Annotated in this window: 106 protein-coding genes, 1 tRNA gene, 1 pseudogene and 1 riboswitch (1 of these 109 only partly in view); of the genes and pseudogenes, 61 read left to right on the plus strand and 47 right to left on the minus strand. The window is 71.8% G+C overall.

What is annotated here, in order from left to right; genetic code table 11:
* Window positions 1-385: 385 nt before the first annotated feature.
* The 9 genes from hisS (at window position 386) to ACFQ58_RS15670 (ending at window position 9,822) form a co-directional block, all read left to right on the plus strand.
* On the plus strand, window positions 386-1,648 hold the full coding sequence (hisS, locus tag ACFQ58_RS15630; RefSeq protein WP_376952289.1) for a histidine--tRNA ligase: 1,263 nt from the start codon (window positions 386-388) through the stop codon (window positions 1,646-1,648).
* Between the two features lie 239 nt (window positions 1,649-1,887).
* On the plus strand, window positions 1,888-2,805 hold the full coding sequence (locus ACFQ58_RS15635; protein ID WP_376952089.1) for a hypothetical protein: 918 nt from the start codon (window positions 1,888-1,890) through the stop codon (window positions 2,803-2,805).
* A 285-nt stretch (window positions 2,806-3,090) separates the two neighbouring features.
* Window positions 3,091-4,371 (plus strand): phosphopyruvate hydratase, encoded by a 1,281-nt coding sequence (eno, locus tag ACFQ58_RS15640; RefSeq protein ID WP_376952090.1) that lies wholly within the window; start codon window positions 3,091-3,093, stop codon window positions 4,369-4,371.
* A gap of 84 nt (window positions 4,372-4,455) precedes the next feature.
* The gene (locus ACFQ58_RS15645; RefSeq protein ID WP_376952091.1) at window positions 4,456-5,052 is read left to right on the plus strand and encodes a septum formation initiator family protein; all 597 of its coding nucleotides are present in this window, start codon (window positions 4,456-4,458) and stop codon (window positions 5,050-5,052) included.
* Window positions 5,049-5,588, plus strand: coding sequence for a DUF501 domain-containing protein (locus ACFQ58_RS15650; protein WP_376952092.1), 540 nt, complete (start codon window positions 5,049-5,051; stop codon window positions 5,586-5,588). Before ACFQ58_RS15645 ends, ACFQ58_RS15650 begins: the two co-directional genes overlap by 4 nt.
* The gene (locus tag ACFQ58_RS15655) at window positions 5,585-6,880 is read left to right on the plus strand and encodes a S8 family serine peptidase (RefSeq protein ID WP_376952093.1); all 1,296 of its coding nucleotides are present in this window, start codon (window positions 5,585-5,587) and stop codon (window positions 6,878-6,880) included. The genes ACFQ58_RS15650 and ACFQ58_RS15655 overlap by 4 nt, the downstream gene beginning before the upstream one ends.
* Window positions 6,881-6,915: 35 nt before the next feature.
* Window positions 6,916-8,331 carry an NAD(P)/FAD-dependent oxidoreductase gene (locus ACFQ58_RS15660; protein ID WP_376952094.1) on the plus strand — a complete coding sequence of 472 codons (1,416 nt, stop codon included), beginning with the start codon at window positions 6,916-6,918 and terminating at the stop codon, window positions 8,329-8,331.
* Window positions 8,332-8,377: 46 nt separating this feature from the next.
* Window positions 8,378-8,451: transfer RNA gene (locus tag ACFQ58_RS15665), tRNA-Leu, on the plus strand.
* A gap of 33 nt (window positions 8,452-8,484) precedes the next feature.
* Window positions 8,485-9,822 carry a serpin family protein gene (locus ACFQ58_RS15670; protein ID WP_376952095.1) on the plus strand — a complete coding sequence of 446 codons (1,338 nt, stop codon included), beginning with the start codon at window positions 8,485-8,487 and terminating at the stop codon, window positions 9,820-9,822.
* An 84-nt stretch (window positions 9,823-9,906) separates the two neighbouring features.
* Here the strand turns inward: ACFQ58_RS15670 and ACFQ58_RS15675 are convergent, their stop codons facing one another.
* Both ACFQ58_RS15675 and ACFQ58_RS15680 read right to left on the minus strand, forming a co-directional pair.
* Complete coding sequence (locus ACFQ58_RS15675) at window positions 9,907-10,137, minus strand: hypothetical protein (RefSeq protein ID WP_376952096.1); 231 nt, start codon at window positions 10,135-10,137, stop codon at window positions 9,907-9,909.
* A 132-nt stretch (window positions 10,138-10,269) separates the two neighbouring features.
* Window positions 10,270-10,689: a winged helix-turn-helix transcriptional regulator gene (locus ACFQ58_RS15680; RefSeq protein WP_376952097.1), complete on the minus strand. Its 420-nt coding sequence runs from the start codon at window positions 10,687-10,689 to the stop codon at window positions 10,270-10,272.
* 134 nt (window positions 10,690-10,823) lie between these two features.
* Here ACFQ58_RS15680 and ACFQ58_RS15685 point away from each other — a divergent pair, with 134 nt between their 5' ends.
* On the plus strand, window positions 10,824-11,192 hold the full coding sequence (locus ACFQ58_RS15685) for a DoxX family protein (protein WP_376952098.1): 369 nt from the start codon (window positions 10,824-10,826) through the stop codon (window positions 11,190-11,192).
* 64 nt (window positions 11,193-11,256) lie between these two features.
* Here the strand turns inward: ACFQ58_RS15685 and ACFQ58_RS15690 are convergent, their stop codons facing one another.
* Entirely contained in the window at window positions 11,257-12,183 is a 927-nt protein-coding gene (locus ACFQ58_RS15690; RefSeq protein ID WP_376952099.1) for a Ppx/GppA phosphatase family protein, read from the minus strand.
* A 59-nt stretch (window positions 12,184-12,242) separates the two neighbouring features.
* Here ACFQ58_RS15690 and ACFQ58_RS15695 point away from each other — a divergent pair, with 59 nt between their 5' ends.
* Genes ACFQ58_RS15695 through ACFQ58_RS15710 form a run of 4 tightly spaced genes read left to right on the plus strand, consistent with a single transcriptional unit; the run spans window position 12,243 to window position 16,790 of the window.
* Complete coding sequence (locus ACFQ58_RS15695; protein ID WP_376952100.1) at window positions 12,243-12,890, plus strand: TetR/AcrR family transcriptional regulator; 648 nt, start codon at window positions 12,243-12,245, stop codon at window positions 12,888-12,890.
* Complete coding sequence (locus ACFQ58_RS15700; RefSeq protein WP_376952101.1) at window positions 12,887-14,173, plus strand: MFS transporter; 1,287 nt, start codon at window positions 12,887-12,889, stop codon at window positions 14,171-14,173. The genes ACFQ58_RS15695 and ACFQ58_RS15700 overlap by 4 nt, the downstream gene beginning before the upstream one ends.
* Window positions 14,173-15,438: an alanine racemase gene (locus ACFQ58_RS15705; protein ID WP_376952102.1), complete on the plus strand. Its 1,266-nt coding sequence runs from the start codon at window positions 14,173-14,175 to the stop codon at window positions 15,436-15,438. The genes ACFQ58_RS15700 and ACFQ58_RS15705 overlap by 1 nt, the downstream gene beginning before the upstream one ends.
* The gene (locus tag ACFQ58_RS15710; RefSeq protein ID WP_376952103.1) at window positions 15,435-16,790 is read left to right on the plus strand and encodes a D-arabinono-1,4-lactone oxidase; all 1,356 of its coding nucleotides are present in this window, start codon (window positions 15,435-15,437) and stop codon (window positions 16,788-16,790) included. The genes ACFQ58_RS15705 and ACFQ58_RS15710 overlap by 4 nt, the downstream gene beginning before the upstream one ends.
* Here ACFQ58_RS15710 and ACFQ58_RS15715 read toward each other — a convergent pair.
* Together ACFQ58_RS15715 and ACFQ58_RS15720 are read right to left on the minus strand one after the other, a co-directional pair.
* Complete coding sequence (locus ACFQ58_RS15715; RefSeq protein WP_376952104.1) at window positions 16,765-17,499, minus strand: ABC transporter permease; 735 nt, start codon at window positions 17,497-17,499, stop codon at window positions 16,765-16,767. The genes ACFQ58_RS15710 and ACFQ58_RS15715 overlap by 26 nt on opposite strands.
* Window positions 17,496-18,287 (minus strand): ABC transporter ATP-binding protein, encoded by a 792-nt coding sequence (locus tag ACFQ58_RS15720; RefSeq protein ID WP_376952105.1) that lies wholly within the window; start codon window positions 18,285-18,287, stop codon window positions 17,496-17,498. Before ACFQ58_RS15720 ends, ACFQ58_RS15715 begins: the two co-directional genes overlap by 4 nt.
* Window positions 18,288-18,443: 156 nt before the next feature.
* On the opposite strand from ACFQ58_RS15720, the gene ACFQ58_RS15725 reads away from it, so the two are divergent.
* Entirely contained in the window at window positions 18,444-19,010 is a 567-nt protein-coding gene (locus tag ACFQ58_RS15725) for a LemA family protein (protein ID WP_376952106.1), read from the plus strand.
* Between the two features lie 3 nt (window positions 19,011-19,013).
* On the plus strand, window positions 19,014-19,886 hold the full coding sequence (locus tag ACFQ58_RS15730) for a M48 family metalloprotease (protein WP_376952107.1): 873 nt from the start codon (window positions 19,014-19,016) through the stop codon (window positions 19,884-19,886).
* A gap of 6 nt (window positions 19,887-19,892) precedes the next feature.
* On the opposite strand, the gene ACFQ58_RS15735 is transcribed toward ACFQ58_RS15730, so the two are convergent.
* A complete protein-coding gene (locus ACFQ58_RS15735) occupies window positions 19,893-21,101 on the minus strand; it encodes a winged helix-turn-helix domain-containing protein (RefSeq protein ID WP_376952108.1) in 1,209 nt (402 codons plus the stop codon).
* A gap of 71 nt (window positions 21,102-21,172) precedes the next feature.
* On the opposite strand from ACFQ58_RS15735, the gene ACFQ58_RS15740 reads away from it, so the two are divergent.
* Complete coding sequence (locus tag ACFQ58_RS15740) at window positions 21,173-22,390, plus strand: AI-2E family transporter (protein WP_376952109.1); 1,218 nt, start codon at window positions 21,173-21,175, stop codon at window positions 22,388-22,390.
* A 1-nt stretch (window position 22,391) separates the two neighbouring features.
* Entirely contained in the window at window positions 22,392-23,681 is a 1,290-nt protein-coding gene (ilvA, locus tag ACFQ58_RS15745) for a threonine ammonia-lyase (RefSeq protein WP_376952110.1), read from the plus strand.
* A gap of 50 nt (window positions 23,682-23,731) precedes the next feature.
* Here ilvA and greA read toward each other — a convergent pair whose 3' ends face one another.
* Complete coding sequence (gene greA / locus ACFQ58_RS15750) at window positions 23,732-24,226, minus strand: transcription elongation factor GreA (protein WP_376952111.1); 495 nt, start codon at window positions 24,224-24,226, stop codon at window positions 23,732-23,734.
* Between the two features lie 60 nt (window positions 24,227-24,286).
* Window positions 24,287-24,763 (minus strand): DUF4307 domain-containing protein, encoded by a 477-nt coding sequence (locus ACFQ58_RS15755; RefSeq protein ID WP_376952112.1) that lies wholly within the window; start codon window positions 24,761-24,763, stop codon window positions 24,287-24,289.
* Between the two features lie 72 nt (window positions 24,764-24,835).
* On the opposite strand from ACFQ58_RS15755, the gene ACFQ58_RS15760 reads away from it, so the two are divergent.
* Complete coding sequence (locus tag ACFQ58_RS15760) at window positions 24,836-25,141, plus strand: hypothetical protein (protein ID WP_376952113.1); 306 nt, start codon at window positions 24,836-24,838, stop codon at window positions 25,139-25,141.
* 38 nt (window positions 25,142-25,179) lie between these two features.
* On the opposite strand, the gene ACFQ58_RS15765 is transcribed toward ACFQ58_RS15760, so the two are convergent.
* Window positions 25,180-25,974 carry a hemolysin III family protein gene (locus ACFQ58_RS15765; protein ID WP_376952114.1) on the minus strand — a complete coding sequence of 265 codons (795 nt, stop codon included), beginning with the start codon at window positions 25,972-25,974 and terminating at the stop codon, window positions 25,180-25,182.
* Window positions 25,975-26,046: 72 nt separating this feature from the next.
* On the opposite strand from ACFQ58_RS15765, the gene ACFQ58_RS15770 reads away from it, so the two are divergent.
* From ACFQ58_RS15770 to ACFQ58_RS15780, 3 genes are all read left to right on the plus strand, one after another.
* Window positions 26,047-26,832 (plus strand): isoprenyl transferase, encoded by a 786-nt coding sequence (locus tag ACFQ58_RS15770; RefSeq protein ID WP_376952115.1) that lies wholly within the window; start codon window positions 26,047-26,049, stop codon window positions 26,830-26,832.
* 40 nt (window positions 26,833-26,872) lie between these two features.
* Window positions 26,873-27,991 (plus strand): aminotransferase class V-fold PLP-dependent enzyme, encoded by a 1,119-nt coding sequence (locus ACFQ58_RS15775; protein ID WP_376952116.1) that lies wholly within the window; start codon window positions 26,873-26,875, stop codon window positions 27,989-27,991.
* A 192-nt stretch (window positions 27,992-28,183) separates the two neighbouring features.
* Window positions 28,184-29,569 (plus strand): PhoH family protein, encoded by a 1,386-nt coding sequence (locus ACFQ58_RS15780; RefSeq protein WP_376952117.1) that lies wholly within the window; start codon window positions 28,184-28,186, stop codon window positions 29,567-29,569.
* 63 nt (window positions 29,570-29,632) lie between these two features.
* Here ACFQ58_RS15780 and ACFQ58_RS15785 read toward each other — a convergent pair whose 3' ends face one another.
* The 5 genes from ACFQ58_RS15785 to xseA are packed head-to-tail and all read right to left on the minus strand — an operon-like array spanning window position 29,633 to window position 33,902.
* Window positions 29,633-31,048: a class II fumarate hydratase gene (locus ACFQ58_RS15785; protein WP_376952118.1), complete on the minus strand. Its 1,416-nt coding sequence runs from the start codon at window positions 31,046-31,048 to the stop codon at window positions 29,633-29,635.
* A 58-nt stretch (window positions 31,049-31,106) separates the two neighbouring features.
* Complete coding sequence (locus ACFQ58_RS15790) at window positions 31,107-31,760, minus strand: carbonic anhydrase (RefSeq protein WP_376952119.1); 654 nt, start codon at window positions 31,758-31,760, stop codon at window positions 31,107-31,109.
* 12 nt (window positions 31,761-31,772) lie between these two features.
* A complete protein-coding gene (locus tag ACFQ58_RS15795) occupies window positions 31,773-32,414 on the minus strand; it encodes a DUF4245 family protein (RefSeq protein WP_376952120.1) in 642 nt (213 codons plus the stop codon).
* Window positions 32,414-32,677: an exodeoxyribonuclease VII small subunit gene (locus ACFQ58_RS15800; protein WP_376952121.1), complete on the minus strand. Its 264-nt coding sequence runs from the start codon at window positions 32,675-32,677 to the stop codon at window positions 32,414-32,416. The genes ACFQ58_RS15795 and ACFQ58_RS15800 overlap by 1 nt, the downstream gene beginning before the upstream one ends.
* A gap of 1 nt (window position 32,678) precedes the next feature.
* Window positions 32,679-33,902: an exodeoxyribonuclease VII large subunit gene (gene xseA / locus ACFQ58_RS15805; RefSeq protein WP_376952122.1), complete on the minus strand. Its 1,224-nt coding sequence runs from the start codon at window positions 33,900-33,902 to the stop codon at window positions 32,679-32,681.
* Window positions 33,903-33,987: 85 nt separating this feature from the next.
* Between xseA and ACFQ58_RS15810 the strand changes: the two genes are divergently transcribed.
* Together ACFQ58_RS15810 and ACFQ58_RS15815 are read left to right on the plus strand one after the other, a co-directional pair.
* Complete coding sequence (locus tag ACFQ58_RS15810) at window positions 33,988-35,034, plus strand: 4-hydroxy-3-methylbut-2-enyl diphosphate reductase (RefSeq protein WP_376952290.1); 1,047 nt, start codon at window positions 33,988-33,990, stop codon at window positions 35,032-35,034.
* Between the two features lie 5 nt (window positions 35,035-35,039).
* Window positions 35,040-36,269 (plus strand): hypothetical protein, encoded by a 1,230-nt coding sequence (locus tag ACFQ58_RS15815; RefSeq protein ID WP_376952123.1) that lies wholly within the window; start codon window positions 35,040-35,042, stop codon window positions 36,267-36,269.
* Between the two features lie 24 nt (window positions 36,270-36,293).
* Here the strand turns inward: ACFQ58_RS15815 and ACFQ58_RS15820 are convergent, their stop codons facing one another.
* Together ACFQ58_RS15820 and fbaA are read right to left on the minus strand one after the other, a co-directional pair.
* A complete protein-coding gene (locus ACFQ58_RS15820) occupies window positions 36,294-36,920 on the minus strand; it encodes a DUF6264 family protein (protein WP_376952124.1) in 627 nt (208 codons plus the stop codon).
* A gap of 8 nt (window positions 36,921-36,928) precedes the next feature.
* Window positions 36,929-37,978: a class II fructose-bisphosphate aldolase gene (fbaA, locus tag ACFQ58_RS15825; RefSeq protein ID WP_376952125.1), complete on the minus strand. Its 1,050-nt coding sequence runs from the start codon at window positions 37,976-37,978 to the stop codon at window positions 36,929-36,931.
* Window positions 37,979-38,096: 118 nt separating this feature from the next.
* Between fbaA and ACFQ58_RS15830 the strand changes: the two genes are divergently transcribed.
* The 3 genes and pseudogenes from ACFQ58_RS15830 to ACFQ58_RS15840 all read left to right on the plus strand — a co-directional run.
* Window positions 38,097-38,990: a fructose-bisphosphatase class II gene (locus tag ACFQ58_RS15830; protein WP_376952126.1), complete on the plus strand. Its 894-nt coding sequence runs from the start codon at window positions 38,097-38,099 to the stop codon at window positions 38,988-38,990.
* Between the two features lie 149 nt (window positions 38,991-39,139).
* Window positions 39,140-40,141 carry a class II fructose-bisphosphatase gene (gene glpX / locus ACFQ58_RS15835; RefSeq protein WP_376952127.1) on the plus strand — a complete coding sequence of 334 codons (1,002 nt, stop codon included), beginning with the start codon at window positions 39,140-39,142 and terminating at the stop codon, window positions 40,139-40,141.
* Between the two features lie 93 nt (window positions 40,142-40,234).
* A pseudogene (locus ACFQ58_RS15840) lies at window positions 40,235-41,476 on the plus strand (MFS transporter); the annotation flags it as partial.
* 123 nt (window positions 41,477-41,599) lie between these two features.
* On the opposite strand, the gene rmuC reads toward ACFQ58_RS15840, so the two are convergent.
* Together rmuC and ACFQ58_RS15850 are read right to left on the minus strand one after the other, a co-directional pair.
* Window positions 41,600-42,955 carry a DNA recombination protein RmuC gene (gene rmuC, locus ACFQ58_RS15845; protein WP_376952128.1) on the minus strand — a complete coding sequence of 452 codons (1,356 nt, stop codon included), beginning with the start codon at window positions 42,953-42,955 and terminating at the stop codon, window positions 41,600-41,602.
* A gap of 97 nt (window positions 42,956-43,052) precedes the next feature.
* A complete protein-coding gene (locus ACFQ58_RS15850) occupies window positions 43,053-43,670 on the minus strand; it encodes an exonuclease domain-containing protein (protein WP_376952129.1) in 618 nt (205 codons plus the stop codon).
* A gap of 99 nt (window positions 43,671-43,769) precedes the next feature.
* Here ACFQ58_RS15850 and ACFQ58_RS15855 point away from each other — a divergent pair, with 99 nt between their 5' ends.
* A complete protein-coding gene (locus tag ACFQ58_RS15855; RefSeq protein WP_376952130.1) occupies window positions 43,770-44,552 on the plus strand; it encodes a class I SAM-dependent methyltransferase in 783 nt (260 codons plus the stop codon).
* An 18-nt stretch (window positions 44,553-44,570) separates the two neighbouring features.
* Here the strand turns inward: ACFQ58_RS15855 and ACFQ58_RS15860 are convergent, their stop codons facing one another.
* Together ACFQ58_RS15860 and ACFQ58_RS15865 are read right to left on the minus strand one after the other, a co-directional pair.
* Window positions 44,571-46,127: a CHAT domain-containing protein gene (locus ACFQ58_RS15860; RefSeq protein ID WP_376952131.1), complete on the minus strand. Its 1,557-nt coding sequence runs from the start codon at window positions 46,125-46,127 to the stop codon at window positions 44,571-44,573.
* Between the two features lie 123 nt (window positions 46,128-46,250).
* The gene (locus tag ACFQ58_RS15865; protein WP_376952132.1) at window positions 46,251-47,057 is read right to left on the minus strand and encodes an alpha/beta fold hydrolase; all 807 of its coding nucleotides are present in this window, start codon (window positions 47,055-47,057) and stop codon (window positions 46,251-46,253) included.
* Between the two features lie 65 nt (window positions 47,058-47,122).
* On the opposite strand from ACFQ58_RS15865, the gene ychF reads away from it, so the two are divergent.
* The 4 genes from ychF (at window position 47,123) to ACFQ58_RS15885 (ending at window position 50,682) form a co-directional block, all read left to right on the plus strand.
* Entirely contained in the window at window positions 47,123-48,196 is a 1,074-nt protein-coding gene (gene ychF / locus ACFQ58_RS15870) for a redox-regulated ATPase YchF (RefSeq protein ID WP_376952133.1), read from the plus strand.
* Between the two features lie 210 nt (window positions 48,197-48,406).
* Window positions 48,407-48,982, plus strand: coding sequence for an RNA polymerase sigma factor (locus ACFQ58_RS15875; RefSeq protein WP_376952134.1), 576 nt, complete (start codon window positions 48,407-48,409; stop codon window positions 48,980-48,982).
* A 76-nt stretch (window positions 48,983-49,058) separates the two neighbouring features.
* Entirely contained in the window at window positions 49,059-50,369 is a 1,311-nt protein-coding gene (locus tag ACFQ58_RS15880) for a hypothetical protein (protein WP_376952135.1), read from the plus strand.
* A 103-nt stretch (window positions 50,370-50,472) separates the two neighbouring features.
* Window positions 50,473-50,682, plus strand: coding sequence for a dodecin (locus ACFQ58_RS15885; protein ID WP_376952136.1), 210 nt, complete (start codon window positions 50,473-50,475; stop codon window positions 50,680-50,682).
* 8 nt (window positions 50,683-50,690) lie between these two features.
* Here the strand turns inward: ACFQ58_RS15885 and ACFQ58_RS15890 are convergent, their stop codons facing one another.
* Complete coding sequence (locus ACFQ58_RS15890) at window positions 50,691-51,272, minus strand: 1-acyl-sn-glycerol-3-phosphate acyltransferase (protein ID WP_376952137.1); 582 nt, start codon at window positions 51,270-51,272, stop codon at window positions 50,691-50,693.
* A gap of 153 nt (window positions 51,273-51,425) precedes the next feature.
* Window positions 51,426-52,172 (minus strand): hypothetical protein, encoded by a 747-nt coding sequence (locus ACFQ58_RS15895; RefSeq protein ID WP_376952138.1) that lies wholly within the window; start codon window positions 52,170-52,172, stop codon window positions 51,426-51,428.
* Between the two features lie 275 nt (window positions 52,173-52,447).
* On the opposite strand from ACFQ58_RS15895, the gene ACFQ58_RS15900 reads away from it, so the two are divergent.
* Complete coding sequence (locus tag ACFQ58_RS15900; RefSeq protein ID WP_376952139.1) at window positions 52,448-52,801, plus strand: hypothetical protein; 354 nt, start codon at window positions 52,448-52,450, stop codon at window positions 52,799-52,801.
* Between the two features lie 43 nt (window positions 52,802-52,844).
* Complete coding sequence (locus ACFQ58_RS15905) at window positions 52,845-53,747, plus strand: Fpg/Nei family DNA glycosylase (protein ID WP_376952140.1); 903 nt, start codon at window positions 52,845-52,847, stop codon at window positions 53,745-53,747.
* A gap of 42 nt (window positions 53,748-53,789) precedes the next feature.
* On the opposite strand, the gene ACFQ58_RS15910 is transcribed toward ACFQ58_RS15905, so the two are convergent.
* Entirely contained in the window at window positions 53,790-54,410 is a 621-nt protein-coding gene (locus tag ACFQ58_RS15910; RefSeq protein ID WP_376952141.1) for a hypothetical protein, read from the minus strand.
* 107 nt (window positions 54,411-54,517) lie between these two features.
* Complete coding sequence (locus ACFQ58_RS15915) at window positions 54,518-55,165, minus strand: phosphoribosyltransferase (RefSeq protein WP_376952142.1); 648 nt, start codon at window positions 55,163-55,165, stop codon at window positions 54,518-54,520.
* A 249-nt stretch (window positions 55,166-55,414) separates the two neighbouring features.
* Here ACFQ58_RS15915 and ACFQ58_RS15920 point away from each other — a divergent pair, with 249 nt between their 5' ends.
* Complete coding sequence (locus tag ACFQ58_RS15920) at window positions 55,415-57,073, plus strand: substrate-binding domain-containing protein (RefSeq protein WP_376952143.1); 1,659 nt, start codon at window positions 55,415-55,417, stop codon at window positions 57,071-57,073.
* Between the two features lie 73 nt (window positions 57,074-57,146).
* Here the strand turns inward: ACFQ58_RS15920 and ACFQ58_RS15925 are convergent, their stop codons facing one another.
* The 7 genes from ACFQ58_RS15925 to ACFQ58_RS15955 form a co-directional block, all read right to left on the minus strand.
* The gene (locus tag ACFQ58_RS15925) at window positions 57,147-58,736 is read right to left on the minus strand and encodes an MDR family MFS transporter (protein ID WP_376952144.1); all 1,590 of its coding nucleotides are present in this window, start codon (window positions 58,734-58,736) and stop codon (window positions 57,147-57,149) included.
* A gap of 178 nt (window positions 58,737-58,914) precedes the next feature.
* A complete protein-coding gene (locus ACFQ58_RS15930; RefSeq protein WP_376952145.1) occupies window positions 58,915-60,057 on the minus strand; it encodes a cysteine desulfurase family protein in 1,143 nt (380 codons plus the stop codon).
* Entirely contained in the window at window positions 60,054-60,935 is an 882-nt protein-coding gene (gene nadC / locus ACFQ58_RS15935; protein ID WP_376952146.1) for a carboxylating nicotinate-nucleotide diphosphorylase, read from the minus strand. Before nadC ends, ACFQ58_RS15930 begins: the two co-directional genes overlap by 4 nt.
* On the minus strand, window positions 60,935-62,536 hold the full coding sequence (nadB, locus tag ACFQ58_RS15940) for an L-aspartate oxidase (RefSeq protein WP_376952147.1): 1,602 nt from the start codon (window positions 62,534-62,536) through the stop codon (window positions 60,935-60,937). The genes nadC and nadB overlap by 1 nt, the downstream gene beginning before the upstream one ends.
* A gap of 1 nt (window position 62,537) precedes the next feature.
* Window positions 62,538-63,947, minus strand: coding sequence for a quinolinate synthase NadA (nadA, locus tag ACFQ58_RS15945; protein ID WP_376952148.1), 1,410 nt, complete (start codon window positions 63,945-63,947; stop codon window positions 62,538-62,540).
* Window positions 63,944-64,711, minus strand: a complete 768-nt coding sequence (locus ACFQ58_RS15950) for an NUDIX domain-containing protein (protein WP_376952149.1) — start codon at window positions 64,709-64,711, stop codon at window positions 63,944-63,946. The genes nadA and ACFQ58_RS15950 overlap by 4 nt, the downstream gene beginning before the upstream one ends.
* A 182-nt stretch (window positions 64,712-64,893) precedes the next feature.
* A complete protein-coding gene (locus ACFQ58_RS15955) occupies window positions 64,894-65,841 on the minus strand; it encodes an endonuclease domain-containing protein (RefSeq protein WP_376952150.1) in 948 nt (315 codons plus the stop codon).
* Between the two features lie 336 nt (window positions 65,842-66,177).
* Window positions 66,178-66,282, plus strand: a riboswitch (glycine riboswitch).
* Window positions 66,283-66,438: 156 nt separating this feature from the next.
* Between ACFQ58_RS15955 and gcvT the strand changes: the two genes are divergently transcribed.
* The 5 genes from gcvT (at window position 66,439) to ACFQ58_RS15980 (ending at window position 72,293) form a co-directional block, all read left to right on the plus strand.
* A complete protein-coding gene (gcvT, locus tag ACFQ58_RS15960; protein WP_376952151.1) occupies window positions 66,439-67,617 on the plus strand; it encodes a glycine cleavage system aminomethyltransferase GcvT in 1,179 nt (392 codons plus the stop codon).
* Window positions 67,618-67,694: 77 nt separating this feature from the next.
* A complete protein-coding gene (gene gcvH, locus ACFQ58_RS15965; RefSeq protein ID WP_376952152.1) occupies window positions 67,695-68,066 on the plus strand; it encodes a glycine cleavage system protein GcvH in 372 nt (123 codons plus the stop codon).
* Window positions 68,067-68,121: 55 nt separating this feature from the next.
* A complete protein-coding gene (gcvP, locus tag ACFQ58_RS15970) occupies window positions 68,122-71,019 on the plus strand; it encodes an aminomethyl-transferring glycine dehydrogenase (RefSeq protein WP_376952153.1) in 2,898 nt (965 codons plus the stop codon).
* Between the two features lie 72 nt (window positions 71,020-71,091).
* Window positions 71,092-71,598: a sigma-70 family RNA polymerase sigma factor gene (locus ACFQ58_RS15975; RefSeq protein WP_376952154.1), complete on the plus strand. Its 507-nt coding sequence runs from the start codon at window positions 71,092-71,094 to the stop codon at window positions 71,596-71,598.
* Entirely contained in the window at window positions 71,595-72,293 is a 699-nt protein-coding gene (locus tag ACFQ58_RS15980; protein ID WP_376952155.1) for an anti-sigma factor family protein, read from the plus strand. Before ACFQ58_RS15975 ends, ACFQ58_RS15980 begins: the two co-directional genes overlap by 4 nt.
* Before the next feature lie 25 nt (window positions 72,294-72,318).
* Here the strand turns inward: ACFQ58_RS15980 and ACFQ58_RS15985 are convergent, their stop codons facing one another.
* Window positions 72,319-72,531, minus strand: coding sequence for a hypothetical protein (locus ACFQ58_RS15985; RefSeq protein ID WP_376952156.1), 213 nt, complete (start codon window positions 72,529-72,531; stop codon window positions 72,319-72,321).
* 152 nt (window positions 72,532-72,683) lie between these two features.
* On the opposite strand from ACFQ58_RS15985, the gene ACFQ58_RS15990 reads away from it, so the two are divergent.
* Entirely contained in the window at window positions 72,684-73,154 is a 471-nt protein-coding gene (locus tag ACFQ58_RS15990; RefSeq protein ID WP_376952157.1) for a hypothetical protein, read from the plus strand.
* Here the strand turns inward: ACFQ58_RS15990 and ACFQ58_RS15995 are convergent.
* The gene (locus ACFQ58_RS15995; RefSeq protein ID WP_376952158.1) at window positions 73,100-73,864 is read right to left on the minus strand and encodes a CPBP family intramembrane glutamic endopeptidase; all 765 of its coding nucleotides are present in this window, start codon (window positions 73,862-73,864) and stop codon (window positions 73,100-73,102) included. The two genes, ACFQ58_RS15990 and ACFQ58_RS15995, sit on opposite strands and share 55 nt — an antisense overlap.
* A gap of 212 nt (window positions 73,865-74,076) precedes the next feature.
* On the opposite strand from ACFQ58_RS15995, the gene ACFQ58_RS16000 reads away from it, so the two are divergent.
* The 6 genes from ACFQ58_RS16000 (at window position 74,077) to ACFQ58_RS16025 (ending at window position 82,704) form a co-directional block, all read left to right on the plus strand.
* Complete coding sequence (locus tag ACFQ58_RS16000) at window positions 74,077-75,699, plus strand: ABC transporter substrate-binding protein (protein WP_376952159.1); 1,623 nt, start codon at window positions 74,077-74,079, stop codon at window positions 75,697-75,699.
* Window positions 75,700-75,885: 186 nt separating this feature from the next.
* The gene (locus ACFQ58_RS16005; RefSeq protein WP_376952160.1) at window positions 75,886-76,815 is read left to right on the plus strand and encodes an ABC transporter permease; all 930 of its coding nucleotides are present in this window, start codon (window positions 75,886-75,888) and stop codon (window positions 76,813-76,815) included.
* Window positions 76,805-77,761, plus strand: a complete 957-nt coding sequence (locus tag ACFQ58_RS16010; protein WP_376952161.1) for an ABC transporter permease — start codon at window positions 76,805-76,807, stop codon at window positions 77,759-77,761. The genes ACFQ58_RS16005 and ACFQ58_RS16010 overlap by 11 nt, the downstream gene beginning before the upstream one ends.
* Window positions 77,758-79,527, plus strand: a complete 1,770-nt coding sequence (locus ACFQ58_RS16015) for a dipeptide ABC transporter ATP-binding protein (protein ID WP_376952162.1) — start codon at window positions 77,758-77,760, stop codon at window positions 79,525-79,527. The genes ACFQ58_RS16010 and ACFQ58_RS16015 overlap by 4 nt, the downstream gene beginning before the upstream one ends.
* Window positions 79,528-79,731: 204 nt before the next feature.
* Complete coding sequence (typA, locus tag ACFQ58_RS16020; RefSeq protein WP_376952163.1) at window positions 79,732-81,654, plus strand: translational GTPase TypA; 1,923 nt, start codon at window positions 79,732-79,734, stop codon at window positions 81,652-81,654.
* A 360-nt stretch (window positions 81,655-82,014) separates the two neighbouring features.
* A complete protein-coding gene (locus ACFQ58_RS16025) occupies window positions 82,015-82,704 on the plus strand; it encodes a M23 family metallopeptidase (RefSeq protein WP_376952164.1) in 690 nt (229 codons plus the stop codon).
* Between the two features lie 38 nt (window positions 82,705-82,742).
* Here the strand turns inward: ACFQ58_RS16025 and ACFQ58_RS16030 are convergent, their stop codons facing one another.
* Entirely contained in the window at window positions 82,743-83,555 is an 813-nt protein-coding gene (locus ACFQ58_RS16030) for an enoyl-CoA hydratase/isomerase family protein (RefSeq protein ID WP_376952165.1), read from the minus strand.
* An 88-nt stretch (window positions 83,556-83,643) separates the two neighbouring features.
* On the opposite strand from ACFQ58_RS16030, the gene ACFQ58_RS16035 reads away from it, so the two are divergent.
* The 5 genes from ACFQ58_RS16035 (at window position 83,644) to ACFQ58_RS16055 (ending at window position 87,457) form a co-directional block, all read left to right on the plus strand.
* Complete coding sequence (locus ACFQ58_RS16035) at window positions 83,644-84,099, plus strand: hypothetical protein (RefSeq protein WP_376952166.1); 456 nt, start codon at window positions 83,644-83,646, stop codon at window positions 84,097-84,099.
* Between the two features lie 5 nt (window positions 84,100-84,104).
* Entirely contained in the window at window positions 84,105-84,524 is a 420-nt protein-coding gene (locus ACFQ58_RS16040; protein ID WP_376952167.1) for a DUF6113 family protein, read from the plus strand.
* 39 nt (window positions 84,525-84,563) lie between these two features.
* Entirely contained in the window at window positions 84,564-84,884 is a 321-nt protein-coding gene (gene fdxA, locus ACFQ58_RS16045) for a ferredoxin (protein ID WP_092669160.1), read from the plus strand.
* Window positions 84,885-84,886: 2 nt separating this feature from the next.
* Window positions 84,887-86,002 (plus strand): succinyldiaminopimelate transaminase, encoded by a 1,116-nt coding sequence (gene dapC / locus ACFQ58_RS16050; protein ID WP_376952168.1) that lies wholly within the window; start codon window positions 84,887-84,889, stop codon window positions 86,000-86,002.
* Window positions 86,003-86,140: 138 nt separating this feature from the next.
* Window positions 86,141-87,457, plus strand: coding sequence for a citrate synthase (locus tag ACFQ58_RS16055; protein ID WP_376952169.1), 1,317 nt, complete (start codon window positions 86,141-86,143; stop codon window positions 87,455-87,457).
* A gap of 40 nt (window positions 87,458-87,497) precedes the next feature.
* Here ACFQ58_RS16055 and ctlX read toward each other — a convergent pair whose 3' ends face one another.
* Together ctlX and ACFQ58_RS16065 are read right to left on the minus strand one after the other, a co-directional pair.
* Window positions 87,498-88,481 (minus strand): citrulline utilization hydrolase CtlX, encoded by a 984-nt coding sequence (gene ctlX, locus ACFQ58_RS16060; RefSeq protein ID WP_376952170.1) that lies wholly within the window; start codon window positions 88,479-88,481, stop codon window positions 87,498-87,500.
* 2 nt (window positions 88,482-88,483) lie between these two features.
* Window positions 88,484-89,512 (minus strand): ornithine cyclodeaminase, encoded by a 1,029-nt coding sequence (locus ACFQ58_RS16065; protein ID WP_376952171.1) that lies wholly within the window; start codon window positions 89,510-89,512, stop codon window positions 88,484-88,486.
* Between the two features lie 129 nt (window positions 89,513-89,641).
* Here ACFQ58_RS16065 and ACFQ58_RS16070 point away from each other — a divergent pair, with 129 nt between their 5' ends.
* Window positions 89,642-90,073, plus strand: a complete 432-nt coding sequence (locus ACFQ58_RS16070) for an Lrp/AsnC family transcriptional regulator (protein ID WP_376952172.1) — start codon at window positions 89,642-89,644, stop codon at window positions 90,071-90,073.
* Window positions 90,074-90,124: 51 nt separating this feature from the next.
* Here the strand turns inward: ACFQ58_RS16070 and ACFQ58_RS16075 are convergent, their stop codons facing one another.
* The gene (locus tag ACFQ58_RS16075; RefSeq protein ID WP_376952173.1) at window positions 90,125-92,710 is read right to left on the minus strand and encodes a penicillin acylase family protein; all 2,586 of its coding nucleotides are present in this window, start codon (window positions 92,708-92,710) and stop codon (window positions 90,125-90,127) included.
* Window positions 92,711-92,818: 108 nt separating this feature from the next.
* Window positions 92,819-93,781, minus strand: a complete 963-nt coding sequence (gene dapD, locus ACFQ58_RS16080; protein WP_376952174.1) for a 2,3,4,5-tetrahydropyridine-2,6-dicarboxylate N-succinyltransferase — start codon at window positions 93,779-93,781, stop codon at window positions 92,819-92,821.
* A gap of 90 nt (window positions 93,782-93,871) precedes the next feature.
* Between dapD and dapE the strand changes: the two genes are divergently transcribed.
* From dapE to ACFQ58_RS16095, 3 genes are all read left to right on the plus strand, one after another.
* Entirely contained in the window at window positions 93,872-94,975 is a 1,104-nt protein-coding gene (gene dapE, locus ACFQ58_RS16085; protein WP_376952175.1) for a succinyl-diaminopimelate desuccinylase, read from the plus strand.
* Between the two features lie 10 nt (window positions 94,976-94,985).
* Window positions 94,986-96,221 (plus strand): hypothetical protein, encoded by a 1,236-nt coding sequence (locus ACFQ58_RS16090; RefSeq protein WP_376952176.1) that lies wholly within the window; start codon window positions 94,986-94,988, stop codon window positions 96,219-96,221.
* A gap of 124 nt (window positions 96,222-96,345) precedes the next feature.
* Complete coding sequence (locus tag ACFQ58_RS16095; RefSeq protein WP_019179788.1) at window positions 96,346-96,519, plus strand: DUF3117 domain-containing protein; 174 nt, start codon at window positions 96,346-96,348, stop codon at window positions 96,517-96,519.
* A gap of 26 nt (window positions 96,520-96,545) precedes the next feature.
* Here the strand turns inward: ACFQ58_RS16095 and ACFQ58_RS16100 are convergent, their stop codons facing one another.
* Window positions 96,546-97,178: an O-methyltransferase gene (locus tag ACFQ58_RS16100; protein ID WP_376952177.1), complete on the minus strand. Its 633-nt coding sequence runs from the start codon at window positions 97,176-97,178 to the stop codon at window positions 96,546-96,548.
* Between the two features lie 87 nt (window positions 97,179-97,265).
* Here ACFQ58_RS16100 and ACFQ58_RS16105 point away from each other — a divergent pair, with 87 nt between their 5' ends.
* Window positions 97,266-97,655, plus strand: coding sequence for a twin-arginine translocase TatA/TatE family subunit (locus tag ACFQ58_RS16105; protein ID WP_376952178.1), 390 nt, complete (start codon window positions 97,266-97,268; stop codon window positions 97,653-97,655).
* A gap of 45 nt (window positions 97,656-97,700) precedes the next feature.
* On the opposite strand, the gene ACFQ58_RS16110 is transcribed toward ACFQ58_RS16105, so the two are convergent.
* Entirely contained in the window at window positions 97,701-99,260 is a 1,560-nt protein-coding gene (locus ACFQ58_RS16110; protein ID WP_376952179.1) for a succinic semialdehyde dehydrogenase, read from the minus strand.
* 50 nt (window positions 99,261-99,310) lie between these two features.
* Here ACFQ58_RS16110 and ACFQ58_RS16115 point away from each other — a divergent pair, with 50 nt between their 5' ends.
* Together ACFQ58_RS16115 and ACFQ58_RS16120 are read left to right on the plus strand one after the other, a co-directional pair.
* Window positions 99,311-100,678, plus strand: a complete 1,368-nt coding sequence (locus ACFQ58_RS16115; RefSeq protein WP_376952180.1) for an MFS transporter — start codon at window positions 99,311-99,313, stop codon at window positions 100,676-100,678.
* Window positions 100,675-102,234: a pyridoxal phosphate-dependent decarboxylase family protein gene (locus ACFQ58_RS16120; protein WP_376952181.1), complete on the plus strand. Its 1,560-nt coding sequence runs from the start codon at window positions 100,675-100,677 to the stop codon at window positions 102,232-102,234. Before ACFQ58_RS16115 ends, ACFQ58_RS16120 begins: the two co-directional genes overlap by 4 nt.
* Here ACFQ58_RS16120 and ACFQ58_RS16125 read toward each other — a convergent pair.
* From ACFQ58_RS16125 to ACFQ58_RS16140, 4 genes are read right to left on the minus strand one after another with little or no spacing between them, the layout of a single operon-like run.
* Window positions 102,231-103,127, minus strand: a complete 897-nt coding sequence (locus tag ACFQ58_RS16125) for a hypothetical protein (protein ID WP_376952182.1) — start codon at window positions 103,125-103,127, stop codon at window positions 102,231-102,233. The genes ACFQ58_RS16120 and ACFQ58_RS16125 overlap by 4 nt on opposite strands.
* A 5-nt stretch (window positions 103,128-103,132) precedes the next feature.
* Entirely contained in the window at window positions 103,133-104,308 is a 1,176-nt protein-coding gene (locus tag ACFQ58_RS16130) for an Mrp/NBP35 family ATP-binding protein (RefSeq protein WP_376952183.1), read from the minus strand.
* Entirely contained in the window at window positions 104,295-104,819 is a 525-nt protein-coding gene (locus tag ACFQ58_RS16135; protein WP_376952184.1) for a DUF1003 domain-containing protein, read from the minus strand. The genes ACFQ58_RS16130 and ACFQ58_RS16135 overlap by 14 nt, the downstream gene beginning before the upstream one ends.
* On the minus strand, window positions 104,806-106,140 hold the full coding sequence (locus tag ACFQ58_RS16140) for a magnesium transporter MgtE N-terminal domain-containing protein (protein WP_376952185.1): 1,335 nt from the start codon (window positions 106,138-106,140) through the stop codon (window positions 104,806-104,808). The genes ACFQ58_RS16135 and ACFQ58_RS16140 overlap by 14 nt, the downstream gene beginning before the upstream one ends.
* Window positions 106,141-106,207: 67 nt before the next feature.
* Here ACFQ58_RS16140 and ACFQ58_RS16145 point away from each other — a divergent pair, with 67 nt between their 5' ends.
* On the plus strand, window positions 106,208-106,951 hold the full coding sequence (locus ACFQ58_RS16145; RefSeq protein WP_376952186.1) for a general stress protein: 744 nt from the start codon (window positions 106,208-106,210) through the stop codon (window positions 106,949-106,951).
* 28 nt (window positions 106,952-106,979) lie between these two features.
* Here ACFQ58_RS16145 and ACFQ58_RS16150 read toward each other — a convergent pair whose 3' ends face one another.
* Both ACFQ58_RS16150 and ACFQ58_RS16155 read right to left on the minus strand, forming a co-directional pair.
* Entirely contained in the window at window positions 106,980-108,560 is a 1,581-nt protein-coding gene (locus ACFQ58_RS16150) for an aminopeptidase P family protein (RefSeq protein ID WP_376952187.1), read from the minus strand.
* 43 nt (window positions 108,561-108,603) lie between these two features.
* Window positions 108,604-109,626, minus strand: coding sequence for an endonuclease/exonuclease/phosphatase family protein (locus tag ACFQ58_RS16155; protein WP_376952188.1), 1,023 nt, complete (start codon window positions 109,624-109,626; stop codon window positions 108,604-108,606).
* A gap of 95 nt (window positions 109,627-109,721) precedes the next feature.
* Between ACFQ58_RS16155 and ACFQ58_RS16160 the strand changes: the two genes are divergently transcribed.
* A complete protein-coding gene (locus ACFQ58_RS16160; RefSeq protein WP_376952189.1) occupies window positions 109,722-110,600 on the plus strand; it encodes a PHP domain-containing protein in 879 nt (292 codons plus the stop codon).
* Between the two features lie 14 nt (window positions 110,601-110,614).
* Here ACFQ58_RS16160 and ACFQ58_RS16165 read toward each other — a convergent pair whose 3' ends face one another.
* Window positions 110,615-111,566 carry the 3' portion of a DEAD/DEAH box helicase gene (locus tag ACFQ58_RS16165; protein ID WP_376952190.1) on the minus strand. 551 nt of this gene lie beyond the right edge of the window, so the window shows 952 of its 1,503 coding nt (coding positions 552-1,503); its start codon lies off the right edge, out of view — the gene reads right to left on this strand; it ends in the stop codon at window positions 110,615-110,617.

Below are 111,566 nucleotides of genomic sequence, written 5' to 3' on the forward strand. Positions count from 1 at the left end.
GATGCTCTCCGACGCGTTCGCCGGCGCGCTCGGCAGCGACGGCGAGGTGGCGGCCGTGCTCGAGCAGTCGTATCCGCTCTACCGGAAGCTCGGTCTCGCGGGGGTCGAGTTCGACGTGCTCGAGGAGGTGCCGATCACCGAGCACATCACGCGCGCACGGATCCGCTGGCACTTCCTCGACGCCGACGGCGAGCGGATGAGCCGCAGCGACTACGAGTACTACGTGCAGCGTGACGACGGCGGCGCGCGACCGTGCGCTTCGCGCTCGGCATCGACGACGCCGAGCAGCTCGCCGCCCTCATGCGCCGAAAGGGGCTCGACGTACCGGGCTGAGTCGGGCCGCCGGGTTCGGGCAGCGCCATCCGCTGCTGGAAGAATGGACGGCATGGCCCAGACCGTGACGCCCCCGCGCGGCATGCGCGACTTCCTGCCCGCCGAGAAGGCCCGCCGCGAGCACGCGCTCTCGGTGATCCGCGGGGTGTACGCGACGCACGGCTTCGACGAGATCGAGACGCCCGTCATGGAGGACTCGTCGCGCCTGCACGCGGGTCTCGGCGGCGACAACGAGAAGCTCGCGTTCGCGGTCATGAAGCGCGGCATCACGCACGACGACCTCGCGGCGGCCGCGGCATCGGGCGACGCGCTCGCCCTCGCCGACCTCGGGCTGCGCTACGACCTCACGGTGCCGCTGGCCCGGTTCTACGCGACCCACCGGGCCGCCCTGCCGCCGGTGTTCCGCGCGATCCAGATCGCGCCGGTGTGGCGGGCCGAGCGCCCGCAGAAGGGTCGCTACCGCCAGTTCGTGCAGTGCGACATCGACATCATCGGCGAGGCCGGGTCGCTCGCGGAGCTCGAGCTGCTCACCGCGACCGTCGCGGCGCTCGACGCGCTCGGGCTGTCGGGGTGCCGCATCCGGCTGAACGACCGGCGCATCCTGTCGGGGATCCTCGCGTCGTGGGGCGTGGCCGAGGACCTGCGCGAGCGCGCCCTCATCACGATCGACAAGCTCGACAAGATCGGCCCCGACGGCGTCGCCGCCGAGCTCGCGACCCTCGGTGTCGAAAAGCCGGATGTCGCGGACGAGCTGCGCCAGCTCGCGAACGCGGACTGGTCGCTGGCCGACGGCGGCGCGCAGCCGCCCGCGTGGCTCGACCTCGACGCGTACCGCGACCTCATCGCCTTGCGCGACGCCGTGCCGGGCACCGGCATCGACTTCGACCCCACGCTCGTGCGGGGCATGGGCTACTACACCGGCACGATCTTCGAGATCGCGCACCCCGACTTCGGCTACTCGCTCGGCGGCGGCGGCCGCTACGACCACATGATCGGGCGGTTCCTCGGCCAAGAGGTGCCCGCATGCGGGTTCTCCATCGGGTTCGAGCGCATCGTCGACCTGCTCGCCGTGCGCGATGAGGGCCGCCCGCGGTCGGTCGTGCTCGTGTACGACGCCGAGCTCGAGCCCGCCGAGCTGCTCGGCCTCAAGCACGAGCTCCTGGCATCCGGCATGCGCGTGCGGTTCGAGCGCCGCGCGAAGAACCTGCGCGGGCTGCTCGATCGCGTGAGCGCCGACGGCTTCGACGCCTGGGCGTCCGTGACGGCCGACACGACGGATGCCGCGTCGCTGGCGTTCCGCGACCTCGGCGCGTAGCCCGCACCCGCTGCACCGCGGTACCCGCGCCTGCACGTTCTCGAGAAGCCGCAGATTGCGAGCGGCACGCGCCATCCGCGCCCTTTCGACCGGAGCCGGCGTGATCCGGTGATGGCCGATTCAGCCTCACGCTCATCCAGAGGTCGCGGATTGCGGGCTGCTCGCGCCATCCGCGACCTTTCGATGGCGGCTGTGGACAGTGGCGGCGACGTCTCCGAGAAGGCGGGCATCGTGGGCGGATGACTCGACGCGCGCCGCTCGCTCCGCACCTATCCGGGTCGGCCTTCCGTGTTCGCGATACGTCGTTCCACGGCACGACGCGCAGTCGACTGCGGGCTTCCGACCTGCAGCGCCCATTCACCGCCGTCCGCTCGGTCGGACTCGACCTCGACGACGCGCTCGGCCGCTGCCTGGCGTACGAGCCGCTTCTCCGCTCGGGGGAGGCGTTCAGCCACGCGACGGCCGCCGCGCTGCTGCGCCTGCCCTTGCCGCGAGCGTCGAGTGAGGTGCACGTGCTCGCGCCGCCCGGCACGACCCGTGCTCGTGGGCGCGGAGTGGTCGGCCACGCGACATCCGACAGCCCACCCATCGAACCGCACCACGGGCTGCCGGTCGTCGCACCTGCGTACGTCTGGTGCCAGCTCGCGAACGAGTTGTCGACGTACGACCTCGTCGCGCTCGGTGACGCGATCGTCACCGGACCGCGTCGCGGCGAGGTGCGCGGCCCGGCGCTCGCGTCGCTCGGCGAGCTGCGGGAGGCGGCGGAACAGTGGGGCCGCCGCCGGGGGTCGGCGACCATCGCCGAAGCGCTGCCGCGTATCCGCGTGGGCGCGGAGTCGCCGAAGGAGACGCATCTGCGGCTCGTGCTCGTCGATGCGGGGCTGCCCGAACCGGTGTCGAACGCACCCGTTCGCCTTGCACATGACGCGACGGTCCACCCTGATCTGGCGTACCCCGAACGACGCATCGCCTTCGAGTACCTCGGCGACATCCATCGCACCGATCGACGGCGATGGCAGGAGGACCTGCGCCGGCGCCGTGACCTCAGCGCGGCCGGTTGGCACGTCGTCGAGGTCACGGCCGACGACCTCTCCTGGAATCGGGAGGCGTTCATCGCGGGAGTTCGCGCGCTCATCGGCGGACTGGCGAGTGCGTGACGCCGGTACTGCCTGATCGAGAGGTCGCGAATGGCGCCCCAAGCTCGCCATCTGCGACGTCTCGGCTGAAGTGGATGCCGCGAGCCTCGGTCGGTCGATCGAGACGTCGCGGATGAAGCGCGGCATGCGCCATCCGCGACTTCTCGGCTTCGAGGCGGGGACGCGACCCACCGCGCCGACGGGCGCGACGACATACGTGAGACGGGCTCGGAAGCCGAGTCCTAGACTGTCCTGCGGGCCACGACGGAGTCGTCCATGCACATCCCCATCACAGAGGAGTTCACTGTGGCATTCATCGAAGCTGTCGGCGCACGGGAGATCCTGGATTCGCGCGGCAATCCCACGGTCGAGGTCGAGGTCCTGCTCGACGACGGCACCGTCTCGCGCGCCGCGGTGCCCTCGGGTGCGTCGACCGGCGCGTTCGAGGCGTACGAGCTGCGCGACGGCGACAACGACCGCTACCTCGGCAAGGGCGTGCAGAAGGCCGTCGACGCCGTGCTCGACGAGCTCGGCCCGGCCATCGAGGACCTCGACGCGAGCGACCAGCGCGTCGTCGACGCGGCCCTGAAGGAGGCCGACGGCACCGACAACAAGGGCCGCCTCGGCGCCAACGCGATCCTCGGCGTGAGCCTCGCCGTGGCGAAGGCCGCCGCCGACTCGGCCGACCTGCCGCTGTTCCGCTACCTCGGCGGCCCGAACGCGCACGTGCTGCCCGTGCCGATGATGAACATCATCAACGGCGGCGCGCACGCCGACACCGGCGTCGACATCCAGGAGTTCATGGTGCTGCCGATCGGCGCCGAGACGTACTCCGAGGGCCTGCGCTGGGGCGTCGAGACCTACCACGCGCTGAAGAGCCTGCTGAAGTCGAATGGCCTCTCGACCGGCCTCGGAGACGAGGGCGGCTTCGCGCCCGACCTCTCGAGCAACCGCGCCGCGCTCGACCTGATCGCCGAGGCGATCGGCAAGGCCGGGTTCACGCTCGGCTCCGACCTCGCGCTGGGCCTGGATGTCGCGGCCACCGAGTTCTTCGAGAACGGCGTGTACCGCTTCGAGGGCAAGGACCGCACCGCGGCCGAGATGAACGCGTACTACACCGAGCTCGCTGACGCGTACCCGCTGATCTCGATCGAGGACGCGCTGGCCGAGGACGACTGGGACGGCTGGGCCGAGGTCACCGCAACGCTCGGCACCAGGCTCCAGCTTGTCGGCGACGACCTGTTCGTCACCAACCCGACCCGCCTCGCCGACGGCATCGGCCGCGGCGTGGGCAACTCGATCCTCGTGAAGGTCAACCAGATCGGCACGCTCACCGAGACGCTCGACGCCGTCAGCCTCGCGCAGCGCGCCGGGTACACCGCGGTGCTCTCGCACCGCTCGGGCGAGACCGAGGACACCACGATCGCCGACCTCGCCGTCGCGACCGACTGCGGTCAGATCAAGACGGGCGCGCCCGCCCGGTCCGAGCGGGTCGCGAAGTACAATCAGCTCCTGAGGATCGAAGAAGAGCTCGGTGAGGCCGCGGTGTACGCGGGCCGCACGGCGTTCCCGCGCTTCACGGCGTAAACGAGTCCGAGAGACGCTCGACGGGGGCGGCCGACGGCCGCCCCCGTCGGTGATTTCCCGGTGAGGTCGAGGAGGGGCGAAGGCATGAACGCGGCACGTCGTCCCGCGCGCGGCAGCGCGAGCCCGACCACGCCCGCCATCACTCCCGCGCCCGCGGCGGCACGCCGACCCCGCCAGTCCGTCCGCCAGGTCGCGTCCGCCTGGCTCAGCGGCATCCGCTTCTCGGGGTTCTCGATCATCATGATGGGCGTGCTCGTGCTCGCCGTGGTGGTGCTCGCGCCGAGCATCGCCGAGTACGCGAAGCAGCGGCAGCAGATCGCCGAGCTCAAGGCCGACGTCGCCCGCCAGGAGGCCGCGGTCGCCGAGCTCGCCGAGGAGCGCGAGCGCTGGAACGACGAGACCTTCATCGTGACGCAGGCTCGCGAGCGCCTCTACTACGTCCGCCCCGGCGAGGTGAGCTACCTCGTCATCGACGACCGCGCGCCATCCGGTTCGAGCAGCGCCGACCGCGCTGTCTCCGCCGAGGTCACCGAGCTGCGCGGCGACTGGATGCAGACCCTGCTGCGGTCGATGATGACCGCCGGGCTCGCCCCGTCCGCCGGTTCGGGGTCGTCGCCCGCGCCGGCCCCCACGCCGGCTCCCGAGCCCACCGACCAGCCCGCTGATGAGGGGACCCGATGACCCGCCCGCCGTTCCCCCCGGTCTCCGAGCGCGACCTCCGCATCGTCTCGGCGCAGCTCGGCCGCCCCGCACGCGACGTCGTGGGGATCGCAGCGCGCTGCGTGTGCGGCGCACCGACCGTCGTGTCGACCGCGCCGAGGCTCTCCGACGGCACGCCGTTCCCGACGTTCTACTACCTGACCCACCCCGTCGCCACCGCCTCGATGTCCTTCCTCGAGGCCGCCCAGCTCATGGTGGAGTACACCGAGCTGCTCGAGCACGACCCCGACGTCGCCGCGGCGTATCGCGCCGCACACGAGCAGTACCTCGGCGACCGTGAGCAGTACGGCTCCGTTCCCGAGATCGCGGGCGTCTCAGCGGGCGGCATGCCCACGCGCGTGAAGTGCCTGCACGCCCTCGCGGGGCACGCCCTGGCGGCCGGCCCGGGCGTGAACCCGATCGGCGACCTCGCGCTCGAACGCTCGAACTGGTCGCCCGAGGTCTGCCGGTGCCCCGACTACGGGGTCGACGATCTCGACACCGCGGGGTCCGCGTGAGTCGTGAGCCCGATCGCGCGCGAGCGCGGCGCCGGCGGGTCGGATGGCGCGCCGGCCTCACCGTCGTGCTCGCGGCGGCGCTCGCCGTGTCGGGCACGACGCCCGCGCACGCCGACACGGTGCGCGACCTGGAGTACTGGCTGAACGACTACGGCTTCACGACCGCGTGGACCACCTCGCGCGGCGAGGGCGTCACCGTCGCGGTGATCGACACCGGCGTGAACGGCGACGTCGCCGAGCTGACGGGCGTCATCATCGGCGGCACGGATGTCTCGGGCCTCGGGTCCGACGACGGCCAGACCCCGGTCGGCGAGGAGAACGAGCACGGCACGATGGTGGCGTCGCTGCTCGCCGGGCGCGGCACGGGGGAGGGCAACGGCGTGATCGGCGTCGCGCCCGATGCCGAGCTGCTGACGGCATCCGTCGCGTTCGGCCAGGACACGGGCTCGGAGAAGACCAACGACGAGCAGATCGCCGAGGCGGTGCGCTGGGCGGTCGACAGCGGCGCCGACGTCATCAACATGTCGCTGACCCGCAACACCGCCGACTGGCCGGAGAGTTGGGACGATGCGTTCTTGTACGCGTTCGAGAACGACGTGGTCGTGGTGGCCGCCGCGGGCAACCGCGGGTCGGGTACGACGTCGGTCGGGGCGCCCGCCACGATCCCGGGCGTGCTCACCGTCGCGGGCGTGGACCGCGATCAGAACGCGAGCTTCGACGCGAGCTCGCAGGGCATCACGATCGCGGTGTCCGCGCCGAGCGAGGACCTCGTCGGCGTGCTGCCCGACGGCAGCTACGTGCAGTGGTCGGGCACGAGCGCCGCGGCGCCGATCGTGTCCGGGCTGGTCGCGCTCGTGCGGTCCGAGTTCCCCGAGCTGGATGCGGCGAACGTCATCAACCGCGTCATCCGTACCGCCGACCCGAAGGGCGAGGCGGTGCCCAGCCCGCTCTACGGCTACGGCATCATCGACCCGGTCACGGCTCTCACCGCGGAGGTCGAAGCGGTGGAGGCCAATCCGCTGGGCAGCCTCGAGGACTGGATCCGGGTGCACCGGCGGGCGGACCTGCCCGCCGAGGACGGTGGGGGCGGCGACGCCGAGGAGATCGTGCCCATCGCCGATCCGCCGCCGCCGCGCTCCGACAGCGCAAAGACCCTGCTGCCGACGGCGTGGACGATCGCCTATATCACGGTCCCGCTCTCGCTGGTCGCGGGATTTGGTACGCTAGCAGCGCTGTTGGGCATCGGCGCCACTCGGCACATCAGGCGGACAACGCGCACCGGCACGCGGTGACCGCAGTCATCCCAGAACCAAGGAGTGCATTCACCGTGCCCAAGATCCTCATCGTCGGTGGCGGCTACGCAGGCTTCTACACGGCGTGGAAGCTCGAGAAGTGGCTGCGCCCCGGCGAGGCCGAGGTGACGGTCGTCGACCCGCTGCCGTACATGACGTACCAGCCCTTCCTTCCCGAGGTCGCCGCCGGCTCCATCGAGCCGCGTCACTCCGTCGTCGCCCTGCGTCGCCACCTGAAGAAGACCACCGTCGTGACCGCCAAGGTCACCGGCATCGACCACGCCTCGAAGACCGCCACCATCACGCCCGAGCTCGGCGAGCCGTGGCAGTTCGACTACGACGTGATCGTCGTCACCGGCGGTGCGGTGTCGCGCACGTTCCCGATCCCGGGCGTGGCCGACGAGGCGATCGGCCTCAAGTCGATCGAAGAGGCCGTCGCGATCCGCGACCGCGTGCTCACCAACTTCGACAAGGCCGCGAACCTCCCGGCCGGCCCCGAGCGCGACCGCCTGCTCACCTTCGTCGTGGTCGGCGGCGGCTTCGCGGGCATCGAGGTGTTCGCTGAGCTCCGCTCGTTCGCGAGCGCGCTGCTCGAGTACTACCCGCAGCTCACATTCGACGACACACACTTCCACCTCATCGAGGCGATGGGCCGCATCATGCCCGAGGTCTCGCTTCCCACGAGCCACTGGGTCATCAAGCACCTCGCCCAGCGCGGCGCCGAGATCCACCTCGACACGCAGCTCACGAGCGCGGTCGACGGCCGGATCGAGCTCTCGACCGGCGAGACGTTCGAGACCGACCTGATCGTGTGGACGGCCGGCGTCATGGCGAACCCGGCGATCGTCCGCACGAGCGACCTGCCCGTCGAGGAGCGCGGCCGCATCCAGACGCGCGCCGACCTCCGCGTCGGCGATGAAGACGACTTCGTTCCCGACGCCTGGGCCGCGGGCGACATCGCCGCGGTGCCCGACCTCTCGGGCGGCGGCGTCGGCGGTTACTGCGTGCCGAACGCCCAGCACGCCGTGCGCCAGGGCAAGCTCCTGGCGAAGAACATCGTCGCGGTCCTCCGCGGCGAGGAGCCTCGCGAGTACCTGCACAAGAACCTCGGCGCGGTCGCCGGTCTCGGCGTCGGCTCCGGCGCCTTCCAGTCGGGCAAGATCGCGATCACGGGCCTGCTGGCCTGGTTCGCCCACCGCGGCTACCACGGTCTCGCGATGCCGACGTGGGAGCGCAAGTTCCGCGTGTTCTGGGACTGGTGGAACAACTTCTGGCTCGGCCGCGACATCGTCTCGCTCGCCGAGGTGCAGCAGCCCCGCGCGGTGTTCGAGCAGTTCGCCGCCCGGCCGAAGCCGCCGGCCGAGGTCGCTGCGCCCGCCGCGCCCGTGAAGGCCGACGCGAAGGCGATCCCGGCCAAGAAGACGCCCGCGAAGGCGGTCGCGGCGAAGTAGTCGCCCTATGCTGTGACGCGGCGCCGGCCTTCGGGCCGGCGCCGCGGCTCCCGTAGCCCAATCGGTAGAGGCAGGCGGCTTAAACCCGCCAGAGTCTGGGTTCGAATCCCAGCGGGAGCACCTTCGCTCAAGGCAGTCTGATGCAGCCATCCGTTGCGGTGGATAGGAAGACTGCAAGGATCGCCGGCTCTTGGACACAATCTGTGCATGACCCGAGCTGTCCCAGCCACCGCAGAGTACCGCGCATCTGGACACTGGCCTGCGATGCGAATGGGGCTCGCTGTGGCGGTCGCGCTCGTCCTCACCGCCTGTGGCGGGGTCGTCGGCCAACCGGGCGGCGGCGCGGGAGACACCACGGACGCGAATCTCGCGGGCAGCCTGTCGGCCGAGGACGCTGCCACGGCGGCCGACGGCGTCAACGCCTTCGGCTTCGATCTGCACACCGCCGTCGCACATGATGGCGAGAACACGGTCACCTCGCCACTGTCGGCGTCAGTGCTGCTGGCGATGGTGGCCGCCGGCGCCGGCGGGGACAACGCCGAGGAGATGGTCGAACTGCTGCGCCTCGACGGCCCGCGCGATACACGGTCTGCGGCTCTGCTCGCCGACCTGGTCGGTACCGATGACGTCACGTTGGCGATCGCGAACTCGCTGTGGGCGGCCGAAGGCTATCCGTTCGAGGATGATTACGTGTCGTTCGTGCAGGCCACGTACGGGGCGACGCTCGATGAGGTCGACCTCGGCTCGCAGGATGCCGCCGACGCGATCGACGACTGGGTCGACGAACGCACCGAGGGGCTGATCGAGGAGATCGCCGCGGATCTCGGCTTGCCCGACCCGCAGGCGGTGCTGGTGCTGCTCAACACGGTGTACTTCCTGGGCACCTGGACCACTGCATTCGACGAGGGGGACACCCGGGAGATGCCATTCGCCCTGGCCGACGGCGGCGAGGTGGTGGTGCCCACCATGCATCGCAGCGCCGCCGAGGTGGAGACCTCGTTCGGCGATGGCTTCCAGATGCTCCGGCTTCCCTACGGCGACGACGAGCGTTTCGGCATGGAGGTGCTGCTGCCCGACGAGGATGTGGCCCTCGACGAGCTTCTCGACGACCTCGCCGCCGAGGTCTGGCGGAATGCGGTCGACGGCCTCGAGACGGCCACCGTCTCCGAGATCGCGCTGCCGCGCTTCGAGCTCGAGTGGGACGCGAACCTCGACGAGGTTCTGCAATCGCTCGGGATGGTGTCTGCCTTCGGCGGCGGGGACTTCACTCCGATGTCGCCGGCCGACCCGTTCCTCGACACCGTCGTGCAGAAGACCTACATCCGTGTCGACGAGGAGGGCACCGAGGCCGCCGCGGTCACGGGCGGGGCCATGGCGGAGTCCGCCGGACCGCCGCCATTCCGGGTCGACAGGCCCTTCGCCTTCACCGTCAGCGACCGCGAGACCGGCGCCGTGCTCTTCCTCGGCAGCGTCCACGATCCCCGCGGCTGACACGCCTCGGAATCACGCCGAACGCGGGTCGGCGCGAAGTGCTGCGAGCGCGACGCTGCCGTCGCGCATTCACCACCTGATCACTCATCCGGGGAACTCGTCGTTCGCGACGGACTCGACCCAGTCGCTCGCTTCTCCGGAGAGGACCAACCCGGACGCGTCTTCGTCGTGCACCAGGTCGGTCTCGATCGCCGGCGTGCCACCCGCCTGGCGGATGTCGTCGACGAGTCCCGGTGGGATCGGTTCACCGTTGTGGTCGATCAACCACTGTCGCGTCGCGACATCCAGCTTCGACCACCATTGCTCGATAGCCATCTCTGCAGGCTCCCATCTCGTCGCGCGGTCAGAGCCATCCCTCCGCCTTGAGGACGACGTACGGCACGACCCCAAGCGTGACCATCGGTCACACCGCCAGTGTGCCCCCGATGCGGGTCGACCGCGCTGATCTCAGCGCGTTGTGCGCGCGGCGTCGGCGTCGAAGCGTGAGCGCGCTGCGGTGATGCGCGGGTAGTTCTCGATCGCCCATCCGGCGAGGGCCATGGATGGCGCGATGAGGGTGCGGCCGACGGCCGTGAGTTCGTACTCGACGCGTGGCGGCACCTCGGCGTGAACCGTGCGATCGATGAGTCCGTCACGTTGGAGCTGACGCAGGGTCAGCGTGAGCATCCGTTGGGAGATCCCGGGGATATGCCGCTGCAGCTCGCTGAAACGCAGGCGACCTGCATCCAGCGTCACGATGACGAGCAGCGACCACTTGTCGCCGATCCGGTCGAGCAGGTCGCGCACCGCAGGCCCGCCCTCTTCGCGGCGGCCGCACGCATCCTCGTACTCGCTCAGGGCCGGCTCGGAGCCGAGGGGCTTCGCCATCCTGTTCCTCCGATGTTCGTCACGCACACCCGTGTGCCTCCGGCACGGGAATGTGCCTTTTGCACCTCGGTCTATAGTCACGCATCATGTGGTCAGGCACAAACCGTAACCAACCATACGAAAGGGTACCTGTGATGCTGATCGCATTCTGGATCGTCGGGGGCCTCGTCGCGCTCGCCTTCCTCGCCGCCGGACTCATGAAGCTCGTCCGGCCGAAGGCGGCTCTCGCGGATTCGGGCATGGCGTGGACTGAGGACTTCGCCGAGCCGACCGTGAAGCTCATCGGTGCGGCCGAGGTGCTGGGCGCCATCGGCATCGTGCTGCCCGCGCTCACCGGGATCGCCCCCATCCTCAGCCCCATCGCCGCCTCGGCACTCGTGCTCGTGATGGTCGGCGCGGCGGTCGTCCACGTCCGGCGGTCGGAGAACCCGACGCCGAGCCTCGTGCTGCTCGTCCTCGCGGCAACGACGGCGGTGCTCGGGTTCGCGGCGCTGCTCGGCTGAACCTCGCCCGTCCGCTGAACATCGTCGACGGCTCGCAGCCGGGGCCGGCGAGGCGGGCGTCGCGTCAGTCCATGCGGTCGAGTCGCCGCAGGATCAGGCCCTCGCGGAGCGCCCACGGCGAGACCTCGAGCACCTTGGCCTTGAAGGCGCGCATGGTCTCGCTGAGCACGATGCCGCCCGCGACGATCTGGAACGTGCGGTCGGCGGTGATGCCGGGCAGGTTGGGGCGCGCGTCGGCCGGGATGCGGGCGAGCCGGGGAAGCCAGTCGTCGAGCTGCGAGAGCTTGAGGATGCTGCGCTCCTCGGATCCGACGCCCTCCTCGGTGCTGCCGGCGAGTCGGGCCAGCGAACGGATGGTCTTGGACGAGCCGACCACGTGGTCGGCCTCGGGGATGCCGCCGATCTCCCGGACCGTCTCCTCGAGCACACCGCGGGCGTGCGCTCGAAGCTTCGCGACCTGGGCGTCGGTGGGCGGGTCGTCGGGCAGGAACTCGACGGTCGAGCGGCCCGCGCCGAGCGGGACGGAGTGCGCGACATCCGGCACCTCATCGGCGCCGTGCGCGATCTCGAGCGAGCCGCCGCCGATGTCGAAGAGGAGCATGCGCCCGGCCGACCAGCCGTACCACCGTCGCACCGCGAGGAAGGTGAGACGCGCCTCGTCTGGACCGGTCAGCACGTCGAGTTCGATGTCCGCGGCCTCCTCGGCGCGCTTGAGGACGTCCTGCCCGTTCGGAGCCTCGCGGATGGCGGAGGTGGCGAACGCGAGCAGTTCGTCGATGCCCGATTTGCGGGCCACCTTGGCTGCCTCGCTGATCGCGTGGATGATGGCCTCGACACCGACCTCGCTGATGGAACCGTCGTCCTCGAGGTACCGCATCAACCGCAGCACCGATTTCTCGGAGGCCATCGGGATCGGGTGCGCGCCGGGGTGCGCATCGACCACGAGCAGGTGCACGGTGTTGGATCCGACGTCGAGAACCCCGAGGCGCATGTGGGAAGCGTAGTGCGCCCGGCTGGCGTCGCGCGCGCACGACGTGCATACTGGTGCGAGTGGGACGCTCGTCCCACTTCGGCGACGAGGTCGAGAGGAGCGCCGTGCCCCGCATCCCCGCCGCCGAGCGCCGCGTCGCGCTCATCGAGGCGGGCCTGCGCGTCGTCGCGCGCGAGGGCCTCGCGGCCGCGAGCACCCGCGCGATCGTCGCCGAGGCGGGCATGTCGCTCGCCAGCTTCCACTACGCCTTCGACTCGCGCGAGGCGTTCATCGACGAGCTGATCGCCGCGGTCGTGGCGCGCGAGCAGGCCGCCGTGCTGCCCGCGCCCGAGATCGACGGCGACGGATCGCTCCGCGACCTCCTCGAAGCGGGCCTGCTGCGCTACCTCGACCACCTCGGCGCCGATCCCGAGCACGAACAGGCGATGCTCGAGCTCACCCAGTACGCGCTGCGCTCGCCCGAGCGCCATCCGCTGGCCGTCGCCCAGTACCGCCGGTACGCCGAGCTCGCCGCGCAGGCGCTCGACACGGCGGCAGGGCAGGTGGGGGCGACGTGGCGCGTGCCCGTCGACGAGGCGGCCGGCGTGCTCGTCGCCTTCACCGACGGGCTCACCCTGACGTGGCTCGTCAACCGCGACGACGACGCCGCGCGCGCGGTCGTGCGCGCCGCCGCCGACGCGCTCTCGAGGATGGCGGACGCCCCGTGACCGAGCTCGACGCCGCATCCGCCTCGAACGCCTCCCCGGCGGCGCACGACGCGTTCGCCGAACCCACGCGCCGCGTCGGCGCCGGCTGGATCGCCGCGTTCGCGAGCGCCTGGCTCGGCATCTGGATGGCGCAGCTCACGCCCGTCCAGTTGCTGCTGCCCGCGCAGATCGACGCGGAGCTGCATCCCGAGGACTGGATCGAGAGCGTCGTCGCGTTCGGCGTGGTCTCGGGGATCGCCGCGGTGTTCGTCATCGTGGCCTACCCGCTGACCGGTGCGCTCTCCGACCGCACGGCGTCGCGCTTCGGCCGGCGGCGGCCGTGGATCGCGGGCGGCGCGCTGCTCTTCGCGGGCGCCCTCGTGCTGCTCGGCCTGCAGACGCAGTTGTGGGCGATCGCGATCGCATGGGTGCTCGCGACGATCGGCTTCTGCGTGATGACCGCGGCGCTCACCGCGACGATCTCCGACCAGGTGCCGGTCGGCCAGCGCGGCTTCGTGTCGGGCTGGATGTCGGCGCCGCAGGCGGTGGGCATCATCGTCGGACTCCTGCTCGTGACCACCGTCGTGACGGGCGCGGTCGCGGGCTACACGGTGGTCGCCGTCGCGCTCGTGCTGCTCGCGGTGCCCTTCCTGTTCGTGCCCGACGCCCGCCTCGACGCTCGGGAACGCGCCCGGGTCACCGCGCGGCACGTCGTCGCGAGTCTCTGGATCAGCCCGCGCCGGTACCCGGACTTCGGCTGGACGCTCCTCAGTCGCGTGCTCGTCTCGACGGGCAACGCGCTGGGCACGGGCCTGCTGCTGTACTTTCTGATGTTCGGGCTCGGCGACCCGAACGCCGAGGACGACCTCATCGTGCTCACGCTCGTCTACATGGTGTTCGTGATCGTCGCCTCGCTCGCCCTCGGCCGGCTCTCCGACCGGCTCGGCCGCCGCCGCCTGTTCGTCTTCCTCGCCGCCACGCTGCAGGCCGCCGCGGCGCTCCTGCTCGCGATCGCGCCGAGCCTTCCCACGGCGATGGTCGCGGCAGGACTCCTCGGGCTGGGCTACGGCTGCTTCCTGTCGGTCGACCAGGCGCTCGCCACGCAGGTGCTGCCCGACCCGGCGGCCCGGGGCAAGGACCTCGGCATCATGAACATCGCGACGGCCGTGCCGCAGTCGATCGGGCCGCTCCTCGGCGCGCTCGCAGTCGCCGCGACCGGCTCGTTCACGCCGGTGTTCGTGCTGTGCGCCGCCTTCACGTTCGCCGGCGCGCTCGCCGTCTCCCGCGTGCGGAGCGTGCGCTGATGGGCGCGGGCGTCCTCGACCTGCGCCGCGGTGCGGTGCCGGCGGCGGATGTCGCGACCTGGCAGGATCCGGCCGAGCACTGGCGTGCGCTCACCGACGCGACGAGGCACCTCGACGCACCGGTGGGCGCCCTGCACCTCGGTGCGCTGCGGCACAACGCGGCCGACATGGCGCGCCGCGCGGGCGGCACGCCCATCCGCATCGCGACGAAGTCGATCCGCGTCCGCGAGGTGATCGACTCGCTGCTGTGCCTTCCGGGCTACCGCGGGGTGCTCGCCTACACGTTGAGCGAGGCGATCTGGCTCGCCGAGCAGATCGACACGCTCGACGACCTGGTCGTCGGCTACCCGACCGCGGAGGCGGGTGCCATCCGTCGCCTCGTCACCGACCTCGACCTGGCACGGCGCATCACCGTGATGGTCGACTCGCCGGCCCAGCTCGACCTGGTCGACGCGGTGCTCCCGCCCACCCGGCGCGAGGAGGTGCGCGTGTGCCTCGAGCTCGACGCATCCTGGCAGGCCCCCGTGCTCGGCCACCTCGGCGTCCGGCGCTCGCCGGTGCACCACCCCGACGAGGCGGGCGCGCTCGCCGCCTACGTCGCGGATCGCGCCGGCTTCCGGCTCGTGGGCGTCATGGCGTACGAGGCCCAGATCGCGGGCGTCGCCGATCGCCCGCCCGGTCGCCCGGTCGACGGGGCCGTCAACCGCTGGATGCAGGCGCGTTCCATGTCCGAGCTCGTCCAGCGGCGCCGGGCCGCGGTCGCCGAGGTGCGCCGGCACGCCGACCTGGAGTTCGTCAACGGCGGCGGAACCGGCTCGCTCGAGCTCACCGCGGCCGACCGGTCCGTCACCGAGATCGCGGCGGGCTCGGGCATCCTCGCGGGGCACCTGTTCGACGGGTACTCGCGCTTCACGCCGGCACCGGCCGCCGCGTTCGCGCTCGACGTGGTGCGTTCGCCGAGCGAGCGCCACGCCACGATCCTCGGGGGCGGATGGATCGCCTCCGGCCCGCCGGGTTCCGATCGGGTGCCCCGCATCGTCTGGCCCGATGGGCTCCGGATGCTGCCGCGCGAGGCTGCCGGCGAGGTCCAGACACCCGTCGAGGGCCCGGGCGTCGCGCGGCTCCGGCCGGGCGACCGGATCTGGCTCCGGCACGCGAAATCGGGCGAGCTCGCGGAGCACCTGAACGAGTTCGCGGTGGTCGACGGCGGGGAGGTCGTCGCGACCGTGCCCACCTATCGAGGCGAGGCGAAGGCGTTCCTATGACGGCGACGGGCGCGACATGGCGCAATTGGGCGAGGACCGAGTCGGCTCGGCCCCATCGGGTCGAGCGTCCGGCCGACGCCTGGGCGGTGCAGCGAGCGGTGCTGGCCGCGGCGGACTCCGGCCTGCGCATCAAGCCGGTCGGTGCGAGCCACAGCTTCACCGGCATCGCCGTCGCGCCCGACGTGCAGCTCGACCTCGCCGACCTGTCGGGCGTGATCGAGGCGGATGCCGCGACCGGTCGCGTGACGTTGGGCGCCGGAACCCCGCTGCACCGGCTCCCTCGCCTGCTCGAGCCGTACGGGCTCGCACTGCCGAACATGGGCGACATCGATTCGCAGACCATCGCGGGGGCCACGTCCACCGGTACGCACGGCTCGGGGCTCGGCTTCGGGGGCCTCGCGACGCAGATCGTCGCCGCGAAGCTCGTGACCGGCACGGGCGAGCTGCTCACCGTGAGCGAGACCGAGCGCCCGGACCTGCTGCCGGCGGTGCGCCTGGGACTCGGTGCGCTCGGCGTGCTCGTCGAGGTGACCCTGCAGCTGGTTCCCCGGTTCGTCCTGCGTGCGGTCGAGCGCAACGCGCCGTTCGACGAGGTCTGGGACGGATGGCTCGATCGCGTCCGCGCCGAGGACCACCTCGACGTCTACTGGTTCCCGCACACGACGACCGCCTTCACGAAGACGAACACCAGGCTGCCGGGCGATGCGCCGCGGCATCCGGTCGGCTCGCTCAAGGGCTGGGTCGATGACGAACTGCTCGCGAACGGGACCCTCTGGGCGATCTGCGCGCTCGGGTACATCGCGCCGTCGGTCACTCCGCCGCTCGCACGCGTGGTCGAGCGGCTCACGCCCGACCGCGAGTTCAGCGACCACTCGCAGCGGGTGTTCACGGCGAACCGGTCGGTCCGGTTCCGCGAGATGGAGTACGCCCTGCCCCTCGAGGCGATCCCCGACGCCGTGCGCGAGGTGCGATCGCTCGTCGAGCGGAAGGGGTGGCGGGTCAGCCTGCCGATCGAGGTGCGCGCCGCGGCATCCGACGACAACTGGCTTTCGACGGCCTACGGTCGCGAGAGCGGCTACATCGCCGTGCACCGCTTTTACCGCGAGGACCACACCGAGTACTTCGCGGGCGTCGAGGCGATCATGCGCTCGTTCGCGGGCCGCCCGCACTGGGGCAAGATGCACACCCAGACGGCCGCGACGCTGCGCGAGGTCTACCCGCGGTTCGACGACTTCGTCCGCGTGCGCGACGAGCTCGATCCCGAGGGGCGCTTCGCCAACGCCTACCTCGACCGCGTGCTCGGTGGCGTCCGGGCGGATGCCTCGGCTACGGGGTCCGCCGGCGCAGCGTGATCGAGCCCACCACGATCGAGCCGACGATCCAGGCGCCGATCGCCAGGATCCGCGCCCAGATCCAGGCCGCGTCCTCGGAATCGGCGGCGACCGCGGTGAGCGCGTCGATCGCGTAGCTCAGCGGGAGCCAGTCGCTGATCACCTCGAGTCCTTCGGGAAGCTGGTCGCGGGGGATGAAGATGCCGCCGAGCAGGATCTGCGGGAACACGAGCAGCGGCATGAACTGCACCACCTGGAACTCGGTGCGCGCGAACGCGCTCGCCAGCAGGCCGAGCGCCGTGCCGAGCAGGGCGTCGGCCACCGCCACCGCGAACAGCAGCCAGATCGACCCCTCGATCTCGAGCCCGCACACCCAGACTGCGTACGACACCGCGATCGCGGTCTGGAAGACGGCCAGCAGGCCGAAGGCGAGCGCGTAGCCGAGGATGAAGTCGCCCTTGCCCATGGGCATCGAGAAGAGCCGCTCGAGCGTGCCGCTGCGCCGCTCGCGCAGGGTCGCGATGCTCGTGACGAGGAACATCACGATGAACGGGAACAGCGCGAGCATGGCCGGGCCGATCGTGGCGAAGACGTCGGTGTCGGTGAAGATCCACGCGACGAGGCCGATGAGCAGGCTCGGCACGACGAGCAGGAGCGCGATGGTGCGGTGGTCGTGGCGGATCTGCCCGAGCACGCGGCCGGTGGTGGCGAGCGTGCGTCCGAGGTTCATGGCGCGGCCTCCGTCCCGGACTCGGGGCGCGCATGACGTCCGTGCGGCTGCAGGTCGGGCTCACCGCGGGCGATGAGCTCGAGGAACGCCGCCTCGACGTCGTCGGTGCCGGTGAACGCGAGCACGCCCTCGACCGTGTCGTCGGCCAGGAGTTCGCCGTCGCGCATGAGCAGCAGGCGGTCGCATCGCTTCGCCTCGTCCATCACGTGGCTCGAGACGAGGAGCGTCGCCCCCGCCTCCGCGAGCTCGTGGAAGAGCTGCCAGAGCTGCACGCGCAGCACGGGGTCGAGCCCGACGGTGGGCTCGTCGAGGACGAGCACGTCGGGCCTGCCGAGGAGGGCCGCGGCGAGCGACACGCGCCCGCGCTGGCCGCCGGAGAGCGACCCAGCGAGCCGCTGCTCGTAGGGCCCCAGCTCGGTGCGCTCGATGGCCTGGTCGACGTCGGATGCCGCAGCACCCAGGATCCTCGCGAAGTAGCGGATGTTCTGCCCGACCGTGAGGTCGTCGTAGACGCTCGCCTGCTGGGTCACGTAGGCGACGCGCGTGCGCAGGTCGCGTGATCCGGCGGGGCGTCCGAGCACCTCGATCGTGCCCGAGTCGACGACCTGCACGCCGACGATCGATCGCATCAACGTCGTCTTGCCGCTGCCGCTCGGGCCGAGCAGGCCCACGATGCGACCGCGGGGGACCGCGAGCGAGAGGCCGTGCAGCACCGGGGTGCGTGCGCGCCGCACGTGCAGGTCGTGGACGACGATCGCCGGCGACGCGGCATCCGCATGGGTCACCATGGTCGTTCTCCCCTCCGGGCCCCGACAGGGCCGAGCCTACGCCCCGGACGACCCCGTCCGCTGGCTCGGAGTCCGGTGGGAACTCGGAGCGAATCCCCATCCGGCGGATAGGATTCGAGGTGAACCCGATCGTCGCGAATCTCAGGAGTCCACGCCATGGAATGGCTGATCCCGCTCATCATCGTCGTCGTGCTCGTCCTGGTGATCGGCATCTACCTGTGGGCCACCTACAACTCGCTCGTGACGCTGAACGTGCGCGTCGACGAGGCGTGGAGCGACATCACGGTGCAGCTCAAGCGGCGAGCCGACCTGATCCCGAACCTCATCGAGGCGGTCAAGGGCTACGCCGCGCACGAGAAGGCGGTCTTCGAGAACGTCACGCGTGCCCGCGCCGAGACGTTGCAGGCGCACGGCCCCGCCGAGGCGGGTGCGGCCGAGAACCACATGCAGCAGGCGCTGAAGTCGATCTTCGCGGTCGCCGAGGCGTACCCGCAGCTGCAGGCCAGCCAGAACTTCCTGCAACTGCAGGCCGAACTGGTCGACACGGAAGACAAGATCCAGGCCTCGCGCCGGTTCTACAACGGCGGCGTGCGCGAGCTGAACACGAAGATCAAGGTGTTCCCGAACACCCTCTTCGTGCGCGGACTCGGCTTCCACGAGCGCGAGTTCTTCGAGGTCACCGAGGCGGCGGCGATCGCCGAACCGCCACGCGTGCAGTTCTAGCCGATGTACCGAGCGATCGCCCGGAACAAGCGCAACACCGTCTTCACGATCCTGTTCTTCCTCGCCATCGTCGGCGGACTGGGCTACCTCGCGGCGGTGATCTACGGCGACCTGACGATCGTCGTGGTGACTGTCGTCATCGCGACGGGCTACGCGCTCATCCAGTACTTCACGGCCGACCGTCAGGCCCTTTCGATGTCGGGCGCCGTCGAGATCCACGGCGTCGCCGAGCATCCCAGGCTGTGGCGCACCGTCGAGAACCTGTCCATCGCCACGGGCACGCCCATGCCGCGAGTGTTCGTCATCTCCGATCCGGCGCCGAACGCCTTCGCGACGGGCCGCGACCCGCAGCACGCGGTCGTCGCCGCGACGACGGGGCTGCTCGAGATCATGGACGACTCCGAGCTCGAGGGCGTCATGGCGCACGAGCTCGGACACGTCCGCAACTACGACATCCGCCTCTCGATGATCGTGTTCGGCCTGGTCGTGGCCATCGGGTTCATCTCGGACCTGTTCGTGCGCATGGCCTTCTTCGGCCGGAGCAACAACGGCAACCCGATCGTCATGGTCTTCGGCCTCGTCGCGATGCTCATCGCGCCGCTCGTCGCGAGCCTCGTGCAACTCGCCGTCTCGCGGCAGCGCGAGTACCTGGCCGATGCCACGAGCGCGATGACCACGCGGCACCCCGACGCGCTCGCTCGGGCCCTGCTCAAGCTCGAGGCCTCCGGCCGTCCGATGCAGCGGCAGAACACCTCGATGGCGCACCTCTGGATCGCCGACCCGCTGAAGCCCGGCGTCATCGACCGGCTCTTCGCCACGCACCCGCCGATCAGCGAGCGCGTACAGCGCCTCCACGAGATGGGCCGCAGCTTCTAGCGCGGGTCACGCGGCGGCGAGCTCGGCGCTCAGCGCGGGAGCGAGGTCGCCCCGGCCGACCACCTCGATGTCGTCGAGGCCCTGCCACGCCGCCGCCTCTGCGAGGACCGGCAGCAGCCGCGCCGCGGTCTCGTCGGGCGCGCCGTGCTCGATCCATGCCGACTGGACCCGGAGCACTCGGGCCTTGCGATCGCTCTTGAGGTCGACGCGACCGACGACATCGTCATCGACGAGCACGGGCAGCGAGTAGTAGCCGAACTTGCGATCGGGCTCAGGAGTGTAGATCTCGATGCGGTAGTGGAAGTCGAACAACCGCTCGGTGCGCGGACGGAACCACACCACGGGGTCGAACGGCGACAGCACCGCCGTGGCATCAATGCGCCGAGGGCGACGGGCATCGCGATGCAGCCATGCCGGAGTGGGTCGGCCGCCGGTGGTCCAGCCGGGCACGGTGACCGGCTCGAGCACACCCTCGTCGACCAGTTCGGCGATGGCGGGGCGGGCCTGGGAGCGGAGCAGCCGCCAGTAGTCGGCCAGGTCGGCCTCGGTCGCGATGCCGAGGGCGGATGCCGCGCGCGCGACGAGCTCACGCACGGCGTCGGCCTCGGCCGGGCCCGAGTCGAGCAGCTCGGGCGCGATGGCCTGCTCGGGCAGGGCGTAGACGCGCTCGAATCGCACCCGCTCGACGCACACGACCTCGCCCACACGGAACATCCACTCGAGGGTGCGCTTCACGTCGGACCAGCCCCACCACGGGCCGCGGCGCTCGTTGGCATCGTGCTCGATCTCGCTCGCGCGCATGGGGCCGTTCGCGGCGAGCTCGGCGCGGAGCCAGTCGGCGAGCGGGCGGTTCTCGACGAGCCATCCGCCCCACTCGCTGCCCTTGCGCCGGTATTCCTCGCGGCGGAACTCGAAGAGCGGCCAGAGCTCACGGGGGATGAACGCGGCCTGGTGCGCCCACGACTCGACCATGCGCCCGCGGCGCCCGGTCGTGAGCCGGTCGAGCAGGCCGCGGTCGTACGCGCCGAGGCGGCTGAACGCCGGAAGGTAGTGGCTGCGCTCGAAGACGTTGACCGAGTCGATCTGCAGCACGCCGAGGCGGTCGACGACCCCAGCGACCTGCCGGAGGCCCGGTGCCGCGACGGTCGGGCGGCCGAACCCCTGGGCGGCGAGCGCGATGCGACGTGCGAGGGCGGGACTGACCGTGTCGACCATGATCCTCCGACCCTAACGGGGGGTGCCGACATCCGGCGGAACGCGACGAGGCCCACGCCTAGACTGAGACGGTGACCGAGGGGAACGGGGCCTCGCGCGTGCGTCGTCAGCGTGCGCGCCGGGCCGCTCGCGCGCCCGAAGCGCCCGTCGAGCCGATGCGCGACGCCGCGGCATCCGTGCCCTACCCCATGCGGATCGCAGCTGCGTGGTCGTGGCGCCTGCTGCTGGTCGGCGGGGTCCTCGCCGTCGTCGTCTTCCTGATCATCCAGCTGCGGTACGTGATCGTCCCGGTGCTCGTCGCCGTGCTCCTCGCCGCGCTGCTCGTGCCGTTCTCGCAGTTCCTGCAGCGTCACCGCTGGCCGAAGTGGCTCGCGGTGACCGTGGCGATGCTCGCGACGATCGTCGCGGTGGCCGGCCTGCTCACGCTCGGCATCTCGCAGATCGTGCGCGGGTCGGGCGACCTCGCCGCGCAGACCGTCATCGCGTGGGAGGACTTCCGCGAGTGGCTCCTCGAAGGGCCGCTGCACGTGACCCCCGAGCAGATCGACGACATCGTGCAGCAGCTCTACTCGTCGATCCAGCAGGACAGCGGCGTGCTCGTCACCGGCGCGCTGTCGGTGAGCTCGTCGATCGGCCACTTCCTCGCGGGCCTGCTGCTCGCCCTCTTCGCGACCCTGTTCATCCTCATCGACGGCCGCCACATCTGGAACTGGATCGTCGGCATCTTCCCGCGCCGGGCCCGCGCGGCCATCGACGGCGCAGGCCGGTCGGGCTGGGCGACGCTCGAGAACTTCGTGAAGGTGCAGATCCTCGTCGCGAGCATCGACGCCGTCGGCATCGGGCTCGGCGCGCTGCTGCTCGGCGTGCCGCTCGCCATCCCCATCGCGATCCTCGTCTTCCTCGGCTCCTTCGTGCCCATCGTCGGCGCGGTCGTGACCGGGGCGCTCGCCGTGTTCGTCGCACTCGTCTACAACGGCTGGGGCATCGCGCTGGCCATGCTCGGCGTCGTCCTGCTCGTGCAGCAGGTCGAGGGCCACATCCTCCAGCCGCTCATCATGGGCACGGCGGTGAAGGTGCATCCGCTCGGCGTCGTCATCGCCGTCACGACCGGGTCGCTGCTCGCCGGCATCCCCGGCGCGTTGTTCGCGGTGCCGATCGCCGCGGTCGGCAACGTCATGATCCTCTACATCTCGGGCGGCACGTGGAAGCAGGCCGCGCCACCCTCGCCCGCCGAGACCCATTCCCCGCTCTGGCGCACGGTACCCCAGCGCCCCGGATACGGACGGTGACATGAACCACGCCCTCGACGACCGGACGGACGCGACCGCCCGCGGATCCGATGCGCCGCCCGTCTGGCCCGGCCCCGACCTCGCCGCGTTCCGGCGCGCGCAGCAGACCGTCGCGGCCGTCGCCCGTCGCACGCCGATGGAGACCTCGCGGTTCCTCGGCCGGCTCGAGGGCGTGCCGGTGCACCTCAAGTGCGAGAACCTGCAGCGCACGGGGTCGTACAAGCTGCGTGGGGCGTACAACCGGCTCTCGGCGCTCTCCGCCGACGAGCGGGCGCGTGGCGTCGTCGCGGCGTCGGCGGGCAACCACGCGCAGGGCGTCGCGTTCGCGGCGCGCGAGCTCGGGATCCGCGCCACCATCTTCATGCCGGTCGGCGTCGCGCTGCCCAAGCTCGAGGCGACGCGGGCGTACGGCGCCGACGTGGTGCTCCGCGGCGACTCCATCGGCGAGACGCTCGAGGCGGCCGCGGCGTTCGCCGCCGAGACCGGCGCGACGATCATCCCGCCGTTCGACCACCCCGACGTCGTCGCGGGTCAGGGCACGCTGGGGCTCGAGATCCTCGAGCAGGCACCGGATGTCGCGACGATCGTCGTGCCCATCGGCGGCGGCGGGCTCGCCGCCGGCGTGGCCAGCGCGGCGAAGCTCGAGGCGGCACGGCTCGGCCGCACCATCCGGGTCATCGGCGTGCAGGCCGAGAACGCCGCGCCGTACCCGCCGTCGCTCGCGGCGGGGGAGCCGACCGCGGTGCCCGTCGTGCCCACCATCGCGGACGGCATCGCCGTGTACCGGCCGGGGGAGCTGAACTTCGCGATCATCCGCGAGACGATCGACGAGATCGTCACCGTCACCGAGGATGACATCGCCCGTGCCCTGCTCGTCCTGCTCGAGCGCGCGAAGCTCGTCGTGGAGCCCGCCGGCGCGGTCGGCGTCGCCGCGCTCATGACCGGCAGGGTGCGCTCCGACGGACCGATCGTGGCGCTGCTGTCGGGAGGCAACATCGATCCCCTGCTCATGCAGCGCGTGATCGCGCACGGCCTGGCGGCCTCCGATCGATACCTCACGTTGCGGATCGGCCTGCCCGACCGGCCGGGCCAGCTCGCGCGCATCGCCCAGCTCGTCGCCGAGGCGAAGGCCAACGTCGTCGAGGTGCTGCACACGCGCCACGGCGCCGGCATGCAGATCTCCGAGGTCGCGCTGCAGCTGTCGGTCGAGACGCGCGGCCCACGTCATGCCGACCAGCTCATCGAGCGGCTGCGGCGCGCCGGCTACGAGCCCCAGATCATGGAGGAATGACGAACGGCCCCTCCGAGGAGGGGCCGTTCGCACGTTCTGGGCTCAGCGGGTCACTGACCGCTCCAGGTGTCGACGCCCGTCACCTCGACCGCGATCTCGCGGCCGTTCGGTGCGGTGTAGCTGGTCTTCTCGCCGACCTTCAGTCCGAGGATGGCGGCACCGAGGGGCGACTGCTCGCTGAAGACGTCGAGCTCGGAGTCGCCGGCGATCTCGCGGCTGCCGATGAGGAAGCGCTCCTCGTCGCCCGCGACGACCGCGGTGATGACGGTGCCGGACTCGACGACGCCGTTCGAGGCGGGCGCCTCGCCGACCTCGGCGGTGCGCAGCAGCTCGGTCAGCTGGCGGATGCGCGCCTCCTGCTTGCCCTGCTCGTCCTTCGCGGCGTGGTAGCCGCCGTTCTCCTTGAGGTCGCCCTCCTCACGCGCGGCCTCGATGCGCTTCGCGATCTCTTCCCGGCCGGTGGTGGAGAGGTGCTCGAGCTCGGCGGCGAGCCGGTCGTAGGCCTCCTGGGTGAGCCAGGTGGTCGCGGTGGCGTCCTGCGCCATGGTGCACACTCCCGTGGATATACGTGACGCCCCAGCGGATGCCGGAGCGAATTTCCTATTCTAGAGCAGCCAGCAGTGGTCCACCAAACCGGTGTTGGCCTGCTGCGCGGTGCGGACGCGCTCGGTGAACGAGCGCAGTGGCCGGTCGGAGGCGGGGATCTCGACGACCCTCCAGCCCACGACCGTGAAGTCCTCGTTCAGCGCCTTCACGATGCAGGCGGCCTCGGTGTCGGCCGGTGCGGAGAGCCGCCACGTGACCTCGACCGCGCGGTCGTCGAGCAGGCGGTGGCCGAGATCGGTCGCCTGGACCTGGGGGCGGCTGCCGTCGAGCCCGGCCCACACGACCCAGGCGACGAGGACCACCGCGAACGCCGCGGCCGCGCCGGCGAGCAGGAGCCGCTCGCGACGACGACGGCCGGTCGTGCGACCGTAGCGGTCGGCGAGAGCGGATGCCGCGGGGCGGGCGTCTGCCGGGGCAGGGGTGCTGTTGAGCACGGCGTCCTCGGCCGCCGCGTCGGCGGACTCGCGTGGGGGCACCGCCCGGCTCCTTCCCGGCTCGATCGTCTAGGCTTGGCATCCAGCCTAACCCCGCCCCCTGAAGGGAATCCGATGCTCGTCGTGCCCGCCGTCGTGCCGCTCCTCGCCGTCGCGGCCGACGAGGAGTTCGACCCGAACGACGTCACGCCCGGTGTCGAGGGGTTCGTCATCACGTTCCTCGTGATGGCCGTCGTGCTGCTGCTCGTGCTCGACATGGTGCGCCGCATCCGGCGGGTCAACTACCGCGCCGAGGCGCGCGAACGGCTCGACGCCGAGGAGCGCGAGGCGGCCGGATCGGGGCCGGGCGGGCCCGGCGGCGACGGCTCCGGGCCGGGGGATGCCGCGGCATCCGACACCCCGCCCTCGAAGCCCGAGTAGCCGCCGGCGCCGTAGCCGGCGTCGCCGACCACCGCGGGTCAGCCGTGGTACGCGGGCTCGAGGGCGATCAGCAGCGTCGCCGTCCAGTGGCACATGAACGCGAGCACGGTGCACACGTGGAAGATCTCGTGGAATCCGAAGTGGCCGGGCCACGGGTTCGGGCGCTTCAGGCCGTAGACGACCGCGCCGATGGTGTACAGCACGCCGCCGACGATGACCAGCACCATCATCGCGACGCTGGCGGCGAGCAGGTCGCCGAGGTACATCACGGCCGCCCAGCCGAGCAGCAGGTAGATCGGCACGTACAGCCAACGCGGCGCGGTGATCCAGAACACGCGGAAGCCGATGCCGAGGAGCGCTCCGCCCCAGACGATCGCGAGCAGCAGGAAGCCCTTGTCGGGCGGCAGCGCGAGGATCGACAGCGGCGTGTAGGTGCCCGCGATGAGCAGGAAGATGTTCGCGTGGTCGATCCGCTTCAGGATCACCTTGGTGCGCGGCTGCCAGTTGAACCGGTGGTACAGCGCCGAGTTGCCGAACAGCAGCATCGACGTGAGCGTGAACACCGCCGACGCCCATTTCGCCCACGGCCCTTCGGCCAGCACGATGAGCATGACGCCGGCGGCGATCGTCAGCGGGAACGTGCCCGCGTGGATCCATCCGCGCCACGTGGGCTTGATCTCGGCCGGATGCTCCGGCGAGGCGTCGATGAGGGGCAGGTTGGGCAGGTCGGGTCCGCGCCGCTCATCGACGGCGACCGCGGCGTCGGACGCATCGAGCTCCGACACCGGGCGGGCCAGGTGCTCGGCGACGTCCTCGGGCTCATGCGCGCTCATGGGCCAAGCGTAGGACCGCCAGCATCACGGCTTGCTGTGAGCCGTCGCCCCGCGGAGGGGTAGCGTAGTCGCGTGCAGACGAGCGATCATCACTCCGGTCGCGGCTTCCTCTACCGGCTCTACCAGAACCGGCTCCGGCGCGAATTCGACCAGGCCGAGATCCCGCACCACGTCGCGATGATCATCGACGGGAATCGGCGCTGGGCCAGGCAGCTCGGCTACGAGTCGGCGGCGCACGGCCATCGCGCCGGCGCGGCGAAGATGCGCGAGTTCCTCGAGTGGTGCGACGACCTCGGCATCAAGGTCGTCACGCTCTACCTGCTCTCGAGCGACAACCTCGTCAACCGCACGACCGACGAGCTCTCCGACCTCATCGAGATCATCGCCGACCTCGCCGAGGAGCTCAGCCACTACCGGGACTGGCGCGTGCAGCACGTCGGCTCCGACGCCGGGCTGCCCGGGCCGCTGGTCGCAGCGCTGGATGCCGCGGAGCAGCGCACCGAGGGCAAGCGCGGGCTGCACGTGAACCTCGCGGTCGGCTACGGCGGCCGCAAGGAGATCACCGACGCCATGCGCTCGATCGTCGCCGCGCACCACGCCGAGGGGCGCAGCCTCGAGGACCTCGCCGAACGGCTCACGCCCGAGCTCATCGGCGAGCACCTCTACACGGGCGGCCAGGCCGATCCCGACCTCGTCATCCGCACGTCGGGTGAGCAGCGCCTGAGCGACTTCATGCTGTGGCAGGCGGCGCACAGCGAGTTCTACTTCGTCGAGGCGCTCGGGCCCGACCTTCGCGAGGTCGACTTCCTGCGCGCCATCCGCGATTACACCATGCGGCACCGGCGGTTCGGCGGTTGATCCGCGCCTGCCCGCCCGCCGTTCTGCCATGATGGCGACCGTGACCATCGACGACTACGCGGCCGGTTTCGGCGAGGAACCGGGTTACCTCGACTACGGCCGCGTCGGACCGCTCTCCCGCGTCGCCGCCGAGGAGACGCTCGCCTTCACGCAGGTGCTCGAGCGCGCCCGGCACGGGAGCATGGAGGCGTTCGAGGAACAGGACGGACGACTCCGCGCCGCGGCATCCGACCTCACCGGCACGCCCGCCGACCGGATCGTGGCGGTGCCCAACACGACCACCGGGCTCATGCACGCCATGTTCGGGCTCACGGGCACGGTGCTGCTCTCGCCCGGCGAGTTCCCCAGTCTCCCGATCGCGGCGGTGCGGGCCAACGAGGCGCTGCACTCGGTGCAGCCCGCGTGGCTCGAGACCGACCACGGCAAGGTCACGCCGGGCCAGATCCGCGACCAGCTCGAGGCCAACGTCGCGGCCGTCGCCGTGAGCCTCGTCGACCCCCGCACGGGCTACCTCTGCGATCTCGAGGGGATCCGGCAGGTGATCGGCGACCGCCTGCTCATCGTCGACGCGATCCAGGGGTTCGGCATCGTCGACGCCCCGTGGGAGCTCGCCGACGTCGTCGTGACGGGTGGCCAGAAGTGGTGCCGGGCCGGATGGGGCACCGGCGTCATGACCCTCTCCGAGCGCGCGCTCGACCGGCTCACGCCCGTGTTCTCGGGCTACACCGGCACTGAGGAGGACGAGGTGTGGGACGAGGTGCCGCCACCGGCGGCCGGCGCGCGCGCGTACCGCGTGTCGAATCCCGACCCGATCGCACAGGCGCGCTTCGCCGCCGCGCTCGAGGAGCTCGCCGGCGTCGGGGTGCCCGAGGTCAACTCGCGCGTCGCGGGCAACGTCAGCCGGGTCATCGAGCTCGCCGACGAGTTCGCGATCCCCGTCGCGTCCTCGCGCGACGAGCGGGAACGCGCCGGGATCGTAGTGCTCGAGCCCGAGCCCGAGCACGTCACCGTGCTCTCCGCATCGCTGCACAACCACGGCGTCACCGCGACGACGCGGCTCGGCACCGTGCGGCTCAGCGTGCACGCCGTGCTCTCCGAGGACACCGTCGAGATGCTCCGCGGAGCGTTCGTGTCGTTCAACACCGCCGCGACGTACTGACCGCCCTCGGCGGCGTCGTGTCGACTTCATGAACGGCGGATGTCGCGCCGCGTGTCGCACTGCCGTTGTCGGCCGTCGGACGTACCGTCGAGGCATCGGGCAAGGCGCCCGATCGAGTCGGCTCGTGAACCGCTCGTGAAGGGATCGCCCGCCGGCGCGAAAGCCGAGCGAGAGCTCGGGGCAGGAGCGGTCGTGACCTCTGTCGAACCCACCAAGCCCCTCGGTCCGGTCGAGTCGAAGGAGCGCCGCACGCGGCCCTCCGACGCGGCCCCGGGGGCTGTCGCGCAGGCCGAGCGCACCTACGTGCTCGACACGTCGGTGCTGCTGTCCGACCCGCGTGCCCTGTTCCGATTCGCCGAGCACCCCGTGGTCCTGCCGGTCGTCGTGATCACCGAGCTGGAGGCCAAGCGCAACGACCCCGAGATCGGGTACTTCGCGCGCGCCGCGCTGCGCCTGCTCGACGACCTCCGCGTGGAGCACGAGCGACTCGACTTCCCGATCCCGGTCGGCGAGGGCGGTTCGCTCCGTGTCGAGCTCAACCACTCGAGCCTGTCGGTCCTGCCGAGCGGGCTGCAGCTGGCCGACAACGACTCGAGGATCCTCGCGTGCGCCCTGAACCTCGCGAACGACGGCCTCGAGGTCACCGTCGTCTCGAAGGACCTCCCGCTGCGGATCAAGGCGGCATCGGTCGGCCTCGACGCGCAGGAGTACCGCGCCGAGCTGGCCGTCGACTCCGGCTGGACGGGCATGGCCGAGCTCGCCCTCGGCTCCAACGACATGGCGAAGCTGTACGAGCACGAGGTGCTCACGACGGACGAGGTGCAGGGCATGCCGGTCAACACCGGGCTCGTCATCCACTCCGAGCGCGGCTCGGCGCTCGGTCGCGTCGTCGGCGAGCGCGAGGTGCGGCTCGTCCGCGGCGACCGCGAGGTCTTCGGCGTCCACGGGCGCTCGGCCGAGCAACGGCTCGCGATCGACCTGTTGCTCGATCCCGAGATCGGCATCCTCTCGCTCGGCGGACGCGCAGGAACCGGCAAGTCGGCGCTCGCGCTGTGCGCGGGGCTCGAGGCGGTGCTCGAGCGCCAGCACCACAAGAAGATCATGGTGTTCCGGCCGCTCTACGCGGTCGGCGGGCAGGAGCTCGGATTCCTGCCCGGCGACCAGGGCGAGAAGATGAACCCCTGGGCGCAGGCGGTCTTCGACACCCTCGGCGCGCTCGTGTCCGACAACGTGCTCGACGAGGTCATCGACCGCGGCATCCTCGAGGTGCTGCCGCTCACGCACATCCGCGGTCGCTCGCTGCACGACGCGTTCGTGATCGTCGACGAAGCGCAGTCGCTCGAGCGCAACGTGCTGCTCACCGTGCTCAGCCGCGTGGGGCAGAACTCCCGCGTCGTGCTCACCCACGACGTGGCGCAGCGCGACAACCTGCGCGTCGGCCGGCACGACGGCGTCGCGAGCGTGATCGAGACGCTGAAGGGCCATCCGCTCTTCGCGCACGTCACGCTGACCCGTTCCGAGCGCTCGGCGATCGCCGCGCTCGTCTCCGAGATGCTCGACGGCAACGAGTTGGCGTAGCCCGCACGCGTCGACGGCCCCGGAGCTCGAGCTTCGGGGCCGTCGACGTGCGGTGCGGGTTGGCTACTTCGCCTGCGGCGGGCGCGTCATCGACAGCAGGTGCAGGGCCTCGTCGAGCTGTTCCTCGGTGAGGTCGCCGCGCTCGACGTGACCGAGGTCGATCACGGCCTCGCGCACCGTGATGCCCTTGGCCACCGAGTGCTTGGCGATCTTCGCCGCGGCCTCGTAGCCGATGATCTTGTTCAGCGGCGTCACGATCGACGGCGACATGCCGGCGAGTGCCGACGTGCGCTCCTCGTTGGCCTCGAGGCCCTCGACGGTCTTGTCGGCGAGCACGCGGACCGAGTTGGCGAGCAGGCGGATCGACTCGAGCAGCGCGGTGCCCATCACCGGGATCTGCACGTTGAGCTCGAAGGAGCCGGACGCGCCGGCCCACGCGATCGTCGCGTCGTTGCCGACGACGCGCGAGGCGACCATGAGCACGGCCTCGGGGACCACGGGGTTGACCTTGCCGGGCATGATCGAGGATCCGGGCTGGAGGTCGGGGATGACCAGCTCGCCGAGGCCGGTGTTCGGGCCCGAGCCCATCCAGCGGAGGTCGTTGCAGATCTTGGTCAGGCTCACGGCGATGGTGCGCAGGGCGCCGGATGCCTCGACGAGGCCGTCGCGGTTGGCCTGCGCCTCGAAGTGGTCGGCCGCCTCGGTGATGGGCAGTTCGGTCTCCTGCTGGAGGAGCTCGATCACGAGCTGCGGGAAGCCCGCGGGCGTGTTGATGCCCGTGCCGACGGCGGTGCCGCCGAGGGGCACCTCGGCGACGCGCGGCAGCGCGGACTGCACGCGGTCGATGCCGAGGCGGATCTGCCGGGCATAGCCGCCGAACTCCTGGCCGAGCGTCACGGGCGTGGCGTCCATGAGGTGGGTGCGGCCGGCCTTCACGACACCGGCCCACGCCTCGGCCTTCGTCTCGAGCGCGACCGCGAGGTGGTCGAGCGCCGGGATGAGGTCGTCGATGAGGGCGGCGGTGACCGCGATGTGCACCGAGGTCGGGAACACGTCGTTGGACGACTGCGACGCGTTGACGTGGTCGTTGGGATGCACCGGGCTGCCGAGGTTCTCGGTCGCCAGCGAGGCGAGCACCTCGTTCATGTTCATGTTCGACGACGTGCCCGAGCCGGTCTGGTAGACGTCGATGGGGAAGTGCGCGGCGATGTCGACCCGTCCGTCGATGACCTGGTCGGCCGCGTCGGCGATCGCCTGGGCGATCCGGGCGTCGAGCACGCCGAGCCGCGCGTTGGCGAGGGCGGCGGACTTCTTGATGCGCGCGAGCGCGGCGACCTGCGCCGGCTCGAGCCCCTTGCCGGAGATCGGGAAGTTCTCGACGGCGCGCTGCGTCTGCGCGCGGTACAGGGCCGACGCGGGGACCCGCACCTCGCCCATCGTGTCGTGTTCGATCCGGTAGTCGGCGGCGTTGTCCACCACGGTATGTTCCCCTTCGATGTCGCGATGCGCGCGCGGCGGGCGGATGCCGCCGTCGGCTTCAGATGCGACCGACTGCGACGTCGGTCTCGGCGCGGCCCTCGAGCAGCCGGTAGTTCGCGCCGACGACTGCCAGCGTACCCGCTGCGATCGCGTCGCTGATCAGCTCGGAGCGCTCGACGAGCTCGGCCACGGTGTCGCGCAGATGCTCGCGCCCGACGTAGCCGGCGTCGATCGCGTCGGTGTCGATCGGGCCCTCGGCGGTGCCCGCGACGCGGCGCACCGCGGGCACGATCCGGTCGACGAGCGACCCGATGTGCGCGGGCAGCGGGTCGGGTTCGGCGCCCTGCGAGTCGATCGCGGCGCGCACCGCACCGCAGTGGTCGTGGCCGAGCACGAGGATCAGCGGCACGCCGAGCACGCCCACGGCGTACTCGAGGGAACCGATCACGTCGTCGGAGATCACCTGGCCGGCGTTGCGCACCACGAAGGCGTCGCCGAGTCCGACGTCGAAGATGATCTCGGCGGCCAGGCGCGAGTCGCTGCAGCCGAAGATCGCCACGAGTGGCCGCTGCTGGCCGGCGAGCTCGGTGCGGCGCTCGACATCCTGCCGCGGGTGCTGCGGAGTGCCGGCGATGAACCGCGTGTTGCCGGCGCGGAGCTCGCGCCAGGTCTCGGCGGGCGTGGTCGGTCGTGCGGGGGCGGGCTGGCTCACGGCCGGCTCCTCTCAGCGCTGCGCGTCGATGGCGGGGACGATCGCCCCGGCGAGGGTCTCGAACTCGTCGGGGTCGGCGGTGCCGAGCAGCACGAAGGTGCTCTCGCCCGCCTCGGTCACGAGGCCGTACCGCGCGTTGCCGACGTCGGCGTCGGTGTCGCGGTTGTCGTAGACGGTCCACTCGACGCCGTCGATCGTGACGACGCCCGTGGCGATGGTGTTCGCGAGCAGGTCGGCGGTCCAGGTCGGGTTCGCGCCGAGGCCCTGGTACATGCCGACGTACTCGTCGCCCGGTGTGAGGTACCCGGCGTACCAGGCGGTGACGCCGTCGGCCTCGCGCTGGCGCAGCGAGGCGTCGTTCGACCGCCAGCCCTCGGGCAGCTCGGGCACCGCGAGCTGCTGCTCGACGCCGACCTGGGCCTGCGCGGCGACGGCGGCGACGTCGATGTCGCGCTCGATCGGGGTGTCGCTGCGCGGCACGATGAGCACGATCACGGCGACGACCGCGAGGCTCGCGACGAGCGCCCCGACGAGGTTGCGCACGTTCTGCCGCTGCCGGTGGTTGTGCGAATCCTGCGCCTTGCGAGCCGCCGTCTCTTCAGGCGTCTCGGGCCGGCCGAGCTCGGCGACGACGCGGGGTTCGCGGCGCGCCATCAGGCGTCTCCGCCGTCGGCTGCGGCGCCCGGTGCCGTGGCGCGGGCGGCGCCCGCACGAGCGGCGTCGAGTCGGGCCTTCGCCCCGAGCAGCCATTCCTCGCAGCGCTGCGCCAGCGCCTCGCCGCGCTCCCACAGGGCGAGCGACTGCTCGAGCGTGGCCGAGCCCTGCTCGAGTTCGGCGACGACGCGCACGAGCTCGTCGCGCGCCTGCTCGTAGCTGAGCTCGGCGACATCCGGGGGAGTGGTGGGCATGGAGGGCATTCTATTCGGCGTCGCCGACAGCGCCCCGTGAGGTCGCGGCAAGGCGGCCCTCGGCCAGCGTGATGCGCAGCGCCGTGCCGTCGGGCGCCTGGTCGGGGCGGGTGAGCACGCCGTCGTGCTCGCGCTGCACGATCGCGTAGCCCCGCTCGAGCGTGGCGAGCGGCGACAGCGCCCGGAGCTGCGAGCGCAGCTCGGCCGTGCGCGTCACCGCACGCTCGATCGCGCGATCGGCGAGCTCGGAGCCGCGCGCGACCCAGCGCGTCACGTCCTCCGCGCGACGATCGACGATCCAGCTAGCGTCGGCGAGGGCCGGGCGCGTGCGCAGGTGGCCGATCCGGTCGATCTCGTGGGTGACGAGCGTGGTCACCCGCATGCGGACGCGGGCGCGCGCCTGCTCGACGCGGACGAGCTCTTCGGAGACATCGGGCACGACCCGCTTCGCGGCATCCGTCGGCGTCGACGCACGCAGGTCGGCGACCTCGTCGAGCAGGGGGCGGTCGGCCTCATGCCCGATGGCGCTCACGACGGGCGTGGATGCCGCGGCCGCGGCCCGCACGACGCGCTCGTCGCTGAACCCGAGCAGGTTCTGGAAGTCGCCGCCGCCGCGCGCGACGATGATGACCTCGACCTCGGGGTCGGCGTCGAGCCGCCGGATGGCAGCGACCACCTCGGGCACGCACCGGTCGCCCTGCACGGCGGCGTACGCCATCCGGAACTCGACCGCCGGCCAGCGCAGGCGCGCGTTGCGCACGACGTCCTTCTCGGCGTCGCTGTCGCGCGCGGTGACCAGGCCGATCACCTGCGGCAGGAACGGCAGCGCCCGCTTGCGGGCCGGGTCGAAGAGGCCCTCGGCGGCCAGCTGCACGCGCAGCCGCTCGACGCGCTCGAGGAGGTCGCCGATGCCGACGTGGCGCACGTCGAAGACCTGCATCGTGAGCGAGCCGCCCTTGACCCACCAGTTGGGCTTGACCAGCGCGACGACGTGGTCGCCCGCCTTGAACTGCTCGGAGAGCTTCGCGCGCGTCGACGACCAGATCGAGAACGACACCGTGGCGTCGGCCTCGAGGTCCTTCAGCTTGCCGTAGACGTTGCCGGCCGAGACGCCCCACTGCGTGATCTCGCCCTCGATCCACACCGTGCCCAGGCGGTCGAGGTACTCCTTGAGCTTGCCCGAGAGCATCGAGACGGACCACGGGGTCTCGCGGGTCGTGGGGCCCTGAGCCATGCGCCTCCCAGCTGTTCGTCGTTCGCGCCCGCGTAGGATGGCAACCGTGACGAGCTTGACGGATGCCCCGCGGATCGACCTCGGCATGCCTCGGATCCCGAGTGTGCGAGGCCGGCTCAAGGATATCCCCGCCCCCGGACACAAGCGGGTGCTGCTGGCGGCCCCCCGCGGGTACTGCGCGGGCGTCGACCGTGCCGTGATCGCGGTCGAGAAGGCGCTCGAGCACTACGGCGCGCCCGTCTACGTGCGCAAGCAGATCGTCCACAACATCCACGTCGTCACCGAGCTCGAGAAGCAGGGTGCCGTGTTCGTCGAGGAGGTCGACGAGGTTCCCGAAGGGGCGCACGTGGTGTTCAGCGCACACGGCGTCTCGCCGGCGGTCGTCAATGCCGCGGCCGACCGCGGCCTGCACGCGATCGACGCGACCTGCCCGCTCGTGACGAAGGTGCACCGCGAGGCGGTGCGGTTCGCGCGCGACGACTTCGAGATCCTGCTGATCGGCCACGAGGGCCACGAAGAGGTCGAGGGCACCGCCGGCGAGGCCCCCGACCACGTCACGCTCGTCAACAGCCCCGACGACGTGCCGAACATCGAGGTGCGCGATCCCGACAAGGTCGTGTGGCTCTCGCAGACCACGCTCTCGGTCGACGAGACGATGGAAACGGTGCGCCGGCTCCGCGAGCGGTTCCCGAACCTGCAGGACCCTCCGTCCGACGACATCTGCTACGCCACGCAGAACCGCCAGGTCGCGATCAAGAAGGTCGCCCGCGAGGCCGACGTCGTCATCGTCGTCGGCTCGGCGAACTCGTCGAACAGCGTCCGGCTGGTCGAGGTCGCGCTCGAGAACGGCGCGAAGCGCGCCTACCGCGTGGACTACTCGACCGAGATCCAGCAGGAGTGGCTCGAGGGCGCCGAGACCGTCGGCGTCACGAGCGGCGCGTCGGTGCCCGAGGGGCTCGTCAAGGAGGTGCTCCTCGAACTCGAGGACGCCGGCTACGGCGAGGTCGCCGAGGTGAAGACCGCCGAGGAGGACCTGATGTTCTCGCTGCCGAAGGAACTGCGCAAGGACCTCTCGGGCAACCGCGACGCACGGGCGCTCGGCGGGCGCAGCCGCGCCGCCTCGGCCTCGTAGGGCCGATGGCTCCCGGGCCGGTGGGTGACGGCGCCGAGGACGGGCTCGGCATCGGCGCATCTGCGTGGGGCTTCGACGCCCGCCCGCTCACCGAGCCGGTGGATCGAGCTGCCGCGCGCGAGTTCGCGGGCGAGCTCCGCGCCAGCGGTCGCGTGCCGAGCCTCTTCGGCGGGGCGGACGGCGTCCGGATCATCCCCATCGCCTTCGCCGTGCTCGCCGGCCTCGTCGTGCTGGGCATCGTGCTGTCGCTGGCGTCCTCGTTCGTGGGCATGTCGTCCGAGGTCGGCGGCTGGACCGCGGCCCCGTTCGCGTTCGTCCCGATCGGAATCGTCGTGGGTGTCGGCGCGCTCGCGATCGTCCGCCTCGTCGGGCGGGGCACGTCGACGCGGTGGTACCGGCTGGATCGATTCGCTCGCGCGAACGCCATGTCGTTCGAGCCGCACCGCCGCGATCCCGGGCTGCCGGGCATGATCTTCGGCGTCGGGACCGATCGCATCGCATCCGACATCGTGCGCGGCGAACGCCCCCGCCCCGTCGAGTTCGGCAACTACCGCTTCACCACGGGCTCCGGCAAGAGTCGCTCGACGCACCGCTGGGGCTACGTGGCCGTGAAGCTGGACGTCCCGCTGCCGCACATCGTGCTCGACGCGACCAACAACAACGGCCTGTTCGGCATGTCCAACCTGCCGGCGACCTTCGACCGCGACCAGCGACTGAGCCTCGAGGGCGACTTCGACGAGTACTTCGCGCTGCACGCGCCCGTCGGGTACGAGAGCGACGCGCTGTACCTCTTCACGCCCGACATCATGGCCCGGTTCATCGACCATGCGGCGGCGGTCGACGTCGAGATCATCGACGACTGGCTGTTCCTGTACACCCGCCGCGACGTGTCGACGCTCGATCCCGCGACCTGGGCCTGGCTCTTCTCGGTGGTCGCCGCGCTGCTCGACAAGCTCGGCCGTTGGGCGCGATGGCGCGATGACCGGCTCGCCCGCAGCGAGCCGATGCTCGCGGCGACCGCGATCCCGGCGCCCGCGGCACCCACGGCCGCATCGCAGGAGGCGCTCGCGTTCACGACGCCGGCCGCACTGCTCCGTCCTCCGCCCGGCGTCGCCGAGCCCGGTCGACGTCTCACCCGCAGCGTCTCGCGCGCCGCCGTCGTCGCCTTCGTCGTGATCGTGCTGTTCTGGGCGTGGCGGTTCATCAGCGGTGCGCTGACCTCGCTGTCGCCCTGAGGCCTGCCGCGCTGAGAGGCCCGTTCAGACGCCGGACATGCGCTCCAGGTACGACTGGAAGGTCGGATCCGTGAGGAACACGATCGACGTCATGACGATCGTGGAGACCAGCGCGATCGCGCCGCCGACGATCGGAACCCAGAATGCGACCCTCCGCGCGCGCAGCCGGGCGATGGCCCAGCCCAGCACCGCGGCGTAGAGCGCCAGCATGAACACCGTGCCGACGAGCGCGAGCGTCGGCAGCCACTCCTGGGGCGTGTAGGTACCCACGCCCTGCTGCGTGTAGACCGTCTGGATGGCGCCGGGCAGCTGCTGCAGGCTCACCGACGTGTTCCAGGCGCCCAGCGCGCCGAGCGCGAGCAGCAGGATCGTGAAGAACCGGTCGGCGCTGCGCGTCTGCGCCGCCGGAGCCTGCAGTGCCGGCGAGCTCGGCCCGTTCGGCGCCGGCTCGGCGGGTGGTGGCGGCGGTGCCGGGTGCGGGGCGGATGCCGCGGCATCCGCCCGCTCGTCGGCAGGCGGTTGCCACGACCAGCCCTCGGGGGCGTACTCGCCGTATTGCGGACGCGGCCGCTCGTCGCGCGGCGGCGGGGGCGCGGAGCCGTCGATCGGCTGCCCCTGCGTCTCGTTCCGAGCGGCCTCGTCCTGCGACATCCGGTGCCCTACGCCGAGATCGACTTGCCGGCCGACCCGAGCTGGCGGGTCGCCTCGCCGACGCGCGCGGCCATCGCGGACTCGGCGACCTTGCCCCAGGCCCGCGGGTCGTACTGCTTCTTGTTGCCGACCGAGCCGTCGACCTTCAGCACGCCCTCGTAGTTCTGGAACATGTAGCCGGCGATCGAGCGCGTGAACGCGTACTGCGTGTCGGTGTCGATGTTCATCTTCACCACGCCGTTCGCGACCGCCTCGGCGATCTCGGCATCGGTCGAGCCCGAGCCGCCGTGGAAGACGAGGTCGAGCGGCTTCGCGGCTGTGCCGTTCGCGCCCTTGACTCCATACCGTGCGGCGAGGCCGTCCTGGATCTCCTTGAGCAGCGACGGGCGCAGCTTGACGTTGCCGGGCGCGTACACGCCGTGCACGTTGCCGAACGTGAGCGCGGCCATGTAGCGGCCGTTCTCGCCGAGGCCGAGCGCCTCGACCGCGGCGATCGCGTCGTTCAGGGTCGTGTAGAGCGCCTCGTTGGAGCCCTCGTGCTGGACGCCGTCCTCCTCGCCGCCGACGACGCCGATCTCGACCTCGAGGATCGCGTTGATGTTCTTCAGCTTCGGCAGGATGTCCTTCGCGATCTCGAGGTTCTCGTCGAGGGGCACGGCCGAGCCGTCCCACATGTGCGACTGGAAGATCGGGTTGCGGCCGGCCTTCACCTCTTCTTCGGAGGCGGCGATGAGCGGGTAGACGAAGCCGTCGAGCGCGTCCTTCGGGCAGTGGTCGGTGTGCAGGGCGACCGTGTTCGGGTACGCCTTGGCGACCTCGTGCGCGAACTTCGCGAACGCGAGGGCGCCGGCGGCGCGGGCCTTCACGGTGTGGCCGGCGAAGTAGTCGGCGCCGCCCGTGGTGACCTGGATGATGCCGTCGGAACCGGCCTCGGCGAGGCCCTGCAGCACCGCGTTGAGGGTCTGCGAGCTCGACACGTTGAAGGCCGGGAACGCGAAGCCCTGGGCCTTGGCGGTGTCGAGCATCTGCGCGTACTGCTCGGGGGTTGCGATGGGCATGCCGTGCTCCTTCGAAAGTCGTGGGTTGGCATGAGTCTACCGACGTGTCGAGCGGCCCTCAGGTGCCGGTGGTCGCGGTGAGGGCGGATGGCGCGAGCCCGTCGGGCACGATGGAGGCATGACCCATCCACCCGACGTCGCCCACGCGCTCGCCGACGGTCTCGCGGAGGCGACCCGCCGCGCTGCCGTCGCCGCGCTGCCGTTCGTGGGGAGTGGCGATCGTGACGCCGTCGACGGTGCGGCCGTCGCCGCGATGCGCGCGGCGCTCGCGAGGGTGCCCGTCGACGGGCGCGTCGTCGTCGGCGAGGGCGAGAAGGACGAGGCGCCCATGCTGCACCTCGGCGAGCGGTTCGGGAGCGGGCACGGGCCTGCGCTCGACCTCTCCGTGGACCCGGTCGACGGCACGAGCCTCGCGGCCGCCGGCCTTCCGGGCGCGATGGCGATCATGGCGGTCGCCGCTCGTGGGGCGTTCCTCGACATCGGGCCGGCGCACTACATGGGCAAGCTCGTCAGCAGGGTGCCGGGCCTGCGTCTCGACGCGCCGCTCGGCGAGATCGCCGCGGCTCGCGGCGTGGCCGTGTCCGACGTGCGCGTGGCGGTGCAGGACCGGCCGCGCAACGCGGCGTTCGCCCGCGCTGCCGCCGACGCGGGTGCCGCCGTCGAGTCGTTCGTGCACGGCGACGTCGAGCGGTGCCTGCGCGCCGCGCGGCCCGAGGGCGACCTCGACCTCGTCGTCGGCATCGGCGGTGCCCCCGAGGGGGTGCTCACCGCCGCCGCCGTCCGCGCGCTGGGCGGGTGGATGCAGGCTCGCCTCGAGCCCCAGTCCGATCGTGAGGCCGAACGGCTGGCGACGGCGCGGATTCCTACCCACCGGATCGTCGGCCTCGACGAGCTGTGCGCCGCGACGGCGGCGGTGTTCCTCACCGCCGTGACGCCGTGCGACGTCGGGCCGGGGGCCCGACTCGCGCCCGGCGAGTCGTGGCGGGCCGGGTCGATCGACCCGTCCACCTGACGCAAGGGGGTGGGCCGGATGGCGCGTCCCCCGCGCCATCCGTTAAGAACCGTGGAACTTTCACCCCCGATCGCCGTCCTCGCGAGGCCGCACGCCGACCCGCTCAGTAGGCTCGAAGGCGATCCCACGACTGCCTGGAGGACCCCTCGATGGTGAGCACCGATACCGCAAGCCTCTTCCTGCACCCCGATCGCAACATCGCGCTCGAGCTGGTGCGTGCGACGGAGGCCGCCGCCATCCGCTCGTACCCGTGGATCGGCCGCGGCGAGAAGCTCGCCGCCGACGGCGCCGCGGTCGACGCCATGCGGGCCTTCCTCGGAACCGTGAACTTCGACGGCGTCGTGGTCATCGGCGAGGGCGAGAAGGACGAGGCGCCCATGCTCTTCAACGGCGAGCGGGTCGGCAACGGGCGCGGCCCGGCATGCGACATCGCGGTCGACCCCATCGACGGCACGTCGCTGACCGCGGCCGGGCGACAGAACGCGCTGTCGGTGATCGCGGTCGCCGACCGTGGCACGATGCTCGACGCGTCATCCGTCTTCTACATGGACAAGATCGTGACGGATGCCGCGGGCATCGGCGTCGTCGACATCCGCAACCCGATCGGCGAGAACCTCCGCGCGCTCGCCGCAGCCAAGGGCAAGGAGGTCGGCGAGCTCCGGGTCGCGGTGCTGAACCGCCCGCGGCACGAGCAGCTCATCGCCGACATCCGCGCGGCCGGCGCCGGCACCCGTCTCATCTCCGACGGCGACGTTGCGGGCGGCATCAACGCGGCGCGCTACGAATCGCGCATCGACATGTGCGTCGGCATCGGCGGCAGCCCCGAGGGCATCACGACGGCGTGTGCGATCAAGGCCCTCGGCGGGTTCATGCAGGGGCGGCTCGCGCCGAAGGACGACGCGGAGCGCGCCCGCGGCGAGGCCGCCGGGCTGGACTGCGACCAGGTCTACGAGCTCGACGACCTGGTGCGCAGCGACAACACGTTCTTCGTCGCCACGGGCGTGACCGACGGCGAGCTCGTCGACGGCGTGCGCAAGAAGGGCCCGATCATCCGCACCGAGTCGATCGTGCTGCGCGGCAGGTCGGGCACCATCCGTCGCATCATCGCCGACCACCTCGCCGAGAAGTGGCTCGACGAAGCCGACCGCTGATTTCCCTGCGCGGCGCGACGCTGCCCTGAGCGGACGCGCTCGCGTCGCGAGCGGCGCGTGCCCCAGACTGGGCGGGTGATCACCGAGACGAGGATGCCGCGGGCGCTGCGTCCGTTCAGCTCCGGGCAGTATCGGTTGCTCGTCGTCGCGCTCTCAGCGTCCTTGCTGTCGGCGGGCGCGTGGATCGTGGCGGCCGCGTGGCAGGTCATCGAGCTCGGCGGATCGCCGATCGACCTCTCGATCGTGGCCGTGGGCGCGAGCCTCGGGCTCGTGGCCGCCGTGCTCGTCGGCGGCGTGGTGGCCGACCGGGTGCCGCAGCGTCGGATCCTCCTCGTGGTCGAAGCGGTGCGCGCCGTCGTGTTCGGCGTCGCCGGGTCGCTCGCACTGGCCGGCCTCATCGAGGTGTGGCACCTCGCGGTGCTCTCGTTCGTGCTCGGCGTTGCGGACGGGTTCTTCTACCCGGCGTACTCGGCATGGCTGCCGGCGCTGCTGCCCGCCGACCAGCTGCTCGCCGCGAACGGCGTGGAGGGCGTGCTGCGGCCCGTCGCGCAGAACGCCGCCGGACCCGCGCTCGCCAGTGCGCTGATCGCGGTGCAGGCGCCGTGGCTCGCGTTCCTCGTGGTCGCCGTGCTGCAGGTCGTCGCGATCGTGGGACTCGGCCTCATGCGGACGACGGCGGTCCGGCGAGACCTCGAAGCGACCGAGCTGCATCCGGTGCGCCAGATGTTCGTCGACCTGCGCGACGGCTTCACGTACCTGCTGCGCACCCGCTGGCTGTTCGCGACGCTCGCGTTCTCGATCCTGCTCGTGCTCGTCGTGATCGGCCCGATCGAGGTGCTGATGCCGTTCGCGGTCCGCGACCAGACCGGCGGCGGCGCCGGCGAGTTCGCTCTCGTGCTCGCGGCGTTCGGCATCGGCGGCGCGGTCGGCTCGCTGCTCGTCGCGTCGTTCCGGCTGCCGCGGCGGTACCTCACGCTCATGATCCTGGCGTGGGGCTTCGGCTGCATCCCCCTCGCGGTGATCGGCGTGACGTCGTGGCTCTGGGTCATGGTCGTCGCGACGTTCATCGTGGGATTCCTGTTCGACGCCGCCTCGGTCGTGTGGGGCACGCTGCTGCAGCGTCGGGTCCCACCGGCGATGCTGGGGCGCGTCTCGAGCCTGGATTTCTTCGTGTCGCTCGCGCTCATGCCGCTGTCGATGGCGATCGCCGGACCGGTGGGCGAATGGCTGGGGCTCGCGCCGGCGTTCCTCATCGCGGGCCTCGTGCCGCCGCTGCTCGCGGTGGTGACACTGGCCGCGGCGCGGCTCGGGCAGGACGAGCTCACCCACCCGCTCGACGGCATGATCGACACGACGCAGGTGACGGGCAGCGAGGCGGCCGCGGGCTTCGCGCCGCCCGTGGATGAGCCACACCCGCCGCGGCCGTCGCGCCCGGCGACGGATGCGGCGGAGTGAGCGTCAGTCCTTCTCGGGTTCGGCGACGCCGCCGATCGATGCCCTGATCGCGGGGTCGAGGTCGGCCTGCTCGTGCGAGACGAGTTCGTACGCAGTGAGCTCGCGGGGGGCCTCCTCGATGCCCTTGAGCGGGGCGAGGACCTTCGACTCGTCGAGCGCCCCGAGCTTGCGGGCGGTCGGGAGCACCTGACGCTCGAGGGAGCCGACGAAGGCGTTGTAGTCCTTGACGCTGCGCTCGATCGTGCGGCCGAGCTTCTCGATGTGGCTCGCCGTGGTCGCGAGCCGCGAGTAGAGCTCGCGACTGAGGTCGAAGAGGGTCTTGGCCTCGTTCGTGAGCACGTCCTGCTGCCACGAGTACGCGACGGTCTTCAGCACCGACCACAGCGTGACCGGGGAGGCGAGCGCGACGCGCTTGCCGAACGCGAACTCCATGATGCCGGGATCGGCCTCGAGTGCGGACGAGACGAGCGACTCGCTCGGGATGAACGCGATGACGAGCTCGGGCGACGCGTCGAGGCCGTTCCAGTACGCCTTCGAGCCCAGCGCGGTGATGTGCGCTCGCACCGCCTGGACGTGCTGCTTGAGGAAGTCGGCGCGCTTCGCCGCGTCGGCTCCGGATGCGGTCGCGGGGATCTGGCTCGCCTCGAGGTAGGCGTTGAACGGCACCTTCGCGTCGACCGCGATCGACTTGCCGCCCGGCAGGTGCACGATCATGTCGGGCCGCCCCGCCCCCGCATCGCTCGCGATGCTCGACTGCACGTCGAAGTCGACGCGCTCGATCAGGCCGGCCGCCTCGACGACGCTGCGGAGCTGGGTCTCTCCCCACACTCCGCGGGTGCTGTTGGAGCGCAGCGCCGACGCCAGCGACTCGGCCGTGGCGCGCAGCCGCTCCTCAGACTCGGCGGCCGAGCGCAGCTGCTGGGCGAGCTCGCCGTGCTGCAGTGTGCGCTGCGACTCGATCTCGGTGACCTTGTGCTGCATCTCGCTGAGCGACTGCTTCACCGGCGCCAGGGCCTGGAGCACGCGGCTCTCGGCGGCATCCCGCGCCTCGCGTGCGGCGACCTCGGCGCGCTGGCGCTCGACGAGCTCGCGGTACTGGTGCTGCGCCGCCTCGATCTGCTCGCGCAGGCCGTCGGCGCGGGCCTGCGTCGCCGCGAGCTCTTCGCGCAGCACGGCCTTCGCCGCCTCTTCGCCCGCGCGAACGTCGGCGATGGCAGCCTGGTGGCGGGCCTCGACCAGCGCGGGATCGTCGTGCAGGGCGCCTTCGGCCGCCTGCCGCCGCTGGGCGAGCAGGTGCGTGGCGAGCGCGCCGAGCGCGGCGCCGACGAGGAGGCCGATCAGGAGCAGCAGGAGGTCCATGCCGCCAGTGTGTCAGCGGCCCACGACATCCCATCGGAGGCGCCGCGCGTTGCGCCGCTTCGGCGGCTCGCGCGCCATCCCGATGGCGCCATCGCGGCTACTGCAGCGCCATCGGCCCGTCGGCGGCGGTCGCCGCCGCCGACGCGGCGGCGCCGATCGCGCCGACCCGCACGCGGGTGATGTGCGCCAGACGCTCGAGGTCGTCGGCCTCGTGGCGCTTCGCGGCGTGGACGACGATCGCGGCGCATGCCTCGGCGTCGGCGAGCGCGTCGTGGTGCGAGAAGTCCTCGAAGCCCGCCGCCATCGCGGCCGACGGCAGGCGGTAGGAGTCGAGGTGGTACGTGCGCCGGGCGACCTGGAGGCTGCACAGGTAGCGGAAGTCGGGCACGGCCAGCCCGTGCACCTCGGTCGTCTTCACGATCACGCCCATGTCGAACCCGGCGTTGTGCGCGACGAGCCAGTCATCGCCCGCGAACTCGCGCAGGAACGGCAGGTGCACCTCCCACCCGCCGGCGTCGGCGACCATGTCGCGCGTGATCCCGTGGATGCGCACGTTCCAGTACGCGAAGTCGTCGTGCGGGAACGGCGGCCGGATGTACCGGTGCTCGCGCTCCACCACGCGCCCGTCGACGACCTTCACGAGCCCGACGGAGCACGCCGAGGCGGCGGAGGAGTTGGCGGTCTCGAAGTCGATCGCGGTGAAGCTCACTGGCACGTTGGGATCGTCGCACGCGGCCACGACACGGCCGGGCGCGTCGCCCCGCGCGTCGTCGAACGGTTGACGGATGCCGCGGTGCGGGCGTGGAATGGCACCGTGGAACAGCGCGCCGGCGACGAACGCGGCCTCGTGCGGGACCCCGCGGACCCCGAGACCGTGCGTTCGGCGCGCTCGTTCGGCGCCGCGGCATCCGTCTACGGCGCCGCCCGGCCCGGGTACCCGATCGAGGCCGTCGCGTGGCTGGTGGGCGACGCGACGCGCGTGCTCGACCTCGGGGCCGGCACCGGCAAGCTCACCGAGGCGCTCGTCGCCCTCGATCGCGACGTGATCGCGGTCGACCCGGTCGAGGAGATGCTCGAGGAGCTCGAGGTGCGCGTCCCCGGCGTGCCCCGCATCCTCGGCACCGCCGAGGACATCCCGGTCGAGGACGCCTCGGTCGACGCCGTCGTCGCCGGCCAGGCGTGGCACTGGTTCCAGCCCGAGCGCGCGGTGCCCGAGATCGCGCGCGTGCTGCGTCCCGGCGGCACGCTCGGCATCGTGTGGAACAGCCGGGACACGTCGGTCGAGTGGCTGCGGCAGGCCGGCGAGGTCATGCACGAACGGCACGACGCGTCGGCGAGCTTCCAGGACTACGTTCGCGTGGGCCGGCCGTTCGGCCCCATCGAGGAGCACTCGGTCGAGTGGGTCCAGCGGATGTCGCGCGCGAGGTTCCTCGACCTGGTGCGGTCGCGCAGCTACTACCTCATGGCGTCGCCGGTCGAGCAGCGATCTGTGATCGCCACGCTCGAGACGCTGCTCGCGACGCATCCCGACGTGGCCGGGGCCGAGGAGCTCGCCATCCCGTACGTGACGCGGTGCTTCCGTGCGCGGCTCGGCTGATCCGGCCGCGGGGGAGGTTCACTCGATGCGCAGGCGCGCCTCGGGGTGCGCGTAGATCGCGAACGCGAGTCCCGACGGGTCGCCGGCCTTCCTGGCCGCGGCGCGGCCGGCGTTCGCCGCCTGCTCGATCGTCGAGCCGGCGATGAGCGCGTCGTAGAACGCCTCGACGAACGGGCTCGCCGGGTCGTCGTCGAGCGACCAGCCGCGCCAGACGAAGGCGCCCGCGCCCGCCCGGAGGAACGCCTCGGCGAATCCGGTGCGGCAGGGCCGGCCCGATGGCAGCCGCCCGAGATCGGCGGCGTTGAGCATGATCAGCGGTGAGGTCTCGGACTCGGGTCGCTTGCGCAGGTCGCGGCGCGCGTCGGCATCGCTGTAGCGGGCGCGCAGGCCGGCATCGTCCGCGCTGAATCCGCCGAGCAGCACCTCCTGCCGATGCTCCGGTCGCGGACTCCACCGCGCGTGCCCGGCGAAGTGCAGCAGGTCGAACCCGCCCGTCATGAGTGCGGCCAGCCCGGTCGCCGCGTCGGGCTCGACGGCGATCGCGCCGAAGCGCTGTTCGACGGCCTCGCCCTCGGCGGCGGTGCCGGCCAGGGCGAGGTCGGGGTCGGCGTACTGCGGGGACAGGTGCCGTGCGCGGCTGCGCCGCACGCGGATCGACGTGGGATGGGGCGTGCCGACGATCCAGCGCGTCAGGCCGTAATCGGCGAGGAAGCGGTCGTCGGGGCCGCCCTTGGTGCCGGGTGCGCGCACGAGCAGGAGTTCCCACGGCAGGTCGAGTGCGGCGGTCGCCTGCACGACGATGCCGTCGAGTTCATCGCGGTGGGCCCACAGCAGCTCGCGGGCCCGGCGATCGAGCATGCGGTCGGCGAGCTCGGACCCGAGCGAGCGCAACCCCCGGTCGATCGACTCGGCGCGCTCGGCCGGCGGCATCCCGGCGAGGCGGTCCCTGAAGCCGGCGAACGCCGCCTGCACGTCGCCCGCGATCCGGAGGGCGTCGCCGAGCTTCACGCGGAAGTGGTGGGAGTCGCCGCCCACCGAGACGGCCGCATGCAGGGTCGACCGCGCGCCGACGAGCTCCTCGTCGATGCGGATCGTCGGGCGGGAGGCGAGCGACGGGTCGGGCCGGGTGACGGATGCCACGACGCGGGCCACGCCCGTCTGGTCGTGGTCGTCGGAGTCGACGACCTCGGTCGTGAGCCGGAGGGTCGCGAGCGGCAGCTCCACGTCCTGCCTGACGAGCACCATGACCTCGGCGGGACCGCGATCCGCGGCGATGAGCTTGAACCGCGCCTCGGCGGCGCCGGACGCCGGGAGGCGGAGCGTGCGGGTGCGCGGCGTTCCGAGGGGGAACCGCAGCCCGCGGGGGACCACCGTCACGGTCACGGGACGATTCCCGATCGCCGCGGCGGCATCCGCCGCATGGTCGTCCGCACCGGGCGCATCCGCCGCGGCCGGGATCAACCGGACGACCAGCGTGGTCGCCGTTCCCGCAGGCACGATGGGCTTCATCTCGGCCTGCGCGGCCACCATCGCGGCCGGCGTCGTCTCGCCGATCACGCGTCCTGCCTGCAGCATCCGTTCACCTTCCGGGTCCACTGAGCGGAGCCACGGTGCGGCTCGCGATGGGGACGCTACGCGGCGGCGGCCCCCGCCGCATCAGGGTGGACACCGATGCGGCGGGGGACACGGTGTGCCGCGTCAGCCGCGCGGTTCGTCGGCGACCCGGTCGAGCCAGTCGCGCACGAGCGAGGCGAACAGGTCGGGCCGCTCGAACTGCAGGTTGTGCCCGGCGACGTCGAGCACGACGAACGTCGCCGTGGGGTAGTGCTCGATGAGCCGCCACTGGTCGCGGTACCCGACGACGGAGTCCTGCCGGCCCGCGACGATGAGGGTCGGTGCCATGAACCGCGGGCCGCCCTCGATCGGCTCGTCGAGCGCGTAGTCGGCGCGGATACGGGCGATCGCGTCGGGATCGCCCGCCGCGAGACCGGGCGCGACGTCGGTACGGAACCGGTCGAGCGCGGCCTGCGACTCGACGACCGCGATGTCGGTGAACTCGGCCGCCTCGACCGGGTCGAGCCGCGCGATCAGCCCCGCATCGGGTCGGCGGACCGCCTGCGCCGGCAGCATCCGCGCAGCCGCGTCGGCCACCACCGACGGACAGATGAGCGCGAGGCCGAGCACCTGGTCGCCCCGGCGCTGCACGAGCGCGCGCGACAGGTACCCGCCGTACGACTCGCCCACGAGCAGGAACGGCTCGGCGCCGACGGTCTCGTCGATGAACGCGTCGATCCGCTCGAGCACGTCGCGCGTGCTGGAGACGCCGTCGCCGGGGGATGCGCCGAGCCCGGGCAGGTCGGGGTAGATGCGACGAATGGGCTCGTCGGCCTCGAAGATCGGCTCGAGGCATCCGCTCATCACACGGTGGTCGACGGGGAAGCCGTGCAGCGCGACGAGCGGCACGCCGGAGCCGTGCTCGACGACGTTGAGCGGGGGAGCGGTCACCCTCCGAGGGTAGGGCGGGACGCTGACATCCGTCGCCCAGCGGGCGCCCGGTACGATGGACGCCCGTGGCACTCACCATCGGAATCGTCGGCCTCCCCAACGTCGGCAAGTCGACCCTCTTCAACGCCCTCACTAAGAACACGGTGCTCGCGGCGAACTACCCCTTCGCGACGATCGAGCCCAACATCGGCGTGGTGAACCTGCCCGACCCGCGGCTCGAGACGCTCGCCGGCATCTTCGGCTCCGAGCGCATCCTGCCCGCGACCGTGTCGTTCGTCGACATCGCCGGCATCGTGAAGGGCGCGTCCGAGGGCGAGGGGCTCGGCAACAAGTTCCTCGCGAACATCCGCGAGGCCGACGCGATCGCGCAGGTCGTGCGCGGCTTCGAGGACTCCGACGTGGTGCACGTCGAGGGCGTCGTCGACCCGAAGAACGACATGGAGACGATCAACGCCGAACTGATCCTCGCCGATCTCGAGACGCTCGAGCGCGCCATCACGCGCTACGAGAAGGAGGTCAAGGGCAGGAAGCTCGACCCCTCGGTGCTCACGGCCGCGAAGGAGGCGCAGGAGGAGCTGCAGAAGGGCACGCCCCTCTCGGCCTCGAAGGTCGACATCGCGCCCATCGCCGAGCTCGGGCTGCTTACCGCGAAGCCCTTCATCTACGTCTTCAACGTCGACGAGGCAGTGCTGACGGATGCCGCGAGGAAGGCCGAGCTCGCGGCGCTCGTCGCGCCCGCCGAGGCCGTCTTCCTCGACGCGAAGATCGAGTCCGAGCTCATCGACCTCGACCCGGCCGATGCCGCGGAGCTGCTCGCGTCGACCGGCCAGGAGGAGTCGGGCCTCGACCAGCTGGCTCGCGTCGGCTTCGACACGCTCGGACTGCAGACCTACCTCACCGCCGGCCCCAAGGAGTCGCGCGCCTGGACCATCCGCAAGGGCTGGAAGGCCCCGCAGGCCGCCGGCGTCATCCACACCGACTTCGAGAAGGGCTTCATCAAGGCCGAGGTCATCTCGTTCGGCGACCTCGTCGAGACCGGCTCGGTCCTCGAGGCCCGCGCCAAGGGCAAGGCCCGCATGGAGGGCAAGGACTACGTCATGCAGGACGGCGACGTGGTCGAGTTCCGCTTCAACGTGTAACCGGAGCGAGCCCCGACACGCTCGTCGTCGTCGCGCCGACAGCTCTAACCGGACGGCTGCGCCCGCCTGCGCGCGTCGAGATGACCCGAACGGTCGTCCGGAGCGGCAGAAGCGGCGATTCGCGTCATCTCGGGGAGTCGCGCACGCGAGGCGAGCGAACGCACGACGCCGCGCGTGCAAGACTCGCCCCAGTCGCGACACAAGCAGGACGTGAGCAACGCGAGCATGGACGTCGCCGACGCCGAGACGACCCGAGGGGGGCCGATGCCCGACCGCGCCGAGCCGCCTGCCGCGAGCGACGACCTCGCGTGGTTCACCGCAGTCGTGCACGACCACTCCACGGCGCTCGTGAAGTACTTCGCCCGCCGCGGCCCGCGACAGGACGCGGAGGACCTCGCCGCCGACGTGTTCGCGACCGCGTGGCGCCGCCGCGCCGACGTGCCGCGCGACGCCGTGCTGCCGTGGCTGTACCGCACCGCGGGCTTCACGCTCGCCAACCACCGGCGCAAGCTCGTCGACCTCCCGGTGGAGCACGTCCCCGAGGCGGGCTCCGACCGCATCGCCGACGACCCCGAGCTCAGCGCGCTGTTCGACGCCGAGCTGCGCGGCGCGCTCATGAGCGTGGGCGAGCGGGATCGACGCATCCTGCTGCTGCACGCCTGGGAGGGCCTCGACGGCGAGGAGCTCGCCCAGGTGCTCGAGATCTCGCGGTCGGGGGCGGATGCCGCGCTGTCGCGCGCCCGCAAGCGCCTTCGCGAGGCGTGGGGCGAGCGGATGTCGTTCTAGGTCGCTCCCACGTGCAAGGTCGGGCCCGCCCGGCACACATGCATGGGTGGGACCGACCTCACGGAGGGTGATCGAGATGACCGACGACGACCGGCGCGACCCGCTGGAGCGGCTGCGTGCCGCCGACCCTGCCGCAGGCGTCGAGCCCCGCGACGAGTTCGCCGACGAGGTGGTCGCCCGGGCGACCGCGGACGCGACGGCCGGAACCGCGCCCGTGGCCGACCTGACGTCGGAGCGGGCGCGCCGGCGACCGCGCTGGCTCCCGATCGCGGCGGTCGCGGCATCCCTCGCCGTGGTCGGCGGCGTCGGCTACGGCATCGGCGCGACGACCGGCGGCGCGACGAATCTCGCCGACGGCGCCGCACCGCCCATCTCGCTCTCGTCGCCCGACAGCACGGGCGCGACCGAGCAGGGCGTGCCCGAGGCGATGATGCCGGGCAGCGCCGGGGCGGCCGACAGCCGGATGTCGGCAGGCGGCGCGGAGTCGATGATCGCGCCATGGGGATGGGGTCGCAACAGCTTCAGCGCCTCGGGGCTGTCCGAGTCGGACGGCACCGCCCTCGCCCACGCGTACGACGCCCGGTCCGTGGCGCTGCCCGAGGCCGTCGCGGCGCTCGCCGCGGCACTCGGCGTGCAGGGCACGCCCGAGCTGAAGGACGGGGCGTGGATCGTCGGTTCGCAGGACGGCACGGCTCCCGCGATCTGGGTCTCGCTCGACGGCACCCTGAGCTTCTCGTACTCGAACCCGCTGATCAGCCCGTGGACGTGCGAGGACGGAACCGACGTGTGCGAACCGACGGGCGCGGTGCCGGGCGAACAGGCTGCGATCGACGCGGCACGTTCGTTCGTGATCGCCACCGGCCACGACCCGGCGGACTTCGAGTTCACGACGGAGACCTGGGAAGGCGCGGTCACCAGGTCGGCGATGGCGTGGCCCGTCGTCGACGGCCAGCGTCTCGACCAGGCCTGGACCGTCGAGGTCGGCGACCAGGGACTGATCAGCGGGTACGGCCTGCTGGCTGACATCGTCGAGCTCGGCGACTACCCCGTCGTCAGCGAGCAGGAGGCGTTCGAGCGACTCTCCGACCCGCGGTTCAGCCCGCAGATGACCGTGATGCCCGCCGCGATCCGCGAGGGGGACGACGCTGTGGTGTCGCCGGAGTGGGTGCCGCCGACCGAGCCGCCTGCTGCACCGGTCCCCGGTGCGAGCGTGTCGTGGCCGGTGAACGACGTGGAGATCGTCGACGCGCGCCTCGGGCTCGCGACGCAGTGGCAGGCCGACGGCAGCGTCGTGGTCGTCCCGGCCTACGCGTTCACTGATGCGGATGGCGGAACCTGGTCGGTGATCGCGGTCGCCGACGACAAGCTCGACTTCTCGAGCGAGTGACCGGGGCGTCGAGCGGAGCGGCCTGACTGCCCCTGTCGATCCCGGCGTCGCGCGGCTAGGGTCGAGGCATCCCGCGACGGCGCGGGGGTGGGGAGAACCGGCCATGACCGATCACGTCTACCGCGTCACCGAGATCGTCGGGAGCTCACCCGACGGCACCGACACCGCGATCCGCAATGCGATCACCCGGGCCACCGCGACGCTGCGTCATGTCGACTGGTTCGAGGTCGTCTCGACGCGCGGCGTGGTCGCCGACGGTGACGTGGCGCACTTCCAAGTGACGCTGAAGGTCGGCTTCCGCCTGGAGGACTGAGTCGCGTCTCAGGCCGGCGCGCGGCCGGTCTCGTCGCGGAGGCGCGGCTCCGTCCGCAGGTGCGGGCGCACACCGGCCTTGTCGGCGTAGAAGGCACGGATCCGGTCCATGTCGGCGGCGACATCGCCTGTGAGCTCGAACGTCGGGCCGAGGCCGGTCGTCATCGTGGTGCGGTCCACGAAGCCGAGCGTGACGGGAAGCCCGGTCTCGCGCGCGATGCGGTAGAAGCCCGACTTCCAGTACTCGTTCGCGCCCCGCGTGCCGTCGGGGGTCACGACCAGGCCGAACACCTCGCCCGCTCGTATGCGTCGGACGACCTCGTCCACCACCCGGCTCGGGTCGGCGCGGTCGACCGGGATGCCGCCGAGTCCGCGCATGATCGGCCCGCGCCATCCGCGGAAGAGGCTGGCCTTGCCGAGCCAGCGGATGTCGATCCGGTGACGCCACGCGATGCCGAGCATGAGCACGAAGTCCCAGTTCGAGGTGTGCGGGGCGCCGATCAGCACGGAGGGACGGCCCGGCGCCGGCTCGCCCGCGAGGGTCCACCGGCTGAAGGCCCAGTAGACGCGCGAGACGAGTCGTCGGAGCATCCGGCCACACTATGCGAGCGTGCATTCCGTGCACGGCATGCGTGAGCCATCCGCTGAGCCCTCCGTCAGCCAGGCGGCGTCGCCTCGGCATCGGGGCCGGATGTCGCCTCGCCCGCGCTTCGACGCCAGTCGGTGTCGAGCCGGGCGGACGAGTCACTCGCCCGTGCAGCGCACGTCCTCGATCCACCCGTACTCGAATTCGTCGTCGCCGAACACGACCGGGACGGTGTCGAACGCGACCACGTCCGTCTCCGTGACCGTGCTGGATCGTTCGGGCGACAGCGCCTTCGGGTTGTTCGCGAAGCCGAGCTCGATCTCCAGCTCGGCGCAATCGGCCTCGGTGAACAGGGCCGACTCCCAGCACCCCTCGACGTACTCGACGCCGCAGAGGTCTCCATACCGTCCGTCGGAGTAGAACTCGAGCGCGGCAGGGAAGGTGAACGCCGTCTCCCACGATTCGACCCGCTCGACGTCGGGGTCCGACGGCGCGGCGGTGGGGACTCCGGGCTCGTCCGCCTGATCGGCGGAGGGCACCGGACCGGTGGGGCCGGCGATGCCGGAGACCAGTCCGACCGCGAAGACGCCTCCGACGATGAGCACCGCGATGAGCGCGAGGCCGCCGGCCACGATTCCCACGATCGCACCGGCCGGCAGGCCTCGGCGTGGAGCGGGCGCGAACGGGCCGTCCACGGGCCCGGCCGACACCGCGTCGAGCAGGCTCGTCCGCGCCTCGGCGAGCGTGCCCGCCCATGCCTCGGCGGCCTGCCTCGCCTCGCCCTCGGGGTAGCGGGACGGATGCCGCTCCCAGGTCTCGTGCGCGTACGCCTGTTCGATCACCTCTGCCGTCAGGGGTCGGGCGACGTCGAGTCGCAGCACGCTGCGGGCGAGTTGGAGGTCCACCCCGCGATCCTACGGCGGACCTGACATCGCGGCGCCTTGTGCCATGCAGCGCGTGCTCGTGTCAAGTCCCTGCCCCGAAATCCGTTCCCCCTTGACACTGGGAGCGCGGGTCCCCGAAGCCCGTGTACAGGCCGTCGGCCAGCGCGCGCGTTCGACCGCGCCGATCCCGGGTACGGGATGGCCGACGGCCTGACCCGTCCCCGTCCCGTCGGTCGATCTGCCCGATCCGCCGACGACCACCGCCGCCCCTTCGCCCGCTGGAAAGGACCGCCCACGTGGGATCCCTCCACCTCGGCCGCCTCGTGCGGATCGAACTGCCCGATGACGTGCTGGCCCACGTGCACACCGTCCTGCTCGCGAAGCTCCGCGTGCACGAGCCGATCCTCCTCGGGTGGACGCAGTCCGACGGTCGCCATGAGGAAGTGCTCGTGAACCCGTCGATGCCGATCGTCGTCGTCTACGACGTCGACGAGGAGCGCCGTCTCGACCGAGGCCGGCTGCATCGCCTGCTGGCGTCGGCCAACTCGGTCGGTGGCTTGCAACTCGATCCCGAGACCCTCGATGCGACGCGTGCGACCGCGGCCGAGATCGCGGAGGCCGGCAGCGGCGCCTCCGCGGGAGGCGCGTGACCGCACCGGTGCGGATGTCGGCCACGGATGCGACGATAGGCGCGTGCCCGAGATGCCCGAGGTCGAGGCGCTCGTCGAATTCCTGCGCGAGCGCGCGGTCGGTCGCGCCATCCTGTCGGCACGTGTCGCCGCCATCGCTGCGCTGAAGACGTTCGACCCACCGCTTCAGGCGATCGAGGCCCGCCCGATCATCGCGGTCACGCGACACGGCAAGTTCGTCGACCTCGAGATCGGCACGGCGACGGATGCCGCGGGCGAGGCGTCGCCCGTCGAGCCCTCGCTGCACCTCGTCTTCCACCTCGCACGCGCCGGCTGGCTCCGCTGGTACGACGAGGTCCCCGCCACGGTGCTGCGCCCGGGCAAGTCGCCGATCGCCCTACGGGTGCGCCTCGACGACGGCGCCGGATTCGACCTCACCGAAGCGGGCACCAAGAAGTCGCTCGCGGTCTACGTCGTGCGCGACCCCGCCGAGGTGCCCGGCATCGCCCGGCTCGGGCCCGACCCGATGTCCGAGACCTTCACCGAAGGCGACTTCGCGGGCATCCTCGCCGGGCGCCGCACCCAGGTGAAGGGGCTGCTCCGCGATCAGTCGGTGCTCGCCGGCATCGGCAACGCGTACTCCGACGAGATCCTGCACGCCGCGAAGATGTCGCCGTACAAGCTCGCCGCCACGCTCGACGCCGACGAGGTGTCGCGGCTCTACATCGCGATGCGCGACACCCTCAGCGAGGCGCTCGGCGAGGCATCCGGCAAGCCCGCCGCCGAACTGAAGGATGCCAAGCGTCGTCGCCTTCGCGTGCACGGCCGGACGGGCGAGGCGTGTCCGGTCTGCGGCGACACCATCCGCCAGGTCGAGTTCCACGACTCGACCTTCCAGTACTGCCCGACCTGCCAGACCGGCGGCAAGCCGTTGGCCGACCGCGTGCGTTCCCGGCTGCTGAAGTAGCGGGCCGGTACCGACCCGCTGCCTCAGCGACCGGAGCGTGCCTCAGGCGCCGCGGGAGTGGCGAGGGGCGTCGCCGTGCGCGGTGTCGACGGGCTTGCCATGCTCGTCCACCGGTCCGCGGCCTGGTGCGGCGACCTGCTCGTCCGACGGGGTGTGCGTCAGCGGGTTGCCGTGCTCGTCGGTCCCGGGAGCCGCGACCGGTCGCCCGTGGTCCTCGACCGTCGTCGGCCGCGGCGCAGCGTGCGCGTCGTGCACCTCGGCGTCACGGGGGGCCTCGGCCGCGCGGACGTCGTTCGCTGCGGCATCCGGATCGACCGCGGCCGCACGCTGTTCGTGTTCGGCCTGCTCGGCGCGGAGCCGCTCGGCATCGCTGCGGTGCTCCTGGCTCGTTCCCGCCAGGTGCTCGGCCTCGAGCTTGGCCCGGGCGGCGTCCGCCTCGGCCTGCCGGGCGGCCGCATCGGCCTGCATCGCCTTCACCTCGCGCTCGCGTGCGGCGGCATCGGTCTCCGCCGCCTTCTCGCGGAGCTGCTCGGCATCGCGCCGGCGCGATTCGAGCTGCGCCTCCTTGCGCTGGCGCGACGTGGCGAACCACGCGATGACGGCGACCACCGCGACGAGGACGATCACGCCCACGATGATCCAGATGATGGTGCTCGTGTCCACGTTCCACCGCCTTCCCGCGCCCCGGACCCCGGAGCGCGATTCCATGGTCACTCAACCGCACTCGCGCGCGAGGCGGTACGGGGTTGCACGGAACGTCGCCGCTGTGCTTAGCGTTCCGCCCGACCCTGTGCGGCGTCGAGGATCGCCGTCACCTCCGCGTCGTCAGTCTGCCGGAAGTCGACGTAGTGCATGCCGACGGCCATGAACGACCTGGGCGTGCTGACCGCGACGATCTCGTCGGCCTCGGGGATCGTCGCGAGCGTGTCCGCGGGGCCCACCGGAACAGCCAGGATGATTCGCGCCGCACCGCGCTGCCGGGCCACGCGGCACGCTACGCGCGCCGTCGCACCCGTGGCGATGCCGTCGTCGACGATGACGACGGTCCGCCCGGCGAGGGGCTGGGGAGGACGTCCGCGCCGGAACCGTCGGACACGCGCGTCGAGCTCAGCACGCTCGCGACGTTCGACCGCGGCGAACTCCTCGCGCCGCACGCGCCCGAGGCCCACGACGTCGTCGTTGACGACCTCGGCCCCTTCCTCGCCGATCGCGCCCATCGCGACCTCGGGCTGTCTCGGCAGGCCGAGCTTCCGCACGACGAGCACGTCGAGCGGGGCGCTCAGGGCGCGAGCGACCTCGTCGGCGACCGGGACCCCGCCGCGCGGCAGGCCGAGCACCACGGGTTCGTCCGAGCGGCGATCGCCGAGTGCCTCGGCGAGCCTTCGACCGGCCTCGCGGCGATCCGCGAACCGGCTCACGGTCGTGGCCCCGCTTCCGCTTCCGGACGGTCGTGACCGGTTGGAACGGTTCGGAGGACCGGATCGGGCTCCATGCTCCGACCCTAATCCCCGGCACCGCGGGCGTGGAACGGTCCATCCGATGTCGGCCCGGAGTTCGCTGATCGCTCACGTTCTGCGTACACTGTCAGCACCTTCCCCCTGAACGGGGGAGCCCGTTCAGACTGGGATTGACACCGCCGCGGCGCTGTCGGTCGACTTGGAGTGTCCGTGGGACGTCACAGCGTCGCGGCTCCGGCGAAGACGCCGAGCCGCCGATTCATCCTGTCCATCGCGGCCGGCGTGGCCGTCATCGGGCTGGTCGCCTCCGGCGTGTACCTCTGGGTGGGCGGACACCTGAATCCGCTGTTCGCATCGGCCGACGAGGCGGCCTGCGAGACGGTCGAACCAGTCGTCGTGATCGCCGACCCGTCGATCGCCACCGCGGTCATCGAGCTGGCCGACGACTTCAGCGCCAGCCCGAAGCGCTGCATCGACGTCGAGGTCCGCGCGCAGGATGCGGCCGACACCACGGCCGCGCTCGCCGCCGGCACACTCGAGGCCGACGCGTGGATCCCCGACTCGTCGGTGTGGATCGAGCGCACGAACACCACGGCCACCTCACTCGGCCTCGGCGAGCCCGAGCTCGAGGTCGGCCCATCCATCGCCAGCTCGCCGGTCGTCTTCGCCGCGTCGGCGGGCGACGCGCAGGAGATCGCCAAGGAACCGGTGAGCTGGGCTCGCGTGCTCGGCGGGCAGCTGCCGGCGCTGCTGCCCGACCCAGAGGCTTCCGCGGCCAGCCTCGCCAGCCTGCTCGCGCTCAAGGGGCAGTCCTCCCCGGAAGACCCCCGTCAGTTCGCCGGCGCGATGATCGGCCTCAGCAAGTCGATCCCCGCCTCGGCGGATGCCGCGATGGCCACGCTCTCCTCCGCGCAGCAGCCCACCGTCGTGCTCACGAGCGAGTCGCGCGTCGTCGAGCACAACCGCGACACGTCGTCGGAGGCGCTCGTCGCCGCCTACCCCGAGGAGGGCACGGTCGCGCTCGACTACCCCTTCGTCCGCGTCGGCGACGGCGCCCCCACGCAGCTCGACGCGTTCGAGGCGGCCCTGCAGAAGGCCGGCGAGCACTTCGCCGAGGCGGGGTTCCGCGCACCCGACGGCAGCGGTGAGGTCGACGCGCCCGGCATTGCCGGGAACGCTCCCCGAGCGCAGACCGAACTCGACCACGCAGCAGAGATCGAGATCCTCCGCGCCTGGTCCGTGCTCACGCTCCGGTCGCGCATGCTCGCCGTCATCGACGTGTCGGGCTCAATGGAGGAGCCGGCCGGCAACGGGCTGCGCCGCATCGACATCTTCCAGCAGGCCGCCGTCGGCGCCATGTCGAAGTTCTCGGGTGAGGCCGAGCTCGGCGTCTGGATCTTCTCGACCGCCCGCAACGGCGATCTCGACTACGAGGACCTCGCGCCGATCGCGCCGCTCGCCGACTCGAGCCACACCCAGAAGATCCAGCAGATCATCGGCTCGCTGCCGTCGCGCCTCGGCGGCGCCACGGGCCTCTACGACTCCACGCTCGCTGCGGTGAAGAAGGTGCGCGAGGACTACGACCCCGACAAGGTCAACTCGGTCCTCGTCATCACCGACGGCAAGAACGAGGATGAGAACGGCATCAGCCTCGACCAGCTCCTCGGCGAGCTGAAGAAGATGGACGATCCGTCCAAGCCGGTCGCGGTGATCATGATCGGCTTCGGTCCCGACACCGACCTCCAGGCGATGCAGAAGATCGCCGAGGCCACCAAGGGTGGCGCGTACTCGGCGTCGAAGCCCGAGGACCTCGGCACGGTGCTCGTCGACGCGCTCTCGCAGCGCACCTGCCGCCCGAACTGCGGCTGAGCCGGAACCGACACGGCTGAACGGCGAGGGCCGGCCGACCCAGCGTGGGTCGACCGGCCCTCGCCGTCGTGGGTCAGTGGGCGGGGACGCCCTCGCCCGGCGCCTTCGCCATGTCGGCCGGCCGACGGACGAGCGTCGAGCCGACGATCGCGAACAGCGACACGATCGCGCCGACGAGGAACGCGTTCCGGACGCCGGCGGCCTGCGCGGCGATCTCGGCGGTCCCAGCGGCCTGCGCCGACGCGGCCGTCGCCGTCATCACGGTGATGAACAGCGCGGTGCCGGCGGCGCCGGCGACCTGCTGCAGCGTGCCCACCGTCGCCGAGGCGTGCGAGTACAGGTGCGGCTCGACCGAGCCGAGCGCACTCGTGAACAGCGGCGTGAACATGAAGGCGAGTGCGGTCGACAGCGCCACGTGCGCGATGAGGATCATCCACGGCGGCGTCGACTCGGTCACGAGCGTGAGCGACCACAGCACCGCGCTCACCACGATGCTGCCCGGGACGAGCAGCGGCGTGGGGCCGACCCGGTCGTACAGGCGGCCGACCGTCGGGCCGAGCAGGCCCATCACGAGGCCGCCGGGCAGCACGAGCAGGCCGGTCGCGAGGGGCTCGAGGCCCGCGACATCCTGCAGGTAGATCGGCAGCAGGATGATGGTGCCGAACAGCGCGGCCATCATCACGGCCATCAGCGCGATCGAGACGGCGAAGTTGCGTGTGCGGAAGGTGCGCAGGTCGAGCAGCGCACGATCGGAGCGCTGGAGCAGCAGTTGGCGGACGATGAAGGCGGTGATGCCGACCGCGCCGGCGACCAGGGAGATCCACATGGCCGTCGCGTCGCCCGAGGAGCGCCCGCTGACCACGCCGCCGACCAGGCTCAGTCCGTAGACGAGTCCTCCGAATCCGATCGCCGAGATCACGACCGACACGGCGTCGATCGGGAAGACGCGGGTCTCGCCGATGTTGCGGACGCGCCGCAGGCCGATCACGAGCATTACCAGCGCGAACGGCAGCACGAACCAGAACATGTAGCGCCATCCGAAGTAGCTCAGGATGAGGCCGGACAGCGCCGGGCCGATGGCGGGTGCGACCGACATCACGATCGACACGCGACCCATGAAGCGACCGCGGTCGGACGGTGCGACCAGCGTCATGAGCGAGGTCATGAGCAGCGGCATCATGATCGCCGTGCCCGTCGCCTGCACGATGCGCGCGCCGAGGAGCACCTCGAAGCCGGGCGCGAGCGCCGCCAGGAGCGTGCCCGCCGAGAACAGGGTCATCGCGGCGCCGAAGATGGGTCGCGTCGGGAAGCGCTGGAGCAGGAAGCCCGTGATCGGGATGACGACCGCCATGGTCAGCATGAAGGCCGTGGTGAGCCACTGCGCGGCCGAGAGCGTGATGTCGAGGTCGACGACGAGGTGCGGGATCGCGACGCTCATGATCGTCTCGTTGAGGAAGACGACGAACGTCGCAGCGAGGAGGAGCCAGATCACGCGCGTGTCGCGGGCGCCGTGCTCAGGTCGCGCGGCGACCACCTGCTCGTCGAAGGCATGGTCGGCGGCGTCGGGGATTCGGATGGAGTCGGTGCCTGGTGCGGTGCGTTCGGTCACGTGCGCGTCCTCGCTCGTTCGTCGTTCTCGTTCGTCGTTCGTCGTCTTCGTCATCGTCGTCTCGGTGTCGTGCCCGAATCGCGTCGGCGCGCCATCCGTCGGGCGGTCGTCGCCGCCGTCGGCGCGAGCGGCGACGAGTACCGGAAACCGGCACTGCGTGCGCGCTATTCCCGTTCCGGGCGACGCATGCCCACGCATCGAGTTTCGGCGAGCCGCAACCTCCTCGGCGCGATCAGCCGACGATATCGCGGACGGCCGACACAGCCTGCGCGAGCGCGGCCGCGGCCGCTTCCACGTCGGCCGCGGTCGCATCGGCGCCGAACGAGAACCGCACGGCGGTCTGCGCGACCTCGGGCGGCACCCCCATCGCGGTGAGCACGTGCGACGGCTCGTCACTGCCCGCCGCACAGGCCGACCCGCTCGACACGATCACGTCCCGGCGCTCCAGCTCGAGGAGCACGGCCTCGCCGCTCGTCCCGGGGAACACGAACGACACCGTGCCGGGCAGCCTCTCGGCGGGATGACCCGTGGGAACGGCATCGGGCACGGTCGCCGCGACGTGCTCACGGAATCGCGTGGCCAGCGAAGCGACGCGCGACGCGGCATCCGCTCGCTCGGCATCGGCGAGCTGCAGCGCCGTCGCGAAGGCCACGGCGCCCGCCACGTTCTCGGTGCCCGACCGTCGACCCCGTTCCTGGCCGCCGCCGTGCAGGACCGGCTCGATCGGCAGGCGCCCGCGCACCACCAGGGCGCCCGTGCCCTTGGGCGCGCCGACCTTGTGGCCGGCGAGCGACATCGCGTCGACGCCGAGCGCGTCGAGCGACAGCGGCAGCCAGCCGGCAGCCTGCACCGCGTCGGTGTGCATGAGCGCTCCGGACCCGTGCGCGAGGCGCGCGAGGTCGGCGACCGGGTTCACGGTGCCGACCTCGTTGTTCGCGAGCTGCACCGAAACCAGCGTCGTGTCGGGCCGGATGGCTCGGGCGAGCGCCTCGGGCACGACCATGCCGGTCGCGTCGACGGCGACCTGGTCCACTTCGAAGCCGTGCAGGCGTCGCAGCGCGTCGGCGGCCTCGAGCACGGCCTCGTGCTCGACCGGCGACACCACGACGTGCCGACCGCGCGGATTCGCGAGTGCGAGCCCCTTCACGGCGAGATTGTCGGCCTCGGTGCCCCCGGAGGTGAACACCACGTCGCCCGGGCGTGCGCGGACCACCGCCGCGACCGCCTCGCGCGCCCACGCGAGCGCACGCGCCGCCTCCTCGCCGATGCCGTGCCGGCTCGACGCGTTGCCGAACGCGCCCGTGAGGTACGGCCACATCGCCTCGAGCGCCTCGCGGCGGACCGGCGTGGTGGCGGCGTGGTCGGCGAAGATCACGCGGACCCCCGCGTCGCGCCATCCGGTGCCTCGATCACGACGTCGAGCCCGAGGTCGAGCGCGCGTGCCGAATGCGTGAGCGCGCCGACCGAGATGACGTCGACCCCGGTCGCGGCGATCGCGGCGACCGTGTCGAGGTTCACGCCGCCCGACGCCTCGACGATCGCGCGGCCCGCGATGAGCTCGACGCCCGTCCGCAGGTCCGCGACCGTGAAGTTGTCGAGCATGATCGTGTCGACGCCCCCCGCCAGCACAGGCTCGACCTGGTCGAGGCGGTCGACCTCGACCTCGAGGTGGGCGGTGTGCGACATCCGTTCGCGCGCCTCGCGGAGCGCGGTGGCGAGGTCGGCCCCGCCCGCGGTCAGCACGGCGAGGTGGTTGTCCTTGGCCATGACCGCGTCGGACAGGCTGCGGCGATGGTTGCGGCCCCCGCCGTCGCGCACGGCCTGGCGCTCGAGGCTGCGCAGGCCCGGCGTCGTCTTGCGCGTGTCGACGATGCGTGCGCGGGTGCCGGCGACCGCGTCGACGTACCGGGCCGTGAGGGTCGCGACGCCCGACATCCGCTGCACGAGGTTGAGCGCGACGCGCTCGGCCCGCAGGATGCCACGGGCAGGACCCTGCACTCGGGCGAGCACGTCGCCCGCCGAGAACCGGTCGCCGTCGGCGACGAGCACCTCGACCGCGATGTGCGCGTCGACCAGGCGGAACGTCGCCTCGACCACGCGCGCGCCGCTGAACACGCCGGGCTCGCGGGCGACGAGCTCGGCCGTCGCGGTCGCGGACTCGGGGATCAGCGTCTCGCCCGTGAGGTCGCCCCAGGGCGCGTCCTCGTCGAGCGCCATCAGGACGACGCGCTCGATCTCGCGGGGTTCGGTCATCAGGCGGCCTCTCGTTCGGCTGCGGCGACGGAGGTCGCGTCGCGCCGCGTGTGCGCGCCGACGCTCTCGGTTCGGGCGAGCGCGGCCGCCACCGTGAGCCGGGCGAGCCCGAGCAGGTTGCGGTCCTCGGCGGTGCGGCGGTCGACGGGCTCGGGGGCGTGCCATCCGGAGAGGCGGGCGGATGCCGCCGCGAGCCCGTCCGCGTCGCGCTCGAGCCCGACGTGGTCCCACATCAGCTGCCGCAGCTCGTCTCGGTCGACGAGCCCTCCTTCTCCTCGATGCGTCCCGGAGGAGATTCGACCCGACACCCCGGCGGTTCGGTCGGCGCCCCCGGCGTGTCGAACGCGATCTCCTTCGTTGCGCACCGGGGAGGGGGCGTGAGCAGTGGCGGCGACGGGGGCGGATGGCGCGGCCGCGACGTCGCGCGCGGCGCGCTCAGCGAACACCGCGCCCTCGAGCAGCGAGTTCGAGGCGAGGCGGTTCCCGCCGTGGACGCCCGTCCGGGCGACCTCGCCGACCGCCCACAGGCCGGGCAGGCTCGCGCGTCCGGCGAGGTCGGTCACGACGCCTCCCATCGCGTAGTGCGCCGCCGGGACGACGGGCACGGGCGCGCGCGACCAGTCGAAGCCCGCGGCGCGGCACGCCGCGTCGATGCCGGGGAAGCGGCTCGCGAGGCGCTCGGCGCCGAGGTGCGTCGCGTCGAGCACGACGGGCGCGCCCTCCTGCTCGGCCATGCGGCGCCAGACGGCGCGGGCGACGACGTCCCGCGGAGCGAGCTCGCCGCGCGAGTCGACGTCGAAGAGGAACCGGCGACCGTCGGCGTCGCGCAGCACGGCGCCCTCACCGCGGACGGCCTCGGAGATGAGCGGCGTGCCCGGCACCGCGAGCGCGGTGGGGTGGAATTGGACGAACTCGAGGTCGGCCACGACCGCGCCGGCGCGCGCGGCGGCGGCGACGCCGTCGCCCGTCGCGACGTCGGGGTTCGTCGTATGCCGGAACAGGCATCCGGCGCCCCCGGTGGCGAGCACGACCGCGTCGGCGCGCAGCTCGCGCATCACGGGCGCGTCGACGGAGGCAGCGCCATCCGCCCCCTCACCCGCGATCACGCGGATCCCGACCACCCGGCCCGTCTCGACGAGGAGGTCGACGAGCGTGGTGTGCTCCATGACGCGCACGTCGCGTCGCCGCACCGTCGCCACGAGCGCCGCCTCGATCGCCGCGCCCGTCCGGTCGCCGCCGGCGTGCAGGATGCGGGCGCGAGAATGCGCCGCCTCGAGCCCGCGCGCGAGCCCGGACTCGTCGTGGTCGAACGCGACGCCGAAGCGGATGAGGTCGCGGACGCGTCCCGGCCCCTCGTCGGCGAGTACCCGCACCGCGGCGGGGTCGCCGAGCCCGGCGCCCGCCGCGAGCGTGTCGGCCGCATGGCGCTCGGGCGCGTCGCCCGCGAAGATCGCCGCGGCGATGCCGCCCTGCGCCCACGACGTCGCACCGTCGCCGAGCGCCGCCTTCGTCACGACCGTGACGTCGCACCCGGCCTCGGCGGCCCGGATCGCCGTCCACAGCCCGGCGATGCCGGAGCCGACGACGAGCACGCGCGGCATGTCAGGCCCTCGCGACCGCGCCGGCCGCGGCATCCGACGCCGCCGCGATCGTCGACCCCGCCGGCACCGGCACCGAGGCGGGCGGCTTCGCCGCGAGCATGCGCTCGAGCGCGACGCGCGCCGGCTCGGCGACCTCGTCGGCGACCTCGATGCGGTTCACCACCCGCCCCGCGACGAGTTCCTCGAGCACCCAGGCGAGGTAGCCGGGGTGGATGCGGTACATCGTCGAGCACGGGCAGACGACCGGGTCGAGGCAGAAGATCGTGTGCTCGGGGTGCTCGGCGGCGAGCCGCTGCACGAGATTGATCTCGGTGCCGATCGCGAAGGTCGAGCCGGCCGGCGCCGCCTGGATCGCCTTCACGATGAAGTCCGTCGAGCCGGCGGCATCCGCGGCGTCGACGACCGGCATCGGGCACTCGGGGTGCACGATGACCTGCACGCCCGGGTGCTCGGCCCGCGCCCGCTCGATCTGGTCGACCGTGAACCGCTTGTGCACCGAGCAGAAGCCGTGCCACAGGAGGACGCGGGCGTCCTCCAACTCCGACGCGCTGTTGCCGCCGAGGGGCTTTCGCGGGTTCCACATCGGCATGGCCTCGAGCGGCACGCCCATGGCCTTCGCGGTGTTGCGGCCGAGGTGCTGGTCGGGGAAGAACAACACGCGCTGCCCGCGCTCGAACGCCCACTCGAGCACGGTCCTCGCGTTCGACGACGTGCAGACGATGCCGCCGTTGCGCCCGACGAAGCCCTTGAGCGCGGCCGACGAGTTCATGTACGTGACGGGGATCACCGGCACTCGGCCGGACGCGTCGGTCGCCGTCAGGTCGCCGTAGACCTCCTCGAGCTGCTCCCAGCACTCCTCGACGCTCGACTCGTCGGCCATGTCGGCCATCGAGCAGCCGGCGGCGAGGTTCGGCAGGATCACGGCCTGGTCGGGGCGCGAGAGCATGTCGGCCGTCTCGGCCATGAAGTGCACGCCGCAGAACACGATCGCCTCGGCGTCGGGCCGGGTCTTCGCCGCGTTCGCGAGCTGGAACGAATCGCCCGTGAAGTCGGCGTGCTGCACCACCTCGTCGCGCTGGTAGAAGTGGCCGAGCACCACGACCCGGTCGCCGAGCGTCGCCTTCGCGGCGCGGATGCGCTCGTCGAGCTCGTCATCGCTCGCGCGCCGGTACTCCTCGGGCAGCGAGCCCTGGCGCGGTGACCCGGTCGGGATGACGTCGCCCATCGACGAGCCGGGGCCGTAGCCGGCCGGCCCGCGGTCGAACTCCCACGGCGCCTTCGCGAGGTCGGGCGTGCAGGTCGTGCCGGCGGCCGATCCGGTCGTGATGAGCCGGATGGCGCGGTCGACGGATGCCGCGGCGCGCGTGGCGTCGTCGCTGCGGGGCGTGGTGACGGGCAGGGTGGTGCTCATTCCGGGATGTCCTTGCTGTCGGTGCCGGGTCGAGGGCCTTCGAGGGCGGATGCCGCGTGGCGCAGCGCCGCGGGCGCCGGTGAGGGCGGCGCCGCGGGGGAGTGGGCGGGGTCGAAGCGGTACAGGGCCGGCGGTCGGTGCCGTGTGCCGGCGAGTCGCCGCCCGGTGTCGACGAGCGTGCCCGTCGCCTCCATGGTGCGGCGGAAGTTCGCCGGGTCGAGGCGGCGACGCAGCACGGCCTCGTGCACGCCGCGGAGGTCGGCCATGGTGAAGGTCTCGGGCAGCAGCGCGTGCGCGATGCGCGAGTACTCGAGCTTGGTGCGCAGCCTGGTGAGGGCGTAGACGAGGATGGCGGCGTGGTCGAAAGCGAGCTCGGGGAGGTCGTCCTCGTCGAACCAGCGCACGTTGTCGTCGGACACCGCGCGCTCGACCTCGTCGGAGTGCACGAGCGCCCAGTACACGACCGACACGACGCGCTCGCCGGGGGAGCGGTCGGGTTCGCCGAAGGTGTAGAGCTGCTCGAGGTACCGTGGCGACAGCCCCGTGGTCTCGTTGAGCGTGCGGCCCGCGGCGGCCTCGAGGGATTCGTGCGTGGGGAGCCATCCGCCCGGGAGCGCCCAGCGCCCGAGACCGGGTTCGCGCAGGCGTCGGACGAGCGGGATGCGCAGGCTCGGCCGCACGGCGCCGTCGCCGTCGGACTCGGGCGAGATCGCGAAGATGACCGTCGAGACGGCCAGGCGCGCCTGCGCGTCGTGCTGCGACATCCGCTCGTCCCTTCCGTCTGCTTAGAGTCACCGTGACGCTAAGTCGTCGATGCCCAGCTTACAGTCACCCTGACACGAACCCAAATCAGATGACGCCGCACAGCTCAGGGCGAATACTCGGCAGTCCGCCACGGCGCACGCTTCTCCGTGCGTGGTGGACTGCGGAGGAGATCGCGGCGAGGTCAGTGGCGCCATCCGCGTCGCTCGAGGCGGTCGGCGATGCGATCCAGCATCCGTGCCGAGGATGCGGTCGGGACGTCTGGGAGATCATCGCCCGTGACGCGGATCACGATCCACCCGACATCCTGCAACCGCTCGTAGCGGGCGATATCGCGGCGGAACTGGATGGGATCGCGATGGTGATCGCCCTCATACTCCATCGCGATCCGGTACTCCGGATACGCGAGGTCGACCGTCGGCTCGTACCCGTCGAGCGCGGGCTCGACCACGCGATGGGCGACGACCGGTTCCGGTAGGCCGGCGCGCACGATCCGCACGCGCAGGAGCGACTCGCGCCGCGAGAGCGGCCCCGGCCGAAGCAGGGGCAGCGCCTCGCGGAGGAGCGCGATACCGGTCGATCCGCGGTGCGCGGCCGCCGCGTGCGTCAACGCCGGCACGCTCGTATAGGAGTCGCGTCGACCGCCGAGGTCCCGCACCGTCAGCAGGTGGTCTCCGGCCGCGACGAGATCCTCCAGCCCGACGTATCGGGCGAGCTGGCACCACGTCGTCGCGGGATCGGTCATCCGCATGCCGCCTCCCGTGATCACCTTCGTCCTGGACTGCTCTACTTGGTGGCCGATCACTCCGCGCACACGCGGCTGCGCATCGCCGCCCATGACGGAGACGTGCAACCTGCGGTCGTCCTCGATGCGGCCGGGAAGCGGGACGCCGTTGAGTCGCGCTGCGGTGGTGTGACTGAAGAACTGGGTCGGTGGCATCCGGGCGGCGTATGCCATGGCGAGCGACGCAAGGCCCGGGGGCGCGTCGACCTGGAGGCGCGATCCACGGAACGGGGTGCGAAGGTCGGATGCCTCGAGCCGGCGTCGCGTCGCTCCGAGCTCGACTGCGCGATGCACGGCGAATCCGGGTCTGCGGACGATCTCGGGAGGCAGCAGGGCAGGGCTCGGCATGCGCCCAGCGTGCCCGCGTGGACGATTCCGCTGCGGAATCCATCCACATGCCGGATCGGGCCGGGACGTGCTCCGCAGTCCACCACGCCGGAGGTGCCTGGAGGCGTGGTGCACTGCGGAGTACTCGGGATCGGGAGGGAGGAGGGCGGAGGGAGGAGGAGGGCGCCGGGAGGAGAGGAGGGAGAAGGGAGGAGGGCGATGGGCGAGAACAACCCGGGGAGGGAGAAGACAGGGGAGGGGCAGGCGAACGGGAGCGGAGCTGGGCGCCGACAGCGTGCGCGGTTCGCGCGGCGCGCGCGCCCTGTAGACTGCCCCCACAACCGCATACCGGGCCATCGACGCATCGCGGGAGAGCCGGCCGTTCCGTTCGACGGAGCAGGCCGGCACCGAAGGAGCAAGCCTCCCCGCCAATCTCTCAGGTCGCATCACCGCGATGACGAGGCCGACTCTGAAAAGCGGATGTCGCGGGCTCGCGACATCCCGCCGAAGGTGAAAGCACAGCTCCCCACGGGCGCGGCGCGAAGCTCTCAGGCCCATGACAGAGGGGGAGTTCTCGAGCGGCGTCCGCCGCGCGATCCGCGCGATCCTGGAGAACTCGTGACCGACGCAGGCACCACCACCGACCCCGGCACCACCGAACGACGCAGCCCCCTCGACGAGGTGCACCGCGCCGAGGGCGCGTCCTTCACCGACTTCGCCGGCTGGCAGATGCCCGTCCGCTACTCCAGCGACCTCGCCGAGCACCACGCGGTCCGGCAGCACGCCGGCCTGTTCGACCTGTCGCACATGGGCGAGATCGTGGTCGTCGGCCGCGAGGCATCCGACGCCCTCGACTACGCGCTCGCGGGCAAGCTCTCGGCCATCGTCGAGGGGCAGGCGAAGTACTCGCTGCTGCTCGCGCGCGACGGAGGCGTGATCGACGACCTCGTCGTGTACCGCACCGGCGAGGACCGCTACATGGTCGTGGCGAACGCGTCGAACCGCGAGGTCGTGGCCGAAGAGCTGCGCAACCGCACCGCGCCGTTCGAGGCCGACGTGTTCGACGAGTCCGACGACGTCGCGCTCATCGCGCTGCAGGGGCCCGACGCGCTCGAGGTCCTGCAGCAGACCGAGGGCTTCGGCATCCAGGGCCCGGGCAACGACGGCGACGACTTCATCGCCGCGGTCGCCGCGCTCAAGTACTACCGCGCGATCGCCGCCGAGTTCGAGGGCACGCCCGTGCTCATCGCTCGCACCGGGTACACGGGCGAGGACGGCTTCGAGCTGTACGTCGCGCCCGACCGTGCGAAGCGGCTCTGGGACGCGCTCCGCGAGACCGGCGGACCGCGCGTGGTGCCGTGCGGGCTCGCGAGCCGCGACACGCTGCGGCTCGAGGCGGGCATGCCGCTGTACGGGCACGAACTGAGCCGCGACATCCTGCCGGTGCAGGCCGGCCTCGGCCGCGTCGTCGCGTTGACCAAGGAGGGCGACTTCGTCGGCCGCGAGGCCGTCGAGGAGGGGCCCGCCGACGGCGCCCGCGTGCTCGTGGGCCTGACCGCGGAGGGGCGTCGCGCCCCGCGCGCCGGCTACGCCGTGTTCGACGGCGAGGGCGAGGACGCCCGCGAGATCGGCGAGGTCACGTCCGGCGCGCTCTCGCCGACGCTCGGCCACCCGGTCGCGATGGCGTTCGTCTCGCCCGATGCCTCGGAGCCGGGCGCGAAGCTGTACGTCGACGTCCGCGGCACGCGGGTCCCGGCATCCGTCGCCGCCCTGCCGTTCTACAAGCGCGGCTCCTGAGCGCCGACGCGCCCCGCCCACCCGCCCGCGACCGGCCGACGACCCGGCCACACCACCACGACACCGAGGAGCACCCCATGACCGACCAGAGCGAATTGAAGTACACCGCCGAGCACGAGTGGGTGAAGGTCGACGGCGAGACCGTCACGATCGGCATCACCGACTACGCCGCCGAGAAGCTCGGCGACGTCGTGTACGTCGACCTGCCCTCCGCCGGCACGGCGATCACGGCCGGCACGGTCGTCGGCGAGATCGAGTCGACGAAGTCGGTCGGCGAGCTGTTCGCCCCGGTCGACGGCGAGGTCGTCGAGTCGAACCAGGCCGTCGTCGACACGCCCGAACTGGTCAACAGCGACCCCTTCGGCGACGGATGGCTCCTCAAGGTGTCCGCCGCGTCGCTCCCGACGCTCCTCAGCCACGACGAGTACCGCGCCCTCACGGGCGAGTAGGACTCGCGGCGCGGGCCGCGCCCGCTCCTCGACCACTGAACGAACCAGGAAGACGATGACGACCAGCAACTCCACGGCCTTCGACATCGACGCCTTCGGGCGCCGTCACATCGGCACGACTCCGCGCGACCACGAGTGGATGCTCGCCGCGCTCGGCTACGACTCGCTCGACGCCCTCATGGACGCCGCGGTGCCCTCCGCGATCCGCATGCACGAGGTCGTCGACTCGGTGATCCCGCCCGCCGCGACCGAGCGCGAGGCGATCGCCGAGCTGCGCGAGCTCGCCGACCTGAACGCCGTTCGCACGTCGATGATCGGCCTGGGCTACTCCGGCACGATCACGCCGGCCGTGATCCAGCGCAACGTGCTCGAGAACCCGAGCTGGTACACGGCGTACACGCCGTACCAGCCCGAGATCTCGCAGGGCCGGCTCGAGGCGCTCATCAACTTCCAGACGATGGTGTCCGACCTCACGGGGCTCGACACGGCGAACGCCTCGATGCTCGACGAGGGCACGGCGGTCGTCGAGGGCATGCTGCTCGCGCGCCGCGGATCGAAGAACCGCTCGAACCGGTTCGTGGTCGACGCGGACGCACTGCCGCAGACGCTCGCGCTCCTGCGCTCGCGCGCCGACGCGGTCGGCATCGAGCTCGTCGTGACCGACCTCGACGAGACGACGGATGTCGCGGCCCTCGGCGAGCACTTCGGCGTCTTCGTGCAGTATCCGGGCGCCTCGGGCCGCGTGTGGAACCCGGCGTCCGTGATCGCCGCGTCGAAGGAGCAGGGCGCGCTGGCGGTCGTCGCCGCCGACCTCCTTGCGATGGCGCTCCTGACGAGCCCGGGCGAGCTCGGTGCGGACGTCGCGGTCGGCACCTCGCAGCGCTTCGGCGTGCCCATGGGCTTCGGCGGGCCGCACGCCGGCTACATGGCGGTGCGGAAGGGCCTCGAGCGCCAGCTCCCGGGCCGCCTGGTCGGCGTCTCGCAGGATGCCGCGGGCCACCCGGCCTACCGGCTCAGCCTCCAGGCGCGCGAGCAGCACATCCGCCGCGAGAAGGCGACCTCGAACATCTGCACCGCGCAGGTGCTGCTCGCCGTCATGGCGTCGATGTACGCGGTCTACCACGGGCCCCGCGGCATCCGGCACATCGCGGTGACCACCGCCGCCAAGGCGAAGGCGCTCGCCGACGCGCTCTCGGGCTTCGGCCTGACCCTCGCGCACGACGCGTACTTCGACACGCTGCACGTGCACGTGCCCGGCCTCGCGAAGAACGTCGTGGAGCGCGCTCGCGAGCTCGGCCTCAACCTCTGGGAGGCCGACGAGGCGACCGTCCACATCGCCGTCGACGAGACCACGACGGCCGACGAGCTCTCGCGCGTCGTCGAGGCGTTCGGGTTCGACCCGCGCCTCGAGGTGCCCGTCTCGCTGCGCGAACTGGCCGCGAGCCTGCCCGAGTCGCTGCGCCGCACCTCGTCGTACCTCGAGCACCCGGTGTTCAACACGCACCAGTCCGAGACGCAGATGATGCGCTACCTGAAGTCGCTGGCCGACCGCGACTATGCACTCGACCGGGGCATGATCCCGCTCGGGTCGTGCACCATGAAGCTCAACGCGGCGACCGAGATGCAGGCGGTCACCTGGCCCGAGTTCGCGAATCTCCACCCGTTCGCGCCCGAGGTCGACGTGGTCGGCACGCTCGGCCTCATCGAGCAGCTCGAGAGCTGGCTCGCCGAGGTCACCGGTTACGACACGGTGTCGCTCCAGCCGAACGCGGGCAGTCAGGGCGAGCTCGCCGGCCTGCTCGCGATCCGCGGCTACCACCTCGCGAACGGCGACGCCGAACGCGACGTGTGCCTCATCCCGTCGAGCGCCCACGGCACGAACGCGGCCTCCGCGGTGCTCGCCGGCATGAAGGTCGTAGTCGTCGCGACCGACGACCTCGGCAATGTCGACCTCGACGACCTGCGGGCGAAGATCGCCGACCACGCCGAGCACATCGCGGCCCTCATGATCACCTACCCCTCCACGCACGGCGTGTACGAGCACGAGGTCAAGTCGATCACGCAGGCCGTGCACGACGCGGGGGGCCAGGTGTACATCGACGGCGCCAACCTCAACGCGCTGCTCGGCTTCGCGCGCTTCGGCGACGTGGGTGGCGACGTGTCGCACCTCAACCTGCACAAGACGTTCTGCATCCCGCACGGCGGCGGCGGTCCGGGCGTCGGCCCGGTTGCGGCCAAGGCGCACCTCGCACCGCACCTGCCCGGCCACCCGATGGCGCAGCGTGCCGACCACGCCGGCGGTGTCGCCCACGGCGGCGGGCCGGTGTCGGCGGCGCCCTACGGCAGCCCGTCGATCCTGCCGATCTCGTGGGCGTACGTGCGCATGATGGGCGCCGAGGGGCTGAAGCAGGCGACCGCGACCGCGGTGCTCGCGGCGAACTACGTCGCCGCGCGCCTGCGCGACCACTTCCCGGTGCTCTACACGGGCGAGAACCACCTCGTCGCCCACGAGTGCATCCTCGACCTGCGTCCGCTCACGGCCGAGACCGGCGTCACGGTCGACGACGTCGCCAAGCGGCTCATCGACTACGGCTTCCACGCGCCGACCATGTCGTTCCCGGTCGCCGGCACGCTGATGGTCGAGCCGACCGAGTCCGAGGACCTCGCCGAGCTCGACCGCTTCATCGAGGCGATGATCGCGATCAAGGCCGAGGCCGATGCGGTGGGCCGCGGCGAGTGGCCGGTCGACGACAACCCGCTCCGCAACGCGCCGCACACGGCCGAGTCGGTGATCGCGGGGGAGTGGACGCACCCGTACACCCGCGAGCAGGCCGTGTACCCGGTGCACACGCTGGTGCGCGCCAAGTACTGGGCGCCGGTGCGCCGCATCGACCAGGCCTTCGGCGACCGCAACCTGGTGTGCGCGTGCCCGCCGATCGAGGCGTTCGCGTAGACGTCCCGGGTCGCGGAGTGAAGGACTGAACCCGGCAGGGCTCCATCTCGTTGTCGCAGCAGGAGGTGAGGGATGCCGCCCGAGGACGATCAGCGGCTCGCCGCGTTGTACGACGCGCACGCGCCATCCCTCTGGCGCTACGTCGTGCACTTGACCGGCGACCCGTCCGGGGCGGACGACATCGTGCAGGAGACCCTTCTCAGAGCCTGGCGCAGCCCGCGCATCCTCGAGCAGGAGCCCGAGTCGACGCGGTCGTGGATGTTCACGGTCGCCCGGAACCTGGTCATCGACGAGGCGCGCAGTGCGCGCCGTCGCCATGAGATCGGCATGGCCGAGCTGCCCGACCCCGGGCGGAGCGACGGCACGGACGCGCTGTTCGAAGCCCTGCTGATCGAGGAGGCGCTCGCGGGCCTCGACCTGGAGCACCGTGCCGTGATCGTCCACGCCTACTACGGCGGATGCAGCATCGCCGAGGTCGCCCGTCGTGTCGGCATCCCCGAGGGCACGGTCAAGTCGCGCCTCCACTACGGGCTGCGGGCGCTGCGGCTCGCGCTCCAGGAGAAGGGGGTGACGCGATGAACTCGGATCACGCCCGCTACGCCGACTGGGACTCGGCGTACGTGCTCGGCGCGCTCGCGCCGGGGGAGCGCCGCGACTACGAGTCGCACCTGGAGACGTGCGAGGTGTGCCGCCGCTCCGTCGCCGAGCTCGCGCCGATGCCCGGGCTGCTGGCCCGACTCGCGGCGGACCGCGCGGAGGCGCTCCTCGTCGAGGACGCGGTGGACGCACCTGCGCCCCGGCCGGAACTGCTCGACGCCGTTCGGCGGGAGGGGCGGCGGCGGAGCCGGAGGAGGACGCGCATCCGCGTCGTGCTGGCGGCCGCCGCGGCCGTCGTGGTGATCGCTGCGGTGGCCGTGCCGCTCGCGCTCATGCGACCCGCGACCGAGCGCGAGGCGATCGCGTTCGAGTCGCGCGCCGACGTGCCGGTCTCGGCTTCGGCCGTCCTGAGCCCGGTCGACTGGGGAACCAGGATCGAGCTCGACTGCACCTACGACGCCGAGCCGGCGGACGACGGTCATGCGAAGGGCTGGCCGTATTCCCTCGTGGTGGTCGATCGCGAGGGCGTGCGCAGCGAGGTGTCGAGCTGGCGGGCGCTGCCGGGCGCGACCGCTCGACTCGAGGCCGGAACGGCACTGACCGTGGATGAGATCGTCTCGCTCGAGATCCGCGCGGTCGGGAGCGGGGACGTGCTCCTCTGGGCGGACGTCGACTGAGCGCCCGCGCCCGGGCGCGGGACGCTCAGGCGCCGGCCGGACGCGGCCGGATCGGACTCGGCGCGGCGTGCCGTCCGCGCTCCGTGTAGACGACGCGAGACGCGGCGTCGACCGCGGCTGTCCGACGTGCGATCGCCCGGTCGCGAGCGTCGCCGATCTCCGAGACGTCGGGCGTGGTTCGGCGGTTCGTGGCGCGCGCGGCGAGTCCGCCGGCCGCAATGGCGTGTGCGAGGTGCATGTCGTCGTCTCTCCCTGCGTCCGGTGTCGCGGACCGCGGATCGCCACGGTCCGGACCCATGCTCGCCAAGTGGAGGATGAGCGGGATCCGGGCCCTCCCCTCGAGCCCGCCCGGGAGTACACTGAGGTTCTCTCGCACTAGGGGGTGCGCGCATGGTCCCGATGGACTTCGTCGCCGCCATCGCGACGATCGCCTTCGTCGGCGTGATGGTGGGGTGCACACTGGCCGGATCGGCCTCGCTCGGGCTGCAGCAGCGGGCCGGGCTGGTCGAACGCCGGAATCCTGCGTTGGCCGAGGCCCTCCGGCGCGCCGACGCGATCAGCGACCTCGCCCGGGGCGGCGGCTTCATCGGCATGGAGACGATGTCGACCGTCTGCACGCCCAGCCGACGCAGCTGGATCGACGGGGCACGCGTCCGGGCGGCGGATTCCGACCTCCGGGTCGAGCCGCCGGAAGAGGTGCTGCCGCCGATGCCGGCGACGGTCGTCGCGCTCGCTCGAGGGCGTCACGTGGCGGAGGCGCCGCGCCCGCGGCATCCGTCGACCCGACCGGTCGAGCCCGCCGCGCCTCAGCTCTCGGGCGGCGCGAACAGGCCGGGCCAGAAGCCGACCGCGAGCGGGTAGCCGACGAACGACACGATGTCGAGCAGCCAGTGCGCGATGACGAGCGGCATCGTGCGACCCCATCGCGTGTAGGCCCAGCCGAACACGATGCCCATCACGGCGTTGCCGACGAAGGCCCCGAAGCCCTGGTACAGGTGGTACGTGCCGCGGAGCAGGGCGCTCGACAGGATCGTCGCCCACGGCCCGACGCCGAGTTCGCGCAGGCGGGTGAACAGGTAGCCGACGGCGATGAGCTCCTCGGTGAGCGCCGCCTCGAGGGCGGCGAGGACCAGGATCGGAACGGTCCACCAGTACGCGTCCAGCGGCTGCGGCACGACGGCGACCGTAAAGCCGAGCGCACGTCCGGCCGCGTAGAGGGCGAGGCCGGGGACCCCGATCACCGCGGCGAGCAGCAGGCCGGATGCCGCGTCGCGCCCGGGGCGCGTGAGGTCGAAGCCGATCCGCCGGAACGGGCTCCGGCCCGGCTGCCAGAGCAGGTAGAGGACCAGGGCGACGACCGCGAGCCCGAACACCACGTCGAGGAACTGGTACGTGAAGTCCAGCCATTCCCGCGCTGAGCGTGACTGGTTCAGCGCGGCGCTCTGCTGCCCGAGCGGGCGCTCGTCGGTGACGCGGCCGATGATGGAGACGATCGAGTAGACGGCCGAGGCGCCGAGCGAGAGGGCGAGCACGATCGCGACCTCGATGCGCAGGCGTCTCACCGAGGTCATGCGGCAATCCTCGCACGGGCCGCGTCGACGCAAGTTTCGTGCGTCCCGGCCTGCTCATCTGAGCAGGAGCCCTGCCGTAGGTTGCGCCTCGGTAACGGTTCCGGGATCCGGTTTGTGCGGCTCGAACCCGCTTATAGTCTCGATTCACTACAAGCGCCCCCTCGCACGATCACGAATCCGCGCGAGCGTGCGCTCATCTCACAGGAGGAACATTGAAGATCAAGAGATTCGGCGTTGCCGCCGTTGCTCTTGCGGCGGCCGGCGTCCTGACGCTGGCCGGATGCTCGACGAGCAACGAGCCTGCGGCACCCGAGGGTGACTCGACCGCGATCATTTCGGTCAACAACACCGAGCCCCAGAACCCGCTGATCCCCACCAACACCAACGAGGTCGGTGGCGGTCTCGTGATTCAGAACATCTTCGCGGGCCTCGTGTACTACGACGCCGAGGGCGCCGTGCACAACGACGTCGCGGAGTCCATCGAGACCGAGGACGCGCAGACCTACACGATCAAGATCCGCGAGGGCCTCACGTTCACGAACGGCGACCCGGTCGATGCCGCGTCGTTCGTCGACGCGTGGAACTACGGCGCCGCGCTCGACAACGCGCAGCTCTCGAGCTACTTCTTCGAGAGCATCGAGGGCTTCAGCTACGAGGAGAACGTCGAGGAGCTTTCGGGCCTCGAGGTCGTGGACGACACCACGTTCACCGTGACCCTCAACCAGCCCGAGTCCGACTTCCCGCTGCGACTCGGCTACACGGCGTACTTCCCGGTTCCGGCATCGGCGTGGGACGACATCGAGGCCTTCGGTGAGAACCCGATCGGCAACGGCCCGTACATGCTCGACGGCGAGGGCGCCTGGGCGCACAACGAGCGCATCGACCTCGTCAAGAACGAGGACTACGACGGCCCGCGCGAGGCGGCGAACGGCGGGATCGACATGATCCTGTACGCGAGCACCGACGCCGCGTACGCCGACCTGCAGGGTGGCAACCTGGACATCATCCAGGACATCCCCGACAGCGCGCTGCAGACGTTCGAGACCGAGTTCGAGGGTCGCGCCGTCAACCAGCCCGCCGCGGCGAACGCCACCATCACGATCCCCGAGCGCCTCGAGCACTGGAGCGGCGAGGAGGGCAACCTCCGTCGTCAGGCCATCTCGCACGCGATCAACCGCGAAGAGATCACCGACGTGATCTTCAACGGCACGCGTACGCCGGCCCAGGACTTCACGTCGCCGGTCATCGACGGCTACTCCGAGGAGATCCCGGGCGCCGAGGTGCTCGAGTTCGACGCCGAGCTGGCCAAGGAGCTGTGGGCCGAGGCTGACGCCATCGCGCCGTGGAGCGGTTCGTTCCAGATCCAGTACAACGCCGACGGCCCCAACCAGGGCTGGGTCGACGCGGTCGCCAACCAGCTGAAGAACAACCTCGGCATCGAGGCGTCGGGTGCTCCGATCCCGACCTTCGCCGAGCACCGCACGCTGATCACGGACCGCACCACGCAGACCGCGTTCCGCACCGGCTGGCAGTTCGACTACCCGTCGATGTTCAACGGTCTCGGGCCGATCTTCGGCACCGGCGCCGGCTCGAACGACGGCGACTACTCGAACCCCGAGTTCGACGCGCTGCTCGACGAGGGCGCCGCGGCGACCGACGTCCAGGAGGGCATCGAGAAGTTCCAGCAGGCGCAGGAGATCCTGTTCCAGGACCTCCCCGCCATCCCGCTCTGGTACACGAACGCCATGGGCGCGTGGGGCGAGCAGGTCGACAACGTGCAGTTCGGCTGGGACAGCTGGCCGATCCTCCACGAGGTCACCAAGACCGAGGAGTAATTCTCGTCAAGGCGTGACTCGGGGTTAGACTCTGAGGCGCCCGTGGGGCGGTGGTCGATTTCGACTGCCGCCCCACACCCACGTATCCCCGATGCAGAGCCGATCGGCGTAGCATCGTGTGGACGAACTCGCAAACGGTGAGGTTTCTTCAACATGTCAACAATCACGACCAGGCAGGCCTGATCCATGGCCGGCTATATCGTGCGCCGACTGCTACAGGCGATCCCTGTCCTGCTCGGTACCACCTTCCTGATCTACTTCATGGTCTTCGCCATGCCGGGCGACCCGATCGTCGCCCTGTTCGGCGAGAAGACCCCGCCTCCTGCTGTCCTCGAGCAGCTGCGTGAGCGGTACAACCTGGACCAGCCCTTCATCGTCCAGTACCTGCTCTTCCTCGGCGGCATCTTCCGCGGCGACTTCGGCGTCTCGTTCTCGGGTCAGCCGGTGTCCGAGATCCTCGCGGCCACGTTCCCCGTCACCCTCCGACTGGCAGTGCTGGCAGTCTTCTTCGAGATGGTCGCGGGCATCACGATCGGCCTGGTCTCGGGTCTCCGCAAGGGCGGCATCTTCGATGCGTCGGCGCTCGTCGTGAGCCTGATCCTGATCTCGCTGCCGATCTTCGTGATCGCGTTCGTGTGCCAGTACATCTTCGGAATCCAGCTCGGCTGGTTCCGGACGACGGTGAGCGCCGGTGCGCCGATCCAGGACCTGATACTTCCAGCGATCGTGCTCGCCACGATCAGCTTCGCGCAGATCACCCGACTGACGAGGGCGTCGGTCATCGACACGGACACGCAGGACTTCGTTCGCACTGCCGCGAGCAAGGGCCTGTCGCGCTCCCGGATCGTCCCCGTGCACATCCTGCGCAACTCGCTCATCCCCGTCGTGACCTACCTCGCCGTCGACTTCGGCGTGCTCATGGTCGGCGCGACCGTGACCGAGGGCATCTTCAACGTGCCAGGCGTGGGCCGCACCCTCTACCAGGCCATCATCCGCGGCGAGGGACCGACCGTCGTCTCGTTCGTGACCGTCATGGTGCTGATCTACCTCGTCATCAACCTGCTGGTGGATCTGCTGTACGCCGTGCTCGACCCGAGGATCCGCTATGCCAAGTAACACCACTCGTCCCGATCAGCAGCACTTCGTCGCGCCGCTCGAGGAGACCCCGCTCGTCGCGATCGACAAGGTCAAGACCGAGGGCAAGCCGTCCAACCTCTGGCTCGACGCATGGCGCGACGTGCGCCGGCGCCCGATGTTCTGGATCTCGGCCGTGCTCATCGTCATCGTGGTGATCGTCGCGCTGTTCCCCGGCTGGTTCACCCAGGTGCCGCCGAACAACGACTGCCAGCTCGCGAACAGCAACGGCGGCCCCCAGCCGGGCCACCCGCTCGGCTTCACCCGCCAGGGCTGCGACATCTACTCGCGCATCATCCACGGCACGTCGACGTCGCTCTCGGTCGGCATCATCGTGACCGTCCTGGTCGCCTTCCTCGGCCTCGTCTTCGGCGGCCTGGCCGGGTTCTACGGCGGATGGATCGACTCGGTCCTCTCGCGCCTCGGCGACATCTTCTTCTCGATCCCCTACATCCTCGCGGCCGTGGTCATCATGTCCGTGCTGTCGCAGTACGCGAACGTGTGGGTGATCTCACTCGCGATCGGCATATTCGCCTGGCCGGCGACGGCCCGTGTGCTGAGAGCCGAGATCCTGAGGGTGAAGAACTCCGACTTCGTGATGGCCGCCACCGCCCTCGGCGTCGCCCCGTTCCGCATCCTCCTTCGGCACGTGCTGCCGAACTCGATCGCGCCCGTCATCGTCATCACGACGATCTCGCTCGCGTCGGCCATCGTCGCAGAGGCGACGCTGTCGTTCCTCGGAGTCGGACTGCCCTCGTCGACCATGTCGTGGGGCAACGACATCAGCCAGGCGCAGACCGACCTCCGGACCGCGCCGCAGACTCTCATCCTCCCGTCCCTCGCGCTGTCGATCACGGTTCTCGCCTTCATCATGCTCGGCGAGGTCGTCCGGGATGCGCTCGACCCGAAGGCGAGGGCCCGGCGATGAGCACGGCAGTCAATCGCACCGACGTGCAGCCGGCCGATCCCGGCACGCAGGAGCGCCCGCTCCTCGAGATCAAGGACCTCAAGGTCGACTTCACCACCCAGGATGGCAAGGTCACGGCCGTCGACGGCGTGAACATCACCCTCTACCGCGGGCAGAGCCTGGCGATCGTGGGCGAGTCCGGATCGGGCAAGTCCACGACCGCGCACGCGATCATCAACCTCCTTCCGGGCACCGGTCAGATCGCCGGCGGCCAGATCCTCCTCGACGGCCAGGACATCTCCAAGGCGTCGAAGCGGGAGATGGAGGGCATCCGCGGCCGCAAGATCGGCTTCGTGCCGCAGGACCCGATGTCGAACCTGAACCCGGTCTGGTCGATCGGGTTCCAGGTCGAGGAGGCCGTCAAGGCCAACGGCATCGCGTCCGGCCGCAAGGAGGTCCGCGCCCGTGCGATCGAGGTGCTCCAGCAGGCCGGCCTGAAGGACGCCGACCGTCGCCTGAAGCAGTTCCCGCACCAGTTCTCGGGCGGCATGCGCCAGCGTGTGCTCATCGGCATCGGCCTGTCCGCCGACCCCCAGCTGCTGATCGCCGACGAGCCCACCTCGGCGCTCGACGTGACCGTCCAGCGCGTCATCCTCGACCACCTCGAGTCGCTCACCCGCGAGCTCGGGACCACGCTGCTCTTCATCACGCACGACCTCGGCCTCGCTGCCGAGCGTGCCGAGCAGCTCGTCGTGATGTACAAGGGCAAGGTGGTCGAGTCCGGACCCTCGCTCGAGATCCTGCAGAACCCGCAGCACCCCTACACGCAGCGCCTGGTCGCGGCGGCACCGAGCCTCGCCTCGCGCCGCATCCAGGCGGTCGGGAGCGTGTCCGCCGCCGAGGCCTCGATGTCCGAGGACGCCGGCCACGTGGCGGGCGACGCGATCGACCTGATCGCGACGGCCGAGGCACGCCAGGAGGTCGTCGAGGCCGCCGCGGCGCAACCGCCGGCGATCGTGGTCGAGGATCTCACCAAGGTGTTCAAGATCCGCGGCTCGGGCGACTTCACCGCGGTCGATGAGGTCTCGTTCCAGATCCCCAAGGGCACCACGATGGCGCTCGTGGGCGAGTCCGGATCGGGCAAGTCCACCGTCGCGAAGATGCTCCTCAAGCTCGAGGACACGACGAGCGGCAAGATCATGGTCGGCGGGAAGGACCTGGCCAAGCTCAGCGGCAAGGAGCTGTTCGATCTCCGCAGCCGCATGCAGCCGGTGTTCCAGGACCCGTACGGCTCGCTGAACCCGCTGCGCAACATCGGCAACACGATCTCCGAGCCGTTGTTCACCCACAAGGTGGGCGACCGGCCGTCGCGGCGCCAGCGCGTGCTCGAGCTGCTCGACCAGGTGTCGCTTCCGCGGACGCTCGTGGGCCGGTACCCGAACGAGCTCTCGGGCGGTCAGCGCCAGCGCATCGCGATCGCGCGTGCGCTCGCGCTCAAGCCCGAGATCGTCGTGCTCGACGAGGCGGTGTCGGCGCTCGACGTGCTCGTGCAGGCGCAGATCCTGCGCCTGCTCGCCGACCTGCAGGCCGAGCTCCACCTCACGTACCTCTTCATCACCCACGACCTGGCGGTCGTGCGCGTCATCGCCGACCATGTCTGCGTGATGCAGAAGGGGCGTATCGTCGAGGCGGCGTCGACCGACGAGGTCTTCGACACCCCCAAGGAGCAGTACACGAAGGACCTGCTCGCGGCCATCCCGGGCGCGAACCTCAAGCTCGGCGCGTAGCGCGGAGGCGGTCCCCAGACCGAACGCCCGGCGTCCACTCGGACGCCGGGCGTTCGGCGTCTCGGTGCGACAGGGTAGGCTTGTCGGGCGCGAACCGTCGTCACGGCCCGTCGCGCTCCCACCGACTCCTTCCCAGCGCCTCCCGCGCTGCCCGATCCGCTTCCCGGTGCCCGAAGGGCGACCGGAGCCACGCGAGGACCCATCATGGCCAAGGCCACCCGCAACGACCTGCGCAACGTCGCGATCGTCGCCCACGTCGACCACGGCAAGACGACGCTCGTCGACGCGATGCTCAAGCAGACCCATTCGTTCGCCGAGCACGCTCACGTCGACGAGCGCGCGATGGACTCGAACGAGCTCGAGCGCGAGAAGGGCATCACGATCCTCGCCAAGAACACGGCGGTCGAGTACGCCGGTCGGCACGCCGCCGACGGTCCGGTCACGATCAACGTGATCGACACGCCCGGTCACGCGGACTTCGGCGGCGAGGTCGAGCGCGGCCTCTCGATGGTCGACGGCGTGGTGCTGCTGGTGGATGCGTCCGAGGGTCCGCTGCCGCAGACCCGGTTCGTGCTCCGCAAGGCGCTCGAGGCGCGACTGCCGGTGATCCTGCTCGTGAACAAGACCGACCGCCCCGACGCGCGGATCGACGAGGTCGTCGCGGAGAGCCAGGACCTGCTCCTCGGCCTCGCGTCCGACCTCGCCGACGACGCTGCGTCGGCTGGAACCGATGGCGACCTCGACCTCGACGCGATCCTCGACGTCCCGGTGGTGTACGCCTCGGGCAAGGCGGGCCGGGCCTCGCACGAGAAGCCCGCCAACGGGAGCCTGCCCGACTCCGACGACCTCGAGCCGCTCTTCGAGGCGATCCTCCAGCACGTCCCGGCACCGACGTACGACGACGAGGCGCCGCTGCAGGCATGGGTCACGAACCTCGACGCCTCGCCGTTCCTCGGTCGCCTCGCCCTGCTCCGCGTCTTCAACGGCCGCATCCGAAAGGGGCAGACGGTCGCGTGGGTCCGCCACGACGGCTCGCAATCGAACGTCCGCGTCACCGAGCTGCTGAAGACGAAGGCGCTCGAGCGCTTCCCGGCCGAGGAGGCCGGCCCCGGCGACATCATCGCCGTCGCGGGCATCGAGGACATCACCATCGGCGAGACGCTCGCCGACCCCGAGGACGTGCAGCCGCTTCCCGCGATCCACGTCGACGACCCCGCGATCTCGATGACCATCGGCACGAACACGTCGCCGATCGTCGGCAAGGTCAAGGGCCACAAGCTCACGGCCCGCATGGTGAAGGATCGCCTCGATCGGGAGCTCATCGGCAACGTGTCGCTGAAGGTGCTCGACATCGGCCGACCCGATGCCTGGGAGGTGCAGGGTCGCGGCGAGCTCGCGCTCGCGATCCTGGTCGAGCAGATGCGCCGTGAGGGGTTCGAGCTCACGGTCGGCAAGCCGCAGGTGGTGACGAGGCACGTCGACGGCAAGGTGCACGAGCCTTACGAGCACCTCACGATCGACGCGCCCGAGGAGTACCTCGGCGCGATCACGCAGCTGCTCGCAGCTCGCAAGGGCCGCATGGACAACATGGCGAACCACGGCACGGGCTGGGTCCGCATGGAGTTCATCGTGCCGAGCCGTGGGCTCATCGGGTTCCGCACCGAGTTCCTGACCATCACGCGCGGTACCGGCATCGCGAACGCGATCTCGCACGGCTACGACGAGTGGGCCGGCGCCATCACGACCCGCAACAACGGCTCCATCGTGGCCGACCGCTCCGGCGTGGTCACGCCGTTCGCCATCATCGCGCTCCAGGAGCGCATGACCTTCTTCGTGAACCCCACCGAGGAGGTCTACGAAGGCATGGTCATCGGCGAGAACTCGCGCAACGACGACATGGACGTGAACATCACGAAGGAGAAGAAGCTCACGAACATGCGTTCGTCGACGGCCGACACCTTCGAGTCGATGACGCCGTCGCGGCAGCTCACGCTCGAGGAGTGCCTCGAGTTCGCTCGCGAGGACGAGTGCGTCGAGGTCACGCCCGAGAAGGTGCGGATCCGCAAGGTCGAACTCGACCAGACGGCCCGCGCACGGGCGGCGTCGCGTCTGAAGAAGCAGGCGTAGCGACTTCGGCGCGACGGTGGCGGGGTCGATGACGCGCCCGTCACCGAGTCCTTCCGTGGGTTCGTCCGCGCCCGCCGGATTGATGAAGTTCCCAGATTCGGCCGCGTAAGGTTTCTCGGGTTCATTCGAAACGCATTCAGTTGTTACGAAACCGTTACCCCCGAAACGCCCCCACTTATGAACTTCCCCCAGCACGGCCGCCGCGCGGCCGCACGTCAGCCCCTGCGCGCCGGTGGTCCCCGCCGTACGCGCTCGACCGCCACCGCGACGCCCCGGGCCGAGTCCGCGCGTCGCGCCTCCCGGGCCGCCGAACCCGCTCGGCAGCCGCGAGCCCGTTCGGTCGTGCCGAGCCGCTCCGTGATGTCCCTCGGCGCCATGTCGGTCGTCGGCGGCCTGCTGCTCGCGACCAGCGTGCCCGCACTCGCGGTCACCGCGACGGACACCGAGGTGCGGGCATCCGTCTACGCGCCCGCTGAGGACACGCTGTCGGTGCGTCCGCAGTCGCTCGACGTCGGTTCCGAGGTCGCACTCGCGCCGATCGACACCGAGGCGTGGGAGGTCGAGGCGGCACCGCCGCCCATCGAGTCCAGCGTGGCCGGCGTGGGTTCGGTGTCGCTGATCGAGACGCCCCGCGTCGTGTGGCCCGTCGACCCCTCACGCATCGCCTCGGGCTTCGGTGGCCGTTCGGCGCCCTGTGCCGGGTGCTCGACCTTCCACGACGGCATCGACTTCAACCCGGGTGAGGGTGCACCGATCGTCTCACTCGCCGACGGCGTCGTGATCACCGCGACCGAGTCGGGCGGCGGACTCGGTGTCTACGTCGAGATCCAGCACAACATCGGCGGCGAGCTCGTCACCTCCCTCTACGCGCACCAGCAGTACGGCTCCCTCCAGGTGTCGGTGGGTCAGCGCGTGACGGCGGGCCAGGTCATCGGGGCGGTCGGCACCACCGGGCAGTCCACCGGGCCGCACCTCCACCTCGAGATGTACGGCGCCGACGGCGTCCGCTTCGACGGGCTCGGCTGGCTGCAGTCGCACGTCACCGGCTGAGCCGGCTCGCTCGGCGTCTCCGACGCGAGCGAGCTGCGTCAGCGCCCGCTGAATCGGGGTTCGCGCTTCTCGACGAATGCAGCGACCCCCTCGCGCATGTCGGCGGTCCGGAACGCATCCTCGAAGCCCGCGACCTCGAGTTCGCTCGCGCGCTCGGTGGGCGTGCCCGCGGCTGCGACGAGCACGCGCTTCGCCAGCGCGACCGCGGTCCACGCGTTCTCGGCGACCTCGGCGAGGGTGGCGCGCGCGCCTTCGAGCAGTGCGTCGCGATCGGGGAAGCGACGGGCGACGAGGCCCGCCCGTTCGGCGGTCTCCGCGTCGATCCGGCGACCGGTGAAGATGAGCTCCTTGGCGAGCGGGAGTCCGACCGCGCGCGGGAGCCGGACCGTGCCGCCGAAGCCCGGGATGAGCCCGAGCCGCACCTCGGGCTGGCCGAAGCCCGACGCATCCGTCGCGTAGATCAGGTCGCACGCGAGCGCGAGCTCGAGCCCGCCGCCGAGCGCGAATCCGTCGACGCACGCGATCACCGGGGCGGGGAAGGACTCGATCGCGGCGGCGACCCGGTGGCCGAGTCGCGACGCCTCGGCACCCTCCTCGGGCGTGAGGTCCGCGAGTGAGCGGATGTCGGCTCCCGCGACGAACGCGCGGCCGCCCTCGCCGACGACGAGCACGCCTCGGACGGCGTCGCCCTCGGACGCGAGCCGGTCGAACGCGTCGGCGACGGCCTGCAGCACCTCGGGGGAGAGCGCGTTGAGCGCCTTCGGCCGATCGATGACCACCGTCGCCACGACGCCATCGCGTTCGATGCGCACCGGGGACGGGACGGCGGAGGTCACGGGCTGCTCGGTCATCTGGCTCGTCCTTCCCGCGGCGCGGCACCGCGCTCGCGACCACGCTACGCCATGCTCCGCTCGCGGCAGGGCCGGTAGACTCGCGGGCATGCCTGCTCCCCGCCTTCGCGGCCGCCTCGCCGTGCTGTCCGCCGTCGTGGCCACCGCGACGCTCCTGCTCACCGGGTGCGTCGGCAACCCGGTGCAGGACCTCGTCGACCGCACCGTCGAGGAGACGGTCGAGGGCGCGACGGGCGGCGACGTCGAGCTCGGCGGGGACCTGCCCGCCGACTTCCCGGCATCCGTCCCGGTCATCGACGGCAGGATCGAGGTCGCCGGCGGCGCCGGAGGGAACGGCGACGGCTGGATGGTGGTGCTCACGCCCCAGGGCGCCGATCCGGTCGCCGACGCGACGTCGGCGCTCACGGCGGCGGGATTCGCCGAGGATGCCTCGCTCTCGGGCGATGCCGCAGGCGGCTCCGTCTACACCGACGGCCAGTACGTCGTCGTGCTGGCCGGTGACGCGACGACCGTGACGTACACGGTCTTCCCGGCGCCTCGGTGAGCGCGGTGACCTCCGTGTCCGCCGCGCGGGAGGACGAGCACGGCCGTTCGCTCGGCTCCCGGCTGGGCACGCTCGCGGTCGCCTTCCTCGTCGGACTGGTCTACGGCACCATCGCCACGGTCGGTCATCGGCACTCCTGGCAGGTCGGCGACGTCACGATCCCCTGGGGACTCGTCCTCGCGCTCATCGGCGTGGCGGCGCTGCTCATCGGGATCCGACTGGTCGCCGGAGGCCGGGCCGCCGCGACGGCCGCCGCAGTCGGCGTGGTGGGCTCCGTCGCCCTGCTGTCGCTGCCGGGGCCGGGCGGATCCGTCCTCGTCGCGAGCGGCATCGTGGGCACCGTATGGGCCGTCGGCCCGGCGCTCATCGCCGTGCTCGTCGTGGCCTGGCCCTCGCTGCCGTCACGCGACACCCGGCGCGCGTAGACTGGCACTCCAGCCTCTTCGAAGGGACCGCGACCCACCGTGACCTACGTCATCGCCCTGCCGTGCGTCGATGTGAAAGACCGAGCCTGCATCGACGAGTGCCCCGTCGACTGCATCTACGAGGGTGAACGCTCGCTCTACATCCACCCTGACGAATGCGTCGACTGCGGTGCGTGCGAGCCGGTGTGCCCGGTCGAGGCGATCTACTACGAAGACGACCTGCCCGACGAATGGGCCGACTACTACAAGGCGAACGTCGAATTCTTCGACGACATCGGCTCGCCCGGCGGCGCTGCGAAGGTCGGCGTGATCCCGAAGGACCACCCGCTCGTCGCCGCCCTGCCGCCGCAGGGCCACTGAGCATGGCGCTCGGCGCGCTGCCCGAGTACCCCTGGGACCTCATGGTCCCCTATCGCGCCCGCGCCATGTCGCACCGCGACGGCATCGTCGACCTGTCGATCGGCTCCCCGGTCGACCGGACGCCCACGGTCGTGCGCGACGCGCTCGCGGCCGCGACCGACGCGCACTCCTATCCGGCCACGATCGGCACGGCTGCGCTGCGGCGCGCGATCGTCGACTGGTTCGCCCGCCGGCGCGGGGTCGTCGGTCTCGACGCCGAGGCCGTGCTGCCGACGATCGGCTCGAAGGAGCTCGTCGCGCTCCTGCCGTTCCTCCTCGGCGTCGGAGCCGGGGATCGCGTCGTGCACCCGAGGGCGGCCTACCCGACCTACGAGATGGGCGCGGTGTTCGCGGGCGCGACGGCCGTGGCATCCGACGACCCCGACGATTGGCCCGAGCACACGCGCCTGGTCTGGGTGAACTCGCCCGGCAATCCCGACGGGCGGGTGCTCGGCATCGACGAGCTGCGCCGGGCGGTCGGCCGCGCGCGCGAGCTCGGGGCCGTGATCGTCAGCGACGAGTGCTACGCCGAGCTCGGCTGGGAGGCGCCGTGGGATGCCGCGCCGGTGCCGAGCATCCTCGACCCGCGGGTCACCGACGGCGACACGACGCACGTCCTGGCGATCTACTCGCTGTCGAAGCAGTCCAACATGGCCGGGTACCGCGCCGCATTCGTCGCCGGATGCCACGACTCGATCGCGCGTCTGACCACGGCGCGCAAGCACGCCGGACTCATGGTCCCCGCACCGCTGCAAGCCGCGATGACCGTCGCCCTCGGCGACGATGCGCACGTCGCCGAGCAGAAGGAGCGGTACCGCTCGCGGCGGAGCCTGCTGAAGCCCGCCCTCCAGGACGCCGGATTCCGCATCGACCACAGCGAGGCCGGGCTCTACCTCTGGGCCACCGAGGGACGCGATGCGTGGGAGTCGATCGGCCGCCTGGCCGACCTCGGAATCCTCGGCGGACCCGGGCACTTCTACGGCACGCACTTCCCGCAGCACGTCCGGCTCTCGCTCACCGCACCCGACGAACGCATCGCCTCGGGCGCCGCGCGCCTGCGCGCCACGGCCGTGCGGTGACATCCACCAATCAGATCGCGCATCTCTTGGTGGATGCGACAGTGTGCCGTCGTCACGTCTAGGCTGTATTCGGGCCGCGCGCGCCGACCGACGGCCGGCTTGAGAGCAGGGGACCAAGTGACGATCACAGGAGACGCCGTGAGCAACGTCGTGAACGAAGCGGCCGGGGCCGACCGCCCCGACACCGCGACGCTGGCCTTTCCGGGCGGCACGGCCGAATTCCCGATCCACGCGGCCTCGCAGGGCAACGGCAGCATCGACCTCTCCACGCTGACGCGCCAGACCGGTCTCACCGCGCTCGACTACGGCTTCGTCAACACCGCCTCCACCCGCTCCTCGATCACCTACATCGACGGCGAGCAGGGCATCCTGCGCTATCGCGGGTATCCGATCGAGCAGCTGGCCGAGCACTCCACCTACCTCGAGGTGGCCTGGCTGCTCATGTACGGCGAGCTGCCGACGCCCGACCAGCTCGGCGAGTTCGACGAGAAGATCCGCCGCCACACGCTGCTGCACGAAGACCTGAAGCGCTTCTTCTCGGCCCTGCCGCACACGGCCCACCCCATGGCCGTGCTCTCGAGCGCCGTCGCCGCGCTCTCGACCTACTACGAGGACTCGTCCGACCCGCACGACCCCGACCACGTCGAGCTGACCACCATCCGCCTGCTGGCGAAGCTGCCCGTGATCGCGGCGTACGCGCACAAGAAGAGCATCGGCCAGGCGTTCCTGTACCCCGACAACTCGCTCAACTTCGTCGAGAACTTCCTGCGGCTCAACTTCGGCAACATGGCCGAGCCGTACACGATCGAACCCACGCTTGCGAAGGCGCTCGACCGCCTGCTGATCCTGCACGAGGACCACGAGCAGAACGCGTCGACCTCGACGGTGCGACTCGTCGGCTCGACGGGTGCGAACCTCTATGCGTCGATCTCGGCGGGCATCCAGGCGCTCTCGGGCCCGCTGCACGGCGGTGCGAACGAGGCCGTGCTGCAGATGCTCGCGCAGATCCGCGACTCGGGCGAGGGCGTCGCGAAGTTCGTCGAGCGCGTCAAGCGCAAGGAGGATGGCGTCAAGCTCATGGGCTTCGGCCACCGGGTCTACAAGAACTACGATCCGCGCGCGAAGATCGTCAAGGAGAGCGCAAACGCGGTGCTCGAGGGGCTCGGCGTGAACGACCCTCTGCTCGACATCGCGAAGGAACTCGAGCAGTTCGCGCTCGAGGACGAGTACTTCAAGCAGCGCCGCCTCTACCCGAACGTCGATTTCTACACCGGCGTCATCTACAAGGCGATGGGCTTCCCCACACGCATGTTCACGGTGCTCTTCGCGATCGGCCGGCTGCCCGGCTGGATCGCGCACTGGCGCGAGATGAACCTCGACCCGCAGACGAAGATCGGCCGCCCGCAGCAGCTGTACACCGGGTCGATCGAGCGTCGCTACCCGACGATTCGCTGACCGCCGCCCCCGGCGATCGAGCCGCAGGCGGACGCGCCGACTACTCGACCACCGAGACCGCGGCGGCGTCGTCCATGAGCGCGCCGTGCGGCTCGACGAGGCCCGGACGCGGGTCCAGGTGGACGCCGGCGAGCATGCACCGCACCGACCCGCCCGCCAGCTCGATCGTCGGGACGTCGAGCGGCAGCAGTCGTGCGCTGCGCTCGATCCGATCGCGCTGATCGGCCGTGAGCGCGTCGAAGGCGCGCCGCGACAGCGCGAGCACGCGGCCCTGCGATCCCCACAGCTCGAGCGCGTTACCCGCGAAGTCGTCGACCTGCGCATTGGTGAGCGCGATGACGTCGCGCCGTCCGCGTGCAGAGAGCCGGTCGAGCACCTCCTGCCGCCTGGCGGGGGAGACGAGCATGTCGGCCGCGACGAGGGCGAACTCGGTGGCGATGCTGAGGATCACGTTGGTGTGGTAGACGGCGATCCCGCGGCCGTCGACGGCGTCGAACACCATCGGCTCGTAGCCGAAGTTGGTGCAGAACCGCTCCAGGGCGATGGGGTCGGCGCGATTCGAGCGCGCCGCGTAGGCGATGCGCAGCTCGTGGTCCAGCACCATCGCGCCGGTGCCCTCGAGGAAGACGTCGTCGTACTCGAGGCCCGAGTAGTCGATGACGTCCTGGACGCGGTAGGTGGTCTTCAGCAGCTCGACGATGTCGCCGCGCCGCTCGGTGCGCCGATTCGGCGTGTACATCGGGAAGAGCGCGATGTGCCCGCCCGAGTGCGTGGAGATCCAGTTGTTCGGGAACACGCTGTCGGGCCGGTGCGCCGTCTCGTCCTCGAAGAGGTGCACGGTCACGCCGGCCGCCTCCAGGGCGGCACCCGCCCGCGTCACCTCGTCGTACGCGGCCGCCGCGAGTCGCTCGGGGTCGTGCCCGTCGGCGTTCGGCTGGAAGCCGTTGTCGGCGAGCGTCTGCGGGTTGGGCGCGAAGCGATGCGGCCGGACCATGACGACCGCGGCCGGGGACTGGACGGACATGCTCAGCCCACCGGGGAGAACGCGCCGACCAGCCCGAAGAGGTCCTTCGGGTCGTCGGGGTCGGCCACCAGGTCGATGCGCTGCTCGAACCGCGTGCCGGCGACCTGGTCGCGGACGTATCGGAGCGCGGAGAAGTCCTCGATCGCGAAGCCGACCGAGTCGAACAGGGTGATCTGCTCGGCGCTCGTGCGGCCCGCGGCACGCTCGGTGAGCACCTCCCAGAGTTCCGTCACCGGGAAGTCGGCGGGCTTGGCCTGGATCTCGCCCTCGATGCGGGTCTGGGGCGTGTACTCGACGAACACGCCGGCGCGGTCGAGGATGGCGGGGTCGAGCTCGGTCTTGCCCGGGCAGTCGCCGCCGATCGCGTTGAGGTGCATGCCGGGCCGCACCCACTCGTCGGCCACGACGGCGTTGCGGGCCTTGTCGGCCGTGCAGGTGGTCACGACGTCGGCGCCGTCGAGCCCCTCGGCGGCGCTGCCGGCGACCTCGATCTGGAACCCGAGGGGCAGCATGTTGCGCACGAACTTCGCGATCGCGTCGGGGTCGACGTCGAAGACGCGCAGCCGGGTGATGCCGAGCGTGTGGCGGAAGGCGAGCGCCTGGAACTCGGCCTGGCTGCCCGTGCCGATCATGGCCATGACCTGGGAGTCGGGCCGCGCGAGCAGTTTCGCCGCGAACGCGCTCGTCGCTGCGGTGCGCAATGCGGTGAGGACGGTCATCTCGGCGAGGAAGGTGGGGTAGCCGTTGTGCACGTCGGCGAGCACGCCGAACGCGGTGACGGTCTGGTAGCCGCGTGCGGGGTTGGAAGGGTGCCCGTTGACGTACTTGAACGCGTACGACTCGTGGTCGCTCGTGGGCATGAGCTCGATCACGCCGAACGGCGTGTGGCTCGCCACGCGGGGGGTCTTGTCGAACGCCTCCCAGCGGGCGAAATCCTGCTCGAGGTACTCGAGGATGCCGGCGATGATGCGCTCAGGTCCGGTGCTGGCGACCCAGCCGACCATGTTGCGGACGTCGACGAAGCTCGTCATTCCATTCCCTTTCGAATCGTCCCCCTCGATCGAGCCTAGGACTGGTCGATATGCAACGGCAACGACCGCTCTGGGCTCGGATCGGCCGTGCGCTGCGCACTCTGCAATGCCTCGGGTTACACTCTGCGCATGGACCAGCTCGACGACCTCGATCGCCGCCTCCTCGCCCTGCTCCGCGAGGACGGTCGCGCGCCCGTCGCCGAGCTCGCGCGCCGGCTCGGCGTCGCCCGGGCGACGGTCACGGGCCGCATCGATCGGCTCGTGGCATCCGGCCTCATCGTTGGCTTCTCGGTGCGCGTGCGCGACGAGCTCGCTCCGCTCGCGATCCACGCGATCTCCTTCATCGAGGTCGAGGGTCGCAGTACCGACCATGTGATTCGACGGCTCCGCGGCTTCCCCGAGATCATCGCCCTGCACACCACGAACGGCGGATGGGACCTCGTCGCCGAGCTTCGTACCGAGACGCTCGGCGAGTTCGACCGCGTGCTCGGTCGCATCCGCTCGATCGATGGAGTGGTCAACAGCGAGACCAGCCTGCTGCTGAGCTCGGTGCTGCGCTGAGCTCGGTGCTGCGCTGAGCGCGGCCTGCGCGGAGCGTGCGGCCTGCGCGGCTCAGCCGCCGGCTGGACGCAGCACCAGTGCGTCCTCGGCGGCGTCGCGCACGGCCTCGGTCGTGAAGGGCCAGGGCCGGCTCTCGCCGCGCTGCCACAGCGGCGTCTGGTCGGCGTAGTGCGGATGGAACGCATGCCCGGACGCGCCGGTGAGGTTCACCCAGGTGGATGCGTCGAGGTCGTCGAGGTCGACGACCATGCGCATCGACGGCACCCAGTCGGCCTCGTACCCGATGCGCGCGTCCCATCCGACCGCGTTCACGATCGCCGATCCACCGCCCGTCTCGTAGGGTCCGCGGTTGAACAGCCATTCGATCGGGCCGATGCCCGAGCGCCCGAAGCTGGCGTTCTCGAGCGTCAGGGTGTGCAGCAGGCCCCACCGCCAGTCGGCGGGGTCGTCGCCGAGGCGATCGGATGCCTCGGACCACGCGTCCTCGAGCGAGGCGGCGATCACGGCGTCGCGTCCGGTCACGCCGGCCTCGTCGTCGGACCACCACGCAGCGTCGGGCTCTGCGAGGAGCGAGCCGACCACCGCGAACCAGCGGTCGCCGCCCTCGGGCCGGGTCGAGTCGGGCAGCCCGCCGAACATGCGGTCGAGGAGGGTTCGCCAGAACACGGCGAAGTAGGCCGCCTCGGCGCTGTCGGGACCGGTCCGGGCATCCCACCCCTCGAGCAGGTCGGCGCCGCGCTTCGCGTCGCCGTCGAGGTCGAGGCTCGCGATCACCGGCAGGAAGGCCTGCGCGTTCGCGTCGTGCGTGCCGAGTTGCAGGTCGGACATGTCGTCGGCGGTGAGGGTCCCGCCGTCGGCCGTGAGTTCGAGGATCCGGCGTTCGAGGGCGTCCGCACGATAGCCGAGGTCCCAGTCGCGCGTGAGCGTCGGGCCGGCATCGTCGACCGCGTTGTTGGCCGTCACGATGTAGCCGCGCGCGGGATTCAGGACGGACGGGAGCTCCTCGAACGGGACCATGCCGGTCCATCCCGTCGTGCTGGTCCAGCCGGGCATCGGCAGCGTGCCGTCGCCGGCCTTGCGGACCGGGATCGCACCTGGCGCCTGGTAGCCGATGTTGCCCGCGACGTCGGCGTAGACCAGGTTCTGCGCGGGCACGTCGAACAGGTCGGCTGCGTCCTGGAACGTCGCCCAGTCCGATGCGCGGTTCATCGCGAAGATCGCACTCGGCGTAGTGCCCGGCGTCAGCGCCGTCCACTGCAGCGAGACCTCGAGCTCGGCCCCGCCGGGCGCGGCACCGCCGTCCGCCCCGGCCGCTGCGACGCTCGGGTCGTACCCCTGCGCGATCCGCCCGTAGTCGGATTCGGGATCGAGGCTCACGATCGGACCGCGGTCGGTGGAGCGCACCTGGACGGTCACCGGGTCGCCCCCGGCCACCTCGATCACCTCCTCGCGCACGGTGAGGGGTCGGAGGGTGCCGTCGAGCTCGTACGACTCGTCGACGATCCGCTCGAGGTAGAGGTCCGCGACATCCGGCCCGAGGTTCGTGAGGCCCCAGGCGATGGTGCTGTTATGCCCGATGATGATGCCGGGGAGGCCCGAGAAGCCGTAGCCGGCCACGTCGAACGTGCACTCGGGGGTGGGCTCCGCGCAGTGCAGGCCCATCTGCACCCAGATCGACGGCATGGCCGGGCCGAGGTGCGGGTCGTTCGCGAGCAGCGGCATGCCGGATTCGGTGAGCGCCCCGGAGACCACCCACGAGTTGGACCCGAGGTCGCCGCCCTCGGGTCCGAGGAGCTCGGGGAGGGCGTCCACGCGGTCGGCGAGCGCGGCGATGGCCTCGAGGTGACCAGGATCGATCGGCGATGCCTCGGTCGAGAGGGGCGTCACCTCCGTCGAGGCGGGCGCGGCAGCCGCGGCGAGCCCGTCGACGATCGTCGGCATCGCCGAGAACGGGAAGTCGGGATGCAGCCGCTGCACCTCCTCTGGCGGCAGCTCCGCGCTCAGCAGCGCGCGGTCGATCTCGTCGCCGAGGTTCGAGCGGAGGTCCCAGGCCATGGCCTTGAGCCAGGCGATCGAGTCGACCGGCGTCCACGATTCGGGCTCGTACCCGGGATTCTGGAGCGCGAGCACCGCGTATTCGAGCGACAGCTCGGCGCCGCTGCGTTCGGCGAGGTACGCGTTCACGCCGGCGGCGTAGGCCTCGTAGAACGCGCGCGTCGGCTGGTCGAGCAGCTCCCACTCGGCCTCGGCGACGCCGCGCCAGTCGAGGGTTCGGACGAACGTGTCGGTGGCGACCTGCGACGCGCCGAACAGCTCGGCCAGCCGCCCGGCCGTCACGTGCCGGCGGAAGTCCATCTCCCAGAATCGGTCCTGGGCGTGCACGTAGCCCTGCGCGAAGAAGAGGTCGTGGTCGGTCTCGGCGACGAGCTGCGGGATGCCGGCGTCGTCGCGGTACACCGTCACCGCGCCGGCGAGCCCGGGCACCTCGATCCGTCCGGTCGTCGTGGGGAACGCGCGGTGCACGGTCCACCACCCCGCTCCGACCGCGGCGACGCCGAGCACGAGCACCGTGACGAGCATGCCGACGAGGAACTGGCCCCAGCGATGGCGTCGGGTCCTCGGCGCGTCCGTTCCCACGTCACTCCCTCGTGTCGTCACGGCCGGGCGACCGCCGTCGGGCGCCTCGGGTGCAGATCACTGTACCTCTCCCGAGGGGCGACGGCGGATGCCGCGGCCGGGGCCGACTCAGGCGTGCAGCGCGGTGTTCAGCACGACGCCCTCGCCCGAGCGGGAGAGCACCTCGACGCGGCCGTCGAGGGAGTTGCGACGGAACAGCAGGTTGGGCTGTCCGGACAGCTCGACGGCCTTGACGACTCGGTCGGGCTCGCCTCCGACGCCGAGGACGGCGACCTTGGTGCCGGCGGTCACGTACAGGCCCGCCTCGACCACCGAGTCGTCGCCGATCGAGATGCCGATGCCGGAGTTCGCCCCGAGCAGCGCGCGCTCGCCGATCGCGACGCGCTGCGTGCCGCCGCCCGAGAGCGTGCCCATGATCGAGGCGCCGCCGCCGATGTCGCTGCCGTCGCCGACGACCACGCCCTGGGAGATGCGACCCTCGACCATCGACGAACCGAGCGTGCCGGCGTTGAAGTTCACGAAGCCCTCGTGCATCACGGTGGTGCCCGGCGCGAGGTGGGCGCCGAGTCGCACGCGCGAGGCGTCGGCCACGCGCACGCGCTCGGGGACCACGTAGTCGAGCAGGCGCGGGAACTTGTCGAGCCCGATGACGTGGAGGCCGGCGCGCTGCAGCACCGGCCGGAGCCGGTCGAGGTCGTCGGGATGCACCGGGCCGGCGTTGGTCCACGCGACGTTCGGCAGGTGGCCGAAGATCCCGTCGAGGTTCAGCGAGTTGGGGCGCACCAGCAGGTGCGAGAGCAGGTGCAGTCGCAGGTACGCGTCGCTCGTGCCGGTCGGCGGCTCGTCGAGGCGGATGGCGACGCGCACCGCCTCCACGGTGACCCCGCGTCGCTCGTCGGGCCCCACCGCGCCGGCAGGGGGCTCCCACGCGGCCGGCGCCGGCTGGGGGAGTTCGCCGAGCTGCGGCGCGGGGTACCACGTGTCGAGCACCGTGCCGTCGGCGGCGATCGTGGCGAGTCCGTCGCCCCAGGCGGCGGTGGGCGCGGTCGGGTTCGGCGAGTCTGCGGGCATGCCTCAAGGGTACCGAGCCCGGTTCGACCGACGTCGGTGCGTGACGTGCGAGGCCCAGCCGCGACATCCGCCCGCCCGTAGACTTGCAGGATGGCTGATCCCGTCCGGCCCGAGGCCGCACTCGACCTGTCCGCCGACGTCGTCGCCATCACGCAGGCGATCTGCGACATCCCGACCGTGTCGGGTGACGAGGGGCCGCTCGCCGACCTCATCGTCGACGCGCTGGCGGATGCCGTGCACCTCGAGGTGATCCGCGAGGGCGACACGGTCGTCGCGCGCACGAACCTCGGTCGCGAGCGCCGTGTGGTCATCGCGGGCCACCTCGACACCGTGCCGATCAACGGCAACGTGCCGACGCGCTTCGAGGAGGTCGACGGACGCCGCGTCCTCTGGGGCCGCGGCACCGTCGACATGAAGGCCGGCGTCGCGGTCCAGCTCAAGCTGGCGCACGAGCTCGCCGATCCCACGGTCGACGTGACCTGGATGTGGTACGACCACGAGGAGGTCGCCGCCGACTTCAACGGGCTGGGCCGGTTGCTGAAGGTGCGGCCCGACCTCTTCGAGGCCGACTTCGCGATCCTCGGCGAGCCGACCCGCGCCGAGGTCGAGGGCGGCTGCAACGGCACGCTGCGCCTCGACCTGCGAACGCGGGGCCGCCGGGCGCACTCGGCACGCAGCTGGGTGGGCGAGAACGCGATCCACAAGCTCGCGCCGGCGCTCGAGCGCCTCGCCGCGTACGAAGCCGAGACGGTGACCGTCGACGGGCTCGACTACCGCGAGGGCCTGAGCGCCGTGCTCGTGCACGGCGGCGTTGCCGGCAACGTGATCCCCGACGAGGCCGTGCTGACCCTCAACTACCGGTTCGCGCCGAGCCGCACCATCGACGAGGCCGTCGCGAAGGTGCGCGCGCTGTTCCCCGAGTACGAGACCGACGTCACCGACGCGTCCGACGGCGCCCGCCCCGGACTCGACGACCCGCTCGCGCAGCAGTTCGTGCAGGCCGTCGGTGCCGAGGCCAAGCCCAAGTACGGGTGGACGGATGTCGCGCGCTTCAGCGCGCTCGGCGTGCCGGCCGTGAACTTCGGTCCGGGCGACCCGCTCCTGGCGCACGCCGACGACGAACGCGTCGACTGCGACGAGATCGTCGCGTGCGAGCGCGCGCTGCGGAGCTGGCTCACCGGCGCGACGGGCTGAGGCGCACCGGGTGAGCGTCGACGAGATGGCCGCCGTCCGGGAGCCCGACCCGTTCCGCCGCACCCGCTGGTCGCCGCGCGTGCGCTGGCGACTCCTGCCCTGGTGGGCGCGGGTCGTGCTCGTGTACGTCGCCGCGCGCGCGGTCACGACGGCGTTCGTGCTCGAGTTGGCCGGTCGGCAGGCGTCGAACGCCTGGACCGACGCGCAACCCGGCTACTTCGAGTTCGCGAACCTCTGGGACGCCCGCTGGTACGAGTTCATCGCGTCATCCGGATACCCCGACGAGCTGCCGCGCACCGCCGAGGGCCACGTCGCCGAGAACCAGTGGGCGTTCCTGCCCGTCTACCCCGGCATCGTGCGCGTGCTCACGGTGGTCGGCGTGCCGTGGGATGTCGCATCCGTCGTCATCGCCCTCATCGCGGGGCTCGGGGCGGCGCTCGTCTTCCACCGCCTCATGTCGCGCTTCCTCGAACCCGACCAGGCGATGTTCGCGGTGGTGCTGTTCTGCGTGGCGCCGGTCGCGCCCATCATGCAGTTCGGCTACGCCGAATCGCTCGGGTTCCTGTGGCTCGCGGTCGCGCTGCTCCTCCTCGTCGACCGGCGGTACGGATGGCTCGTCCCGGTCGTGCTGATCTGGGCGTTCACGCGCCCCGGGGCGCTCGCCTTCGCGCTCACGCTCGGGCTGCACTGGATCGTGCGCTGGTTCACGCGTGAGCGGGATCCGTTCCCCGTCCGCGAGCGCGTCGCCGCGGCATCCGTCGCTGTGCTGGCCGGCGTCGCAGGGCTCGCGTGGCCGGCGATCGCGTGGGCGGCCACCGGGGAGATGCAGGCCTACACCGACACCGAGCTCGCCTGGCGGTCGTCGTACATCGGCTACGTCGAGCTCGTGCCGCTCACGCCGTGGTTCCAGGCGGGGGACTGGTGGCTCGACCAGCCCATGGGCACGATCGCGCCCATCGCCCTGGTCGTCGCGTTCGCGCTCGTGCTCGCGTCGCCGTGGGTCCGGCGCCTCGGCGTCGACCTCCGGCTCTGGCTCGCCAGCTACGCGCTGTACCTGTTCGCTGTGTTCTTCCCCCAGTCGAGCACGTTCCGGATCCTCGCGCCCATGTTCCCGCTCGCCGGGGCGCTGGCGGTGCCACGCTCGCCGTGGTGGCGCGGCGGACTCGTCGCCGTGTCGCTCGCGCTGCAGTTCGGGTGGCTGGTCATCGCCTGGCGGATCGACGGCTACGACTGGACGCCGCCGTGACGTGCGAACGCACGGCGTCGCGGCGGTGAACGCTTGCCCGTGCCATCCACAGGGCGGCCGCGTCGCACCGGTGTGTCGGTCGGATACGGGATAATGGAGATTCAGCCACGAAAGGGGTAGCTCAATGGCGGCCATGAAGCCACGCACTGGAGACGGACCGATGGAGGCTGTGAAGGAGGGTCGGCTCATCATCGTGCGGGTGCCCCTCGAGGGCGGCGGCCGCCTCGTCGTCTCGGTGAACGACGCTGAGGCCAAGGAGCTCTACGACGTCCTCGGCGGCGTCGTGAACGCGGCCTGAGCCAGGGGTCGCGCGCCACGCGACCCTCAGGCGCCCAGCTTCACGATCTGGAGCAGGCCGTCCCCGGCCGGCGAGATGGCGGCCACGACGGCGGAGGATGCCGCGAGCTCCGAGATGAGCTCGCGGAACGCCGTCGCCGCGTCATCTCGCCGCGCCGGGTCGGCCACCCGTCCCTTCCACAGCGCACGGGCCACGAGCACGCTGCCGCCCGGCTTGGCCAGCCGCAGCCCGTGCTCCACGTACTCGATCACCGACGGCACGTCGGCGTCGATGAAGACGAGGTCGTACGACCGCTCGTTCATGCGCGGCAGCACCTCGCCGGCGCGTCCCGCGATGAGGCGCACGCGAGCCGGCGCGACGCCGGCCTCGGCGAAGTGCTCGCGCGCGTGCTGCTGGTACTCGGTCTCGGTGTCGATCGACGTCAGGTGCGCGCCGCGCGCGGCCTGCAGCATCCAGAGCCCCGACACGCCGACGCCCGTTCCGACCTCGATGATCGCACGCGCGTCGCAGGCGGCCGCGATCACCGAGAGCTGTGCCCCGACCGCGGGTGACACCGGCTCGACGCCGAGCTCGAGGGACTGCTGGCGGGCCTTCGCGATCGACTCGGATTCCACGACGCTCTCGTCGACGTACTTCCAGTTCAGGTCGTGTTCGGACACGTGGCGGCTCCCGGGGTCTTCCGACCCCCAAGCCTAGGGGGCGGGCACGCGGCACTCGGCACGCCTCGCCGCCGCTATCCTTGTCGCATGGGCGGCCTCACCTTCGACAAACTCCTCATCGTCGGGGTGATCGCCGTGTTCCTTCTCGGACCCGAGCGACTCCCGCACTACGCGGCGCAGCTCGGCAAGTTCGTGCGCTCGATGCGCGACATGGCGAACGGCGCGAAGTCCCGCGTACGCGACGAGATGGGGCCCGACTTCGACGAGGTCGACTGGCGCAAGCTCGACCCACGTCAGTACGACCCGCGTCGCATCATCCGCGAGGCGCTGACCGACGTCGACCCGTTCGCCGAGCCTGCGCGGCCCGTCGTCGCGCGCGCCGGGGTGAACGAGAACTCCGCGTACCTGCAGCGCAAGCGCAAGCGCGAGGCGCTCGCGGCAGGCGAGGGCGCGCCGTTCGACTCCGAGGCGACCTAGAGCCTCCTCGCCGGCGCGCCGGATGCGGACGCCCGCCCGAGCGGCTCAGGCGCGGCGGACGCCCCGGAGCACGCGCGCGAGCAGGATGAAGAGCGGGATCATGCGCGCGAAGTCGCGGCCGGAGTGGGGGAGCCCCACGATCCGGTGATTCACCGACATCGTCACGGGATCGACGAATCGCAGGAGCCCCTCGCGACCGTTCCGCCGTCCGATGCCGGACTGCTTGAGTCCGCCCATCGGCGCATCGACCGAGCCGAACGACCCGCGATACCCCTCGTTGACGTTGATGCTGCCGGCGTCGATCTGCGAGGCGAGGCGCGTCCCGCGTCGCGTCGAGCCCGAGAGCACGGAGGCGTTCAGCCCGTACTCCGATTCGTTGGCGACGAGCACGGCCTCGGTCTCGCCGTCGACCACCGACAGGCTCACCACGGCGCCGAAGGTCTCCTCGGTGCACACGCGCATGTCGGGCGTGACGTCGGTGAGCACGGTCGGCTCGAACGCCCACGGACCGAGATCGGGGCGGTGCCGCCCGCCCACCAGCACGCGGGCGCCCTTGTCGACCGCATCGTCGAGGTGCGCGCGCACGCGTTCGAGCTGTGAGGCGGTCGCGAGGCTGCCGTAGTCGGCCTCATGGTCGAGGCCCGACCCGATGCGGGGGTCGGACAGGCGGGCGACGAGCGCCGCCGTGAACGGATCGGCGATGCGGCGGTCGACGTAGATGCGCTCGGCGGAGACGCAGAGCTGGCCCATGGACGAGAAGCAGGCGTACGCAGCATCCGCCGCCGCCTGCTCGACGTCGACGTCGTCGAGCACGAGCAGGGCGTTCTTGCCGCCGAGCTCGAGCGAGGCGCCGACGAGCCGCCGGCCGGCCTTCTCCGCGATCCGGCGGCCCGTCGCGGTCGAGCCCGTGAAGCAGATGTAGTCGACCTCATCGGTGACGGCTTCGCCGACCTCGTCGGCCTCACCGGCCACGACCGCCCACAACGCCTCGGGCAGTCCCGCGTCGATGTACGCACGGCGCAGGGCGAGGATCGAGAGGGCGCCCTGGTCGTCGGCCTTCTGCACGACGGCGCACCCCGCGGCGAGCGCGGGCACGACGTCCATGGCGGCGAGCGCCACCGCGTAGTTCCAGGGCGTGATGACGCCCGCGACGCCCTTCGGCCGATACCGGACGCGAGTGGAGACGGCGATCGGCACCACGCCGCGCCGACGGCCGCCGCCGAGCACGCTCCGGGCCTTCAACGCGTTCCAGCGCGTCACGCTGAGCGCGGCGTACACCTCTTCGAAGGCCTGGCCCCGGGTCTTGCCGCTCTCGAGCTGGGCCAGGTCGAGCAGCTGCTCGCGTCGCTCGAGCAGGAGGTCGTGTGCGCGGAGCAGCACGGCCCGGCGACGGGCGAAGCCGGCTCGCGCCCAGGCGAGCTGCGCGAGTCGCGCGCGCGACACCGCACCGCGCACGTCGTCGGCGCTGGAACGGGGCAGCTCCACGAGGGTCTCGCCGGTGGATGGCGTGGGCACGGCCACCGTGCGACCCGTGGACGCCACGAGGTCGTCGAGCAGCGCGTCGTACGAGGAGGGGACCGGCGTTCGGGCGGGGGCGTTCAGCACGTCGTCAGTCTAGGCGCGGGCGCCCTCGCGGGTCCCGCTATGCTTCCCGCATGACCGCACCGGAGCGACGTCTGGCCCGCGGCGTCGTGACCCGGTACGCGATCGGCTCGGTCGGCACCGGCGGCTTCGCGACGCTGCCTGGGCTCGTGCTCGTCTTCTACCTCACGGACACGCTCGGCGTCACCGCGCTCGCGGCCGGGATCGTCGTGACCGCCGCCAAGGTGTGGGACGTCGTGGTCGATCCGTGGATCGGCGAACGGAGCGATCGCGCACTGGCCGTCACGGGCACGCGGCGCACCTGGATGCGGGTCGGGGCGATCGCCCTGCCGTTCGCCTTCGCGGCGACGTTCGCCGTTCCGCTCGGACTGCCGCCCGCGGCATCCGGAGCCTGGGTCTTCATCGCGTTCCTCGCCGCGGCAACGGCGTTCAGCGTGTTCCAGGTGCCGTACATCGCGCTGCCCGCCGAGCTCACCGACGACTACGACGGCCGGACGCGCCTGCTCACCTGGCGCGTGGTCGTGCTGAGCGTCGCGATCCTGCTCTTCGGCGCGGGCGGTCCGCTGCTGCGGCGCGCCGGAGGCGACGACGAGGCGCTCGGCTACTTCGTGATGGCGGTCGTGGCCGGAGTGCTCATCGGCGCGGGCATGCTCGTCGCCACCACCACGGCCCCACGCGGTGCGCCATCGGCGGCACCGCCGCCGCGCCGCCTGCGCGACGGATACGCGGAGGGCCTGGCAGCCCTGCGGCGCAGCCGGCCGTTCCGCGACCTGCTCGCGGCTTTCGTGCTGCAGGGGCTCGCCACGGGCCTCATGCTCGCGGGCGCGAACTACGTGGCGGCACGCGTGCTCCGGTCCGAGGACGCGCTGACGTTCCTGTTCGTCGCGCTCATCGCACCCGCCGTCGTCTGCGCGCCCCTGTGGGGGCGGCTCGCGCGTCGCGTCGGCAAGGAGCGCGGCTTCGCCCTCGCGAGCGTGCTCTTCGCCGTCGCCGCGGCGACCCTGGCCGGAATGCTGTGGGCGCCGGGGCCGTGGGTCTACGCGCCCGTGGCGCTCGCCGGCGCGGCGTACGCCGGCATGCAGTCGCTGCCGATGGCCATGCTGCCCGACGTGATCTCGCACGACGCCCGCAGCCACGGCGACGGCCGCGCCGGAAGCTTCGGCGGCGTCTGGACCGCGGGGGAGACCGCCGGGATGGCGCTCGGTGCCACGCTGCTCACGATCGTGCTGGCGCTCACGGGCTACATCGAGTCGGTCGGATCGACCGTCGTCGAGCAGCCGCCGGCCGCCATCGCCGGCATCGTCGTGGCGTTCAGCCTGCTGCCCGCGGGCCTCGTGCTGCTGAGCCTGGTCCCGCTCGCGCGCTATCCGCTGCGGCGGGGCGACGTCGACGCGGATGCCGCGGTGGCGGTGCCGCGATGAACCTCCTGCGGCGCGACCCTGCCGACATCCTCGCCGAGATCGCGGCGCTGCGCGACGCCGACGCCCCCACGCACGGGGGACGCGTGCTCTCCTACGTGTACGACTCCGGCGTTCCCGAGCTCGACGAGCTGGCGGCCGGTGCGGCGCGGCTCATGCAGCCGGTCAACGGGCTCGATCCGACGACCTTCCCGTCCGTCGCGGCGATGGAGGCCGGCGTGGTCGGGTTCGCCCGGCGCGTCTTCCACGGCGAGGGGGCAGGCCCGGTCAGCGGCGAGGTCGTCGTGGGCTCCGTCACGTCGGGCGGCACCGAGAGCTGCCTGCTCGCGGTCAAGGCGGCGCGCGACGCGTGGCGGGCGACGCGCCCGAGCGGCGAGGCGGGCGGCCCCCTCGCGCCGCGGTTGGTCGTCCCGACCACGGCGCACGCGGCGTTCCACAAGGCGGCGGAGTACTTCGGACTCCGGCTCGACCTCGTGCCGGTCGACCCGGCCGACGGGGCACCCCGCGCCGCCGCCGTCGTCGACCGCCTCGGCGATGACGTGGCCCTCGTGGTGCTCAGCGCCCCGTCCTATCCCTTCGCCGCGCTCGATCCGATCGTCGAGGTGGCCGCGGCCTGCGCCGAGCGAGGCGTCGCCTTGCACGTCGACGCGTGCATCGGCGGCTTCGCGCTGCCGTTCTGGCCCGAGCCGGTGCCCCCATGGGATCTCCGGGTGCCCGGCGTGACGAGCCTCTCCGCCGACCTGCACAAGTACGGCTACGCCCCGAAGGGCGTCTCCGTGCTGCTCACGCGCGGGCGCGACCGCCAGCGCCGCCAGTACTTCGCGACGACGCGGTGGCCGGGCTATCCGGTCGTGAACCCGACGATGGCGGGGTCCAGGCCGGCGGGACCCCTCGCGGCGGCCTGGGCGATCGTCGAGGCGCTCGGCGACTCGGGGTTCGCCGAGCTCACCGCGCGCGCAGCCCGCGCCACGTCGGTGCTGCGCGGGGCGATCGACGGCATCGAGGGCCTCTGCGTCGTCGGCCGACCGGTGGGTCCGCTCCTCGCGGTCGCCGCCGACGAGGCGGTCGACGCAGACCGCCGAGTGGATCCGCACCACTGGGCGGATGCCGTCGGGGCCGCGGGCTGGCAGCTGCAGCTGCAGCCCGGGATGACGCAGCCCGACGGCACGCGTTTGCCGCCCACGACCCACCTCACCGTCACGCCCGTCACGGAGTCCGTGGCCGCCGACCTGTCCGGCGCGCTCGTGGCCGCCGCCGACGCCGTGCGCGGCGTCCCGCCGGTGGACGGCGCGGAGCTGGTGGCTGAGCTCGCGGCGGGGCTGGGCGGCGGGCCTTCGGCGCTCGCCGCGGCATCCGCCGACCTCGACTCGGACGCCGCGGCCGCGCTGCTCGCCGCGCTCGGGCTGCTGGGGGATTCCGGCGCCGCCGTCGCGCTGCCGGCCCGGCTGGCACCGGTGCTCGCGCTGGTCGAGACGCTGCCGGGGCCGCTCACCGAGCGCCTGCTCGTCGAGCTCCTCGCGCGCGTGGTCGAGCCCGGCCCCGCGACGCGCGGCGGCTAGGAGCCGGGCTGCTGCAGTCCGCAGCGCTCGGCGATGTACTCGTAGAGATCGGCCTTGAGCGCGTTGCCCGAGGGCACGTCGAGGCGGCCCGCGCGGCCGTCACCGGTCGCGACGGTGAACGGCAGGATGGTGCCGCGCTTGTCGTCGGCGAGTGCGTGGGCGTCGCATCGCGCCGGCCGCACGGCGAGTTCGATGGTGAACGGGGCGTCGCCGGTCGCGATGTCGAGGGCGAGGGGCCAGTCCTGGCCGGTCTCGTTCCCGAGCAGCGTGGTGGACGAGACGTGGTCCAGGCGCAGCGTCCCGTCACCGGCCTGGGCGGGGTCGACGCGCACGTCGATCCACGCGCGCCGGCCGGCACCGGTTCCCTCGCTGCGCAGTCGGTCGGGCGGCGTGATCGCGGCGACCGCGGCCACGGATTCCGCGAGGCAGTCGGCGTCGGCGATGCGCGCCATCGTGCCGAACGGATCGTCGGGCACGAGGACGCCGGAGCGAGTCACGCCGTCGGCCGCCCGCACGTCGACGGCGACCTCCACCGCCTCGGCATCGCCGTCGCAGACCGTGGGCGTCAGGTCGAGCCGGATGTCGATGGCGTCGTCGGCGCCGACCTCGAACGGCTCGTCGCGGCCCATGCCCGGCTCGAGCGCGGGGGATCGGACCTCGAGCCCGGTGACGGTGACCGGATCGCCGGTGTTCTCGAAGTGCACGACGAGGCGCCCTTGGGGCGCGTCGAGCCGCCCCTGCTGGACGGACGCGGTGAGTCCGTCGGGCAGCGATGCGTCGGCGTCCGCACCGGCACCGCCCGGGGCGCACGCGACGAGGCCCGAGGCGACCGCGATCGCGAGAATGGCAGCGGCGGCCGCGAGCCGTGGACGTGACCGGATGGCGCGCGGCATCCGCCTCACCGCACCGAGACGTCGAGGCGTCGGCCGGAGAGCGAGCGCGGACGCGTCGCGAGGGCCGCGGCGGCCTGCTCGATCGCGCGCGCGGCCGGGTCGTCGGGCTCGGCGAGGACCACCGGAACCCCCTCGTCGCCGCCGCGCCGCAGGGCGACGCTGAGGGGCACGCTCGCGAGCAGCGGCACCGCCTCGTCGACGCCCTCGGAGAGCCGGCGGGCGACCTCGACGCCGCCTCCGGAGCCGAACAGGTCGAGCAACGATCCGTCGGGCTGCGCGAGCCCGGCCATGTTCTCGATCACGCCGACCACCCGCTGACCGGTCTGACGGGCGACCAGCCCGGATCGCTCGGCGACGTCGGCAGCAGCGGGCTGCGGGGTCGTGACGACGACGACCTCGGCGTTCGGCAGCAGCTGACCGAGCGAGATCGCCACGTCGCCAGTGCCCGGAGGGAGGTCGACCAGCAGCACGTCGAGGTCGCCGAACCACACGTCGGTGAGGAACTGCTGGAGCGTCCGGTGCAGCATCGGCCCGCGCCAGGCCACGGCGACCGAGGAGCCCCGCCCGCCCGGTTCGGTCGGCTCGACGAACATGCCGATCGAGATCACCTTCACCCCGTGGGCCACCGGCGGCAGGATCATGTCGTCCACGCGCGTCGGGCGCGCCGCGGTCCCGTGCTCGTCGACGAGGCCGAGCAGGCCGGGGATCGAGAAGCCGTGGACGTCGGCGTCGACGAGGCCGACCGAGAGTCCGCGGGCCGCGAGCGCGACGGCGAGGTTCGCGGTGAGCGTCGACTTGCCCACGCCGCCCTTGCCGCTCGTCACCGCGATCACGCGCGTCAACGTGCCCGGGCCGAAGGGGTTGCCGCGCGCGGCCCGGCCGCCGCGGAGCCGCTCGGTGAGGGCCGCCCGTTGCTCGGGCGTCATCACCCCGAGCTCGACGACGGCGTGGCCCGATCCCACGACCGCCTCGGCGGCGACGCGCACATCGCGTTCGATGCGATCGGAGGCCGGGCAGCCGACGATCGTGAGCCGGATGCCGACCTCGACGCCCGTCGCGGTGGCGACGACGCGCTCGACCATGTCGAGCTCGGTGATCGGCCGCCGGATCTCGGGGTCGATGACACCGGTGAGCGCCGCACGGACGGCCTGCTCGACGTCGGCGGCATCAGGTCGCGGCATGCGTCGACTCCTCCTCGTCGCGCCGGTCGAGCTCGTCGAGCATCTGCCGCAGCTCCTGCCGGATGAACTCCTTCGACGCCAGGTCGCGCACGGCGAGCCGTAGGGCGACGACCTCGCGCGCGAGGTATTCGGTGTCGGCGAGGTTGCGCTCGGCGCGCTGCCGATCCTGCTCGATCTGCACGCGGTCGCGGTCGTCCTGCCGGTTCTGCGCGAGCAGGATCAGCGGAGCGGCGTACGACGCCTGCAGCGAGAGCACGAGGGTCAGGGCGGTGAATCCGATCACGATGGAATCGAACCGCCACGGTTCGGGCGCGAACGTGTTCCACGCCATCCATCCGAGTGCGAACACGGTGAGTCCGACCAGGAAGCCCGGCGTTCCCATCGCTCGTGCGACCCACTCGGTGAACCGGCCGAACCGGTCGCGGTCGCCCGAAAGGCGGAGGGGCGACGGAGATCGGCGCAGTCCCTTCGGGGTGTCGAACCGACGGTCGTCGGCGTCAGCGCGTGCCATCTCCTGCCCTCCTTCCGGGTGCGATCGGGATGCTGCCGGTGGCGAGCTGGGCGCGGGCGGTCGCGCGTCTGGTCACCTCCGACGAGTCGTCGGGATGACTTCGCCAGTCATCGGGAAGCAGGTAGTCGAGCACGTCGTCGATCGTGACGACGCCGACGAGCCGATGCTTCTCGTCGATGACGGGCACCGACACGAGGTCGTAGCTGGCGAGGATGCGGCTCACCTCGGCGGCGGACGTATCGGCCGTGACGGGCTCGAGGCCCTGGTCGATGAGCGAGCCGAGGCGCTCGTGCGGCGGGTAGCGCAGCATCCGCTGGAAGTGGACGATGCCGAGGAAGCGTCCGGTGGGCGGTTCGTACGGCGGCAGCGTCACGCACACCGCGGCGCCGAGCGCGGGCGGCAGGTCGTGACGGCGGATCAGGGCGAGACCCTCGGCCACCGTGGCATCCGCCGACACGATGATCGGCTCGGTGGTCATCAGGCCGCCCGCGGTGTCGGGGCCGTACGAGAGGAGGAATCGGACGTCCTCGGCCTCCTCGGGCTCCATGAGCTCGAGCAGGTGCTCGCCGCGGTCCTCGGGCAGCTGCGCGATGAGGTCGGCCGCGTCGTCGGGCTGCATGTGGTCGAGCACGTCGGCCGCGCGGTCGTCGCCGAGGTGCGCGAGGATCTCGACCTGGTCGGACTCGGGCATCTCCTCGAGGACGTCGGCGAGCCGGTCGTCGGGCAGCTCTTCGGCGACCTCCTGCCGGCGCTGCCGTGGCAGGTCGAGCAGCGTGTTCGCGAGGTCGGCGGGCTTGAGCTCGGAGTAGGTCGCGATGAGCTGCTCGGCCGACTGCGCCTCGCCGGCCGCGGTCGTCTCGCGCACCTCGCGCCAGGTCACGTACGCCGACGGCCCCTTCGCGAACGGTGACGCGCTCGTCTTCGGCCGCCGCACGAAGAGCTGGTCGACCTCCCACTCGCCGGGATCGCGTTCCTCGATCGCGACATCCTCGATGGTGGCGGTGCCTGACCCGTCGTTGAACGCGACCTTGCGCCCGAGCATCTCGGCGATCACGCGCACCTCGCCGCCCCGCTGCTCGAACCGCCGCAGGTTGATCAGGCCGGTGGTGATGATCTGGCCGCCGCCGATCGAGGTGACGCGGCCGATCGAGACGAACACGCGGCGCTTGCCGGGGATCTCGACGATGAGTCCGACGACGCGCGGCGGATCGGACTTGCGGTAGACCACGAGGACGTCGCGGACCTTGCCCACGCGGTCGCCCGCGGGGTCGAAGACGGGACACCCGGCGAGTCGGGCGACGAAGACTCTCGTGGCGCTCACGCCTCCAACCTACCGCGGAGGCGTCCACTCCCGGCGGGCGCATCGGCGCCCGTGGGAGAATGGCCCGGTGAGCACGCAGAGCCCGTTCGGCGGTCGCATCGGCCGCGCCTTCCCGACGCTGCCCAAGGGCGAGACGGTCGCGAGCTACGAGACCTACCAGGAGGCCCAGGCCGCGGTCGATCGCCTGGCCAAGGCCGAGTTCCCGGTCAAGGAGCTCTCGATCGTCGGCCACGACCTCACGAGCGTCGAGCGCATCACCGGCACCCTCAGCTGGGGTCGTGCGGCCGGAGCCGGCGCGCTGTCGGGCGCGTGGTTCGGTACCTTCCTCGGCCTGCTGCTCTTCATCTTCTCGCCGTCGGGCACGTCGCTCGGCATCCTCGGCGCCGCGATCCTCATCGGCGCGGGGTTCGGCATGATCTTCAGCGTGGTCTCGTACTCGATCAACCGCCGGCGCCGAGACTTCACCTCGGTCATGCAGGTCCTTGCCACGCGCTACGCGGTCATCGCCGAGCCGGCGCACGTGATCCGCGCTCGCCAGGTGCTGGGGGTCGCGGATGCCGCGGCGCCGCCGTCGCCCGGGGCCGCGCCCGTCGTGACTCCGCCTCCCGCCGAGCCCGTCGCCGAGCCGGGCGCGCAGCCCGGCGCCGCCGAACCCGACGGCGTCGAGGACAGCACGAGCCCCGCGCCGGTCGGCGACGGCGGCGCGCCTGAGCCGCGGCCCACCGACGACTCCCGACCGCTCACCTACGGCGAGGCGCAGGATGCCGCGCGTCGCGCCGCTCGCGAGCGCCGCGAGGCCGACGGGGCCTGACCCCGCCGGCCTGCACGCGCCGCCTTGATCAGCGGCCGGCGCTGCGCACCCAGGCCTCGACCTCGTCGGGTGTCCGCGGGATGCCCGCCGAGAGGTTCTCCGCGCCGTCGGCGGTGACGAGGATGTCGTCCTCGATGCGCACGCCGATGCCGCGGAACTCCTCGGGCACCGTGAGGTCATCGGGCTGGAAGTACAGGCCCGGCTCGATCGTGAAGACCATGCCGGGCTCGAGCACGCCGTCCATGTACATCGAGCGGCGCGCCTGCGCGCAGTCGTGCACGTCGAGCCCGAGGTGGTGGCTCGTGCCGTGGACCATGTACCGGCGGTGGAACTGGTTGTCAGGCTGCAGCGACTCCTCGGCCGAGACGGGGAGGAACCCCCACTCGGCGGTCTTCCGCGCGATGACGGCCATCGCGGCGGCGTGGATCTCGCGGAACACGGCACCGGGCCGGGCGACGCGCAACGCGGCATCCGCCGCCTCGAGGACGGCCTCGTACACCTGACGCTGCACGGCCGAGAACGTGCCGTTGACGGGGAAGGTGCGCGTGATGTCGGCCGTGTAGTAGCTGTCGCGCTCGACGCCCGCGTCGAGCAGCACCAGGTCGCCCGGCACGACGGGGCCGTCGTTGCGGGTCCAGTGCAGGATCGTGGCGTGCGGGCCGGCCGCGGCGATCGAGGCGTAGCCGACGTCGTTGCCGTCGAGGCGCGCGCGGGTGGCGAACACACCCTCGATCACGCGCTCGCCGCGCACCTCGCTCGTGATGCGGGGCAGTTCGGCGAGCACCTCGGTGAATCCGCGTTCCGTGGCGTCGACCGCGGCGCGCAGCTCGGCGACCTCGTACTCGTCCTTCGCGAGGCGCAGCTCGGAGAGCACGCGTGCGAGCTCGGCGTCGGGCTCGTGCTCGGTGTTGACCTCGAGGCTGAACGGCGTGTCGGCGGCGTTGGTCGAGAGCGCGGCCTCGGCGGCGAAGCGCAGGCGCGCGTGGTCGACGCGCTCGGTGATCGCGACGTCGGCCTCGCGCAGCACGAGCGTGGCGGTGTCGACCGCGTCGACCACGCGGTCGAAGTCGGCGATGCCGCGCGCCTGGAGCTGCAGGTCGGCGGCGACGTGCGCGAGCGAGGGGCGCGGGCCGATCCAGAACTCGCCGATCGCCGCGTTGGCGTAGAACTCCTCGGAGTCGCGCCCGGCGCGCTCGCGGAAGTACACCGTCGCGGCGTGGCCCGCCTGGCCGGTCGGCTCCATGACGAGGATCGCGCCGGGCTCGGAGTCGGAACCCCATCCGGTGAGGTGGGCGAACGCCGAGTGCGCGCGGAACGGGTAGTCGGTGTCGTTGGCGCGCTGCTTCATGTCGCCCGCGGGGATGACCAGGCGCTGGCCGGGGAACTCGGCCGAGACGCGCTCACGACGCGCGGCCGCGTACGCCGCCTGTGTGCGCGGCTGCGGGAGCGGCTCGTCGCGATCGGCCCAGCCGCCGAAGATGAAGGCCTTGAAGCCCTCGGACTCGGGCGTCGTGGAGCGGTTCGCGTTGCGGCCGGTCTCCTCGGCGGTGGTCTCGTCGATGGAACGGGCCTCGTGGGCCGTCGCGGTGGCGTCGCCGGAATTGGTCATGCGACCCATTCTCGCACCGAGCGGATGGCGCGGACGGCGCGGGTCACGCCCGCGTGAGCGTCGCCACGATCGGGCGGTGATCGCTCCCGGCCGAGTCGAATCCGCCGATCACGCGGAACCCCTCGACGCGCCAAGCCGGCGTCGCGAGCACGTGGTCGATGGGGCTGCCGAGCAGGGCGGGCACGCGGGTCGGCCAGGTGCCGACCGCCGCCGAGCGGGCCTGCGCCGCGGCATCCGCGCACCGCCCGAGGTCGCCGCCGTCGATGCCGCGACCGGCGAAGTGGTCGAGCGTGGCGTTGAAGTCGCCGGCCATGACGACGTTCTCGCCGGCGCACTGCTCGGCCAGCCAGTCGAGGTCGCTGCGCCAGTTGCGCAGCTCCCAGCGGATCGGCGCGACGGCGTGCACTGCGACGATCCGCGGGCCGTCGCCGTCGACGGGCTCGGCCACGACGCTCGGCAGCGTGTTGGTGTTCCCCGGAGGCCCGGGCCACGGTTCGTTCACGACCTGGTAGTCGCCGAGATCGGGCGAGATCAGGATGGTGGTGGAGCGCGCCTTGGCGACCTGGTCGAAGAACTGCGTGTGCACCCACATGGGCCGGCCGCCGTCGCGCATCGCGATCGCGATCTCCTCGCCGAGCGGCTCGGTGGTCTCGGGGAGCACGATGACGTCGGCCTCCTCGTCGAGGGCCAGGCCGGCGATGGTCGCGGCGTCCGGGACCTCGCCGAGCGTGTTCCACGAGAGCACGGTGAGCGAGTCGGCGGCCGCCGCCGCGGTCTCGCCGGACCCGCCGAATCCGCGCACCGCGAGGATGCCCGCGTTGCCGATCGAGAACGCGAGGAGGACCGCCGTCATCGCCAGCGCGAACCGGCGCGCGGGCTCGACGAGGGCCAGGAGCGCGAACACGACCGCCGTGGCGCCGGCTACCACGGCCGCCGCACCGCGCAGGGCGACCACGTGCGCCGCGATCCACTGGTTCTGCAGGCCGAAGCCCTGCGGCCACAGCAGCACGGCGGCGATGGCGGCGCTGCCGAGCACGATCGCCCAGCCGAGGATGCGGGGGAGCATTCGTCCCAGCGTAGGGGAACCGGGCGTGCGGCCGCCGCGCGTGCGCCGCATGTCTGCTGGGAGTCCGCAGTCCGGCCCGCGCCTACGATGGGGGCATGGTCGAAGCCCCGGTTCTCGTCGCGGCCGACCTGCACGCCCACTCCACCGTCTCGGATGGGACGGACACCCCGGCGGCACTGGTCGAAGCGGCCGCACGGGCCGGGCTCGAGGGGCTGGCGATCACCGACCACGACTCGACCGCAGGATGGGCCGAGGCATCCGGTGCCGCCCGCCGCCACGGCCTGGTGCTCATCCCCGGCATGGAGCTGTCCACCCGTGTGCAGTTCGCGAGCGTGCACGTGCTGGCCTATCTCGTCGATCCCGACGACGAGGGGCTGCTCGCCGAGACTGCGCGGATCCGCGAATCACGCCTGACGCGCGCGGAGAAGATCGTGCGGCGCATCGCGGCCGACTACGACCTCACGTGGGACGACGTCCTCGCGCAGACCACCGACGGCGCCACGATCGGCCGCCCGCACATCGCGGACGCCCTCGTCGCACGCGGTCACGCGTCCACCCGCTCGGAGGCGTTCGCCGGCATCCTGCACTGGCGGTCCGGATACGCGCAGCCGCACTACGCGCCTGATCCGCTCACCGGCATCCGGCTCATCCGCGCCGCCGGCGGCGTGCCCGTGCTCGCACACCCCGGCACGCGCGGCGCCGAATCGGTCCTCACCGACGATCGGCTGCGTCGGTTCGCCGACGCCGGCCTGTTCGGGCTCGAGGTCGACCACCCCGAGAACACCGCGGCGTCCAAGCCCCGGCTGCGGGCGCTCGCGGCGAAGTACGGGCTCGCGGTCACGGGCTCGAGCGACTACCACGGGCTCGGCAAGGCGAACCGCATCGGCGAGCACACGACGTCGGCCGACGTGGTCGCGCGCATCGTCGCCGAAGGGACCGGCGCGCGACCGGTCGTGCCGGCGCCGGCGGCCTGACGGGACGTCTGGCGTCAGGCCTGCGCGGTCGGCGCGGCGTTGCCGGCACCGCCCGAGCGGCCGCCGCGGCGACGCCGACGACGGCGCGGCGCGGCGTTGCCGTCGTGGTGCTCGCGGCCCTTGCCGTCGTGCGTGCCCGCACCCGGCTCCTTCGCCTCGGCCGGTGCGCCCGTGCCCTCGGCGGCGACCGGTGCATCGACGGCCGCGCCTGCCTCGGGACGGCCGCCGCGGGTGCGACGACGCGACCGCGGCGGGCGGGACGCGTCATCGGCTGCCGCTTCGCCCTCGCGCCGACCCGCCGTCGCCGACCGCGTTGGCGGGGCGCTCGCGGTGGGCTTCAGCCGGCCCTTGGTGCCCTCGGGGATGTCGAGGTCGCTGTAGAGGTGCGGGCTCGACGAGTAGGTCTCGGTCGGCTCGGGCTGGCCGAACTCGAGAGCGCGGTTGATGAGCGCCCACTTGTGCAGGTCGTCCCAGTCGACGAACGTCACGGCGATGCCGGTCTTGCCGGCGCGGCCCGTGCGGCCGGCACGGTGCAGGTAGGCCTTGTCGTCGTCGGGGATGGTGTGGTTGATGACGTGCGTGACGTCGTCGACGTCGATGCCGCGTGCCGCGACATCCGTGGCGATGAGGATGTCCTTCTTGCCGGCCTTGAAGGCGGCCATGGCGCGCTCGCGCTGGTCCTGGTTGAGGTCGCCGTGCACGGCCGCGGCGTTGAACCCGCGGTCGTTGAGCTCCTCGACGAGCTTGGCGGCCGCGCGCTTCGTGCGCGTGAAGATGACGGTCTTGCCGCGGCCCTCGGCCTGGAGGATGCGCGAGATCACCTCGTCCTTGTCGAGCGAGTGGGCGCGGTAGACGAGGTGCTTGATGTTCGCCTGCGTGAGCCCCTCGTCGGGGTCGGTCGCACGGATGTGGATCGGCTTCGACATGAATCGCCGTGCCAGCGCCACGATGGGGCCGGGCATGGTC

Origin of the sequence: Agromyces sp. NPDC056523 (assembly GCF_042794545.1) — a bacterium.
Lineage (GTDB): Bacteria > Actinomycetota > Actinomycetes > Actinomycetales > Microbacteriaceae > Agromyces.

What these genes read in the sequence shown, in the direction of transcription:
- ACFQ58_RS15715 (WP_376952104.1), bottom strand. Translation starts at nt 17,499, where the DNA reads ATGAACCTCGGACGCACGCTCGCCACCACCGGCCGCGTGCTCGGGCAG.
- ACFQ58_RS15760 (WP_376952113.1), top strand. Translation starts at nt 24,836, where the DNA reads ATGCTCGTCGTGCCCGCCGTCGTGCCGCTCCTCGCCGTCGCGGCCGAC.
- dapE (WP_376952175.1), top strand. Translation starts at nt 93,872, where the DNA reads ATGGCTGATCCCGTCCGGCCCGAGGCCGCACTCGACCTGTCCGCCGAC.
- ACFQ58_RS16125 (WP_376952182.1), bottom strand. Translation starts at nt 103,127, where the DNA reads ATGCCGCGCGCCATCCGGTCACGTCCACGGCTCGCGGCCGCCGCTGCC.
- dapC (WP_376952168.1), top strand. Translation starts at nt 84,887, where the DNA reads ATGGCGCTCGGCGCGCTGCCCGAGTACCCCTGGGACCTCATGGTCCCC.
- ACFQ58_RS16070 (WP_376952172.1), top strand. Translation starts at nt 89,642, where the DNA reads ATGGACCAGCTCGACGACCTCGATCGCCGCCTCCTCGCCCTGCTCCGC.
- ACFQ58_RS15815 (WP_376952123.1), top strand. Translation starts at nt 35,040, where the DNA reads ATGGCTCCCGGGCCGGTGGGTGACGGCGCCGAGGACGGGCTCGGCATC.
- ACFQ58_RS15860 (WP_376952131.1), bottom strand. Translation starts at nt 46,127, where the DNA reads ATGCTGCAGGCAGGACGCGTGATCGGCGAGACGACGCCGGCCGCGATG.
- ACFQ58_RS16030 (WP_376952165.1), bottom strand. Translation starts at nt 83,555, where the DNA reads ATGACCGAGCAGCCCGTGACCTCCGCCGTCCCGTCCCCGGTGCGCATC.
- ACFQ58_RS15990 (WP_376952157.1), top strand. Translation starts at nt 72,684, where the DNA reads ATGGTCCCGATGGACTTCGTCGCCGCCATCGCGACGATCGCCTTCGTC.
- ACFQ58_RS15725 (WP_376952106.1), top strand. Translation starts at nt 18,444, where the DNA reads ATGGAATGGCTGATCCCGCTCATCATCGTCGTCGTGCTCGTCCTGGTG.
- ACFQ58_RS15765 (WP_376952114.1), bottom strand. Translation starts at nt 25,974, where the DNA reads ATGAGCGCGCATGAGCCCGAGGACGTCGCCGAGCACCTGGCCCGCCCG.
- ACFQ58_RS15795 (WP_376952120.1), bottom strand. Translation starts at nt 32,414, where the DNA reads ATGGCGCGCCGCGAACCCCGCGTCGTCGCCGAGCTCGGCCGGCCCGAG.
- ACFQ58_RS15890 (WP_376952137.1), bottom strand. Translation starts at nt 51,272, where the DNA reads ATGCTCCGACGACTCGTCTCGCGCGTCTACTGGGCCTTCAGCCGGTGG.
- xseA (WP_376952122.1), bottom strand. Translation starts at nt 33,902, where the DNA reads ATGGCTCAGGGCCCCACGACCCGCGAGACCCCGTGGTCCGTCTCGATG.
- nadC (WP_376952146.1), bottom strand. Translation starts at nt 60,935, where the DNA reads ATGACCGAACCCCGCGAGATCGAGCGCGTCGTCCTGATGGCGCTCGAC.
- greA (WP_376952111.1), bottom strand. Translation starts at nt 24,226, where the DNA reads ATGGCGCAGGACGCCACCGCGACCACCTGGCTCACCCAGGAGGCCTAC.
- ACFQ58_RS15995 (WP_376952158.1), bottom strand. Translation starts at nt 73,864, where the DNA reads ATGACCTCGGTGAGACGCCTGCGCATCGAGGTCGCGATCGTGCTCGCC.
- rmuC (WP_376952128.1), bottom strand. Translation starts at nt 42,955, where the DNA reads ATGGACCTCCTGCTGCTCCTGATCGGCCTCCTCGTCGGCGCCGCGCTC.
- ACFQ58_RS16120 (WP_376952181.1), top strand. Translation starts at nt 100,675, where the DNA reads ATGAACCTCCTGCGGCGCGACCCTGCCGACATCCTCGCCGAGATCGCG.
- ACFQ58_RS15880 (WP_376952135.1), top strand. Translation starts at nt 49,059, where the DNA reads ATGACCGACGACGACCGGCGCGACCCGCTGGAGCGGCTGCGTGCCGCC.
- gcvP (WP_376952153.1), top strand. Translation starts at nt 68,122, where the DNA reads ATGACGACCAGCAACTCCACGGCCTTCGACATCGACGCCTTCGGGCGC.
- ACFQ58_RS15690 (WP_376952099.1), bottom strand. Translation starts at nt 12,183, where the DNA reads ATGCGCCTCGGGGTTCTCGACGTCGGATCCAACACCGTGCACCTGCTC.
- ACFQ58_RS15820 (WP_376952124.1), bottom strand. Translation starts at nt 36,920, where the DNA reads ATGTCGCAGGACGAGGCCGCTCGGAACGAGACGCAGGGGCAGCCGATC.
- dapD (WP_376952174.1), bottom strand. Translation starts at nt 93,781, where the DNA reads ATGCCCGCAGACTCGCCGAACCCGACCGCGCCCACCGCCGCCTGGGGC.
- ACFQ58_RS15675 (WP_376952096.1), bottom strand. Translation starts at nt 10,137, where the DNA reads ATGGCTATCGAGCAATGGTGGTCGAAGCTGGATGTCGCGACGCGACAG.
- ACFQ58_RS15680 (WP_376952097.1), bottom strand. Translation starts at nt 10,689, where the DNA reads ATGGCGAAGCCCCTCGGCTCCGAGCCGGCCCTGAGCGAGTACGAGGAT.
- ACFQ58_RS16010 (WP_376952161.1), top strand. Translation starts at nt 76,805, where the DNA reads ATGCCAAGTAACACCACTCGTCCCGATCAGCAGCACTTCGTCGCGCCG.
- hisS (WP_376952289.1), top strand. Translation starts at nt 386, where the DNA reads ATGGCCCAGACCGTGACGCCCCCGCGCGGCATGCGCGACTTCCTGCCC.
- ACFQ58_RS16105 (WP_376952178.1), top strand. Translation starts at nt 97,266, where the DNA reads ATGGGCGGCCTCACCTTCGACAAACTCCTCATCGTCGGGGTGATCGCC.
- ACFQ58_RS15980 (WP_376952155.1), top strand. Translation starts at nt 71,595, where the DNA reads ATGAACTCGGATCACGCCCGCTACGCCGACTGGGACTCGGCGTACGTG.
- ACFQ58_RS15985 (WP_376952156.1), bottom strand. Translation starts at nt 72,531, where the DNA reads ATGCACCTCGCACACGCCATTGCGGCCGGCGGACTCGCCGCGCGCGCC.
- ACFQ58_RS15950 (WP_376952149.1), bottom strand. Translation starts at nt 64,711, where the DNA reads ATGTCGCAGCACGACGCGCAGGCGCGCCTGGCCGTCTCGACGGTCATC.
- ACFQ58_RS16005 (WP_376952160.1), top strand. Translation starts at nt 75,886, where the DNA reads ATGGCCGGCTATATCGTGCGCCGACTGCTACAGGCGATCCCTGTCCTG.
- nadB (WP_376952147.1), bottom strand. Translation starts at nt 62,536, where the DNA reads ATGCCGCGCGTGCTCGTCGTCGGCTCCGGCATCGCCGGGCTGTGGACG.
- ACFQ58_RS16155 (WP_376952188.1), bottom strand. Translation starts at nt 109,626, where the DNA reads ATGCTCCCCCGCATCCTCGGCTGGGCGATCGTGCTCGGCAGCGCCGCC.
- ACFQ58_RS16065 (WP_376952171.1), bottom strand. Translation starts at nt 89,512, where the DNA reads ATGACGAGCTTCGTCGACGTCCGCAACATGGTCGGCTGGGTCGCCAGC.
- ACFQ58_RS15885 (WP_376952136.1), top strand. Translation starts at nt 50,473, where the DNA reads ATGACCGATCACGTCTACCGCGTCACCGAGATCGTCGGGAGCTCACCC.
- typA (WP_376952163.1), top strand. Translation starts at nt 79,732, where the DNA reads ATGGCCAAGGCCACCCGCAACGACCTGCGCAACGTCGCGATCGTCGCC.
- ACFQ58_RS16095 (WP_019179788.1), top strand. Translation starts at nt 96,346, where the DNA reads ATGGCGGCCATGAAGCCACGCACTGGAGACGGACCGATGGAGGCTGTG.
- glpX (WP_376952127.1), top strand. Translation starts at nt 39,140, where the DNA reads ATGGTGAGCACCGATACCGCAAGCCTCTTCCTGCACCCCGATCGCAAC.
- ACFQ58_RS15800 (WP_376952121.1), bottom strand. Translation starts at nt 32,677, where the DNA reads ATGCCCTCCATGCCCACCACTCCCCCGGATGTCGCCGAGCTCAGCTAC.
- ACFQ58_RS15925 (WP_376952144.1), bottom strand. Translation starts at nt 58,736, where the DNA reads ATGACGAAGACGACGAACGACGAACGAGAACGACGAACGAGCGAGGAC.
- ACFQ58_RS16025 (WP_376952164.1), top strand. Translation starts at nt 82,015, where the DNA reads ATGTCCCTCGGCGCCATGTCGGTCGTCGGCGGCCTGCTGCTCGCGACC.
- ACFQ58_RS16130 (WP_376952183.1), bottom strand. Translation starts at nt 104,308, where the DNA reads ATGCCGCGACCTGATGCCGCCGACGTCGAGCAGGCCGTCCGTGCGGCG.
- ACFQ58_RS16135 (WP_376952184.1), bottom strand. Translation starts at nt 104,819, where the DNA reads ATGGCACGCGCTGACGCCGACGACCGTCGGTTCGACACCCCGAAGGGA.
- ACFQ58_RS15975 (WP_376952154.1), top strand. Translation starts at nt 71,092, where the DNA reads ATGCCGCCCGAGGACGATCAGCGGCTCGCCGCGTTGTACGACGCGCAC.
- ctlX (WP_376952170.1), bottom strand. Translation starts at nt 88,481, where the DNA reads ATGTCCGTCCAGTCCCCGGCCGCGGTCGTCATGGTCCGGCCGCATCGC.
- gcvH (WP_376952152.1), top strand. Translation starts at nt 67,695, where the DNA reads ATGACCGACCAGAGCGAATTGAAGTACACCGCCGAGCACGAGTGGGTG.
- ilvA (WP_376952110.1), top strand. Translation starts at nt 22,392, where the DNA reads ATGAACCACGCCCTCGACGACCGGACGGACGCGACCGCCCGCGGATCC.
- ACFQ58_RS15810 (WP_376952290.1), top strand. Translation starts at nt 33,988, where the DNA reads ATGCCTCGGATCCCGAGTGTGCGAGGCCGGCTCAAGGATATCCCCGCC.
- ACFQ58_RS15635 (WP_376952089.1), top strand. Translation starts at nt 1,888, where the DNA reads ATGACTCGACGCGCGCCGCTCGCTCCGCACCTATCCGGGTCGGCCTTC.
- ACFQ58_RS15955 (WP_376952150.1), bottom strand. Translation starts at nt 65,841, where the DNA reads ATGCCGAGCCCTGCCCTGCTGCCTCCCGAGATCGTCCGCAGACCCGGA.
- nadA (WP_376952148.1), bottom strand. Translation starts at nt 63,947, where the DNA reads ATGAGCACCACCCTGCCCGTCACCACGCCCCGCAGCGACGACGCCACG.
- ACFQ58_RS16115 (WP_376952180.1), top strand. Translation starts at nt 99,311, where the DNA reads ATGACCGCACCGGAGCGACGTCTGGCCCGCGGCGTCGTGACCCGGTAC.
- ACFQ58_RS15735 (WP_376952108.1), bottom strand. Translation starts at nt 21,101, where the DNA reads ATGGTCGACACGGTCAGTCCCGCCCTCGCACGTCGCATCGCGCTCGCC.
- ACFQ58_RS15685 (WP_376952098.1), top strand. Translation starts at nt 10,824, where the DNA reads ATGCTGATCGCATTCTGGATCGTCGGGGGCCTCGTCGCGCTCGCCTTC.
- ACFQ58_RS15650 (WP_376952092.1), top strand. Translation starts at nt 5,049, where the DNA reads ATGACCCGCCCGCCGTTCCCCCCGGTCTCCGAGCGCGACCTCCGCATC.
- ACFQ58_RS16160 (WP_376952189.1), top strand. Translation starts at nt 109,722, where the DNA reads ATGGTCGAAGCCCCGGTTCTCGTCGCGGCCGACCTGCACGCCCACTCC.
- ACFQ58_RS15645 (WP_376952091.1), top strand. Translation starts at nt 4,456, where the DNA reads ATGAACGCGGCACGTCGTCCCGCGCGCGGCAGCGCGAGCCCGACCACG.
- ACFQ58_RS15830 (WP_376952126.1), top strand. Translation starts at nt 38,097, where the DNA reads ATGACCCATCCACCCGACGTCGCCCACGCGCTCGCCGACGGTCTCGCG.
- ACFQ58_RS16150 (WP_376952187.1), bottom strand. Translation starts at nt 108,560, where the DNA reads ATGACCAATTCCGGCGACGCCACCGCGACGGCCCACGAGGCCCGTTCC.
- ACFQ58_RS15720 (WP_376952105.1), bottom strand. Translation starts at nt 18,287, where the DNA reads ATGGTGACCCATGCGGATGCCGCGTCGCCGGCGATCGTCGTCCACGAC.
- ACFQ58_RS15710 (WP_376952103.1), top strand. Translation starts at nt 15,435, where the DNA reads ATGACGGCGACGGGCGCGACATGGCGCAATTGGGCGAGGACCGAGTCG.
- ACFQ58_RS16035 (WP_376952166.1), top strand. Translation starts at nt 83,644, where the DNA reads ATGCCTGCTCCCCGCCTTCGCGGCCGCCTCGCCGTGCTGTCCGCCGTC.
- ACFQ58_RS16015 (WP_376952162.1), top strand. Translation starts at nt 77,758, where the DNA reads ATGAGCACGGCAGTCAATCGCACCGACGTGCAGCCGGCCGATCCCGGC.
- ACFQ58_RS15705 (WP_376952102.1), top strand. Translation starts at nt 14,173, where the DNA reads ATGGGCGCGGGCGTCCTCGACCTGCGCCGCGGTGCGGTGCCGGCGGCG.
- fbaA (WP_376952125.1), bottom strand. Translation starts at nt 37,978, where the DNA reads ATGCCCATCGCAACCCCCGAGCAGTACGCGCAGATGCTCGACACCGCC.
- ACFQ58_RS15730 (WP_376952107.1), top strand. Translation starts at nt 19,014, where the DNA reads ATGTACCGAGCGATCGCCCGGAACAAGCGCAACACCGTCTTCACGATC.